The sequence below is a fragment of the Mesorhizobium sp. M1338 genome, from assembly GCF_040318045.1.
Taxonomy (GTDB): domain Bacteria; phylum Pseudomonadota; class Alphaproteobacteria; order Rhizobiales; family Rhizobiaceae; genus Mesorhizobium.
In genome coordinates, this window is the sequence record NZ_JAMYLL010000004.1 from 111,834 (window position 1) to 227,176 (window position 115,343).

The following is a 115,343-nucleotide window of genomic DNA, read 5'->3' on the forward strand; positions in this document are numbered from 1 at the left end:
CGTGCCGCCGGCGCTCTCGACGGCACCGCGCGTATCTTCCAGATCCTTGCTGTAAAGCACGGGTAGCGGCTTGGCGGGCGCTTCCTCGGCGTCGGCCTGGAAGCCACCGTCCAGGCCTTCGGCAAAAGCCGAATAGGTCGGTCCATAGTCGGTGAACGACTAGGCAAAGGCATTGCTGTAGAAGGCCTTGAGCCGGTCCAGCGTTCCGCCGGTCGCCGGCATTTCCAGATAGTCGAGTTTTCCAGACAGTTTCATGACTCACCTGTTTGTTCCCTATATGTTCTACTCTAAAAGCCTAGGAATGGCAAGTCTTTTTGACGCATCCTCGGGCCGGGCTTTTGCTTAATCGATTGTAGGAGCCGGGCGGCTTCGCCGACGCCTTGCCTTTCGCACTGCAGCATCATATCGCTCCAGGGTCGGACCGGCGGAACTATCCGTTTCGCCAACCTTTCCAATCTCCTGCAACCGGAGAGCAATGCATGACCAAATGGGTTTTCACCTTTGGCGATGGTGCGGCGGAAGGCCGTGCCGGCGACAGGAATCTGCTGGGCGGCAAGGGCGCCAACCTGGCCGAGATGTGCAGCCTGGGCCTGCCGGTGCCGCCGGGCTTCACCATCACCACGGAGGTCTGCAACGCCTATTATGCCAATGGCAGGACCTATCCGGCCGGGTTGGAAGCCGATGTCGCGGTTGCGCTCGATCACATCGGACACCTGACCGGCCGCCGCTTCGGCGACCCGTCGAAACTGCTTTTGGTGTCGGTGCGTTCGGGGGCCCGCGCGTCGATGCCCGGCATGATGGACACCGTGCTCAATCTCGGGCTGAACGACGAGACGGTCGAGGCGCTGGCCGCCGATTCCGGCGACGCGCGCTTTGCCTATGACAGCTACCGCCGCTTCATCCAAATGTATTCCGATGTCGTCATGGGCCTCGACCATGAGGTGTTCGAGGAAATCCTGGAGGACCAGAAGGGCGGGCTCGGCCATGACCTCGACACCGAACTGACGGCGCTCGAATGGCAAGGCGTCATCGCGCTCTACAAGGCCAAGGTCGAGGAAGAACTCGGCAAGCCGTTCCCGCAGGATCCGCATGAGCAGCTATGGGGCGCGATCGGCGCCGTCTTCTCGAGCTGGATGAACAATCGCGCCATCACCTATCGGCGCCTGCACGATATTCCCGAAAGCTGGGGCACGGCGGTCAATGTCCAGGCCATGGTGTTCGGCAATATGGGCGAGACGTCGGCCACCGGCGTCGCCTTCACCCGCAACCCGTCGACCGGCGAAAAGATGCTCTATGGCGAGTTCCTGGTGAACGCGCAGGGCGAGGACGTCGTCGCCGGCATCCGCACGCCGCAGAACATCACCGAGGCGGCGCGCATCGCGGCGGGCTCGGACAAGCCATCGCTGCAGAAGCTGATGCCGGACGCGTTTCAGTCCTTCGTCACCATCTCCGACAGCCTGGAAAAGCACTACCGCGATATGCAGGATCTCGAATTCACCATCGAGCGCGGCAAATTGTGGATGCTGCAGACAAGGTCGGGCAAGCGCACCGCCAAGGCGGCGCTGAAAATCGCCGTCGAGATGGCGCGGGACAGGCTGATCACGAAAGAGGAAGCCGTCGCCCGCATCGACCCGGCATCGCTCGACCAGCTGCTGCATCCGACCATCGACCCCAAGGCCGCGCGTGACGTCATCGGCATCGGATTGCCGGCGTCGCCCGGTGCCGCCACCGGCGAGATCGTCTTTTCCTCGAGCGACGCCGAGGAGTTGAAGTCGCAAGGCCGCAAGGCGATCCTGGTGCGCATCGAAACCAGCCCCGAGGACATCCACGGCATGCATGCGGCGGAAGGCATCCTGACCACGCGCGGCGGCATGACCAGCCACGCCGCGGTTGTGGCGCGCGGCATGGGCAAGCCTTGCGTGTCGGGCGCCGGTTCGCTGCGCGTCGACTACAAGGCAGGCACGCTGATGGCGATGGGCTCGACCTTCCGCAAGGGCGATATCGTCACCATCGATGGCGGCAATGGCCAGGTGCTGAAGGGCGCCGTGCCGATGCTGCAGCCCGAACTTTCCGGCGATTTCGCCGCCATCATGGAGTGGGCGGACGCGGTGCGCCGCATGAAGGTGCGCACCAATGCCGAAACGCCGCTCGACGCGCGCATGGCGCGCTCCTTCGGCGCCGAAGGCATCGGCCTTTGCCGCACCGAGCACATGTTCTTCGATGGCGACCGCATCGTCGCCATGCGCGAGATGATCCTGGCCGACACCGAAAAGGACCGGCGCACTGCACTCGCCAAGCTTTTGCCGATGCAGCGTTCGGATTTTCTCGAACTGTTCGAAATCATGGCCGGCCTGCCGGTGACGATCCGCCTGCTCGATCCGCCGCTGCACGAATTCCTGCCCAAGACCGAGGAGGAGGTGGCCGAGGTTGCCGCCGCCATGAAGGTGTCGCCGGACAAGCTGAGGCAGCGCACCGAGGCGCTGCACGAGTTCAACCCGATGCTCGGTCATCGCGGTTGCCGCTTGGCCGTCTCCTATCCCGAAATCGCCGAGATGCAGGCGCGCGCCATTTTCGAAGCGGCCGTCGAGGCCGGCAAGAAGGCCGGTGCGCTTGTGGTTCCCGAAATCATGGTGCCGCTGGTCGGCCTGGTAAAGGAACTCGACTACGTCAAGGCGCGCATCGATGCGGTCGCCAAGAGCGTCATGGAGGAAACCGGTGTCAAGATCGACTATCTCACCGGCACCATGATCGAACTGCCGCGCGCGGCGATCCGCGCCCATGTCATCGCGCAGTCCGCCGAGTTCTTCTCCTTCGGCACCAACGATCTGACCCAGACGACGTTCGGTATTTCGCGCGACGATGCGGCCTCGTTTCTGGAAACCTACCGCCAGAAAGGCATAATCGACCAGGATCCGTTCGTCTCGCTCGACATCGACGGCGTCGGCGAACTGGTGCGCATGGCCGCCGAAAAGGGCAGGGCGACGCGGCCCGACATCAAGCTTGGCATCTGCGGCGAACATGGCGGCGACCCGGCCTCGATCCGCTTTTGCGAAGAGGTCGGCCTCGACTACGTATCCTGCTCGCCCTATCGCGTGCCGATCGCAAGGCTGGCGGCCGCGCAGGCGGCGGTGCTGGTCGCGAGAGCAATTCCAGGAAAAGTGTGAAACGGTTTTCCCGGGAAAGCGCGTAGCGCTTTCCCGTAGGGAATTGCGTCAACCGTTTCGAGAAACGGTGAACTGCTCTAAGTCAGGCCGCGGATAGATCTATCCCGGACGAGCTTGCCGTTTTGTAAGCCAATTCACGCGAACGTGCCGATGGCATTGCATAATTTCGACACTGTTCCCGCCCAATTTGCGGATACCCCGCAATTGTCCCCGGAAGCCGATGTTGCAGACCTCACCCGCGTCGTTCCGCTCTATTCTGGTCATTCAAACGAAGTTCATGGGAGATCTCGTCCTCGCCTCGGTACTTGTGGAAAATTTGCGGCTCGAATTCCCCGGCGCCAGGATCGTATTTCTGTGCGAGGCTAGCTTCGAGAGCTTCGTGATCGCTCATGGCATCGCTTCCGAGGTGGTCACGTTTAAGCGCGCCCGCATGCGCGGCACCAACCTCGAGCGCGGGAAAGAGCTTTACGCCATGGTCCGCGCGTTGCGCCGCTTCCGCTTCGACCTGACGATCGACCTGACCGATTCAAAGACGTCGCGCATTGTCAGCGGGCTCGTCAACGCAAGAACCCGCGTCGGCTACAATCCTTCCGAAAGACCCTTGCGCATGCTGGAGCGCCAGCCCGCCAACGTCTTTGCCAAGCCCTACGGCTTTGATGGCCAGCACTTTCTGTACCGCTATCTCTCGCCGCTCGAAGCGCTCGGAATCGAACTCCGCAAGGTGATTCCGAGCCTTCAGCCGCTGCCATTGGAGACGGCGAAAGCATTGGCGCTGCTGGATAAGCACCATCTGCGGCCAAACGGTTTCATCGCCGTGCATGCGGGTGCAAGCTTCGAGGGGCGACGTTGGCAGCCGGAGCGGTTTGCCGCGGCGATCGGCGAGATTATGGGCGAAACCGGTCTGGACGTCGTCCTGGTGGGCGGCCCGGACGAGCAGGAGATTGCCGAACAGATCGTCGCCAGGACCGAGCCGTCGGTCGTCAATCTCGTCGGGGACCTGTCGCTTGAAAGTCTGCTGGCGGTGCTGAAGCAAGCCCGGCTGTTTCTCGGCAACGAGAGCGGCCCGATGCACATGGCCGCCGCCACCGGAACCCCGGTTGTCGGGCTGTTCGGTTTGACGCGTCCGTCGCGCTGGGGTCCCGTCGGCGTGCCCAGCATTTCGCTCCAGCCGCCGTTGCCTTGCAACTGCCTGGCCAAGGGCCTCTGCCGCGCGCCGGATCCCAGCAAGGCCTGCTGCGTCTGGGGTCTGGAGGTCAAGCCTGTGGTCGACGCGGTGCGCGAGGTTCTTTCGCGCTCCGAAACGAGGCTGGGGCGCGCCATCTGACATCATGGTCGCGCGGACAATCGCTATCGCGGAATGGCCTGTTCACCACGCGAACGGTCAAATTGTCGCGACAGCCACTTTTCCGCTATCCACCATCCCGATTTCCGCCTTCATGCACGTCTTGGGATGCCGGCTTGAAACGACCGGTCAGGAATTCGGTTTGATGCGCCTGCTGCAAAAAAATCTCTGCATGATCGCCATGTCGTTGGCGATGGTATCCGCCGGCCATGCCGCGCCGCTCGTCGAGCCCACGCTGCACATCAGGCCGGAGGCAAGCGGAGCCGGCCGCGTTGCGCTCACGCTCGATGCCTGCGGCGGGCAGACCGACAGCCGGATCCTTTCGGCGTTGGTGGAAAACAACATCCCCGCCACCATTTTCGTGACCGGCATCTGGCTGAAGCGAAACGCCGCCGCCGTCGAGATCATGCGCGCCCATCCCGATCTGTTCGAGCTTGAAAATCACGGCGGCCATCATATCCCGGCGGTCGATACGCCGCGGAAGATCTACGGTATCCGCAGCGCCGGCAGCCCGGATGCGGTGCTGGCCGAGGTCGAGTCGGGTGCCGCTGCTCTTGCCGGGACCGGCGAGCCGGCGCCGAAATGGTTTCGGGGCGCAACCGCCGAATACAGCCCGTCGGCAATCGCCATGATCCGCAAGCTTGGTTTCAAGATCGCGGGCTTCTCGATAAACGGTGACGGCGGCTCATTGCTTGGCGCCAAGGAAACCGCGCGGCGCATCGCGGCGGCCAAGGACGGTGACGTGATTATCTCGCACATCAACCAGCCGACCCACGCCGCCGGCGAAGGCGTGGTGCAGGGGCTCCTGGCGCTCAAGGCCAAGGGCCTGACCTTTGTGCGGCTCGACGATGCCGGGGCCAATGGAATCGGCGATCACGGCACAACCGACTGACCGGTGCTTTTGACCTTCAAGTGATACCGGTCTGACCTGAATCTCAACGCACCTCACGCGGCGGTCGCAGTCGGTCAGTCCGGTTTGGTTTCGATCGCGACCTTGCTGGCGTAGAACGCGCCGTGGTTACGGATTTCAGCCATTTCGTCGAAAGGATGCTCGTAGGCCCACATGGCGTTCTGGCCGGTTTCGCCGGCAGGCAGCACGCTCCAATAGCTTGCGTCGCCCTTGTAGGGGCAATGGGTCGAGTGTTCGGTGCCGGCGAGCTTGCCGAAATCGATGTCGGCGAACGGAATGTAGAAGACCGCGGGATAGGGGGGCTCACTCAGCACCTTGGCCCTCGTGGATGAAGCGATGACCGCGTCTCCGGCGCGCACGGTGATTGTGCCGGCAAAGGGGTCGATGGTGATGACCTTGTCGGGATTGCGTTGAAAACCGGGGGCGGGGTTGGTGATCTGGTCCATGCGGGGTCTCCTTGCGTCGATTTTTCAGATGTGTCGCGCAAGGGCATAGTTCAAGGCCGGCGGTGGCCATGCAGCACGCAAGCCCAATCCGGCCGATAATGACGGATCGTGCCTTCGACGCAAATTGAAATACCTGCCGCCAGCAATCAGGCAGCGGCCTTGAACACGTCCATGAGACCGGCATAGGCAGCAGCGATGCCGGCGACCGGGTTGCTGCTTCTCGACGCGGTTTCGACCTTCAATGGGCCGCCGCCGGTCGGCAGTGTGAGCAGCAGGAACTGGCGATTGCCGCCGTCGCCGACGGATGCGGCCGCGACATGCTGGCCTTCGCCCTGGTTCTGGACGCACATCTTGAACAGCAGCGTGCCGCCGACCGCTTCGAGCGCGCCGCCGACAACTTCAACAAATTCGTCTTCGGAAACAGTCTTCGTGTCCGGCGCCAGATCGGTCAGACTTTCGGCAAGCGTACTCTCAAGGGCTTCGTCGTCGAGCTGCGCGTCCATGCGAACCTCTTTCAGTCGCCAATCGCCCCTTGCCCGTTAACGAAGCTTAACGCCGAGGATGGCCGGATTGTGGCGGTTTTCCACCAATGCAGCGCCAGGCTGCGCTGGCGGCTGGACAATCCGGCGGTTCGCTCCACAATGGCCCGAAAAGCACAACGCAGAAGCGTGAGGGAGGAACCGAATGCTGGGATTGATGCAGGAATGGCCGCTGCTTTGCCATAAGCTCATCGACAATGCCGAGCGGCAGCATGGCGTGCGCGAGATCGTGTCGCGCTCGATCGAGGGGCCGATCGTGCGCACCACCTACGCCGATATCCATCGTCGCGCCCTGAAGGTCGCCCAGCGGCTGGAGCGTGACGGCTATCGCTTGGGCGATCGCATCGCCACGCTGGCCTGGAACACCGCGCGCCACATCGAGGCCTGGTACGGCATCATGGGCATCGGCGCCATCTACCACACGCTCAATCCGCGGCTGTTTCCCGAGCAGATCGTCTGGATCATGAACCATGCCGAGGACAAGGCTGTCTTCGTCGACCTGACCTTCCTGCCGCTGCTCGAGAAAATCGCCGCCGCCGTCAAATCGCTGAAACAGGTGATCGTGCTGACCGACAAGGCGCACATGCCACGGACGACACTACCGAATGTGGTCGCCTACGAGGACTGGCTTGACGAGGCGGATGGCGACTTCGCCTGGAAGACCTTCGACGAAGGCACCGCCGCCGGCATGTGCTACACGTCGGGCACGACAGGTGATCCGAAGGGCGTCGTCTACAGCCACCGTTCGAACGTGCTGCACGCCATGATCGCCGCCATGCCCGACGCCATGGGCCTGTCGTCGCGCGATACGATCTTGCCGGTCGTGCCGATGTTCCACGCCAATGCATGGGGGCTTGGCCAGAGCGGACCGATGATCGGCGCCAAGCTGGTCATGCCTGGCTGCAAGATGGACGGCGCCTCGATCTATGAACTGCTCGACACCGAGAAGGTGACCTTCAGCGCCGCCGTGCCGACCGTCTGGATGATGCTGCTGCAGCATCTGGAGGAGACCGGCAAGAAGCTTCCCTATCTCAACAAGGTCGTCATCGGCGGCTCGTCCTGCCCGCGCGCGATCATGGCGAAGTTTCAGCAGAACTACGATGTCCAGGTCATCCATGCCTGGGGCATGACCGAAATGTCGCCGCTCGGCACGCTGTGCACCTTGAAGCCGGACTATGCCGGTCTTGAGGGCGAAGCCCGGCTCAATGTCCAGCAGAAACAGGGCTATCCGCCCTTCGGCGTCGAAATGAAGGTGACCGACGACGACAACAAAGAGCAGCCCTGGGATGGCAAGACATTTGGCCGCCTGAAAGTGCGCGGACCGGCCGTTGCCCGCGCCTATTATGGCGGCGCCGGCCCGGAGCAGTTCGACGAGGACGGCTGGTTCGACACCGGCGACGTCGCTCATATCGACGCCGGTGGCTACATGCAGATCACCGATCGCGCCAAGGACGTCATCAAATCCGGCGGCGAATGGATTTCCACCATCGACCTCGAGAACCTGGCTGTCGGCCACCCCGATGTCGCCGAGGCGGCCGCCATCGGCGTTTATCATTCGAAATGGGGCGAGCGGCCGTTGCTGGTCGTCGTCCGCAAGGCGGGCAAGGAACCGACCAAGGCTGATATTCTCGACTTCATGGACGGTAAGGTGGCCAAATGGTGGATGCCGGACGATGTCGCCTTCGTCAGCGAAATTCCGCACACCGCCACCGGCAAGATCCAGAAGATCACCTTGCGCCAGCAGTTCAAGGACTATCGCTTGCCGACGGATTGACGGGATGTCGCGTGTTTCGGCTTCAAGCCATCGCGAAAAGGTTCTAAGTCTCCGTTCGGGTTGGGGCAGCGCAGAAAACGATGGTTAGCATTCCTGAACGGCAAACGTCGAAGGCGGCCGCATGGTCGCGGCGCACGGCCGCTTTTTCGTTGGTGCTGCTGCTGACGGTCTTCGTCGGCCATCGCTTCGATCTCGTGGAAACACCGGTCTTCCTGTGGGTGCTGGGCATTGTCGCGCTGCTGGCGGCCCTGGCGCTGTTGTTTGCCGGATTTGCCTTTTCGCGGCTATGGAACTTCGGTGATCGCGGCGGCCGCGACCTGACGGTCGGCGCCCTGCTGGCGCTGCTGGTGCTCGCACCCTACGGCGTCGCCGCCTACTGGGCGACAATCTACCCGCCGCTCAGGGATATCTCGACGGATTTCGACGAGCCGCCGGCGCTCGACGTGGGCGACCGGACGAAGGACATGAACGTGCTTTCCCCGTCGACGCCTGGTGAACAGCGGCTGCAGTCCGATAGCTATCCGCTGGTCAGTGCACGCAGCTACGCCCTGCCGTTCGAGACTGTCGTCAATGCCGTCGAAACCGTCCTTGACCGGCGCGATTGGGATCTGTCCGAACCCTATCCCGACCTCGCCGGACAAAGCGACGTCACCATTACCGCCGTCGCCAAGGGGTTCGTGATCGGTCTTCCGGCCGACGTCGCGATCCGCGTGACCGACGATGGCGATGCGGTCATCGTCGACATGCGGTCAGCTTCGCGATACGGTCGCTTCGACCTCGGCGACAACGCCGCGCGCATCGTCGAATTCCTCGCCGAACTCGACCAGGAAGTCGCCGGTCAGGTTGGCGCGGCGCCGGTCGAGTAATGTTCAGAAAGTGTTGTAGTTAGGCGGATTCGCATGTCGCCGCAGAATGCAGCTTGTGGGCAGACTATTCGGCGGGCTCGAATCCGCCCTGCACCAAGATCGCTGCGACCGGCCCAAGCGGATTGACGATCCGGCTCTCCAGGACTTCGATAAGTTTGCGTCCAACCGCCGCCATATCCACGAAATGAACTCCGATCTTTGCCGGCAGGAAGCGTGCCAGCCGCGTGCTGTCACGAGTGACAATGTGGACGTCGCTCCCCGGCACGAGACCTTTTCTGCCAAGGGCATGTAACGCCCCTAGAAGGCCCAGTTCGTTGGCACATGCCAAGCCTGTCGGCGGATCTGACGACGCCAGTAGGCGATCGAACCAGCCTGCGCTGGATTCCATCGTGAACATGCCATGACCGATCAGCGATTGGTCGATCGGAATACCGGCCTCGGCCATTGCCCTTCCATACCCGGAAAAACGCATGGCACTCGCCTGATCTTCCGGAACGAGAAGTTGCAGCGCAATGCGTCGACAGCCCTTATCCATGAGCCGTCGGGTCGCCTCGTACGCAATCTGTTCATTGTCGACATCGACATAGGGGTATGCGATGTCCAGGTCGGTTCTTCCAAACGCGACGAATGGCATGCGTTGATCCAGCAGCAGCTTGACGCGCGGATCGGCCGACACCAAGCGCGTGATGATCAGTCCGTCTGTGCTGCGCGCCTGAAGCTGCCGCTGCACACTCTCAACGGGGTCGTCGTCGGGAGTGGTGGAATAGATGGACAGACTATAACCGGCTTGCCGGGCAGCCAGCGTCATGCCTTCGATCAAGGGAAGCTTCAACAGATCGGACAGGTGGTTTCGTGTCTCCATCGGGAGCACTGCCGTCAGCGTCAGCGTCCGACCGGTTTTCAGCGCACGGCCATGATGATCTGGCACATAGCCAACCCGCTTAGCCACCTCCTTGACGCGGGCTATGGTCGAGGGCTGTACTTCCGGCCCATCCTTCAGAGCGCGGGACACCGTGGTCACCGACAGGGAAAGTTCCGCCGCGATCTGCTTTAGGTTGGCCATTGTTCGCCCGACTTCGAAAGCGCCGGCTGATTGCTGACCTTCATAGCGTTACCGGATTCGACCTCCCGGTCAATCCGAACTCCCTTGGGAAAGCAGCTTGACTCATTTGCATTAAGATGAAATCGTAACGTTACGATTACAAATAAATGGCTCTTTCGAGCGACATTTGGAAAAAGTGGGGAGGAGAACCTATGTCCTGGTTACGCATTTCCTTAACAGCATTCGCAATCTCGGCTGCGTTGCCCGTCCACGCGCAAACAGTCACCATCACGACCGCAGGTGGCGATTATGGCAACGCCATGAAAACGGCCATGTGGGCCCCCGCTGCAAAAGAGCTTGGCTATGATGTCCGAGAAGAGACGCAAAGCGACGGACTGGCCGCCCTGAAGATGCAGGTCACCGCCGGTGCGGTGACGACCGACATCATCCACCTGGGCTCACCAGAAGGCGCGCAGGCGGCGGCACAGTCGCTCCTGGAGCCGCTTGACTACAAGATTATCGATCCCAAATCCGTGCCGGATGGTGCAAAGTCCGACTACTGCTATCCGTTCGACTCCTACGGCACCGTCATGTCGTGGAACACCAAAACCTATGGCGAGAATCCGCCGAAGACGTGGGCGGAGTTCTGGGATGTTGCCAAATTTTCTGGCCGTCGCGCCCTGCGCGCCAATGCGCAAGACTCGATCGAGATCGCGCTGCTCTCCGATGGCGTGGCGCCGGCAGACGTCTATTCCGTGCTCAGCACGCCGGAGGGGCTAGAACGCGCCATCAAGCGGCTTGAAGCGATCAAACCAAATGTCGCCGTGTGGTGGACCTCGGGAGCGCAGTCCGCGCAGTTGCTGAAAGATGGTGAGGCGGACCTAGTCGTTACCTGGAACGGACGGGCCCAAACCGTGAAAGCGGATGGCGGCGCGGCCGACTACACGTTCAAGGGTTCGGTCATCGGCACGGACTGCCTTGCGGTGCCGAAGGGAGCGCCGAACAAGGAAGCAGCGATGAAGCTCATCGCGGCGATGACACAGCCCGCGCGCGTGGCGAAGCTGACCGATTTCATCGCCTATGGCCCGGTCAACCCCGCTGCCTATGAGGGTGGCCTTATCCCCGAAGACCGTCTCAAGACCCTGGCGACCGCACCTGAAAATGCTGGCACTTCGGTGTTTTCGAGTGCGGACTGGTGGGTCAAGAATGGCGAGGCTGCCCAAAAAGCCTTTGATGAGATGATGGTCCGCTGAGTCTCAGCTCTAAGGCTTGAGCGCATGATGAAGTCGCTCCCGATCACCATCGACAGCGTGCGCAAGAGCTATGGATCTTACGTCGCGCTGGACGATGTCTCGCTCGACATTCGGGCCGGCGAATTTCTCACGCTGCTGGGGCCGTCGGGGTCGGGCAAGACCACGCTGCTCATGGCTTTGGCCGGTTTTGTCCGGCCCGATTCCGGTAAACTACTGTTGGGTGATCGGGACATTACCCGCCTGGCCCCCAACAAGCGGGACATCGGTATCGTGTTCCAGAACTACGCCCTGTTTCCCCATATGAACGTTCTGGCAAATGTCGAGTATCCGTTGGCGCTGCGCAAGACGCCGAAAGCGGAGGCCCGCCAGCGGGCGCTTGACACCTTGGCCCGCGTGAAGCTGGAAGGTCTGTCGGAGCGCAATATTGCCGCATTGTCCGGCGGCCAGCGCCAGCGGGTGGCGTTGGCGCGGGCGATCGTCTTTGAACCACGCGTGATGCTGATGGACGAGCCGCTGTCGGCGCTCGACAAGAATCTGCGCGAAACCATGCAGTACGAGATCCGGCGTCTGCACGATGATCTGGGGATCACCACAATCTATGTGACGCATGACCAGCGCGAAGCATTGATTATGTCAGATCGGGTCGCGGTTATGAATTCCGGCCGCATCCAGCAGATTGATACGCCACAGCAGATTTACGATCGTCCATCGACCCGCTTCGTCGCGGAGTTCATGGGTGAGGCCAACATTGTGGCCCCGGGCTCGGTGCGCAGAATGGACGGCGCCGATGCGTCACGCGAAGCTCTGATGATCCGCGCGGAAAGCTTCCATCTTGATGCGAAGCTCGTCGGGCGAGACGGGGTGACGCTCGACGGAACACTGTGCGCTAAGGCGTTTCGCGGCGAAAACTGGCTTTTGACGCTGGCGCTTGACGGCGGGCAAGAGATTCTTGTCTGCATTCCGGCGGCGTTGGCCAGTGGCTGCGCCGAGCTTACCATCGGTCAGCGAGTGACCGCATATGCACCAGCAGCGAAAGTTCACGCGATACCGGGAGCGAGAGCGTGACCGTCCTCGCGGATCCTGCGCTCGCGGCAGACGCACGACGCGAGCGGCGGTTCTTCCTCTCGCTTTCACTACCCGCGCTTTTCATCGTTGGACTGGCGGCGATACTGCCCATCGTCTGGATCATCCGGCAATCCTTCCTGACTACGGGAGGCGAATACACTTTTGGCAATTACGAGAAGGTGCTTTCGAGCGGGCTGACATGGTCGGCACTCGTCACAACCCTTGAACTGTCCCTGGGCACGCTGGCGATCTGCATTCTTCTCGGTATCCCCCTGGCCCTCGCTCTGGCGAGCGCCAGGCCAAGGGTGGCCAATTTGCTGATGGCCCTCGTCATGCTGCCGTTGTGGACCTCTATTCTGGTGCGCACCTATGGCTGGCTCGTGCTCTTGCGGCGCGATGGCCTGATCAACGCGGCTTTGACAGGTTCGGGCCTGGCAGCGGAGCCATTGCCGCTGGCCTACAACTTCACGGGAACGCTCATCGGCATGGTTCACTACATGCTGCCGCTCTTTCTCCTGCCCGTCTATGCCGCGATGCGCGATATCGACGCAAACCTCATTCGCGCGTCGGCGAGCATGGGCGCCACTATCGGGCAAGCGATCCGCACGGTCATTCTGCCTCTTTCGGCCGGCGGTATCTTCTCGGGTTCGATCATCGTCTTCATCTACACCATAGGTTTCTTCATCACGCCGGCGGTGCTTGGCGGCGGCAAGGTAAATCCTCTCTCCATCCGGATCGAGCGCACGCTGTCGACCTTTCAGGATTGGGGGTCGGCGAGCGTCTTGGGTATTCTGCTCCTCATTTTAATGGCGTTGATGGGTGTGATGTTCCTGGCTGCACGGCGGCTGATTGCTGGGCGCAAAGTCGGCACAGCCCATGCTTGAAGCCTATCCAGACAACAGGCTGGCCCGCATCCTTCTGTGGAGTTTCTGCGCGCTCGTATTGGCGTTCCTGATGCTGCCGACGCTCGTCGTCGTCCCGCTCTCCTTTTCGGCGTCCAATCTTCTCGAGTTCCCACCGCGCGCATACTCGTTGCGCTGGTACGAGACTTTCTTCGGTTCGGCGACATGGATGGCCGCGCTCAGGACGAGCCTGATCCTTGGGACATTGACGGCGATGGTCGCCGTGCCCCTGGGGCTGCTGGCCTGCATTTCGATAAATCGGCTCGGCGGAAAGGCCGCCACTACCATTCAGGGCATTCTGCTCACCCCCTCCATCGTGCCGGGAATCCTGCTCGCGATCGGTCTCTTCTTTGTGCTGGCGGCGCAACGTCTGGTCGGAACACTGTTCGGCGTGCTGGTCGGACATGTGGTGCTGGCCATCCCGGTCGCGTGCATTGTGTTGCTGCCCGCTCTGGCCCGCTTTGACTGGAACCAGGTTCAGGCGGCGCGCAGCCTCGGCGCAAACTGGGCGAGGGCCATTGGCGGAATAATTGTCCCGCAACTTCAGATCAGTCTGTTGTCGGCCACATTGATGGCCTTCCTGACTTCGCTCGACGAGTCTGTCATTTCGATCTTCGTCGCAAGTGGCCAAAACAGCACGCTGCCGAAGCTCATGTTTCTGTCCCTGCGAGATCAGATCGATCCAACCATCGCGGCGATCTCGACAGTGTGGACCGGTATCGTCGTGGTCGCAGTCTTGATCGTGACTCTCCGCCAAAAATCATGATCGAGACCGGAAACATGCCCGACAATCATAGCGCAGCCGACGATCAGGCGGATCATCCAACGGACATACCGCAGGTTGGGTTGGCGATTATCACCGGTTCGGCAAACTGGGGGCTTGCCTTCCCGGAAGATGTCAAAGTCGATGGCGTGCGCACCTTGCGGCGAGACATGAGTTTTGAAACGCCTTTCGGTCGCAGCGACCACTGGAAATTGCTCGAGTTCGATGCCTCGATTACTGCGGAAGGCAAAACGAAACGTGCGTTGTGCATGTATTCGCACGGCAATCCGCGCGACCATATCGACCATTCCTGCCATCGCCGCGCGTTCTGGGTATTGATGACCGCGGGTGTAAAGCAAGTCCTGTCCTGCTCGACCATTGGCGCTGTCAACAGAGCGATCCAACCCGGCGACATGGTTGTGACCGCCGATATCATCGAACTGACGCAGACGCCGTTTTCACTCCTTCCCGGCCGACAGAGCTTCGACTGCTCGGGCAAGCAGATCGTATGTCCAAGATGCGCGGCGGTTCTGGTCGAAACGGCCCGCCGTCATTGGCCAGCGGAATGCCGTATCCATGGCATCGAACAGCAGTTGGTGGCTGCCCATTGTTACGGGCCGCGACTGACCACCCCGGCCGAAGCCTTGGCGTATCGAAGCATGGGAGCGGATGTGCTCAACCATTCGATCGCCCCTGAGGCGACCCTGTCGCGCGAGATCGGCGCGTGTTTCGTGCCCTTTGCGTTCGTGACCGCGGGTTTCAACGACTATATGGACCGCAACCGCCAGGAATTGCTGCAAAAGGACGTGCTGCCGAAGCTCTCTATGACAGCCTCGCGAGTTGCTCTGGAGACTGCGGCACGACTTCCATTTGATCCCGAATGCTCTTGCCAGGGCTTGAAGTCCCCTCAGCCAGCAGAGCGCTCCAGCCGATTCTAGAGCGAATGGCGCCGAAGGCTTTAGCCAGCCGGCGCGAAAATGCCGTCGATGGCCGGCGCGGCGTCTGTCGTGACCAGATCGCGCGCCACCAGGTCTTCTAGATGGGCGAGCACCGACAATCCGGCGGCGCCGTGCAGCCGCGGGTCGGTATCCCTGTAGATCGCCTTGACCATGTCCACGATCGTCCGGTCGCCCGCTCTGACCCGTTCCAGTATGGCGCGCTCGCGCATTTTGCGGTGCGTCTTCAATCCACGCATGAAAGCGCGCGGTGCGGTCACCGGCCCGCCATGTCCTGGCAGCAGCAAACGATCCTCGCGTTCGATCAGCCGGTCCAGCGAGGCCATATAGTCGGCCATCGCCCCATCCGGCGGGGCGACGATGGAAGTTGCCCAAGCCATGACATGGTCGGCGGAAAACAGGATGCCGGTTCCCTCAAGCGCGAATGCTGCGTGATTGGCGGTGTGGCCGGGCGTCAGAACCGTCCGGATCGACCAGCCGTCGCCATCGACCACTTTGTCGTCGGGCAATGCGATATCGGGGACGAAAGCCGTGTCGGCGCTGGCGTCCAGCGCATTGGTCTCGCCGATATGCAGGGGTCTTGCAGGGCGATGCGGTCCCTCTGCCAATACGGGCGCGCCGGTGCGCTCTTTCAGCCTGGCGGCCAGCGGGGAGTGGTCGCGGTGCGTGTGGCTGACGAAAATATGGCTGACCGGCCGGCCCGCGATCACGTCGAGCAGGGTCCGCAGATGCGCCTCGTCATCTGGCCCCGGATCGATCACCGCCAGCGTATCGCGGCCAACGATGTAGCTGTTGGTACCGTGGAAGGTGAAGGGGCTTGGATTGCGGGCCGTGATGCGCTGGATGTCGGGCGCGACGCTTACCCCCTGGCCATAATGGGGGTCGAAACTGGTATCTAATTTGAGTGCCATGGCGGATGCATCGGTGCCTTGTTTCAGGAAACGGCAAAACCGATTGCCGCATAACACGCAAGCCAATATAGGAGAACGTGAGGCCGCGAACATCGGATAGCGGCAACCGGATTGGGGAAATACCATGGCAATTGCAACTACGATGCGTCCGCTTGTTTCTCTGGCTCTGCCGCAAAATGGCGCGGCGCGGCTGGCAACGCAGCTTTTCCTGGCCATCGCCGGAACGCTGCTGCTGACCCTGTCGGCCAAGACCAAGGTGATGCTCGGACCGGTCGACATTTCGATGCAGACGCTGGCCGTGCTGCTCATCGCCGCCGCCTTCGGCATGCGTCTCGGCGTCGCCACCCTGCTGCTCTACATGGCGGAGGGCGCCATGGGCTTCCCCGTCTTCCAGAGCACCCCGGAAAAGGGTCTCGGCATTGCCTACATGCTCGGCTCGACCGGCGGTTATCTCGCAGGCTTCGTGGTCATGGCGGCGATTGTCGGCTGGGCCGCAGATCGCGGCTGGGACCGCCATCCGGTCAAGCTTTTCAATGCCATGCTGGTTGCCGAAATCGTCATGATGGCCATGGGCTTCGCCTGGCTGGGGCTGCTGATCGGCCCGGAAAAGTCGTGGCAGTTCGGCGTTGTGCCCTTTATCGTCGGCGACCTGATCAAGGTGGCGCTCGCGGCAAGCCTGGTGCCAGCCGTGTGGTCGTTGTTGAAGCGCGGCTGAAGCGCGAGCGGGTGCCGGCGGCTTGAGCAGTCAAGCCCGGCTGGAACGGCGGATTTCGGTCTGCTGTCCGCCAAGTAATCTCACTTAGGTTTCCGGAAACAGCTTCGGGAACAGCGCATCCAATGCGTCGGCCGGATAGCGTAGCGACACCGGGCCTTTGGGTGTTTCCGACGCCAACAGACCGAGCGCGATCACGTCATTGAACACGCGACGCGCCGTGCGCTCGGGCGTGCCGGTTCGATGCCTCGAGCTATTTCTTCCATGCTTGGCCGACCTTGGCTTCCGCTAAGTGCATAATTATAAACATATATTTCGAATTTGCCAGGATGTTTGGCCGATCTTCAGGCCGATCATTGGCACCTTGCCGGCTTCCGCCGGCCATAGGCGTCCACGCCGACGCCGAGATCCAGCGGCTTCGGGAACACAATATCCCCCGCTCTCGTCTAAGCTCCCGCGCGACTCGCAATCGCTAAAGGATGCGATCTCCGAAGCAATGCTGAAAACTGCTCAGCGTCATTGGCTCTATCATCCTCGCATCGGCGCTGCGTGCACAGCGGCTTTTCTGAAGCATCAAACAATGCTGGTGATCAAAACTTCTACTAACTATTGATATGCAATAGATACTTGCTGGTGCAACCGCACTGTCGTAGACCCTTGGTCTTCGACTATGTCGAATCGCCGGGGGGTGAAACGTTCGATTCGTTCTACGAACGAACGGGCAGGTCAGATGCAGAATCGCGCTGGCCTGTGGCCGACACGGCAACTTCGGGGGAAGGGGCAAGGCGTTGAATGTCACGGCATCAACTATTGTCGGAAGCCGGCATTTCCTGTTCAGGATTCGATTTCAGCTGCTTGGCGGACTGACATTCGCGATTTTTGCGCCCGCCATTATCCGGATTGTCTTCAATCCTGAGTTTATCTATTCGGCAAACCTTCAGGTGACGGTGACCGCCGCGGCGATTGCGCACCTGGCGGGTTTCCTCTCCTATCGCCGCATCGGCAATTTCCCGGGCGTGGCCGCAGCAAGTTACATCTTGCCGACATTTGCCCTGTCTTACGGCGCTGTTTTCTTGACCATCTTCTTTTTCCGGTTCGAGTATAGCCGGTTTCAGGCCGCCGCCAGTTTCACGCAGTCCACGCTCTGGTATTTCGGCCTGAGCCTGTTGACGCGCCGCCTCGACCCACACCGGCTCGTCGTGATTCCCGGAGGAGATGTCGAGCGTCTCAAGACCTTGCCCGGGGTGCACTGGTTCTGGATCATGTCGACCAGCACGGTCATTGAAAGAGCCAGCGGCGTGGTCGTTGATCTGCGTGCCGATCTCGGCGCGGAATGGGAACGGTACATCGCGGATCGGGCCCTTTCGGGAACGCCCGTATACCATGTCAAGCAGGTGCGGGAGTCGTTGACCGGTCGGGTCGAGATCGAGCACCTATCCGAAAACACGCTTGGCTCCCTTAACCCGAACCAGGCCTATCTTAAAATCAAGCAGACGGCCGACTGGATTTCCGCGTTTGTCTTGATTGTCGTTCTCTCCCCTGTCCTGGCGCTGATAGCGCTGCTGATCCGGCTGGACTCCGAGGGGCCCGTGCTGTTTCGCCAGCAACGCATGGGGTACCGGGGCAAGCTCTGCACGGTCTACAAGTTTCGCTCGATGCGGCAGCACGGCGACGCTGGCAGCGACAAGGAGAAGGCGATCACCAAGCGCGACGACGATCGCATCACCCGCGTCGGACGTTTCCTGCGAAAATTCAGGATCGATGAGTTGCCGCAGGCCATCAACATTCTGCGTGGTGAAATGAGCTGGATCGGGCCGCGGCCGGAAGCCGTCGTCCTGTCGCAGTGGTACGAGGCTGAGTTGCCGTTCTACCGATACAGGCATATTGTCAGGCCAGGTATAAGCGGTTGGGCACAAGTAAATCAAGGGCATGTGGCTGCCGTCGACGATGTGATGGAAAAATTGCACTATGATTTCTATTATATAAAGAACTTTTCGCCTTGGCTGGATGTTCTGATAACGCTCAAGACGATGAGAACAATGCTTACTGGGTTTGGCGCGCGATAGCCAATGCGAAGCATGACTCTGGAATAGCAAGCGCAGGAAGCAGATGGATCTCGCCTCCAGGAAAATAGCCATCATCGGGCTTGGCTATGTCGGCCTGCCGCTGGCGGTCGCCTTCGGTGCCACCAGGGATGTCGTCGGGTTCGACATCAACCAGTCGCGGGTGGACGCGCTGGGTCGCCGAAGCGGCCAAGGTCATCGAGAACACCCAGAGGGACCTCAACATCGCGCTGATGAACGAGTTGTCGCTCATCTTCGGCAAGCTGGGCATCGACACGTCCGAAGTGCTGGAAGCCGCCGGCACCAAATGGAATTTCCTGCGCTTCACGCCGGGTCTCGTCGGCGGCCACTGCATTGGCGTCGATCCCTACTATCTCACCCACAAGGCCCAGGAACTCGGCTATCATCCGGAGGTGATTCTTGCCGGCCGCCGTATCGATGACGGCATGGGTCAGCACGCGGCGGATCAGACGGCCCGCCTGATGATGCGCAAGGGGATACCAGTCGTCGGCAACCGGATTCTGGTGATGGGCGCGGCCTTCAAGGAAAATTGTCCGGACCTGAGAAATTCCAGGGTCGCCGATGTCGTCGCCCGGCTGAAGGAGTACAATGCCGGCATCGATATCTGGGATCCCTGGGTCGATGCGCAGGAATGCGCGCGCGCCTTCGGTATAACGAGCATGAAGGACATTCCCGACGAGCGCTATGACGGCGTCATCGTGGCCGTCGGCCACCGGCAGTTCCGCGTGCTTGGCGTCGACGGCCTGCAGGCGCTTTGCAAGACCCCGGGCGTCATCTACGACATCAAGGGTCTGTTCCCCAGGCATGTTACGGATGGGCGTTTCTGATGAAGATTCTGGTCACCGGCGCCGCCGGCTTCATAGGCTATCATGTGGCCAAGCGCCTGCTGGAGCGCGGCGACGAGGTTGTCGGCATCGACAACGTCAACAGCTATTACGATCCGCGGATCAAGGAGGCGAGGCTGCGGCTGCTGGAGGAGGCGAGCCGCAAGACCAATGCGGGCTATCAGTTCATCCGCGGCAATCTCGCCGACAGAGAAGTGGTCGATGGCTGCTTCGCCGACCACGCATTCGATCGGGTGATCCATCTCGCCGCCCAGGCCGGGGTTCGCTACAGCCTGGAAAATCCGCATGCCTATGTCGAAAGCAACATCATCGCCTACACCAACATGCTGGAAGCCTGTCGCAACAGCGCCGTTGCGCACCTGACCTATGCCAGCACCTCGAGCGTCTATGGCGCCAACACCGACATGCCGTTTTCCGAGCACCGGCCGGCTGACCACCCGCTGCAGTTCTACGCCGCGACCAAACGTGCCAACGAGCTGATGGCGCACAGCTACAGTCATCTGTTCGGGCTGCCGACGACCGGGCTTCGCTTCTTCACCGTGTATGGCCCCTGGGGGCGCCCGGATATGGCGCTGTTCCTGTTCACCAAGAACATCCTTGCCGGCGAGCCGATCAAGCTGTTCAACAACGGCATGCACACGCGCGACTTCACCTATATCGAGGACATCGCCGAGGGCGTCGTGCGGGCCAGCGACAGCCCGGCCACGGGCAATGCCGCCTGGGACTCCAGCCGTCCGGATTCGGCCACCAGCAGCGCCCCCTGGCGCATATTCAACATCGGCAACAACAACCCGGTGAAGCTGACCGCCTATGTCGAGGCGCTGGAAAATGCACTTGGCAGGAAAGCCATCATCGAACTGCTGCCGCTGCAGCCCGGCGACGTGCCCGATACCTTCGCCGACACGTCGGCGCTGGAGCAGGCGGTGGGCTACCGTCCGACGACGACGGTGACCGAGGGCGTCGGGCGGTTCGTCGAATGGTACCAGGCGTATTTTGGACGGGGATAGGCCTGGTCCTGGCGGTTGCCGGCTGATCCGCGCATAGCTGCGCTCCATGACCGCGTAACCAGGGGGAGAGGGGATCGATACGGCTCGCAAACAGGCAGTTCGCAACCCATTGCAGTCCCAGGCGCTTTTGAGCGTTTGCATCCCTACGTTCAATCGGCGGGATCGCGTTGCGACGCTGGTTCAGGAACTGCTGCGCGCGAAGTGCCCACTGCAAGTATGTGTCTATGTCGACGGTTCGACCGACGGGACAAGCGAAGCGCTTGCGGAGATCGCGTCTCGCGATGCCAGATTGGTGGTCACAACTGGCCCAAATGGCGGCAGAGGGGTTGCGATGTTTTCGGCGATCGCTTCCGCCACTGGCGAATATTGCATGATTTTCGATGATGACGACGATCTCTTCATCGATCGCTTGCCGGAGGTTTGTGAGCGTCTCTCCTGGCAAGGTGCCGATCGGAAGATTGCGGGATTTGTGTTCTCTATGGTTCTCGAGGGACCAGATGCGACAGCAAACCAGTTTCCATCAGAGCGTACAAACCTGATCAGGATGCGGGCCGATGAAGGTGTGGTCGGCGACAAGAAGGAGATCATCAGAACTCCCTTGCTGAAGCGGGTTGCCGTGCCCCCTCCGGGGCGGTTCCGCCGTGTTCCAACCTCTCTTCTCTGGTCCAGGTTGGCGATCGAATATGACGTTATCTGTGTCAACGTCGATATCGGGCGAAAAAGGTACCTGCCGGAGGGAATGACCGCAAGAATTCGGCTTCTTCAGCGGCAAAATCCGTACCCGATGTTGTTGCTGAATTTGAACTACGTCAGGGCATTCTGGATTGGACGATATCGCTCGGTTCGATTCCTGGGCAAGGCCTTCCTTGCCTGCTTGAGCTTTGGTGCCTTAAGTTTCCCATTCTTGCTCAAGAGGTCATTCGCACAGGTGATCTCATGAAAAGAGTCAGTCTGTGGAAATTTGCGGAGGCCATCGTCATACGAATTGCGCCTGGTCTTCTGAATATAGTGACTTTACTATACATCGGAAGCCATCTGGAAACTGGACAGTATGGTATTTTCAGCACGACGATTGCGACAGTTTCATTTATTTCAACGCTTGTTTTTGGAGCTGCTACCTATTCGATAATGCCGGTTTCCGCAAAAATGCATGCCACGGGAATGGGTAGAGAGTACGTATCGTCTATTTTGACTGCGCTGGCCATTCTGGCGTTGTTTGTGGTCCTGGCTGGATCGGCACTGGCGTGGTTCGGACTTGGCAATGTCGTTGCCGCAACCATCATCGTTTCGTTCGGCTTGCACACCGCACTTCAAGAGATCTTGCGGTCACAGCTGCGTTTGTGGGCATATGGTTGGTCGGCGATTGGCCAGGCTGTCGCATACCAGGCGGGAGCTGTAGTCCTGCTTGCAGGAGATGCAAAAGTAGGCTCCGCCCTCACGGCCTTTTCGCTCAGCTACGTCGCTGGAGCGCTGATTTCATTTGCTTTCCTGGGGCCGATGAATCTGAGGCGGCCTCGCCTTTCCTATCTTGGCGGATCGCTGGCCACAGGCTGGCGATTTGTGTTGAGCAATCTGGCCGAGAGCGGCGTGTTTGTCGGTATTCGATACATTATTTTGATGTTTGGCTCCGAGACCCATCTCGGCGTCTTTTCGTTTTGTGTCGATCTTTCGCAACGCTCGGTCGGCTTCTTCATGAACGCGGCCAGCTTCGTTTTCGTGCCAACCGCGTTTCTCAGTGCCGCGAATGGAAACATTCGGGAGTTTCGGCGCGGATTGTTCGAGGGAGCGACCATTGCGCTGATTTTTGCGGTTGCGTCTGCCGCGGGGATAATCGGCCTGTTTTTTTCAGGCCATGCGTCCGGATGGCTGGGGAGGTCATTTGATCCAGCGGTCTTTGCGATCGTTTCCTGCGCTGTTTTGACAAACAGGACGAAGAAGGTGGTCATTGATCCCTTTGCGCTCCGCTCGAACAACGCGATGAAGCTGACCTATTCTTACGCGATAGGAGCATTGGCTTGCTGCTGTTTGGCGGCATTGAGTCTGTGGTGGCGGCTGCCGCTTGGCGGCGAAATGGCATTCCTGTCCGGATACGTCATAGCCGCGGCTTGTTCGTTTTTCGCGTTAAGGGGCGTCATTGCGGACAATGGGCGTGATGCAACGCAGCGAGGCCTTTTTATGGCCGGGTCGGATGCCGGAAATGAATGAGAAGAAGGCATTCTATGACGAGAAGAACAGCCGGATCGTCCATGTCGGTACGATAGCCGACGACGCCTATTGGGATTCCCACTGGGCCGAAGGGACTGTCTCGAGGCCGGATCGCTTTGTCGTCGAAACGACCAAACGATATCTGACAGTACCGGCCAAGGTCCTGGACGCCGGATGTGGCCTGGCCAATACGGTCTATGGCCTGCATCAGGCGGGCTTTTCCGCATATGGAATCGACTTTGCGCGACAGACCGTGCGGATGGTGAATCGCGCCGCGCCGCATTTGCAGGTGACGGTTGGAGATGTTCGGGCAACAGGCTTCGCGGACGAATTCTTCGACGGCGTGTGGTCTCTCGGCGTGATCGAGCACTTCTTCGACGGGTATGACGAGATCGTATTGGAGATGAGGCGCATCATCCGATCGGGAGGGATTGCCTTCGTGACGGTGCCGAGCATTTCTCCTCTCAGAAGATTGAAGGCCAGAATGGGTCTTTATCCCAGGTTTTCAGGCGAACGGGCCGGATTTTACCAGTTCATCCTTGAGCCATCTTCGATTGTTTCCGGGTTCGAACAGCACGGCTTCAAGCTTCTGGAGACACGACCAAGGGGTGGCTTCAAGGGGTTGAAGGACGAGACTTTTTTCACAAAGCCGATGCAGGCCTGGTACGACAGCAGGAACGGCATCCTGAGAGGTTTGCGGGCTGCCGCCGATCGGTTGCTCGGCCCATTTTCGCATCATACGCGGCTCTATGTGTTCCACAGGATATAGCGCGGATGTCGGGTCCGAATGGGCACAGATCGGCGAACGAAACTGATGGTGAAGCAGTGTCGAGATTGCGAAAGTTCGTTCGCGCGAACGTGGCCATGTCCGAGTTCCTCGACAGGGCTCTGCCGTTCCGCCTTCGCATCGACGGCAACCGGACCTTTGCGACGGAGATAGCACCTCCGTTCCTTACCCCAAACGCTCGGGTTTACGACCTTGGCGGGGGTGCAAGGCCGTTCGTCAGTCTCCCCGAGAAGCAGCGCCTGAGGCTTTTTGTCGTTGGGCTCGACCTGGACGCGCATGAATTATCGAAAGCGCCGCGCGGAATATACGACGAGGAGATTGAAGCGGACCTTACCTCGTTTCAGGGTAGGGGTGATGCTGACGTTGTGATCTGTCAGGCGACGCTTGAACACGTGCGCGACGGTGAGGGTGCCTTGCGTGGCATTGCCAGTTGCGTGAAGCCGGGAGGCGTGGTTGCCATTTTCTCGCCCTCGCGCAACGCTGTTTTCGCCAGATTAAATCGGGCCCTGCCGGAGGGGCTGAAGCGACGGCTGCTTTTTGCGATCTATCCCGAAAAGGGCAAGGGTCATGACGGGTTTCCGGCTTTCTACGACAAGTGCCTGCCCAGCGAGGTCGAGGTAATCGCAAAACGGAACGGCCTGGAACTCATCGAGCGTCGTCTGTTCTGGAAGAGTTCCTATTTCTATTTTTTCGTGCCGGCCTTTCTCGCCTGGCGCATCTGGCTAGGCGTTTCGGCCCTTCTTCTCGGCAAGGATGCTGCCGAAACCTACGCCTATGTCTTTCGGCGAAGACAGTGAATCCTTGCAGCTCATGAAAAGGAAGCTCGCCCTCATCGCCATTCCGCTCGATATCAGAGGTGGAGCCGAAGCCATCCTGAAACTGGTTGCGCGTGCACTTGCGCGCCGGCCCGACTGGGACGTCGAAATCGGCTTTCTAGGTGGCCAGGCAGCAGGGGACGCCGTTGGACCATTCCAGGATGGAATTCGGCGCAGTTACGGCTTTGGCGGTGGCAAAGCGATGAGCGAGCTTTTGCTTGCCCCGCGGCTGATCCGGCATCGGTACGATTTGGTTTTCTCAAGCCACACGCGGGTGAATTCGTTCCTGGCCGCCGCCCGAAGTGTCGGGATTCTTCGAAGCCGCAGGCTGGTCGCTCGCGAATCCACGGTGCTCCTCGATCGTTTCAAAGTCCCTCGCGCACTGGCTTACAGGGCGCTGTACGCGGCCTATGGCAGCCAGGACATGGTTGTCGCACAGACGAACTATATGAATGAACGATTGCGCGACGTGTTGCCCCATCGCGCCATTGCTAAACTGTGTACTTTGCCCAATCCGGTCGATGAAGATCTCATCGTCAAAATGTCCGCCGAGACATTGCCGGAGAGCGATGCCAGGATATTTTCCCGCCGTCCACAGATAGTCTGGTGCGGCCGGCTGATTGAAGTGAAACGCCCAACGATCGCGGTTGATGTGCTCGCCGAGGTCAGACGAAGAACCGGCGAAGATTATGAGCTGACCATGGTGGGGGCCGGACCCATGGAAGCGGAGCTAAGAGCCTATGCCGGCAAGTTCGATCTGGCCTCCCGAATAAATCTGCTCGGCCAGAGAGACAATCCATTTCCGCTGTTTCGCGCATCGCGCGCCGGCCTGCTTACGTCGGCGACCGAAGGATTTCCAAACGTCCTTCTGGAAATGATGGCTTGCCGGATCCCCGGCATCGTCACCACGCCCTGTGCGGGAGATCTGGACATGCTGTCCGGCCTGGCGATTTCAGCCGGATTTGGCCCGCTGGAAATTGCGGATGCACTGTTGAAGGTCATTCACGCCGGCGATCGGTCGGCCCTGTATGGAGAGACCTTATCGGAACGATCGCCTGGGCGATTTGCGGATATGCTGTTGGGAGCGCCTTCGTCATATCCGGGCGGGCAGAGATGAAGTCCGCTGCTCGCAACAAGATAATCATCTCGATAAACACATCCTGGAACGTCGTCAATTTCCGCAAAGGTCTGATCGAGGCCTTGCGGAGCCATGGCTATGACGTCGTCATCGCGGCGCCGAGAGACGAATACTCTTCGCTGATATCGGCCATGGGCTGCCGCTATGTCGAACTCGAAATGGACAATTCCGGCACGTCGCCTTTGCGGGACATGGCACTTCTGTGGCGCTACTGGCGTCTCTTGCGGCGTGAAAGGCCGTTGGCGTTTGTCGGCTTTACGATCAAGCCCAACGTGTTCGGCTCCATCGCGGCCAATCTGAACGGTGTCCCGGTCATCAACAACATTTCCGGACTGGGGACGGCATTCGTCCGCGGTGGCCTCCTGCTCAGAATTGCCAAGGCCTTGTATCGGGTGGCGCTGGCTCGCTCCAGAATGGTTTTCTTCCAGAATGATGACGACAGGATGCTGTTCGTCGACGGGCACCTGGTTCGCAAGGAGCAGACCGGGCTTCTGCCTGGCTCCGGCATCGACCTCGTGCGTTTTGCTCCGTCGTCCGAAAATCGCACCAGGTCTGGCGCGATTGTGTTTCTTCTCGTGGCCCGGCTTCTCTGGGACAAGGGCGTCGGCGAGTTCATCGAGGCGGCCCGTCTGGTTCGCCGGGGGATGCCCGGAGTCCGTTTCCAACTGCTCGGCTTTGTTGATGTAGAGAACCGAACCGCCGTCAGCCGGCAGAATGTCGAGCAATGGGTCGGTGAGGGATTGGTCGAATACCTAGGCTCCGCCGACGATGTGCGGCCTTTTCTGCGTGCCGCCGATTGTGTTGTCTTGCCTTCCTACAGGGAGGGGACGCCGCGTTCGCTGCTCGAGGCGGCCGCGATGGGCAAGCCGCTGATCACCACCGACGTGCCCGGGTGCAGGGAGGTGGTGGACCACGCCATCAACGGCTTCCTGTGCAAGGTGAGGGACCCTGATGATCTGGCAAGTAAGATGGTCGAGTTTGCGAAGATGGATGATGCCTCCAGAGGCCGGATGGGAGTGGAGAGCAGAAACAAGGTGGAGCGGCAGTTTTCGGAGACGATCGTCATCGCGAAGTACATGCGGCAGATAGAAAAGCTGGATGGCTCGCGGCGAAATGAATGAACGGGCCTGACGGACAGTTGGGCCGGATGGAGGACGGCCTTGTCAGTCAAGAGCATAGCGTTCCTTGCCATTGTAGCTATTCTGTTTGCTGCCGGCTTTATAGGCGTGATTCAGAGAGGCTGCCCGCCGCCCGGTCGCGGTACTCGAGCCGTTTGACGGTGATCTCGCCATTCCCTCGATCGACGATCTTCGCGTCGGCGGTCGCAAGATACTGCTATGCGGCGCGGCGTTTTCCAGGCCCCAGGCGATGCGCGCCCCGGTGACGGAAGCGGCGCGCCGGGACTATCAGGGGCGGTCCTGACTGCAAACCCGTTGGTGCCGGCACGCCTTGCGATGGCAAGATCGCTTCCAGGGTTGGCGATATCCTTGTTGTGCAGTGCTTGACGGCCAAGGGGTAAGATCTGGCTATCATATTTACGCAGGCTCGAATTCTCTGCGGCCAGCCGGTTCAAGCCGGTCCATGATACAAGTCTTGCTGAACGGTAGGGACTGGGTGCTCTTACGGCGAAGTGAATGGATCTGCCCTGTCCCGGCCGACAGGTCTCCTGCATTTGGGTATTTGTGGCTCTTCTATTGGGTAACGTCGGTTCCTGAGCTTTTTGGTCGAAACTGTTCATGCGATTTTGCTAAAGTACTGCGCTCGGACAGTCACGAATCGATCTAAATTGCCTCGCGCGCGAAATGTGTTGGAATTGTGATCGAAAAACTGCTACGTGCTGATCTGCTATCTTTGAATTGGTGCATCAGATGGTGATGCAGAGGGGATCAAAGGCAGATGAGGCTGTGAGCAAAACTGCGCCTGCCGTATTTGTTGCGTCAATCGGGTTCGGCGGCTGCAACCTGGATGTGCAGGCCAATTCGAGTCTCGATGTTTTCCACTTCGACGACAACATTTGTCTCAAGCTTGTTTTTCGAACAGACGGCCGCCATTCAGCCGTCTGGTGATGGGGTTGACCTGCCGGAAGCGATTTTTGCCGGCGCGCTTCTGATCGCTGGCGTGCTCTCGGCTACGCAGGACGACGTCAGCGTCCCAAGAGGGTGAGTTGCAGGGTTGGGTGGGTAAAAATGACGATTCGTCATGGGCTCGGGGCTGTTTTCGTTTTTGTTGTACTCGCCGCAGAGGGCATTCTGTTTGCAACGCCCGACGCTTTCGCTCAGGAGACATGTTCCTGTCTTGCGACCGTGCCGGCGTCCGCCGGTGCGATAGGTCGCCTTACGCAGGTCCATGGTAACGTTCAGATGTCCCAGGCCGGCGGCTATGCTGGCGTGGGTCCCGAAGCGCCAGTGTATTCGGGCGCGCGCATCATGACCGGGGCAGAGGCGTCCGCTTTGCTGGCGGTGGGTGCCAATTGCGCATTCGATATTCCTGGCAACACCACGATCAAGGTCGATCCTGTCGAAGGTGGCATGTGCGTTTCGCTCGATACGCCAGTTGCGACGGTTGAGCCTGCCAGCTCGGAGCCTGTCATGCTGCCAGCTCTCTTGGGCGGGGCCGCGGTTGGTGGCGCCGCCGCTCTTATTATTGGGCTGCAGGACGACGATGACGCTGTCAGCCGGTAGCCGAGATCCGACACCCGCTGTTTTGCGCAATTTTGTCAAACGCGTCATTCGCCTTCATGCGGGTGGCGCATTTGTGTTTTGTCGAGCCGAGGCTTTGCCTCCCCGCAGCCAGAAACGCCAATGATCGACCTGCATTCACATATCCTGCCCGGTCTCGATGATGGTTCTCCTGATCTCGCCGAGTCGCTGGAGATGGCGCGGCTGGCAGTGGCCGACGGCACGACGCACATGGCATGCACACCACATGTGATGCCGGGCGTCCATAGGAATGCCACGCCGAACATTGCCGAGGCAGTTCAGGCGTTGGAGGTGGAATTCCGTAACGCTGCCATACCGCTTACCCTGTACGTCGGCGCCGATGTTCATATCGCGCCTGATCTTCCCGATCGACTGACGCTTGGCACCGTGCCGACGTTGAACGGATCCCGCTATTTCCTGTTCGAAACGCCACAACACATCCTGCCGGCCGCTCGTGCCCATTGGAAAGCGGAACGCGAAAAGGTCGTGTGCCAGCAGCGTAGGCCGTTTCGGCGAATTTGGCCGGCTGTTCAAGAGCGGGTACCTGTGATGGGCATTTTCGATTTTGCAAGGCGTCATGCAAGCACCCTGTCAGCGTTGCTCGCATCGCTGGCGATATCCGCTTGCGCCGGCACCCCGTTGACATCGACGTCATCCACAAATTCTGTCAGCGCCCTTCAGCCGGCGGCGTCCTCCACGGCTCTTTCTGGCGGCGGCACACTGCAGATGGTGAAGGACCTGCCTGCGCCGCAGAACTCCCAAAATGGCAGCGAGCAACCCCTGTCTGCCAATGATGTGCTGGAGGTTAGCGTGTTCCAGGTCGACAATTTGAACAGGACTGTTCAGGTCGACGCAAGCGGGCAGATTTCGCTTCCGCTGATCGGAACGATGACTGCGGCCGGCAGGACCGTGCGTCAGCTCGAGAAGGAAATCGAGACCGCTTATGGCGAAAAATACCTGCAATCGCCTGATGTGGCGATTTTCGTCAAGGAATCGATTGGCCAGCGCATCACGGTCGATGGGGAAGTCAACAAGGCCGGCATCTATCCGGTGTCCAGCAGCGCTTCTTTGCTCGATGCGATCGCCCTTGCCGGAGGCTTCAATCCGATCGGTGATGCCGGCAAGGTCTTCGTCTATCGCAATATTGGCCAAAACAAGCTGGTGGCAAACTACAATGTCGAGGAAATCCGCGCGGGCAAGAATCGCAACCCACGCATCCATGGCGGCGATGTGATCGTCGTTTTTGCTTCGAAGTCGAAAATCGCGATGAACAATTTGGAGGATGCCCTGGGCCTCGCCTCCAGCGCGGCCCGCATTGCGGTCATTCCGTAGGACAGGTCACGATACGAACAACCCCAGGATCACCTCGCGCATGCTCGATCGTAACAGGCAATCCCAATTTGCCGGACCCGGACAGGCCCTGTCCGCGGACCTCTATTACGACGTGCAGCAAAACTACGGTCCTTATGATCGTGACCATGCCGGTCAGGATGAAGGGTTCAACCCGCTCAAGCTGCTTTTCTACATTGTCCAGTATCGTTGGCTGATCGTCATGATGGCAGCTGCCGGGCTTGTTGCCGGCGTCATCGTGACAATGATGCAGACACCAAAATATCAGGCAACGACGCAACTTGAAGTTCTGGTCCCTTCGGCGAAGGTCTTTCAGGACATCGAGGTTGTTTCCGAAAACAGCGACGTCAGGGCCTTCCTGACCGCCCGTGAAAAGCTGAAGAGCCGCGCGCTGGCTCAGCGCGTGGCGTTCCAGCTGGGGCTTGGCGAAAAGCCGGACTTCCTGTTTCCGACGCCGAGCTTTTCGCTGAGCAACATTGTCTACCGGGCATTCGGAATGTCGAAGTCGCCTTCCATCGAGGAGAAAACGCCCGAAGAGCGCGAAGCAATTGCCATCAAGCGGATCCTGGAAGACCTGACGGTCAATCTGGTCACCAATACAAGCCTGCTGTCGATCACCTTTGTCGATCAGAAACCGAAATATGCAAGCGACGTAGCCAATCAGGTCGCGCAGAGTTTTATCGACCAGCGCCTGGACCAGACCAGCGAAACCTCTGATCTGGCAAGGCAATTCATCCAGGAACAGGTTTTGCAGGTGAAGCAAAAGCTGCAGAAATCCGAGGAGGAATTGGTCACCTACGCAAAAGACGCCGGCATCACGGTCACTGGCGACGACAAATCGCTGATCGGATCGAACATCGAGGCCCTGAACACCGCGCTGGCGACGGCAATCCAGGAGCGCCTCGATGCGGGACGGGTGGTGGATCAGATAGAAAAGGGGCGCGGGTCAAGCCTCGGCCCGGTTCTGGAAAGCGAAGGTCTGCAGAAGCTCAGCGAAAAACTGGCGGACCTGACCAGCCAGTATCAGCAGAAACTGGGCATCCTGAAGCCTGGCTATCCGGAAATGCAGCAATTGCAAGCGCAGATCAAGGAACTGCGGCGGCTCTACAACAACGGCGTGCTGGCCATAACCGATTCGTTGCGACTGAAATACCAGGAAGCGCAGAGCAAGGAGGCCGACCTCAAGTCCAAGCTCACTGAGATGGAGAGGCAGCAGGTCGTCTTCAACGACAAGAATATCAAATACACGATCTTGAAGCGTGAGGTCGATTCCAATCGGTCGCAGTATGACAGCCTTATCGCCAAGCTGAATGAAGTCGGGGTTAGCTCGGAACTCAAGACGCAAAGCGCCGCGATCGTCGATTTCGCTTCGCTGCCCGTAGCCCCTTATTCTCCACGCCTGAGCATCAATCTTGCAATCGCGTTGGCGCTTTTCATGGCTTTGGCTGCATCGATCATCTACATCATCGAGCTGCTGAACAACACCTTCACCAATCCGGAGCAGATCGAGAAAGAGCTGGGGCTGGCGATGCTCGGCATCCTGCCGCTTGTCGACGACCGCGAACTCACAGCCAGCATCGCCGATCAAAAATCCGGGCTCTCGGAGGCCTATCGTTCGCTGCGAACATCGCTGCAGTTCTCCGGTGCGGAAGGCGCGCCGCGATCGCTGCTGGTGACCAGTTCGGAACCTTCGGAAGGCAAGTCGACCACCTCGTTCAAGCTCTGCCAGGATTTCGCGGCGCTCGGTGCAAGGGTTCTGCTTGTCGATGGCGATCTTCGCAAACCGAACCTGCATCGGCTGTTTGGCCTCGATAATGCGATCGGGCTGAGCAACCTTCTGACAAATACCCGTTCGCAAGGATGATCTGGCGGGCATTTTCAGGACGACGAAATACCCTAACGTGACCGTGCTGACGTCCGGGACGATTCCGCCGAACCCGGCCGACCTGCTCTCTTCGCAGAAGATGGCGCTGATCTTGACCAATCTCGGCAAACGCTTCGATCTGATCATCATCGATGCCCCACCGGTCGTCGGCCTTTCCGACGGCCCAATCCTCAGCCGGCTTGCGGAAGGCACGTTGATGGTCGTTTCCACCAACAAGGTCACGCGCAAATCAGCCAAGACGGCGCTCAAGCGTCTGCGCGCGGCCGGTGCGAATGTCATCGGAGCGGCAATGTCGAAGTTTGCGGTGAACAAGTTCGACTACAACTATGCCTACAAATACATGAACTACCAGTACTACGACTACGGCGCGAGTACCCCGAAAATTGAGGGCAAAGTCGATGACGGAGCCGGTCAGCCCGCTCACGCGAAATCTCCGGCGTTCAGGCGTTTGGTTCGTCGCATCCGTTCTGCTGTTGGCGGCTTCGTCGATCGGGTTAAGTCGGCTCCTTGAGACCGGAACGCCGGCCGTCTCGCTTGCGGTCGATCCGTTGAACATAAATGCCTTGGTAGGTGCCATTACCGGGGAACTGAACGAAACAGGCGGTGGTCCTGATCTTGACGCTTTGGCTGCCAAGGCGAGGGGCGCGCTTCGCTTCAATGTCGCGGACGCCCGGCTCTACAGCCTGTTAGGCGAGATCAAGTACCGACAAGGCGAGAAAGACGAAGCTTTTGAACTCTTCGATCTGGCTCGAAAGCTGTCCAAGACTGAAATCCATGCGCTTCAGAGATCGATCGACCGTTCGATCGAGGGAGGTGATCTGTCGATGGCCGTCGGCGAGATCGACACCTTGCTGCGCCGGTGGCCGGACCGTTTTCCAGTCATCGCGGCGGGCATGCCGGCCATTCTTTCAAATCCAAACGGATATCAGGCTGTCCTGGCAGCCATGAAGATCGAGGCTCCGTGGAGGTCCAATCTTTTCTCCGCCCTAGGCCAGGATCCGCGGGGACTTCGCGCCGCAAGCCAACTGTTGCTCGACCTTGCCGGATCGAGTTCACCACCGACATCGAAGGAGCTGTCCGCGGTGATCAACGGCTATATCAGGCAAAAGGACTACGAGCCGGCCTATCGGCTGTTCCTTTTCAGCCTGTCCGATCAGGAGCGGGCGCTGGGTGGCTACATTTTCAACGGCGGCTTTGAACCGGTCCACAGCGGCAAGCCATTCGACTGGCAGGTTCACGATCGCTCCGGTCTGGAAATTACCTTTGCCGGGTCGCGCGATGTCGGCGAAAGCGACAGCGGAGCGACCGTTCGATTTTTGAATACGCCGGTGAAGAATGCCGCGCTCCAGCAATATATCGAACTGCCTCCCGGCTCCTACAGGATTTCCCTGACCGCCTCCGGGAGAAACCTGAAGCTGCCAAAGCAGCTGTTCTGGTCCATCCGCTGCGCGGATCCGGCAAGCGAAATAGCCCGGTTCAACATTCCGGAAGGCACATTCAACCGGCAGGATTTGAGCCTGGATTTCGCGATCGGACCGAGCGCGTGTCCGATGCAATTGCTGCGGCTGGAAACAGCCGCCATCGCTGAGAGCTGGCGATTTCGATACGTCGGCACGTTGGTCATGCACAAGCTGAGCATCGAAAGAGTTTCATTGTGAGAGAGCGGTCAAACCCGTCCACGGAATGGGAAAAGTATCTGCTTGGGTCGGTTCTTTTCCTGTCGGTGCTGATCGGCGGCGGCACGGCGAGCGGCCTTTACACCGAGACACTGATCGAGCTTGCGGCGATTGTCTCGGCCGCGGCCGTCTTTTCAAGGCCATCGGGGCAGAGGATCCCTCGTCCGGTCCCATGGCTGCTTGCCCTTGCCCTTGCCGTGTTCTGTTTTCAAATCGTGCCGCTGCCCGCAGCCCTGTTGAGTGGATTGCGGCCCGAGGTGCTGCTCGTAAATCCATGGCTGGCCGGCGAAACCCGACTGCGTTTCGTCAGTGTCGGCGTGGGGCGCACGATCGAGTGTTTTTTGTATTTCTCGGCGGCGGCGGCATTCTTTCTGAGCGTCATCCGTTTGCGCCCGGATCAGGTCTACGGCCTTCTGCCTTTCTTTTTCATGGGTGTCATCTGTAACGGATTGGCCGCCGCGATCCAATATTCACTCTCCGATACGGTTGCCATAGAGGGGTTGTTGCCGTTCACGATCAATGCCGGACTGTTTGCCAACCAGAATCATTTTTCGGCGTTGCTCTTCGTCTCCATCCCTTTCGTTGTCTACTACGGACTGTTCCGCGGGCACCTTCTGTCCGGATCGCTCGGGTTGATATCGCTGCTGCTGCTGCTTCTGGCCGCCGGTTCGCGCGCAGGTATCCTGATAGGATTGGCGATCACCATAATATCGGTGGTCTTTCTGTCCGCTCGCTCCAGGCTAGGTGGTTATGGCGTCCTCGCTGTCTTCATCGGTCTTTCGCTCTACTCGATGGGCGCGTGGACGAAGATCGATGCGGAGGTGGTTGATCCGGAATTTGGGCGAGCCGAATTCGCCCGAACGACGATCGCGGGAATTGAAGAAAACTGGGCGATCGGAGTGGGTTTCGGCAGTTTTCAGAAGGTCTATCAGATTTACGAAAAGGGCGAGATGATCTTCAAGCCCTACGTGAATCACGCTCATAACGACTATCTGGAACTGGCACTCGAGGGTGGCGCGCCTGTTGTCTTTCTGATCGCGGTTTACCTGATATTACTTTTCGCGTCGGCTCTTGGGGTTCGGCGGGAGCCGCTGCAGAAAGCCGCGTTTCTCTCGGTATCGTTTCTTCTCGTTCATTCGCTGGTCGACTATCCCTTGCGAACAGCGGCGCTCGCGATGATTTTTGCCTATATGAATGGTATCATTTTTCACAAGGGCTTTGCTGAGCGGTTGAACCCAAGAGGCGAGTCGCCCGACGCCCATCATGGCAAACTGCTGGTTTCCGTCAGGCCGTCGGCTTTGGCAAGATGACAGCAGTGGGTTCGCCGGGAATTGGCCGCCGGCATCGGTGCCGGACGTGGTCTGGTGGTTTGTCGAGCGCCGAGATTGACAAGCCATTGCTTGGAACCTAAGCACGGGCGGCAGGGCCGGGGGGCTTTGGCATGTCGAGGAGAGCTTCTTGAAAGGAATTATCCTTGCTGGAGGCAGTGGAACGCGTCTCTATCCGCTAACATTAGCGATCTCTAAGCAGATTCTGCCGATATACGACAAGCCGATGATCTATTACCCGCTGAGCGTTTTGATGCTTGCGGGTATCCGCGAGATTCTGGTCATTTCGACGCCGCGTGATCTGCCGGTTTTTCGCGATCTGCTTGGCGATGGATCGGAGTTCGGGCTCGATCTGTCCTATGCCGAGCAACCGCAACCCAACGGTCTTGCGGAAGCCTTCATCATCGGCCGGGATTTCATCGGCAAGGACAGCGTGTCGATGATCCTCGGCGACAACATCTATTTCGGTGATGGGCTGTCGCAGCTTTGCCGCGACGCGGCCTCGCGCGAAAAGGGTGCTTCGGTGTTCGCCTATCATGTCGAGGATCCCCAGCGTTATGGTGTCGTATCCTTCGACAAGGCCACCGGAACGGCGCTGACGATCGAAGAAAAGCCGCAGAACCCGAAATCCAACTGGGCTGTCACCGGTCTCTATTTCTACGACAATGACGTCGTCGACATCGCCCCCTCCATCCGGCCCTCGGCGCGTGGCGAACTCGAGATCACGGCGGTCAATAACGTCTACCTCGAGCGTGGCCAGTTGCATGTGCACCGGCTGGGGCGTGGCTACGCCTGGCTCGACACCGGCACGCATGACAGTTTGCACGAAGCCTCCTCATTCGTGCGCACCATCGAGCATCGCCAGGGCATCAAGGTCGCCTGTCCGGAAGAGATCGCCCTTGAACAGGGTTGGCTGACGGTGGACCAGGTTCTGCGTCGTGCCGACCGCCTGGGCAAGAACGAATATGCCGCCTATCTGCGCCGGCGTGTCGTGGACCTGGCGGAGGGCTAGATGCTGGAAGTCAGGTCCCTTGGCATCGATGGCGTGCTGGAAATCGTGCCGAAGCGGCATGGCGACGCGCGCGGTTTCTTCATCGAGACCTACAATGCCGAGCGCTTTGCGCAGGCCGGCATCAACCTGCTTTTCGTGCAGGACAACCATTCCTATTCCGCTGCCGCAGGCGTCTTGCGCGGGCTTCACTACCAACTGGCGCCGCGGGCGCAGGACAAGCTGCTGCGCGTCATCCGGGGCAGTATTCTCGACGTCGCGGTCGACATTCGCCGTGGCTCGAAGACCTTTGGGAAATGGGTCGCTCTCGAAGTGTCGGCCGAAAAGGGCAACCAGATTCTGGTGCCGAAAGGCTTCGCGCACGGGTTCGTGACGCTCGTGCCCGACACCGAGGTCCTGTATAAGGTCACCGACACCTATTCGCAGGCGCATGACCGGTCGATCCGTTTCGACGATCCCGCCATCGGCATCGAATGGCCGTCATTGACCGGCGGGTTCCAGCTTTCGGACAAGGATCTCAAGGCGCCGCTATTGGCCGCCGCCGAGGTGTTTGCCTGATGGATTGCCAACGATGAGGACAGCGGCATGAATTTTCTGGTGACGGGCGGTGCTGGCTTCATCGGCTCGGCGGTGTGCCGGCATTTGTGCGCCAACCCGTCCTATCGGGTGACCAATCTCGACAAGCTCACCTACGCGGGAAACCTGGCCTCACTGCGGCCGATCGAGAACGCGCACAATTACCGTTTTGCTCATGCCGATATCTGTGACGAGAAAGCTGTGCTCGACATCCTCCGCCGGGACGATATCGACGTCGTGATGAACCTAGCCGCCGAGAGCCATGTCGACCGCTCGATCGACGGCCCGGGCACGTTTATCGAGACCAACATCGTCGGCACCTACAAGATCCTCAATTCCGCGCTGGAATACTGGCGCGGCCTGCCCGAGGACAGGAAGAGCGGCTTCCGCTTCCATCATGTCTCGACCGATGAGGTGTTCGGCGATCTTCCTTTCGATGGCGGCATGTTCGTCGAGGAAACGCCCTACGCGCCGTCTTCGCCCTATTCCGCCTCGAAGGCGGCCTCGGACCATCTGGTGCGCGCCTGGCACGAAACCTATGGCCTGCCGGTCGTGCTTTCCAACTGCTCGAACAATTACGGACCCTACCACTTTCCCGAAAAGCTGATCCCGCTGGTCATCCTCAACGCGCTCGATGAAAAGCCGCTGCCGGTCTATGGCGCCGGCGCCAATGTGCGCGACTGGCTGTTCGTCGAGGATCACGCGCGGGCTCTGGAACTTGTCGCCACGAAAGGGCAGCCGGGCGAAAGCTACAATGTCGGCGGCAATTCCGAGCGGACGAACCTGGGTGTCGTCGAGACGATCTGCGATTTGCTCGACATCAGGCGTCCCCGGGCCGGTGGCAAGAGCTATCGCGACCTGATCTCTTTCGTCACCGACCGTCCCGGCCATGACCGCCGCTATGCCATCGACGCTTCGAAAATAAGCCGGGACCTGGGCTGGACGCCGCAGGAGAATTTCGACAGCGGCCTGGCCAGAACCGTGGACTGGTTTCTCGACAACAAATGGTGGTGGGGGCCGATCCGCGAACAACGCTACGCCGGTGAACGGTTGGGTGAGGCCCGCGAGGGGGTCGCGTGAGGCTCGTTGTCACCGGACGCGAGGGCCAGGTCGCGGCAAGCCTTCTGGAGGCCAGCCAGGGGCGTGCCGGCGTGGAAGTCATCGCCATTGGCCGGCCGGAACTCGATTTGGCAAAACCCGACACTCTGATCGAAGCCATCGCGGCCGCCAAGCCCGACATCGTCGTGTCGGCCGCCGCCTACACGGCCGTGGATCAGGCCGAGGATGAGCCCGATCTGGCATTCGCGGTGAACGCCGTCGGCGCCGGCAAGGTGGCGGAAGCGGCAAGGCGGCTGGGCGTTCCCGTCATCCATCTTTCGACCGACTATGTCTTCGACGGTTCGAAGGACAGTGCCTATGTCGAGACGGACGCGACCGCGCCAGCCAGCGTCTATGGCGCCTCCAAGCTTGCCGGCGAGCAGGCGGTGGCATTAGCCAATCCGAGCCATCTGATCCTGCGCACCGCGTGGGTCTACAGCCCGTTCGGCAAGAATTTCGTCAAGACCATGCTGCGGCTCGCCGCCGACCGCGACGAGATCGCCGTGGTGGCCGATCAGTGGGGAAATCCCACATCCGCACTTGATATCGCCGACGCAATCCTGCATGCGGCAGCGATGCTGCATGACGACAAGAGCTTCGGCACGTTCGGCATTTATCATCTGGCCGGAACCGGCGAGGCCAACTGGAGCGGCTTTGCCCGCCATATCCTGGACACAAGCCGCGTGTCTGGTGGTCCTTGGGCGCGGGTACGGGACATTGCTACGATGGACTATCCGACCAAGGCGCGCCGCCCCGCCAATTCCCGGCTATCGAGCGCGAAATTCGCCTCCGTCTTCGGCTGGAACGCGCCGGACTGGCGGCAATCGACGGAGATGGTGGTGCGGCGTCTTCTTATCGGTGGGACGAAACAGGCATTGACGGCATGAACAAGCACCCTTCACCGGAAAACACGCTTGATGCGACGCCTGTTGACGAGCCGAAAGCACGCAAGGCAAAGCCGAAAGCCGCCAAACGCACATGCATCATGGTGCTCGGCATGCACCGCTCGGGCACCAGCGCGCTGACGAGGGTACTCAACCTTTTGGGAGCAGCGCTCCCGGATCGAGTCATCGGCCCGGACGACAACAATGCCAACGGCTATTGGGAGCCAACGAGCCTCAATACCCTCAATGAGAAAATGCTCGCGGAGGCTGGCAGCAGTTGGGATGACTGGCGGCCTTACGACGTAACAAAACTACCGGAGGAACGCAGAAAGTTCTATCGAACCGAAATCGCTCGGATCATTGGCGAAGAATATGGTGCTGCGCCTCTATTCGTAATCAAAGAGCCGCGCATCGTACGCTTCGCCGAGATGTACGCCGACATCTTGCAGTCGCTACAAATCGATGTCCGTTATGTGCTTGTGTCCCGAAATCCTTTGGCTGTTGCTGCATCACTCGAAAAGCGTGGCGGTTCAAGCCAAGGGTTTGGGACGCTGGTGTGGCTTCGTCACGTGTTGGATGCCGAGCAAGCCAGTCGCCGTGATCCGAGAGCTTTCGTCTCCTATGAAGCAGTTGTGGAGGAGTGGCGGCCTTGCCTGAAAAGGATTGGAAAGACGCTTTCGCTGAGTTGGCCGCTCTCCTTTGATGAGGCTGGAGCAGATGTCGACGCTTTCATCTCATCCGCTAGTCAGCACCACTATGCAAGTCTGGACGAGCTTGACGCCAGCACGGTGGTAGCAGGATGGGTGAAAGACAGCTACGCCGCACTTCGATCTCTTGAAAGTAACCCTGACAGCCCGCAGCCACGTAGAACTCTAGATCGCGTGAGACAAGCGTTCGACGCGGTCTCCACTACATTCGGCAACGCGGTCTATCCAGACCTCTATGCTCTCAACGCCGCAGTAACGTCTGCCGAGAATCGTATACAAGACCTCAAAACAGAGAGCGCTGCCGAGATCAGTGCCTCTAGGCAGGAACTAGAACGGCAAAAGATCGAGTCTCATTCACGCGAAAATAAGCTGCAAGAGCAACTGCTAAAATCGCGTGCTGTGGTGAATGAGCATCGCAAGAGGGAGAGACACTTGCTTGAGGTGCTGGAGCAAGAGCGAGCAGCAAGAGCTCAGGCTCAAGCAGCAAGCGTTCAGGCTCAAGTCGGGCAGCTAGCCGAAATGCGCGACGATCTAGCCAGTATGCGGCGGACCTTGGAGGCGGCGGCGACTGTCAACGGCACGCTTTCCGTTGTTCAACGTGAACGTCAGCAGCTGGAAGTTGCACTCGCCCGTAGCCAAGCAGAAGTTGCGAACTATGCAAACGCGATTGAAGAACTGCGCAGCAGTACAAGTTGGCGCGTTACTAGCCCTATTCGTACTGTGAAGTACTTGCTGACAGACCCACGTGGCTCCGCTGGTGCCTTACTTGGGGTTGGAAGGCGAATGATGCGTCGCCTGCCGGTGCCGGCGAACGTCAAGCACACTTTAAAAATGCGCCTCGTTCGATATGATTTGGTGCGGAAGGCAGGGAGTTTGTCTCGTCAAGACACCAACGATAGCTCAAAAAGCGGCGCTACAGCCATAGAAACGCCGTTGGCTCTTGGGCATGGCGCCAGTGTTGAGGCGGAATACGTAGCTCAGGTTCTCGCAATCGCCAAGCGTCCCGCTGGCACGGATCTAGCATATGTCCCGCGCTCTGAAGAGGCCATAGACTTCGCGCGCTCACCACTGAAGGCAATGGCGTTTTACTTGCCACAGTTCCACCCCATACCTGAGAACGACGAATGGTGGGGGAAGGGGTTCACAGAATGGACCAACGTCGCCAAGGCAGTCCCTCAGTACATTGGCCATTACCAACCGCATATGCCGGGGGAGTTGGGATTCTACGATCTTAGAGTCGTTGACATCATGCGGCAGCAGGCAGTCTTGGCGAAATCGTATGGCGTGGCGGGCTTTTGTTTCCATCACTATTGGTTCGGCGGTAGGCGGTTGCTTGAGAAGCCAGTTCGGCAATTCCTAGAGAACAGCGATATCGACATCGAGTTTTGCTTGTGCTGGGCCAATGAGAATTGGACTCGTAGATGGGACGGCCAAGAGCAAGATGTGCTGATGTCGCAGCAGCACTCGCCCAGTGATGACGTTGCATTTCTCGACGACATCCTCCCAGCGTTACGGGACCGGCGCTACTTGCGGCACGAAGGTCGTGCAGTTCTCATCGTGTATCGCGCCAGCCTGCTTCCGGATCCCGCTGCAACTGCGGCCCGTTGGCGCGAGCGGACTAAAGCCAGTGGTGTCGGCGATCTTTATCTCGTCGCCGCGCAAACTTTTGGAATATTGGACCCACGTCCGCTCGGCTTTGATGCGGCCATCGAATTTCCGCCCCATATGGGAATGGCCTCGGGCCTTAATGGGCAACTAAAAATTGTGAACCCTGACTTTCGCGGTCAGATCTACGATTATGAGGAACTTGCGGCGTCCTATGGCAGGAAGCAGCGCACCCCTTATCAGCTTATCAAAACCGTAAGTCCGAGTTGGGACAACGAAGCACGTAAGCCAGGAGGCGGGCACAGCTTCTATGGCGCCAGTCCTGCTTCATATGCCAGATGGCTTAGGAACGCATGCGACATAACCCTAGACAACATGGCAAACGATGCTACCCAACCGCCATTGGTATTCGTCAATGCGTGGAATGAGTGGGCGGAAGGCGCGCATTTAGAACCCGATCGAAAATTCGGATATGGCTATCTGCATGCCACAGCCAACCTTATGCGCGATTTTATCACGCCCGACCGGCGCCTCGTTGAACTGACTGAACAATCGCAGAAGGCATTCCGCAAACGATCTAGGTCGGCGATTGTCTTGCATCTGCACTACGACGATCTGTTCGAAGAGATGCGCGATAGTCTCTCAAATGCCAGGGATGCCGACCTCTTGATCTCGGTGCGGCGAGACGCGCCAGGTACTGTTGCAGAGCGTATTCTTGATGCCTTTCCCAATACCCGCCTGTCATATTTCCGCAATCGCGGGCGCGACATTCAGCCGTTCCTCCAGTTGTTACCTTTTCTTCTCGGCGAAGGATATGAGTTGGCTTGCAAAGTGCACGGCAAGAAGTCGCCTCATCGGCGTGACGGCAATGCTCTCAGGAGCAGCGCACTAGAAGGCCTTTTGGGGTCGCGCGAACGTGTGAGGCAGATAATTCGGCGTTTCGACGAGGACAGTAGATTGGGATTGTTGGCACCCGCGGGATCGCTTCTTGATTTGAGCGAATTGGACAGGAACATTCTCAATCGCAATTGGTTGGACCAACTCTTGCCTAAACTGGGAATGGCGGCTCAAGTCGGTCGATATGACACTGTTTTCCCTGCGGGTTCGATGTTCTGGTTCAGGCCAAAAGCCCTCAGATCGCTTGCAGATCTGGCGCTTGGTCCTGACGAGTTCGAGGATGAAGTAGGTCAGATCGACGGAACACTTGCGCACGCAGTTGAGCGACTGACTGCCGCAGCAGCCTTGGGCTCTGGCTACTCGACCGCCGAAACTCATTGAAGGACACATAATGACCACTATCGAGAATTTTCGACATTATTCGGATAATCAATGGCTCGACATGCTCGTCGCGAGTGTTCGGGACCCCGTGGTTTCTGGCCTGATGTTTCCGTCGTTCCCGCCCGATGACCTACAGTCGCAATTCGTCGGTTCGGCCAATGAGAACGCGCTTCGAGAGGCGCACAAATTCTACGCTCTGATGAAGCAAGTCGCTCAGCAGTACGGCAAGCCGATAGGCAGAGACACTGCGTTTCTGGACTTTGGCACCGGGTGGGGACGCTTCCTCCGATTTGCCTGGAAAGATGTCGCAGAAAGTCGACTTTTTGGAGTCGATATCGACCCCGATGTTATCGCGCTAACTAGGTCGAATGGCGTACCAGGGGAACTATCGACGATCGAGCCTCTTGGCGCCTTGAACATGGCGGACGCAAGCGTCGATGCAATCCTTGCCTATTCCGTATTCACCCATTTGCCGGAGCGGGTGCATCTGCATTGGATGGCGGAATTCAAACGCGTGACGCGCCCTGGGGCAATTGTGGCGCTTACCGTCGAACCTCGTCGTTTCCTTGAATTTGTGGCGTCGCTCGAAGGTAAGGTTCCTGAAAGTGGCTGGCACGCGGGTCTGCAACGGTTCTCTTCTGAGGCGAGAAAGCGGTTAGCAGAATTCGATGCGGGTCGGCTGGTGTATCTTCCCACCGGCGGCGGCGATCATCGTGGCGCCGAGATCTACGGCGATGCTATTTGTCCCATCCAGTACTTGCAGGAAAAATGGGCGCCGGAGTTCGCAGTGCGCGTTCATATCGACGATCCTTCACGCTTCTGGCAGGCAGCTGTCGTTCTGCAGCACCTTTGAGTTTGCAGTTGATGGTCGAGATTGGTCCTTTACGCGAAGCGGATGACGTGAGTATCGCGCCGCCCGTGGATAGCAGCCATGCGCTGCTTTCCACGGGCGCTCGCGCGCCCGGCTCTTACGTCATGTCTTCCGGTGCTATGCTGCCATTCGCCAGCACAGCCAAGGTGTCACTTCAAGCTGGTGGAGAAAAAGTGCCAGTATGGTGTGCGCCGGAGGAAAAAGTTTACGTCGGTGAGATTCGTGCGATACGTCTGACCAATTGTTACTATCTGCCAAAGTTTGGCGCGTTGATCGACGCGTCCGGCCGCGTCAGCAAGACGAGTTTCGAAGAAGCTCGATTTGTTGTCGGGGACTTAACCAACCTTCCAAATGTTCGCGTGAGCGGTTCTGGAGCTTTCCTCGAAATACCTGCTGACGCGAAAACCATTGACGATGCTGTCGTATTCATGCCGTGGGGAGCCATGTCCAACTACGGACATTTCATCCTCGACGCGCTGCCTTCTCTGGTTTTGTTGAGCAGACTCTCACCGTCCCGACAATGGAACGTTGTTTCCCCCCCAATGTCGGCTTGGCAGCGCAATCTGTACGATTTGGTTTCGAAAGAGCTCGGAAGCCTGACCCTTACGATTGTGGATTCGGATGTCGTTTCCCTGCGCTCTGTGCTTTTTTTTAGCACGATGAACCACTTCCTCCATCATGGAGGCAAGGTATGGGACGACCTGAGGACTGCGTTGCTCGCTGGTGCTTCATCGCGGTGTCTCACACCGAAGCGAATCTTCATCGTACGTGACGACGTAAAGCGCACGTTTGTGAATCAGTCGGAAATTGCGGAAAAGCTGTCGGAACTGGATTTCGCCCCCGTCGCTCCTGAGCGGCTTTCGGTTGAACAGCAGCGAGAACTATTCTCTCAGGCTGAGATCGTTGTAGGGGTCTCTGGAGCAGGGCTGGCCAACATAATTTTCTGTCGCCCAGAGACCCGTGTCGTTGAGATACAGCCGAGTCTCGGTCAAGGAATCTGGGTCCGAAATGCCTGTGTACACCTTGATTTGGGATGGGCGCCTTTCTTCGTCGAGAGCGTTCCCCCAGCCGTGATTCCGATTGTTGGGGGCAGCGCCCGGCCAGAAATCGGAATTTCTTTTCGCGTCCCGGTAGAGCCGCTTTTAGCGCACATCCACCAAGTCATCGAGACAATGGGTTTAAGTTCGGAAAAATGAACGCTTCCCTCACCCTTTCCCTCATTCGTCGCGAGGTCGCTGGCCGCTATCGCGGATCGGCACTCGGCTTGTTGTGGTCGCTCCTCAATCCGTTGTTCATGCTGGGTGTATACACCTTCTTTTTTGGCATGGTGATGAAGTCGCGTTGGACGTTTCCTGATCAGCAGAGTACGACACATTCGACCGGCGAATTTGCAGTCATCCTATTTTGCGGGCTTATCGTTTTTCAATTTTTCGCGGAAGTGATTTCGCAGGCCCCGGGACTGATCGTCGCTAATGCCAATTACGTCAAGAAAGTCGTATTTCCAATTCAACTCCTGCCTGTGGTTTCGGCCGGCGCTGCATTGTTTCATGCTGCCGTCAGCCTGCTCGTGCTGCTCGTATTCGCCTACATAGTCTTCGGCAGCATTCCGCTGACGGTTGTTCTGGCGCCCGTAGTCTTCGCGCCGCTGGTTGTACTTGTGCTCGGTATAACCTGGATATTGGCATCGATCGGCGTTTATTTTCGCGACATGGGCCAGATCGTAGCGCCGCTAGTGACTGCGACGATGTTCCTCTCGCCGGTGTTCTTCCAGAGAACGTCGCTGCCAGCCTGGTTGCAGCCCTGGCTTTCGCTTAACCCGCTCGCAATCCCGGTCGAGAGTTTCCGCGACGTGGTTCTTTTCGGCATGCAGCCGAACTGGACCGCGCTCGGCTCTTATTCGATTGTGGCGATGGCGATCGCTTTTCTCGGCTATCATTTTTTCCAAAAAACTCGTAGGGGCTTTGCCGATGTCCTCTGACAAGCTTGGCGTCGGCAACTCGGGCGTCGCGATACGTCTGCAGGATGTGACGAAGGTTTATCGCATCTACGCGCGCCCAGAGGATCGACTGATCCAGATGATAACTCTCGGTCGTGTTCGGCGGTTTCGAGAGTATCCGGCTGTAGATGGAGTGTCGTTCGAGGTTCTCCGGGGGGAAACGATCGGCATTATCGGGCGCAATGGGAGTGGCAAGTCGACGCTTCTTCAGATGATCGCGGGCGGATTGCACCCGACGTCTGGAACCATTGATCAAACGGGCAAGCTATACTCATTGCAACTGGGAACTGGCTTTAATCCGGAATTCACCGGACGCGAGAACGCCTATCTTGGGGCCGCGATCATCGGAATGTCGAGATCCGAAGCGGAAGTCAGAATGGATTCTATTCTGGAATTTGCCAGTATTGGCGATTTCATCGATCAGCCAGTAAAAACCTATTCAAGTGGCATGTATGCGCGCCTTGCCTTCGCCGTCGCTGCGCATCTGCCGACGGATATTCTGCTCGTGGACGAGGTCCTGGCTGTTGGCGATCTTGCCTTTTCGCAGAAATGCATGCGTTTCATTCGGGAGTTCAAATCGCGCGGTACTCTACTCTTATGTGCGCACGATCTGGGTTCGGTGATGGCCCTATGTTCTCGTGTTGTGTGGATGGACGGTGGAAAGGTTCGCATGATCGGACCGACAAAAGAAGTTTGCGACGAGTACCGCCGGGCGATTGAGCTCGAAGGAGACAGTACGGCTGAGTTGAAATTCGGTGGCCGCCGTGGCGAGCGCCCGCCCGAAAGCGCACCGCCGCCCGACCATCGTTTGGAAATGTTGCGTTCGTCGTCGCTTGCCAATGAAATCCAGATTTTCGATTTTGATGATGACGCCGCTTGGATCGGTGCCCGGTCGGGGTCGATCGTTTCTGCTGGGCTAAAAAACGCGACGGGGTCGCCAGTCGTCAATCTATCAGGTGGAGAGAATGTGGTCTTTGAGATCAAGGCAAAGGCGCATGTGGATCTTGAGCATCCAATCCTGGGGTTTACGGTTCGCGACCGACATGGCCAGGTTGTCTTTGCAGACAATACGTTCCTGACCTATCTTCACGACGGCATCGTTACGCGGGCTGGTGAGACGATCATCGCCAAGTTCGCGTTTCAGATGCCCTACCTGCCGACCGGAGACTATGGGATCACGGTCGCGTTAGCCACCGGAAGCCAAGCCGAACATACCAAGCAGCACCGCGTTGAAGATGCCATTTTCTTCCACGTTGTTTCATCGCACGTGGCGAAGGGCTTGGTTGGCATTCCGATGCAGTCAATCACGATGGATGCCTTCGATGAGAGTGGGCAGGAGTTTTCTGCGTGACGGACCCTGGCGACCTTTATCTCGATCTCCTAAAGCGTTCGCTGCTTAACTGCGTGTATCTCGACAACGAGCTTCGCATCATCTATCTGCGAAATTGTATTGCGGGGTCCGAAGTGTTCGATCCCCGCGTGCTGCACGATATTCGCCATGAACGGGCCGATGCCTATGCCGAGATGACCGCAGGGCGTGCCGATGGCAGATTCTTTAGCCGCAGCATTCACAATGCGGGATATTCCCATACGATGATCGGGCAGGCGCGTCTGGACATGCTCCACGAGTGCCTCGATACAGTGGTTGGCGACGGCATTCCGGGTGATTTTGTCGAGTGTGGCGTCTGGCGCGGCGGCAGCTGTATTTTCATGGCGGGATATCTTAGGATTAACCCGGCCGAAAACCGCCGGATATTTGTCGCCGACAGCTTCGAAGGACTACCTCCTCCGAGCCTTGCACAGGATGCCGGACTTGACCTGAGCAAGACAGTCTATCCCGAGCTTGCGGTCGGTGAGGAAACTGTTCGCGAGAACTTTGGAGTTTACGGGCTGGAGTCCGATTCGGTCGTCTTTGCCAAAGGGTGGTTCAAGGACACACTCCCTCGGCTCCAGACGCGCGAAATTGCCTTGCTTCGCCTGGATGGCGATCTTTATGAGTCGACGATGGACTCCCTGGATGCGCTCTACGAGAAAGTTTCGCCAGGCGGGATTGTGATCATCGATGACTACGCCATAGAGCAATGTCGTTTCGCGGTCGCAGATTATTTTGCGCGAACGTCGCGTGATCTTCCTCAAATGCACCACGTCGATTGGACGGGCGTTTGGTTCCGCAAGGCTGCGTAAAATGGACTACCTTGAAGCCCTCTCGTTGATACACAAGATATTACAACCCAGGAACTATCTTGAAATTGGTTCTCGCTTTGGCCACAGCCTTGCTTTGTCGGAGGCGCCATCAATCGGGGTCGATCCGGACTATGAAATCAGGGCGCCGCTGAAGGCGCCAACGCGTTTGTTTGCTGAGACGAGCGACGACTTCTTCAGGCGTGACGTCGCTGCGCTGGTGGGTGGCTCGGTCGATCTCGCCTTTATCGATGGCATGCACAACGCGGAGTTTGCGCTCCGTGATTTCATCAATTGTGAACGCCTGAGTCACGCCCAGGGAGTCATTGTGATCGACGATGTCTTGCCACGCGACATTGCTCACACGAGCCGTGAGCGCAATACTCAGGTTTGGACGGGCGATATCTATAAGCTGGTTACGATCTTGCGGAAATTCCGACCTGACCTGATCGTGGAAACATACGATGTCGAGATGAAGGGTCTGTGTATCGTCTCCGGATTGAGGCCGGGCGACCCCACCCTCTCGGAAGCCTATCGCGACATCGAGGCCGGGATTCTGGATGGCCACTACCAATTGGAAACGATCGAGGAAATCACCCGGATTGTCGCGCCGCGTCCGACGGCCTCGTTGCGAGCTGATCTTGGGCGATTGAACGAGCGCCGCTCGAAACGAAGCTACGTGACGGGCTTGGCTGGCGCCGATCTGCCTGGTTATCACGCCGGGACGATGGAATATCGTTACCGTGGCATTCCGTGTCTAAAAAGCCCTGTTGACATCGCAATCTATCTGCGGTTGCTGGACCAACTGCGGCCTGCATCGATCATCGAGATCGGATCGAAACATGGCGGAAGCGCCATGCTGTTCCGAGACATGTGTAGGGCAATGGATATCCAGGCCCGGATTGTTTCGATCGATCTGCATCAGCCAGGCCTGCCCGCTTCGGAAGGAATTCGGTTCGTTCAAGGCGATGCCGCCAATCTTGGGGTTCCGTTCCGCCAGCATGGACTTTTTAACTTGCCGCGGCCCTGGCTGGTGATCGAGGATTCGGCTCATAGCTATGCCGTGTGCACCTCGGTTCTGGAGTTTTTCGACGAGCATCTTCGCGCCGGCGAGTATCTCGTCATGGAGGACGGCGTGCTTGACGATCTCGGATGGTCGGCCCGTTATCAAGGCGGACCCAACAGAGCGATCGCGGAATTTCTTGCCAGAGGCTCCGGGTCTTTTGAAATAGACGTCGCCTGCTGTGATATGTTCGGTCGGAACATGACTTACAATCCCAATGGATATCTACGAAGGACATGAGGCTTTTCTCACGAAAGCGTCGACCGTTCCTGTCGGTGATCATCTGCATCAATGATATGGCAAGAGAGGCACCGCGTACGATCCTGTCCGCTTGCCGCCCTTATCAAAAAAATGTCTCGTCGGAGGACTATGAGGTCATTGTCGTCGACAATGGCTCGGCAGTTCCTTTTACGCTGCGCGATAGCGCCGGTTTGTCGCCAGCGCCCCGGATTGTCAGCATGCCTGACCCGCAACCGTCACCTGTCTTTGCGCTCAATTGGGCGGCAACGCATGTGGCCAGGGGTACTCACATTCTGTTTGCGATCGACGGGGCTCGTATCTTCTCGGATCAATTGATCGCGAACACGCTGAGGGCGCACTCGATATGTTCGGATGCATTTGTCTACACGCTCGGCTGTCACCTCGGGCCAAGCGTGCAGATGATTTCGACGGCCCAGGGATACAACGAAGAAGTCGAGGATAGGCTTATCGCGGAAAGTGGCTGGCCCTCGAAGCCATCCGCTCTCTATGATATTTCCGTATTTGCGGGGTCTTCCGGTGGGGGCTTCTGGAATCCGATCGCAGAAAGCAATGCGTTTTCGGTGTCGCGTCATCTTCTGGACCACATTGGTGGTTTTCACGAGGGATTTGTTTCTCCAGGCGCAGGCCTAGCTAATCTTGAGATTTTCGCGCGGTATGTTCAACGCCCCGACGCTAAAAATATCTGCTTGCTGTCTGACATGACATTCCACCAAGTCCATGGCGGCATCGCAACGTCGGGGAAGGTTCAGTTTCCCACGTTCGATGCGGAGTATCGTTCAATTTTTCAGCGCGGGTACATTCAGCCGTCCTTTGACGCAATTTATCTCGGACCACTTCGCCCCGAGGCTGCAAAGTTTGCCAAGATTGGCCTTCCCGGATGAACCGACACGGCGAATTTTGATCTGATGACGACATCTTCATCTTCATATTATTCGCCAGAAAGCAGGCATCGTGCTGCTCGTGCGAAGTCGTGGTCCCGCTCTGCAATAGGTCGCGCGGAATGACGCTATCATTCATTATGATCAACACGGACGTCAGAACATCTTGCGTCAGGTCGGCAAATCGCCGATAGAACGGTATGCTGTTCGAATACACTAAGCCAATTGTTGAAGCTGCCGAGCGTTATGCATTAGGCGGAGCTAACTTAATTGAAGTCTTGCCGCAACTCAGGAAACTGAGCATGGAGGACTTCGGACTGTTGCTTATCTCGATGCCAAACGGTCAGTATCCGGCCCTGTCCAAATTGCTGCCACGGATGGCTTCCGAGGAAACGCAGATAGGCGCGACAGGAAAGGCCGGTGTAGAGCTTCTGAAGCAAACCGCAGCCTTTGCGCGCCAACTGGAATCGATCGTTCTGCGGCAGACAGGACTGTTGCTGCAAAACTGCAAGATTCTAGATTTTGGCGTTGGCTACGGCCGCAACATCCGGTCAATGCTGTATTTCACGGATCCAGAGAATCTGTGGGGCGTTGATGCCTGGCAATCGTCATTGGACCTTTCGATAGAGGCTGGTATTCCGGCTCAACTCTCTCGATCACATACGATGCCGGCAGAATTGCCAGTCGGCGATACAAAGTTCGATCTCGCCTTCGCCTTTTCGGTTTTCACTCACTTGTCTAAGGAGGCCACTTTGGCTTGCTTGGCGGCGATCCGAAAGTGCATCTCACTAGACGGCGTGTGCGTCATAACCGTCCGGCCGATCGAGCTGTGGAATCTCGATAATAAGCATTACGATTTAAAGCAGAGAATGCGAATGATTGAAGATCATCGCAATTCAGGCTTCGCCTTTGTGCCGCTGCCTTTTTCAGTCGATGGGAGTTATGGAGACAGTTCAATGGACTTCGCGGCTCTCAACGTGCCCGGATGGCAGTTTGTCGGCTATGACAGCTCCTTGCTTGACCCCTATCAGCTGAGTGCCATCTTGAGACCAGCATAAGTTTGTTGCTGTTTCTAAGGTGCGCTTCGGTGAGGCTTTCCATTACCAGAGCCCAAGAGGCATAAGCCACGACTTTGCACGGGATTGCCCGCCCCCAAAAAAACATCTGGCTATGCCTTCAACCTCGCAGTATGCGATACAGGACGGCGGGGGCCGGGGATGGGCACTTGAGAAAGGTGATCGGCCACGAAGCATCTTCGTGTTCGTGCTTTTCTGGTGTCCATATCCGTGAGCCTGGAGTCTAGTGCCGTCCAATGAATTCTTACCTCGAAGCAGTATTCGGACTTCGGCCCCAGATGCGGCGCGCCTTCATCATGGTCCAGGACGTGGTCATGGTCCTGGTCGCCGTGGCGCTCAGCCTCGTGCTTTCGCGATCGAATCTTTCGTTCGAACCGCTCTCCAACGAGGGGCTGGCAACCTGGGCGGGCATTATTCTCATCAGCCATTTTCTATTCAGATATTGCGGCCTCTACACGACCGTCTGGCGCTTTGCCTCGACGCCGGACTTTTTCAATATCCTGAAGAGCTGCGCGATTTTGACGTTCGCTCTGTATGCCACTTCGCTGCTGGTTCGTTCTTTCCAACCGGTGCAGGGACTCAACGAGCGCCAGTTCATCGTCTTCTTCCTCGTCTCCTTCACGATCATATCGGCGCCCCGGCTGTTCTATCGCTTCCTGCGTGACGGCGCGAGCTGGGGCATTCTGAGCCGCAAGACCGACGGGACGCAGGCCAAGCGAGCGTTGTTCGTCGGTCGTCTTGGCGAAGCCGACCTGATCATTCGCTTCACGCGCACGGCGCAGCCGGCCGACTATTCCATAGCCGGCATCATGGCGACCGAGCATGGCGCGCCGTTGGGCACGCGGATCCAGGGTGTTCCCGTGGTGGCGACCCGGCCGCGGCTGATCGACGTCCTGGAAGACTATGCGAGCGGCACCAAAAGCCTGGATCTGCTGATTTTCGGCAGCGGCGCCGAGCACGAGATCGAGGAGTATTCGGAACTCGTCCGCGTCGCCCGGCACGGAGATATAAGTGTGGTGCAGTTTTCCGGCCTGTCGGAGCTGGAACGGCACGGCAAGCTGGTTCTCGACACCGTCGAAATGGAAACGATCCTGCGCCGTCCGACGGTCGCGTCCGATATCGAGCGCATCGGTGCCTTTGTCGGCGGCAAACGTGTTCTGGTGACGGGCGGTGCCGGCTCGATCGGCCGAACGCTGGTCAAACGGTCGCTGGAACTGGGAGCGGAGGCGGTGCTGGTCGCCGACAATTCCGAGTTCGGCATCTTCCAGCTGAGCCAGTATATCGACGAGAAGGACCACGACCGTCTCAAGGTCCGTATCGTCGCTGTCGCGGACCGACGCCAGATAACGCGTGTCGTCACGGAATTCCGGCCGGATATCATTTTTCATGCCGCGGCGCTCAAACACGTTCCGTTGCTCGAGGAAAACTGGGATTCGGCCATCCAGACCAATATTTTCGGAACGCTCGTCTGTGCCGAGGTCGCCGCCAAATGCGGGGTTGCGCAATTTGTCCTGATCTCGAGCGACAAGGCGGTGGATCCCTCATCGGTGCTTGGCATGACGAAGCGGGCCGCCGAACAGATCGTCAGCGCCTTGCATGGGATGCCAGCGGCCGAGCCGGGCGGGCGTCGCTCCGCCACCAAGTTCATAGCTGTGCGGTTCGGCAATGTCTTTGGCAGCAATGGTTCGGTGGCGACCATATTCCAGGCGCAGATCGAGGCTGGAGGGCCTGTCACCATCACCGACCGACGCATGACACGCTATTTCATGACCGTGGCCGAAGCCGTCGATCTCGTCATCATGTCGGCGGCCGATGCCGCGTCGCGGCGGAGCGGGGATGACTATGCCGTCTATATGCTCGACATGGGCAAGCCGGTGCCGATTCTCGAAGTGGCCGAAACGATGATCCGCATGTCAGGAAAGAGCCCCTACAAGGACATCGCAATCCGGTTCACCGGCATAAGGCCGGGCGAAAAACTCCACGAAACGCTGCATGGCGAAGATGAGGAACTCGTCGAACTCGGCATTTCGAAGATTTTTGGCCTCAGCACGGACGTCGTGGAATGGTCGGATGTCCAGATCGCGCTCACGGCGCTGCAGCAGACGGCGAAAAACCAGGACAAGGCTGCCGCGCTCGCCGTGCTGGCAGGCCTTGACCGCGCCAAGAAGGCCAGGGGGAGCATTCGTCAGGACGTGATCCCGAAAACGGTCGGGCAGGCGGGCTAGGCCGCTCCTCTTCCGACGCGACCATGATTCGGGGATCTGAAAATCCCGAGCATATACAAGGTGTTTGACGTTCGTGGATAAAGCAGATCTGCGCATCGCGGTCCTGATGGGCACGAAAGATGGCGCCGCCTTCATCAATGAGCAGCTGCGGTCCCTGCTCGCGCAGTCGCACCCTCTGGTCGACCTGTGGATATCCGACGATGGCTCCATCGATGGCACGATCGCCATCATCGAGGCATGGCAATCCCGCTGGACCAAGGGTCGAATGACCCTTGTGGAGGGGCCACGGCAAGGGTTCGCGGCCAATTTCCGGTCGATGATCCTCGATCGACGCATCGATGCGGACGGCTATGCTTTCTGCGACCAGGACGATATCTGGGAGCCCGACAGGTTGGAAAGCGCCATCAGTTGGATGCAGGCCCACGACGCAAAAACCCCGCTGATGTTTTGTTCGCGAACCGCGACCATGACGGAAACGGGAAGCCTTGTCGGCCATTCGCCGCTGTTTGCCCGGCCGCCATCCTTTCGCAACGCGCTTGTGCAAAGCATCGCCGGCGGCAACACCATGCTGCTCAACGCCGCGGCACGCGACCTGCTGGCCAGGGCTTCCGCGCGGACCGGGTTCGTCAGCCACGACTGGTGGGCCTATCTCATCGTGACCGCCGCCGGCGGCATCGTCCGCTACGATCCGCGGCCATTGGTGCGCTACCGGCAGCATGCGGCAAACCTGGTTGGCGCCAACGCGTCGTGGAGGGCAAGGGTTTCCCGGCTTGGCCGCCTGTTCAAGGGCGAGTTTGCCGACTGGACGGACCTCAACCTTGACGGACTTGCCGTCAATCGCGACCTCCTGACCGAAGACGCGGCGGCGTGCCTCGACCTGTTTACCAACGGTCGGCAGGGCGGTCTTTTTCGCCGCCTGGCAGCCTTGCGCAAAAGCGGTGTCTATCGGCAGACTTTTTCCGGGACCCTGGGGCTCTATCTCGCTTTCATCCTCGGGCGCATCTGAGCATCGAACGGCTGCGTGGCACGCTTGGTCAAGATATGAGCTCATGCTACGTCGACCGGATTGACGGGCTTGGCCCGCGGCGTTGCCTCGGGACTTTGACAGGGAGCGCCATCGGCCGTTCATGAAGGCAACCAAGCACATTTTCGATCTTGCCGGCGCGGCTCTGCTGCTGGTGGTCACATCTCCCGTTTTGGCGCTCGCCGTCCTTGCCGTTCGGGTATCGTCGCCTGGTCCGGCTATTTTTTCGCAGGCGCGGGTCGGCCGCGACGGCAGGCTTTTTCGCTGTCACAAGTTGCGCACGATGTATGTCGGGACGCCGTCATTGCCCTCGCATGAGGCGCCCGCGAATTCCGTCACAACGGTTGGCAAGGTGCTGCGGAAATTCAAGCTCGACGAACTGCCGCAGTTCTGGAACGTGTTGAAGGGCGAGATGAGCCTGGTCGGGCCGCGCCCCTGCCTGCCGACCCAAACGGAATTGATCGAGTGTCGCAGGCGGCTGGGGGTTCTGGCGGCACTTCCAGGCATAACCGGCCTGGCTCAGATCAGGGGCATCGACATGTCGAATCCGCGGCTTCTGGCTGAAACCGACGCCGCGTATCTCCGCACGGCGTCGTTCCGGCTTGACCTTCGGATCCTGCTCGGAACGCTCTACCGAGGCTGAACCACGATCCCAAAAGTGGGATAGGAAGCTACGACTGACCGAGCCGCGCCAGTTCGGCCAGCCGCCCCAGCGGGCCGGTTTCGGGTGCCCATCCCTGCGATATCAGCAGGGCAGGATCGCATATCTGTGTCGCGGTCAGGCCGTCCCAAAATGCCTGCTTGCCCAGCACGCTTGCTGCCGGCCGCATCAGGCCGGCCGGCACGGTCATCAGGCGCATCGGCCGCCCGAAACCCTTGCGAAAGGCGGCGATGATGGCTTCGAGGGTGACCGGTGGTACATCGGCGCCGACATAGATCGGGCGAAGTGGCGCCGAATGGGTCAACAGATGCGACACCGCTCGCACCGCGGCCTCGCGGGACATCAGCGAGCGGATTCCCGTCAAGGCGCCGGTCGGCAGCGGCAGCGCCGTATCGGCCAGGCGCATCAGCGTCGCCAGGTTCCCCTTCATGCCGCTCCCATAGACTGGTGGCAGGCGCAACACGGCGGCGTCGGAGCGGCCATGCGATGCATAGGCTTCCAGGATCCTGATCTCGCCTTCGCGCTTCGAGCGCCCGTAGACGCATTGCGGGGCGGGAGGCGTGTTCTCGTCGATCGTCGCGCTGACGCGAGCGCCGATCACGGCCCGGATCGAGGAGAGATGGATGAAGCGTCCGCTTGCCTGCGCGGCCGCGGCATGCGCCAGCCGTGCGCTCAATTCCACATTGGCCGCCCGGTAGTCCGCTTCGGTGGCATTGCCTTGATTGTTGTTGAGGCCGGCACAATGGACGACATGGGTCACACCCCTGGTGAGCGCCAGGAAGGCCGCGGCCGGCGCATCGAAATTGGGCATCGGCACCGCGCCATCCCCCGAGCCAAGCCTCTCCGGATGGCGAGAGGCGAGGCGAAGTTCGGCGCCGGCCTGGCGAAGATGATGCACAGCCAGGCGCCCGATGAAACCCGTTGCGCCGGTGACCAGGACCTTCATTGCCTTGCTCGCAACAGCTCTTGGGTGGCCGGCGGAGGCGCCTGCTCTTCCATCAACGGAGCCTGGCGGCCGGAGGCAAGATACGTTCCGCACACAAGGAAGACCATCAGCACCGAGTCCAGAATGTCATGGCCGACGAGGATGCCCGTCATCCCCGCCGTGAGATAGGTGACAATGACGATGACAATCATGGTGGCGCCGAACCGCTCGACCGGATCGCTGCTGTTCCGCAAGACCCGGGCGGCATTTCCAGCGGCAATGACAAAGATCGCCGCCAGCGTTGCGGCGCCCAGAATTCCTGCTTGCACCAAGGCGGTCAGGAAGCCGTTGTGAAAATGGTTGAAGCCTGTCTCCATTGCGAACTGATCATGAAAGCCCTGCTTGATTAAAAGCTGGGTCGCGCCCACCCCATGTCCGAACAGTGGCATGTCACGGAATGCTTTGAGGCCGATCTCCCAAAGCGCGACACGTATTCCCAACGAGCTGTCGTAATTGCCCTGCGCCCCCAGCGCATTCCAATCGGAGTGCAGAAAGCCGACGCGCCCGGATATCGCCTGGAAGCCGAAAGCGGCGACTACGATGCCGACTGCCGCCAGCAGCAGAAGCACACGAACGGCATTCCTGCCTCTGAGCCTCCGATGGTTGATAAGCAAAACAGCGATGCCGGCAATCAGTAGAGCCAGCCAGGCAATACGCGAACCGGAATAGATGATGGCGATCGTCCCGGCCAATGCGGCGTGGAAAAGGGGGTTACGGGCTCGCTCTATGCCTGACAAGGCGCCGGCCACGCAGACCACCACGGCAAGGCAGACGACCGTTGCGAAGACGATCGGATTGCCGGCCCCGCCCTCGGCCCTGACCCCAATCCAATATTGCTGGATGACGGCCATGAGCAGTGCGACAAAACAGGCGGCCATGCTGCTGAGAACGATGGTGCGGGCAAGCATGGTTTTCTGCGTGATGCTCCAGGTCGAATAGGAGACGGGGAAAAACAGGAAGGTGACGAGCGGGATAAGGTGTGGCGCATCACGGACGAACGAATTGTTGACGATGGTGGCCAGGAGATTGGCCGCGCAGTAGGCATAGATCGCTACCGTCAGCCAGATCATTGGCCGGTCTGCGTTGAAGTGCCTTTTCCCAGATGCAATCAGCACGACGGAAGCCAGGGCTCCGCCGTTGAAAACAAAACTGACCACCGATCCCAGAACCGGTGGAAAAAAGAAGCAAAGGGTGGAGAAGTAGATATTGACCCGCGAAGGCGTGAATTGCTGTCTCAGGGATGAAAGCCGGCTCAAATTTTCGGGCTCGCTATTTTCGGGAAGTTTCATGCGGCGGATCTTGTTTAGCGAAGTAGAATGCGCTCGCCTCGAAACTGCCTATGCCTCATGATGCACTTGCCCGCTTCCTGGGGCTGGTATAGCGGCTGGGCTTCTTTTTCGATAGTATGTCGGGTCGATTGTCACCGAAAAACAGCGGCCGGCGCGGGGGTCGATCGGAGGGAGGTTCCCGGAAGGGCCGTAGCCGGTCTATTCAAGCAATATTTTTCCGGCATTTTCTCAGCTGTCAGCCTAGCGAGCAGGAATTTCCGGCTTTTCCGGCATTCGTGGAAAATTTATTCCCGAACCATGCGCCCCAGGGCCAGTCTTGCATTGTTCTAGACAACGGCGATCTGCTAGAACGCCGGCACGAAAGAGATTGTCCAGAAGCAAGGCTTGAACCGGGCGCAAAGCTCGATGATTTGAAGCAAGATCTTCTGTCGGAAGGCACGAAAGAACGCTCACGGTCCATGACAACAGCGCTTACGCATCTACAGCGGCTTGAAGCCGAGTCCATCCACATATTCCGCGAGGTTGCGGCCGCCTTTTCCAAGCCGGTCATGCTTTATTCCGTCGGCAAGGATTCATCCGTGCTGATGCATCTGGCGATGAAGGCGTTTTATCCCGCTAAGCCGCCGTTTCCCTTTCTTCACGTCGACACGACGTGGAAATTCCGCGAGATGATCGCCTTTCGCGATCAGATGGCGCAGAAACTCGGCTTCGATCTCCTGGTTCACGTCAACGAAGATGGCGTGCGCGACAACATCAATCCGTTCGACCATGGTTCGAACACGCACACCCATGTGATGAAGACCGTGGCGCTGCGTCAGGCGCTCGACAAATACGGTTTCGACGCGGCCTTTGGTGGCGCTCGTCGTGATGAAGAGAAATCGCGCGCCAAGGAGCGCATCTTTTCCTTCCGCAACGCCCAGCATGTGTGGGATCCGAAGAACCAACGGCCCGAGATGTGGAAGATATTCAACACCCGCATCGCAACAGGCGAATCGATCCGCGTCTTTCCGCTGTCGAATTGGACTGAACTCGATATCTGGCAGTACATCCTGCAGGAGAGTATCCCGATCGTGCCGCTCTATTTCGCCAAGGAGCGGCCGGTGGTGGAACGCGACGGCATGTTGATCCTCAGGGATGACGAGCGCATGAAACTGCGCCCCAGCGAGACGGTGGAGAACCGGCTGGTGCGGTTCCGCACGCTTGGCTGCTATCCGCTGACCGGGGCCATCGAATCGGATGCCGATACGCTGGAAGCCATCGTGGGCGAAATGCTGACCGCGCGCACCTCCGAACGGCAGGGGCGCCTGATCGACCGCGACGAAGCCGGCTCGATGGAAAAGAAGAAGCGCGAGGGGTACTTTTGACCATGCGCCACATCATGGCAAAGAGCCTCGCACCCACCGACGGCGTTCGCGACTATCTGGCGGCGCAAGAGAAGAAGTCGCTGCTGCGCTTCCTGACCTGCGGTTCCGTTGATGACGGCAAGTCGACGCTGATCGGGCGCCTGCTCTCCGACACCAAGCAGATTTTCGAGGACCAGCTCGCCGCGCTCGAGCGCGATTCGCGCAAGCATGGCACCACCGGTGACGACATCGATTTCGCTTTGCTGGTCGACGGTCTCGAGGCCGAGCGTGAGCAAGGCATCACCATCGACGTCGCCTACCGCTTCTTCGCTACGCCGAAGCGCAAATTTATCGTTGCCGACACGCCTGGCCACGAACAGTACACGCGCAACATGGCGACCGGCGCCTCGACCGCCGACCTGGCGATCGTGCTGATCGATGCCCGGCAAGGAGTGCTGCGCCAGACCAGGCGCCATTCGATCATCGCCTCGCTGCTCGGCATCCGCCACATCGTGCTGGCCGTCAACAAGATCGATCTCGTCGGGTTCGACCAAGCGGTCTTCGAGCGGATCGTTGAAGACTACCGGCAATTCTCGCGCGATCTCGGCTTCGAGACTATCGTGCCGATCCCGATGTCGGCCCGTTACGGCGACAACGTCACCAGCCACTCGGACAACATGAAGTGGTATTCCGGCCCGACGCTGATCGAGCATCTCGAAACCGTGTCGGTCGATGAAGCGGTGGTCGAACTGCCGTTCCGGTTTCCGGTCCAGTATGTCAATCGCCCCAATCTCGACTTTCGCGGCTTTGCCGGCACGATCGCATCCGGCTCGGTTGCGCCCGGCGACGAGGTCGTTGTCGCCAAGTCCGGCAAATCCTCGCGCGTCAAGCGGATCGTCTCGTATGGCGGCGATCTTGCCCAGGCGGCTGCCGGCCAGGCCGTCACGCTGGTCCTTGACGACGAGGTCGAGATATCACGCGGCAACATGCTGGTTTCGCCTGCCGCACGGCCGCAGGTCGCAGACCAGTTCGCCGCCAACATCGTCTGGTTCGACGAACACGCGCTGCTGCCCGGTCGCTCCTACATCCTGCGCACCGAGACCGATCAGACCAGCGCCACCGTGACTGACCTGAAATACCGGATCAACGTCAACGACTTTGCCCATGAAGCGGCCAAGTCGCTCGAAATGAACGAAGTCGGCATCTGCAACATCTCGACGCGGACGCCGATCGCCTTCGATCCCTTCGCCGAGAACCGCACCACCGGCGCCTTCATCCTGATCGACCGCATCTCGAACGCCACGGTCGGCGCCGGCATGATCCTGCACTCATTGCGCCGCGCCGAAAACATCCATTGGCAGTCGCTCGATGTCGGCAAACGCGTCCGCGCCGACATGAAGAACCAGCGGCCCGCGGTGTTCTGGTTCACCGGGCTGTCGGGCTCCGGCAAGTCGACCATCGCCAACCTGTTCGAAAAGAAGCTGTTCGCCACCGGCCGCCATACTTATATCCTGGACGGCGACAACGTCCGTCACGGTCTCAACCGCGATCTTGGTTTCACCGACGCCGATCGTGTCGAGAACATCCGCCGCGTCGCCGAAGTGGCGCGTTTGATGGCCGATGCCGGGTTGATCGTCATTGTGTCGTTCATTTCGCCGTTCAGCGCCGAGCGGCGCATGGCGCGCGAATTGATGGCAGACGGCGAGTTCATCGAGGTGTTTGTCGATACGCCGTTCGAGGAATGCGCCAGGCGTGATCCGAAGGGCCTCTATGCGCGCGCACTGAATGGCGAGATCAAGAATTTCACCGGCGTCGATTCCCCTTACGAAGCGCCGGAAAACCCGGAAATCCATCTCAAGACACTCGGCAAATCGGCCGAGGAGATGGTAGACGCCCTGGAACACTGGCTTAACGAGCGCGACATTGCCGAAGACCAATACGACAACGGCGGCGGCATCTGACGACAGGCTGATGCTCGAAATCTTCGAACGGCTGGCCCTGGCGGCCGGGCGCGAGGTGATGCGTGTGTTCCATGCCGGCTGCGCGGTCGACCGGAAATCAGATTCCTCGCCGGTGACCGAGGCGGACCGCGAGAGCGAGAAGATCATTCTCGCCGGACTGCGTGCCGCATTTCCCGACATTCCCTGCGTGGCCGAGGAGGAGGCATCCGCCGGCATCGTGCCGCCCGACCTGGACGGGGCTTTCTTTCTGATAGATCCGCTCGACGGCACCAAGGAATTCGTCAACCGCCGCACCGACTTCACCGTCAACATAGCGCTTGTCCGTCACGGCGTGCCGGAAGTCGGCGTCGTCTTTGCGCCCTGCACGGGCCGCTTCTTTTCCGGCCTGCCGGGCAGGGCGGAATCTCTTGAAATCAATGGCGACTACCAGATCGTCGGCCGCCGGCCGATTTCGGTGAGAACGGCCGTGGCGCCGCTGGCCGTCGTCGCCAGCCGTTCCCACAACACGCCGGAAACCGAGGCCTATATTCGCGACCTCGGTGCCGCCGAAATCGTCTCGGTCGGCTCGTCCTTGAAATTCTGCCTTCTCGCCAGCGCCGAGGCGGATGTCTATCCGCGCTTCGGCCGCACCATGGAATGGGACACGGCGGCGGGCGATGCCGTGCTGCGCGCGGCCGGCGGCATGACGCGCACGCTGGACGGCCAGCCTTTGGTCTATGGCAAGCGCGGGCAAAGCGACGACGAGGATTTTGCCAATCCGCATTTTATCGCCAGCGGGGCAGGGGCCAATCCCGTCTGAGACCGGTCGACAGATTACTCGGCTGCGGCCTGCGCTGAATTAGATCCGATGTAGTTGCGGATCGTCTCGATGATGCGGTTCTGGTCGGCTTCGCTGAGATAAGGGTGCATCGGCAGACAGAGGATCCGCTTCGGCAGGTCTTCCGACACGGCAAGGCCGGTCGGCGTGCGCGGATAGTCGCGATAGGCGACCTGGGCATGCAGCGGCTTCACATAGTAGATAACAGACGGAATGCCCTTTTCACCGAGATGCGCCTTCAACCCGTCGCGCTTCGGCGTCTCGATCGCGTACTGCGCCCAGGCCGAACGGCTGCCGTCCAGATTGCGGGCGGCGGTAACGATGTCGCCAAGTCCGTCCGCATAGCGCTTTGCCACCACCTGGCGGGCAACCATCTCGTCTTCGAGAATGGCCAGCTTCTCGATCAGGATCGCCGCCTGCAGCGTGTCGAGCCGCGAATTGATGCCAACGCGGACATTGTCATATTGTGTTTCGCCCTTGCCGTGGAAGGCGAAAGACCTGAGCTGCTCGGCCAGCGCATCGTCATTGGTAAACATCGCGCCGCCGTCGCCGTAGCAGCCAAGCGGCTTTGCCGGATAGAAGCTGGTCGAGCCGACGGCGCCGAAGGAACCGCACATCTTGCCGTCGAGCGAACCGCCCATCGACTGGGCGGCATCCTCGATCACCATCAGCCTTTCGCGGTTGGCGATCGCCATGATCGCCTCGTAGTCGGCGGCAAGGCCGAACAGGTCGACGGGGATGATTGCCTTCGGCTTCAGCCGGCCTTCCTTCTTGATCATGGCGATGGCCGCTTCGAGGCTGGCAATGTCAATGTTGTAGCTATGCGGGTCGACATCGACGAAAACCGGCTCGGCCTTGGCCAGTGCCACCACTTCGGCGGTGGCGGCGAAAGTGAAGCTCGGCACGAAGACCGCGTCGCCCGGGCCAACGCCGGCCGCAAACAGCGGCAACAGCAGTGCATCGGTGCCGTTGGCGCAGGCCACGACATGCTTGGTGCCGATATAGGCGGCCAGCTTGTTCTCGAATTCGGTAACTTGCGGGCCGAGGATATAGCGGCCCTCGTCGACGACACGGTCGATCGCGGCCTTCAGCCGGTCGCGGATTCGTTCGCGCTGCGCGCCAAGATCGATGAACTGCATGTCGGCCTCAAAACGGGTTAGCCAGATAACCGGCCGCTGGTACCAGAGTTGCGCCCGCCGAGAAAGCCGGACAGGCAGAACCGCGAATTGCCTAGGTGTCGCAGCCTGTTACCTGTATTCCCCGGCGGACCTTCGCGAGATGCCGGAAATCCGGGCTTCGTCGGGCGCGATCCCACATTTATACCTCCAGGGATCGACCCTGCGAAACATAAAGTGATCGGCTGGCTCAATCTAGGTTGAGCGTTACTCAGACGATCTCATGCCGCCACGGCGGATTGGCGCCGGCCCGTGATACCGTCACCGCCGCCGCCTTGGCACCGAGCGCCAACGCCTTGTGAATGGCATCTTTCGACAGGTCGGAAATAGCCGCCTTCGTCAGCAGGCCCTGCTCATGCAAGGAGGCGAGGATGCCGGCGTTGAATGTGTCGCCGGCTCCGACCGTGTCGACCACCTCGACCTTTTCCGGCATGACCGTGACAGCGTGTTCCCTGGTATAGCCGACTGCGCCTTCGCTGCCATGCGTGACGACGATCAGCTTGGGGCCGCGATCGAGCCAGTTACGGATGACATCCTCGTGCGAGCCGGCTTCGCCGAACCAGTTCAAATCTTCGTCCGACAGTTTCACGATGTCGGCCATCGCCATCATGGCGCGGATGCGCCTAAGGTGCTTGGCCTTATCCGGGATGAAGTTCGGGCGGATGTTGGGATCGAGCACCATGACGCGGCTTGCATGCTCGCGCTTCATGAACTCCTCATAGGCACTGCCGGCGGGCTCCGAGATCAAGCTGATGGCGCCGAACAGCATGGCTTCGATCTCGTTGCCGAGCTGCGGCAAGTCGTCGATGGTCAGCATGCGGCCAGCGGTGTTCTCGTCATAGAATGTGTAGGTCGCCTGGCCGTTGGTGAGCTTGACGAAGGCCAGCGTCGTTGGCCGAGGCGAGGTGTGCGCATAGGTGGAGCTGACCTTGCTCGCCCTCAGCGCATCCCTGAACTGACCGCCGAACAGATCCGACGACAGTCCGGAAAAAAAGCCGGCCGGCGCGCCGAGCCGGCCAAGTGCGATCGCCGTGTTGAACACCGCGCCGCCGACGTAAGGCGCGAAAGCCGGCTCGCCCGCTGTCGTCGTACGCGGCAGCATGTCGATCAGGGCTTCGCCGCAGCAGAGGATCATGGCTTGCTGGTCTCCGGCGGATAGATCACGCCTTTGCGGATGATGATGTTGGCGTAGAGCCGCGGCTCGCTTGTCGCGACGATGGCATGCGCCGATCTGACCCGTGCATAGAAGTCGGCGCCGGCCAGCGCAACCACCTTGCGGCCCGGCGCGCGTTTGGCGCAGGTAGCCTCGATCTCATGATGGACGGGATCGGCAAGCGAGGGATCGCCTTTGACAGAGGCACGAAACAGCGCCTCCGGCACAACGTCATCGACAGGCAGGACGCTCAATATCGCGTCGAGCACCGGGATGAGGTGGTGACCATCGGCCCGCACCAGCCGGGTCGCCTGTTGTTCTGCCGGATAATTTCCGTCGACGAGGGCGATTTCGTCGCCATGGCCCATGCCGCGCAAGATCGCCAGAAGCTCCGGACCGAGCAGCGCCGGGATTCCGATCAGCATCAGGCGCTCCTGGAAATCGTCGTCGAGCTGATCAGGAAGCGTTCGGAAAGTGGCAGGCTGGCGCCGCCGAGCGCCCTGGCATGAATGCCGACGGTTCCCTCGCGTACGGCGGGCAGCTTCAAACCTTCACCGTCGATCGTGGCGATGGCCGCGATGATGGCGTCGACCAGCCGGCGGCGCACCGCCTTCGGCATCCATCCGTCGATCACCGCCGCTTCGAAATCGATGACCGAGGATGCGGCGACGATGGCGTAGGCGAGCGCTCGCGAAGCGCTGGCGATCCAGTCGTCGAGCTCGGGTCCGATCTCGCCCCAGTCTTCCGGCGATGTCCACAGATGCGAAGCCTCGACGCCGCGCGCATTGAGCGCCTTTTCGAGCATGGCGATGGACGCCACGTCGATCAATTGGGTCGGCTTGCCGTCCGGCCCCGGCACGGGCATGGAGCCGAGTGCTCCGGCATTGCCGGTCGGCCCGCCAAAAAGCCGGCCATTCAGCACGATGCCGCCACCGGCAAAGGCGCCGATATAGAAATAGACGAAGTCACGCGCGGCACTCGCCTGGCCGAAGACGAGTTCGGCGCCGCAGGCTGAAGTGGCGTCGTTCTGCAGGTAGACCGGAAAATCGCATTGCGCCTGGATGTCGGCCCTGATGTCGCGGTGACGCCATTCGTCCATGACGTCGCGCGGGGCGCCGGCCGTATCGGCCCAGTTCCACAATTCGAACGGCATGGCGATGCCGAGCCCGGCGATGCGCTTGTCCTGTGCGGGCGTCAGTTCGCCGCGCATCTGCCGCATGCCGTTGCTGACGAAATCCACCGTCTCGCGTGGCGCCGGGTAACGATAGGAATGCTGCAGCATCGAGCGCACATTGCCGAGAAAGTCGATCAGCACGAGTTCGGCGCTGCGCCGGCCGATCTTCAGCCCAATGAAGAAAGCGCCCTCGGGATTGAGCGCCATCGGGATGGAGGGTTGGCCGATCTTGCCGCGCAACGGCGCTTGGCGCAGCAGGAGGCTTTCTTCCTCCAACTCGCGCATGATGACCGAAACCGTCTGCGCCGAAAGTCCGGTCATGCGGGCGATGTCGGATTTCGCCAGGCTGCCATGCTGGCGCACCAGCGAGAGCACCAACCGCTCGTTGTGGTCGCGCATGCCGCTCTGGTTGGTGCCGCGGTGAATGAGGCTGTCATTCGCCTCGGGCGAACCGTGCCTCGCTATGGCGGTTTCCACCCTGTTCCTCCCGTCGTTTCCCCGCAATGCTTTTGGGCCAGAATGGGTGAATGAAGCAAGCCTGTCAATAATAAATAAGAGTGATTTAATTATTGACAGCGGCTTCGGCCTGGTGTCTGTTGAGGCAGCGTCCACGCTGGGAGAATTTCGTTGGATGCGCTGCAGGTGCCGGTTGGCCGGCATCCGGAATGGTTCCACTGGGAGGAAAATCGTGACCAATACAAAACTGTTGAAATCGACCGTGTTTGCCGCCGCGGCTCTGGGCCTGATGGCGTTTGCGTCGTCCGCATCCGCGGCCGGTGTCGGTGCCTGCCTGATCACCAAGACCGACACCAACCCCTTCTTCGTCAAGATGAAGGAAGGCGCCGCGGCGAAGGCCAAGGAACTCGGCGTCGACCTCAAGACTTACGCCGGCAAGATCGACGGCGACAGCGAGAGCCAGGTCGCGGCGATCGAAAGCTGCATCGCCGACGGCGCCAAGGGAATCCTGATCACGGCATCCGACACCAAGGGCATCGTGCCGACCGTGAAGAAGGCGCGTGATGCCGGCCTGCTGGTGATCGCGCTCGATACGCCGCTCGATCCGATCGACGCCGCCGACGCGACCTTTGCGACGGACAATCTCGAAGCCGGCAAGCTGATCGGCGCCTGGGCCGCCGCCACGCTTGGCGACAAGGCCAAGGACGCCAAGATCGGCTTCCTCGACCTGACGCCTTCGCAGCCGACCGTGGACGTGCTGCGCGATCAAGGCTTCATGATGGGCTACGGCATCGACGTGAAGGACCCCAACAAGATCGGCGATGAGGACGATGCGCGCATCGTCGGCCACGACGTCACCAACGGCAACGAGGAGGGCGGCCGCAAGGCGATGGAGAACCTTCTGCAGAAGGACAACACCATCAACGTCATCCACACCATCAACGAGCCCGCAGCTGTCGGCGCCTACCAGGCGCTCAAGGCAGTCGGCCTCGAAAGCCAGGTGCTGATCGTTTCCGTCGACGGCGGCTGTCCCGGCGTGAAATCGGTGACCGAAGGTGTCATCGGCGCCACGTCGCAGCAATATCCGCTGCAGATGGCGGCGCTCGGCATCGAGGCGATCGCCGCTTTCGCCAAGGACGGAACCAAGCCGAAGCCGACCGAAGGCAAGAATTTCTTCGACACCGGCGTCAATCTGGTGACCGACAAGCCGGCCACCGGCGTGAAGTCCATCGACACCAAGGAAGGCCTCGCCAAGTGCTGGGGCTGATGCCGGTCTGACAGGCATCTACGCAACCTGAGCGGTCGGGGCTTGATCCCCGACCGCTTCCGGTGGACGATGGTCGCGTGACCGCGAACAATCCCGGCAGCAGACCGGAAAAGCGTGGACGGGCGTCGGCGTTTGGCTGCAGTCCTACGGGGAGAAAACATGGCTCAAGCTCAAGAATTCGAGAAAGTTCTCTCGAGCAGCGACACAAGCGTTGCCGCTTTTGACGAGCACAAATCGGCCGTCAAGCGCATCCAGCATTTCCTGCATTCGACTCCGGCGGCGGTGCCGTTGATCGTGCTGGTTCTGGCGGTCATCGTCTTCGGCATCACCATCGGAGGGCGGTTCTTTTCGTCCTACACGCTGACGCTGATCCTGCAGCAGATCGCCATCATCGGCATTCTGGGTGCTGCACAGACACTGGTCATCCTCACTGCCGGCATCGACCTGTCGATTGGCGTGATCATGGTGATTTCAGCGGTGATCATGGGTAATTGCGCGGTCAGCTATGGTATGCCCAGTGTGCTCGCCGTGGCGATCGGGCTTGCCGCCGGCGCGGCCTGCGGGCTGCTCAACGGAGTGCTGGTCGCCTACATGAAGCTGCCGCCCTTCATCGTGACGCTTGGCACCTGGAACATCGTCATGGCCACGAACTTCATCTATTCGGCCAATGAGACGATCCGCGACACCGACGTCGACACCCAGGCGCCGCTGCTGCATCTGTTTGCGTTGAGCTTCAAGGTTGGCACGGCGGTGCTGACGCTCGGCGTCATTGCAACGGTCGTGCTCGTTTTAGTCCTATGGTACGTGCTCAATCACACGGCATGGGGTCGCCATGTCTACGCCGTCGGCGACGATCAGGAGGCGGCGAAGCTGTCGGGCATCCAGACCAAGAAGGTGCTGATGACGGTCTACACCCTTGCCGGGCTGATCGCCGCTTTCGCTGCCTGGGTCTCCATCGGCCGCAACGGTTCGATCTCGCCGTCCGCCGCCGTCACCGACTACAATCTGCAGGCGATCACCGCGACGGTGATCGGCGGTATTTCCCTGTTCGGCGGGCGCGGCTCGATCCTGGGCACGCTGTTCGGCGCGATGATCGTCGGCGTCGTCTCCATGGGCCTCAATATGCTGGGCGCCGATCCGCAATGGAAAGTGCTGCTCACCGGTGTGCTGATCATCGGCGCCGTGGCTGTCGACCAATGGATCAGAAAGGTTTCGGCATGACCATGACCCAGGAACCCATTCTCACCGCTCGTGGCCTGATCAAGCGTTATGGCCGCGTCACCGCCCTCGACAATGCGGACTTCGACCTCTACCCGGGCGAAATCCTCGCCGTCATAGGCGACAATGGCGCCGGCAAGTCGTCGCTCATCAAGGCGATTTCCGGCGCGGCCGTGCCCGATGAAGGCGAGATCCGGCTTGAAGGCAAGCCCGTCGCCTTCAAATCACCGATGGAGGCCCGCGAAGCCGGCATCGAGACCGTCTATCAGAATCTGGCGCTGTCGCCGGCGCTGTCGATCGCCGACAACATGTTCCTTGGCCGCGAGATCCGCAAACCGGGTTTTCTGGGCGACTGGCTTCGTATGCTCGACCGTCCGGCGATGGAAAAGCGCGCCCGCGACAAGCTAACCGAACTTGGCCTGATGACCATCCAGAACATCTCCCAGGCGGTGGAAACGCTGTCTGGCGGCCAGCGCCAGGGCGTGGCGGTGGCGCGCGCCGCCGCCTTCGGCAGCCGTGTGGTGATCATGGACGAACCGACGGCCGCCCTTGGCGTCAAGGAAAGCCGCCGCGTGCTCGAACTGATCCTCGACGTCAAGAAGCGCGGCCTGCCGATCGTGCTCATCTCGCACAACATGCCGCATGTCTTCGAAGTGGCCGACCGCATTCACATTCACCGGCTAGGTCGTCGCCTCTGCGTCATCGATCCCAAGCAATATACGATGTCCGATGCCGTCGCCTTCATGACCGGAGCAAAGATTCCGCCCGAGGCGGCGCTTGCGGCTTGATACATGTCGCCCAAAAGTGCGTAGCGGTTTGGCGACAACGACATGCACGGAACAAAATTTGAAGCGCGTCGCGGGGATCGTCTGAGCGCGCCGCGCTTCAAATTGCCAAATTGCCGCAGGGTAACTCGGACTGGGGCTCGCCTAAATCGATTGAATATGTAGCAGTATCGGCTAGCATGGGCTGGGAGGAACGATGAAAGCCGGTATGATCATGGCAACCGCACGAGAGGCAGCATGACGCGCGCGATGACATCCGAAGCTCCCCAGCCCGAACTTGAAAATCCAGATCCCAAGACACTCGCCGATGAAGTCTTGAAGGCCCTCAAATACCGGGTCGGCAAGGATACCACCGTCGCGACCCAGTACGACTGGCTGACCGCCTCGATCAAGGTCGTGCGCGACCGCATCGTCGACCACTGGATGCAGGCGACGAAGGAGGCCTACGACCAGAAGGAAAAGCGTGTCTATTATCTGTCGCTGGAGTTCCTCATCGGCCGGCTGATGCGCGATGCCTTCTCCAATCTCGGCTTGATGGACAATATGCGCGAGGCGTTGTCGTCGCTGGGTGTCGATCTCGATCTCATCGCCGCACTCGAACCGGACGCGGCACTCGGCAATGGCGGCCTCGGCCGGCTTGCCGCCTGCTTCATGGAAAGCATGGCGACCGTCGACATTCCCGCGCATGGCTACGGTATCCGCTACGCCAACGGCATGTTCCGCCAGGAGATTCACGACGGCTGGCAGGTCGAACTGCCCGAGACCTGGCTCGATCACGGCAACCCGTGGGAGTTCGAACGCCGTGAACGTTCGTTTGAGGTCGGGTTCGGTGGTTCGGTAGAATCGATCACCTCCAAGGACGGCCGGCTCGAGCGCCATGTCTGGAAGCCGACCGAGCATGTACTGGCTGTCGCCTATGACACGCCCGTGGTCGGATGGCGGGCCAATCGCGTCAACACGCTGCGGCTCTGGTCGGGCATGCCGGTCGATCCGATCCTGCTCGACAAGTTCAATGCCGGCGACCACATCGGCGCGCTTGCCGAAAGCAACAAGGCCGATGCCTTGTCGCGCGTTCTCTATCCCGCCGATTCCCACAAGGCCGGGCAGGAGCTGCGGCTCAGGCAAGAGTACTTCTTCTCCACCGCCTCGCTGCAGGACATCGTTCAGCGCCATCTCAGCCAGTATGGCGACCTGAAGTCGCTGCCCGATAAGGCCGCGATCCACCTCAACGACACCCACCCGGCAATCGCTGTGCCTGAGCTGATGCGCCTGTTGATGGACGTCCACGGCATGGATTTCGATCAGGCCTGGGATATCACCAAGCGCACCTTCGGCTACACCAACCACACGCTGCTGCCCGAGGCACTGGAAAGCTGGCCGGTGCCGCTGTTCGAGCGGCTTTTGCCTCGCCACATGCAGATCGTCTATGCCATCAATGCCGAAGTGCTGCTTGAGGCACGCGCGTCCAACCAGTTCTCGGACGAGCAGATCGGCCGCATCTCGCTGATCCAGGAAAATGGCGACCGCCGGGTGCGCATGGGCAATCTGGCCTTTGTCGGCTCGCACTCGATCAACGGCGTTTCGGCTCTTCACACCGACCTGATGAAGGAGACGGTGTTCGCCGACCTGCACAAGCTCTACCCCGAGCGCATCAACAACAAGACCAACGGCATCACGCCGCGGCGCTGGTTGATCCAGTGCAACCCCGGGCTGACGTCGCTCGCCTGCGAGGCGATCGGCGACCGATTCCTCGATGACATCGACGCTATCAAGAATCTCGATGGCTTCGCCGGCGACGCCGCCTTTCGCGACAAGTTCGCCGCCGTCAAGCGCGCCAACAAGGCGCGGCTGGCCAACCTCGTCGCCGACCGGCTCGGCATCAAGGTCGACCCCTCGGCGCTGTTCGATATCCAGATCAAGCGCATCCACGAATACAAGCGCCAGCTCCTGAACATCCTCGAGGCGATCGCTCTCTATGACCAGATCCGCTCGCATCCCGAGCGCGACTGGATGCCGCGCGTGAAATTCTTCGGCGGCAAGGCGGCGCCCAGCTATCATAATGCCAAGCTGATCATCAAACTCGCCAATGACGTCGCCAAGGTCATCAACCGCGACCCGGCCGTGCGCGGTTTGCTGAAGGTCGTGTTCGTGCCCAACTACAATGTCAGCCTGGCCGAGATCATGATGCCGGCTGCCGACCTTTCCGAGCAGATCTCGACCGCCGGCATGGAAGCGTCGGGCACCGGCAACATGAAGTTCGCGCTGAACGGCGCGTTGACCATCGGCACGCTCGACGGCGCCAATGTCGAGATCAAGGAATGCGTCGGAGACGACAACATCTTCATCTTCGGCCTGACCACCGCCGAGGTCGCCGAGCGGCGCAACAATGGCTACAACCCGCGCGCCATCATCGAAGGATCGTCTGAACTGGCGCAGGCCGTTGCCGCTGTTTCGTCAGGCGTCTTCTCGCCGGACGATCCGGAGCGCTACCGCGACCTCATGAACGGTCTCTACAACAGCGACTGGTTCATGGTTGCCGCCGATTTCGATGCCTATGCCACCGCCCAGCGCGAGGTCGATGCGGTCTGGCGCAACAGTCCCGATTGGTACGCCAGGGCAATCCGCAATGTTGCGCGTGTCGGCTGGTTCTCCTCCGATCGCACGATCCGGCAATATGCGAAAGAAATCTGGAACGTGCCTGTCTGATGTGATTGCATGAGGCCACGAACAATGTGGTCCCGGTGATGTGGATTTGAAGTCGGATCACACCACTAGAAACAAACACTCGGTGCCCGGGGAGGGACGCTGCCTGATGAAGAAGCCGCGCGCGACCGCTGCGACAAGCGGGCCGGACGGACTGGCGCCAGCCAGCGATGTCGCGGCGATTGTTGCCGGCACGCATGGCGACCCGTTTGCCGTTCTCGGTGTTCAGGAGGCTGGCAAGGGTTTTGTGGCCCGCTGCTTTGTTCCGAATGCCGAATTCGTCACCGCTTACACGCTGACCGGCATCATCGCCGGTGAACTGTCCAGGCGCGACGATGGCGGCTTTTTCGAAGGCAAGCTCTCGATCAAGAAGCGCCAGCCCCTGCGCTATCACGCGCGCAATGCCGGCGGCGACTGGTGGCTGACCGATCCCTATTCGTTCGGTCCGGTGCTTGGCCCGATGGACGACTATTACATCGCCCAAGGCTCGCACCTGAGGCTATTCGACAAGCTCGGTGCTCATGTCATTGACCACGAAGGCGCTTCCGGCGTGCATTTCGCCGTCTGGGCTCCCAATGCACGGCGCGTCTCGGTGGTCGGCGACTTCAACGAATGGGACGGCCGCCGGCACACGATGCGCGATCGCCGCGACACCGGCATCTGGGAACTGTTCGTACCCGACATCGGTGCCGGACGACCCTACAAATACGAGATCATCGGCCCCGATGGCGTGAGACTCCCACTGAAGGCCGACCCGTTCGCCTTCAAATCCGAACTGCGTCCGGCCACCGCTTCGGTCGTTGCCATGCCACCGGCGCATGAGTGGGGCGACGAGGCGCACCGCAATTTCTGGCGCAATGCCGATCACCGGCGCGAAGCCATCTCGATCTATGAGGTCCATGCCGGTTCCTGGCAGCTTCGCGACGACGGTGCGTTCTTGTCATGGGACGAACTGGCCGACCGGCTGATCCCCTATGTGGTCGAGACCGGTTTCACCCATATCGAATTCATGCCGATCTCCGAACACCCCTATGATCCGTCCTGGGGCTACCAGACGACCGGCCTCTACGCACCGTCGGCCCGCTTCGGCGACCCGGACGGCTTTGCCCGTTTCGTTGACGGCGCCCACCGCGCCGGCGTCGGTGTCATCCTCGATTGGGTACCAGCGCATTTCCCGGTCGACGCGCATGGCCTGGCCAATTTCGATGGCACCGCGCTTTATGAGCATGCCGATCCGCGCAAGGGTTTTCATCCCGACTGGAACACCGCGATCTATAATTTCGGCCGCCGCGAGGTGGTGTCCTTCCTCGTCAACAACGCGTTGTTCTGGGCCGAAAAATACCATGTCGACGGTTTGCGCGTCGATGCGGTCGCCTCGATGCTCTACCTCGACTATTCGCGCAAGGCCGGCGAATGGATCCCCAACGAGAAGGGCGGCCGCGAGAACCTCGAGGCGGTCAGCTTCCTGCAGAAGATGAACAAAGAGGTCTACGGTCACCATCCCGGCGTCATGACCATCGCCGAGGAATCGACCTCATGGCCGAAGGTCTCCGCACCCGTGCATGAAGGTGGGCTGGGCTTCGGCTTCAAGTGGAACATGGGCTTCATGCACGACACGCTGGAGTATTTCTCCAAGGAGCCGATCTTCCGCAAGCACCACCACAATGATCTCACCTTCGGCCTGACCTATGCTTTTTCGGAGAATTTCGTGCTGCCGCTCTCGCATGACGAGGTCGTGCACGGCAAAGGGACGCTGCTTGGCAAGATGGCCGGCGACGACTGGCAGAAATTCGCGACGCTACGTGCCTACTACGCCTTCATGTGGGGTTATCCCGGCAAGAAGCTGCTGTTCATGGGGCAGGAGTTCGCGCAGCGCCGCGAATGGAGCGAGGCGCGCGCGCTGGACTGGAACCTGCTCGAGTTCCGCCCGCATCGCGGCGTCTGGCAGACGGTGCGCGATCTCAATTATCTCTACCGTTCGCGCCCGGCGCTGCACGGCCGTGATTGCGAGCCTGAAGGGTTTTCCTGGTTGATCGTCGACGACAGCCAGAATTCGGTTTTCGCCTGGCTGCGCAGCGCACCGGGGGGCAGCCCGGTGGCCGTCATTTCCAATTTCACGCCGGTCCCGCGCGACAACTATCGCGTGCCGTTACCGACGGCCGGCAAATGGCGCGAAATCATCAACACCGACGCTTCGGAATATGGCGGTTCCGGCAAGGGCAATGCCGGCACGGTCGAGGCCCGGGCGGAGAGCGGCAGCATCTCCGCGACGATGCTTTTGCCGCCGCTGTCGACGATCATGCTTGAACTGGTGGCCGACTGAGCCATGTCGAGGTCGAGTAAGTCGAGACTGAGTAACTTGGGAGGGTAGAAATGGCAGACTTGAAACGGACCCAGCCGTTGGCGCGCGATGCCATGGCCTATGTGTTGGCCGGCGGCCGTGGCAGCCGCCTCAAGGAACTGACCGACCGGCGCGCCAAGCCGGCCGTCTATTTCGGCGGTAAGACGCGCATCATCGACTTCGCGCTTTCCAACGCGCTCAACTCCGGCATTCGCCGCCTTGGCGTCGCCACCCAGTACAAGGCGCATTCGCTGATCCGCCACCTGCAACGTGGCTGGAACTTCCTGCGGCCCGAGCGAAACGAGAGTTTCGACATCCTGCCGGCCAGCCAGCGCGTCTCGGAAACGCAGTGGTATGAGGGCACGGCCGACGCCGTCTATCAGAACATCGACATCATCGAGGCCTACGGCCCCGAATACATGGTGATCCTGGCTGGCGACCACATCTACAAGATGGACTACGAACTGATGCTTCGCCAGCATGTCGACGCCAGTGCCGACGTCACCGTCGGTTGTCTCGAAGTGCCGCGCATGGAAGCCACCGGCTTCGGCGTCATGCATGTCGACGGCAAGGATAACATCATTGCTTTCGTCGAAAAGCCCGCCGACCCGCCCGGCATTCCAGACAAGCCGGAGTTCGCTTTGGCCTCGATGGGCATCTATGTCTTCAAGACCAATTTCCTGATGGAGCAGTTGCGCCGCGATGCCGCCGAGCCGGGCTCGAGCCGCGACTTCGGCAAGGATATCATCCCCTATATCGTCCAGCACGGTAAGGCGATCGCCCACCGCTTCGCCAAGTCCTGCGTCCGTTCGACCGCCGAGAACGAAGCCTACTGGCGCGACGTCGGAACGGTCGACGCCTATTGGGAAGCCAATATCGACCTGACCGATATCACGCCGGAACTCGACCTCTACGACCGCGACTGGCCGATCTGGACTTATGCCGAATTGAAGCCGCCGGCAAAGTTCGTGCATGACGAGGATGGCCGCCGCGGTTCGGCCGTGTCCTCGCTGGTTTCGGGCGATTGCATCGTTTCGGGGGCCTCGCTGAAACGAAGCCTGATCTTCACCGGTGCGCGCATCAATTCCTATTCGACGCTGGAAGAAGTCGTCATGCTGCCCGACGTTCATGTCGGCCGGAACGCAAAGTTGAAGCGCGTGGTCATCGACCATGGTGTTAGGATACCGGAAGGGCTGGTGATCGGCGAAGATCCCGTTCTCGACGCCAAGCGTTTTCGGGTTTCGGAAAAGGGCATTTGCCTGGTCACCCAGGACATGATCGACAAACTAGGGCTCTAGTGCATGCAGGTTCTGTCGGTCACGCCCGAGATTTTCCCTCTGATAAAGACCGGTGGGCTTGCCGACGTGACCGGCGCGCTGCCCATTGCGCTGGCGGCCAAGGGCGTGACCATGCGTACGCTCATCCCCGGTTTCCCGATCGTCATGGCCGCCTTCAAGAAAAGGAAGGCGGTTCTGCAATATCCCTTGCTGCAGGGCGGCAAGGCCTCCGTCCACTCCGTTCAGCTCGCCGGGCTCGAACTGTTCGTGCTCGACGCGCCGCATCTATTCGACCGTCCCGGCGGCCCCTATGGCAATGCGACCGGTGTCGATTGGCCCGACAACTGGCGGCGCTTCGCGGCGCTGAGCCAGGTCGGCGGCGACATCGCCGGTGGCGCCATCTCGGGCTACCAGCCCGACATCGTCCATGCCCATGACTGGCAGTCGGCGATGACGCTGGCCTATATGCGCTACGGCAAGGCGGTCGGCGTGCCATCGATGATGACTGTCCATAACCTCGCCTTCCAGGGCCAGTTCGGCGCCGGCATCTTTGGCGAGCTCGGCTTGCCGGCCGCGGCGATGGCGCTTGACGGCGTTGAATATTATGGCGGCGTCGGCTTCCTCAAGGCCGGGCTGCAGGCCGCTTGGGCAATCACCACGGTCAGTCCGACCTATGCGCAGGAGATCCGCTCGGCGGAATTCGGCATGGGTCTCGACGGTCTCATCAACATGCGCTCCAGCGATCTCCATGGCATCGTCAACGGCATCGACACCGGCATCTGGGATCCGGAAACCGACAAGCATCTGGTCTCCACCTATGCGGCCAGCACGCTGAAGGCGCGCGCCCCCAACAGGGCTGCCGTGGAAGACCGCTTCAGCCTTGAGCGCGACGACAGTCCGATCGTCTGCGTCGTCAGCCGCCTGACCTGGCAAAAGGGCATGGATATCTTGGCGACAGCGATCGATGGCATCGTTGCGACCGGCGCGCGCCTGGCCATCCTGGGCTCGGGCGATGCTGGCCTCGAAGGCGCGCTGCTTGCGGCCGCCGCCAGGCATCGCGGCCGTATCGGGGTCGTGGTCGGCTATGACGAGGGACTGTCGCACATCATGCAAGGCGGTTGCGACGCCATCGTCATACCCTCGCGCTTCGAACCCTGCGGGCTGACACAGCTTTACGGACTGCGCTATGGCTGCGTGCCGGTGGTCGCCCGCACAGGCGGCCTGGCCGATACGGTCATCGACGCCAACGAGGCCGCCATTTCAGCCGGTGTCGCCACCGGCTTCCAGTTCGCGCCCAACAATGGCGGCGCCTTGCTGCACGCCATCCGCCGCCTGGTCGACGCCCATGCCAGTCCGGTGGTCTGGGAATCGTTGCAGCGCCAAGGCATGAAAGCCGATGTGTCGTGGGACAAGAGCGCGGAAAAATATTTTGAACTCTATCGCTCGCTGCTTACGAAGAGGGTTTCCTGAAGCATGATACGCACCGTCCCCACCAAACCCTATTCCGATCAGAAGCCCGGCACGTCGGGCTTGCGCAAGAAGGTGCCGGTGTTCCAGCAGGAGCACTATGCCGAGAACTTCATCCAGTCGATCTTCGACGCGCTCGATGGTTTCAAGGGCAAGACCCTGGTGATCGGCGGCGATGGCCGCTTCTACAACCGCGAGGTCATCCAGAAGGCCATCGCCATGGCGGCCGCAAACGGCTTCGGCAAGGTGATGGTCGGGCAAGGCGGCATCCTGTCGACGCCGGCCGCTTCCCATGTCATCCGCAAATACAAGACCTTTGGCGGCATCATCCTTTCAGCCAGCCACAATCCGGGCGGCCCGCACGAGGATTTCGGCATCAAGTACAATGCCGGCAATGGCGGCCCGGCGCCGGAAAAGCTGACCGACGCGATGTTCGCCAAGACCAAGGCGATCTCAAGCTTCAGAACCGCCGATATCGATCCGATCGACATCGACACGATCGGCACGGTCGAGGCCGCCGGCATGGCGGTCGAGATCATCGATCCGGTCGCCGATTATGCCGAGCTGATGGAAAGCCTGTTCGATTTCGACGCATTGCGCAAACTGTTCAAGTCCGGCTTCCGCATGCGCTTCGACGCCATGCACGCCGTGACCGGCCCCTATGCCAAGGAGATCCTGGAAAACCGGCTGGGTGCGCCCAACGGCACCTGCCGCAACTTCAAGCCGTTGCCGGATTTCGGCGGCCACCACCCGGACCCGAACCTCGTCCACGCCAAACACCTCTATGACGAAATGATGGGGCCGGACGCGCCGGATTTCGGCGCCGCCTCGGACGGCGACGGCGACCGCAATCTGATCATCGGCAAGGGCATTTTCGTCACCCCTTCGGATTCGGTCGCCATGCTCGCCGCCAACGCCCGCCTGGCGCCCGGCTACAGGGCTGGTTTGAAAGGCATTGCCCGCTCGATGCCGACCAGCGGCGCGGCCGATCGTGTCGCTGAAAAACTCGGCATCGGCATCTATGAGACGCCGACCGGCTGGAAGTTCTTCGGCAATCTGCTCGACGCCGACATGGCGACGATTTGCGGTGAGGAAAGCGCCGGCACCGGCTCCAACCATGTCCGCGAAAAGGACGGCCTGTGGGCGGTGCTCTTGTGGCTCAACATCCTTGCCGCGCGCGGCGAAAGCTGCAAGCAGATCGTCACCGAGCACTGGGCGACCTACGGCCGCAACTACTATTCGCGGCACGATTATGAGGAGGTCGAGAGCGACCGCGCCAACGCGCTGATCGATGAACTCCGCGCTAGGCTCGGCGCGCTGCCAGGCACCAATGTGCGCGGCATGACAATCGCCAGCGCCGACGATTTTGCCTATCACGACCCGGTCGACGGTTCGACCAGCGAGCACCAGGGCATCAGGGTGCTGTTCGAAGGCGGTTCGCGCGTCGTCTTCCGGCTTTCCGGCACCGGCACGTCGGGCGCGACGTTGCGCGTCTATATCGAGCGCTACGAGCCGGACAAGTCGAGGCACGATCTCGACACCCAAGCCGCACTTGCCGATCTGATTGCCGCGGCCGATGATATTGCCGGGATTCGCAGCCATACCGGCCGCGCCAAGCCGAGTGTGATTACGTGAAGGCGGCACTGCGTGCCTGAGATTGGCCAGAACGCCCATCGCTTCGTCATCCTGGGGTGGAGCAAGGAGCGCAGCGACGCGGCGCAGACCCCAGGATCCACGCCGTGACTTCGACGTGTTGCAACGGTGCAGAATTCTGATGGGTTGCGCGCCCCGGCTAAGGTCGCGGAATGGATCCTGGGGTCTCCGCGACGGAGCTTCGCTCAGGGATGACGAAGTTGAGAAGGCCTCGGCCAATCACAAACGTTTGCGATAGTTCACCACAAGGCTGGCGCGCGTGAACCAGCTCGGCGCCACCGTCACCCGTGAAGGCATCCGCTTTGCCGCGTGGTCGCAAGCCGCCAGACGGCTCTGGGTCTCGATCTTCGATGAGCGGGGCAACCGGGAAATCGAACGGCTTGAGCTGCGGCCGGAAGGCGAGGGCGTGCATGCGCTGTTTGTCGCGGGCCTTGGCCCCGGCACCCGCTACGGTTTCCGCGCCGATGGTGACTACGCGCCGGAGCGCGGGCTGTGGTTCGACCCCGCTAAGCTGCTGACCGATCCTTACGCCGTCGAGATCGACAGGTCCTACGCGTATGACTGGCGGCTGGCCCAGCGCCGGGGTGAGGGGGCCGATACCGCGCCGCTGATGCCGAAGGCGATTGCCGCCGCCTTGCCGAAGCCCGTGCTGGCTGCGCCGCCGCTCTTTCAGCCCGGTGGCCTGATCTACGAAGTGCCGGTGCGCGCCTTCACCGCGCTGCATCCGGACATTCCGGAAAAATTGCGCGGTACGGTCGCGGCGCTAGCTCACCCCGCGGTTGTCGAGCACCTGAAAAAACTCGGCGTTGGCGCGGTCGAACTGATGCCGGTGACGGCGTCGATCGATGAGCGGCATTTGCCGCTGCTCGGGCTGCGCAACGCCTGGGGTTACAATCCCGTGACGTTCATGGCACTCGATCCGCGCCTGGCGCCGGGCGGCCTTGCGGAATTGCGCAACACGGTCGCCGTGCTGCGCCAGGCCGGCATCGGCGTCATTCTCGACCTCGTCTTCAACCATACGGGCGAGAGCGACAGGCTTGGCCCTACGCTGTCGCTGCGCGGCTTCGACAACCAGGCCTATTACCGGCACACGCCTGACGGCAGGCTGGCCAACGACACCGGCACCGGTAACACGGTCGCTTGCGATCACCCGGCCGTCCGGGAAATGGTCCTCGACACGCTTCGCCATTTTGTCCGGGATGCCGGCGTCGATGGCTTCCGCTTCGACCTGGCGCCTGTTCTTGGCCGTGTCGAAGGAACATTCGATGCCGAGGCGCCACTGCTGAGGGCGATGCGAGAGGACGCCGTGCTGGCCGATCGCGTGTTGATCGCCGAGCCCTGGGATATCGGTCCGGAAGGCTATCAGCTCGGCAATTTTCCGCCGCCTTTCCTCGAATGGAACGACAAGTACCGCGACGATGTCAGGCGCTTCTGGCGCGGTGACGCCGGCATGGTCGGCGCGCTGGCGACCCGGCTTGCCGGCTCGTCCGATGTGTTTGCCGCGAAGGGGCAAAACGTCAGCCGCACGGTCAATTTCATCGCCGCCCATGACGGCATGACGCTGGCCGACATCGTGCGCTACGAGCGAAAGCACAACGAGGCTAATGGCGAGCAGAATCGCGACGGCCACAATGAGAACCTATCCTGGAACAACGGCGTGGAAGGGGATGCGGACGACCCGGCGGTGGCCGAGGCTCGTCGGAACGACCAGCACGCGCTGCTCGCCACGCTGTTTGCCGCGCGCGGCACCATCATGCTGACGGCTGGCGACGAATTCGGCCGCACCCAGCAGGGCAACAACAACGCCTATGCGCAGGACAACGAGATCACCTGGCTCGACTGGGCCGGCCGCGACCAGGCGCTGGAGCGTTACACGGCGCTGCTCTCGACGTTGCGCCGCGCGATACCGGCGCTATCCGACACAGGCTTCCTTATCGGCCAGCCACCGGCAGGTTCAGAGATGCCCGACGTCGCATGGCTGACCGAGACAGGCGCGCCGATCGATGAACAGAGTTGGCGGGATCCGCGGCGGCACCGCCTTGTCATGATCCTGGGTGGCGACGGCGATGGCGAGTGCCGTGTTGCCGTCATCATCAACGGCGATCGCCGCGCCTGCATAGTCACGCTGCCTGAACGTGAAGGGTTTTTCTGGACCGCCGCCGTCGATGCGGCGGACATCTCGCGGCCGGTATCGGGGCGGACGGTGATCTTCATGATCGAACGCGTGCAGGCCGGCACAAGGGAGAAGCGCAATGGCGGCAGGTGACAAGGCCGGATGGTGGCGCGGCTGCGTCATCTACCAGATCTATCCACGCTCGTTCCAGGACACGACCGGCGACGGCAGCGGCGACCTCAGCGGCATTACCTCGAGGCTCGCTCATGTCGCCTCGCTTGGTGTCGACGCTGTCTGGCTGTCGCCCTTCTTCAAGTCGCCGATGGCCGACATGGGCTACGACGTGTCGGATTATCGCGATGTCGATCCGATGTTCGGCACGCTTGAGGATTTCGATGCGCTGGTCGCCGAGGCGCATCGTCTCGGCCTGAGGATCATCATCGATCAGGTGCTGTCGCATTCATCCGACAAGCACGACTGGTTCGTCGAAAGCCGAGCCAGCCGCGATAATCCCAAGTCCGACTGGTATGTCTGGGCCGATGCCAAGCCCGACGGCGGCGCGCCCAACAACTGGCTCTCCGTCTTCGGTGGCCCGGCCTGGGAATGGGATTCGACCCGCCGGCAATATTACATGCACAATTTCCTCGCCTCGCAGCCGGATCTGAATTTCCACAATCCGGAGGTTCAGGACGCGCTTCTGGAAACGGTGCGGTTCTGGCTCGATCGTGGCGTCGACGGCTTCCGGCTCGATACGGTCAATTACTATGTCCACGACCGCTGGCTGCGCAGCAATCCACCCTTGGCATCAAGTGTCGCGGGCACGAATACGGAGACCAACACCTACCTCTACCAGGAGCATCTGTTCGACAAGACGCAGCCGGAAAACCTGGCGTTCCTGCGCCGCTTCAGGGCGCTGCTCGACGCGTATGAGGACCGCGCCGCTGTCGGCGAGATCGGCGATGAGGGCCGCTCATTGCAGACGCTCGCCGCCTACACATCCGGCGGCGACACGCTCCATATGTGCTACACCTTCGATCTGCTTGGCCCACGGTTCTCCGCGGCGCATGTGCGCGGCTGCGTCGAAGCCTTCGAGACGGCCGTTTCCGATGGCTGGGTCTGCTGGGCGTTCTCCAACCACGATGTGGCCCGCCATATCAGCCGCTGGACAAGGCCGGGCAGCGATCCCGACGCGATCGCAAGATTCTCGATCATGCTGCTGTCCGGCCTGCGCGGCTCGATCTGCCTCTATGAGGGCGAGGAACTCGGCCTGGAGGAGGCGGAGCTTGCCTATGAGGATCTGCGCGACCCCGTCGGCATCCGCTTCTGGCCGGGCGTCAAGGGTAGGGATGGGTGCCGCACGCCGATGGTTTGGGAGGCCGGCGCCGACAATGCGGGCTTCTCGACGGCCAAGCCGTGGCTGCCGATACCGGCCAGCCATCGCGCCCGCTCGGTCGACGTCCAGAATGCCGACACAGCCTCCGTGCTGACATCCTATCGGGTCGCCCTGGCGTTGCGCGGGGAGCACCAGGCGCTGGTGACGGGCTCGATCCGCTTTCTGGACGCTGAGGGTGAGGTGCTTGCGTTCATCCGCGAAGGCGGCGGCGAAAGACTGCTCTGTGTCTTCAATTTCGCAGGGGAATTAGCGAATTGGCCGTTGCCGCCCGATATCGGAGCGGTTGCAAGGCTTGACGGCGATACAGCTGTCGTAGAGGAGGCCGAGCTTTCGTTGCCCGCGCTCGGATGTTTCCTTGGCCGCCTCGACTGATTTGGCGCTTCGGCCGTCTTATTGGACGAGAACCGAGCGTCCGCAGGTCGCGCCGGTGACACGGACATCGGCCTCGCCGACGCCGACACCCAGCGCTGAAAGCACATTGTAGAGCAGGTCGTCGACGGGTGCTGTTACACCGTTCAGCACCGCCACCACCGCCGGCTTGACCGCTCCGAGCAGAGCAGTCAGGTCGATCCCGAGGCCAAGCGCATTGACCGAAAGCGACAGGTTGCTGACCAGAGATGTGGTGAGCGATTGTGTAATGTTGCGCGTCGAAACTGTCTTGATCGTCTTGTTGGCGATGTCGGTCGCATCGAAGGTCAGCGTCGTCGGGTTGTTGTTGGTGATCGCGGTGGCGGCGGAGCCCATCACCTGGATCAGGGGAATGTTGGTCAGCAGCAGCTTAAGGCTCACATCCGCGATTTCGGCGTCGGTGAATGTCTGCGGTTGGCTGAAGTCGCCAAAGCCTGAGCTGTTGCTGTTGGCCAGGTGCAGCGCGGCAATGCCTGGGTGGGCCGCGATGGAAACCTTGATGCTGGAAGGCCCTGTCGGACAAGTGATGTCGGTCAGTTTGGCTTCGGCATAGGCGACTTCCACATTGAGGGGCAGGTTCACGGCCAGCAGACTGATGCCGCCGCCGAGACCAGGTGTGCCGACTCCGACGCTGGCCACCAGCTTGATACGCGTCTGGGCCGTGCGCACCGTGGTACCGATTCCACCGACCGCGAGCCATGGCGAAAATTGTGCCGGCTCGCCAATGGCAATGGTAAGCTTGGTGGAAAGAAGCCCCGGTACGGTGGCTCCGAGATTGACCTGAGCCTGGTTGGTGCCGTTAGCCAGCACTGCGGCGGCAGTCAGCATTCCCATGGCGCTTGCATCGACCCCAAGGCCTGCCGGCGTTTGTCCCAAGCCCACGCTGCCCACGGAGCCGAGGTCGACAAGGCTGCTGAGCGGGATCTTGACCGTGCTGGTCGACTTGGACGCGATCGTCTGCAGGGCTACCTTGGCCGTGTTGCCAAGTCCGGGCACATTGGCCATGGCGGTAGCGATCTGGCCGACGGTCGCCTTGGAGGCCAGCACATCCGTATAGGTACCGCCGGTCACGTTCACTTGCGTGGCAAGGGCACTTATGAAGGAGAGGACGCTGACATCGGCCGAGATCAACCCGTTGTAGTCCATGACGCTGAGCGAAATGTTGCCGCCGAGAAGTCCGCTCAGAAGCGCGTTGAGTATGCCGCCATTGACGCTGGCAAGTCTCGACCCGACCGAGAACGTCGCCTGCGGCGTCATGCTGGCGGTGGCCTCCGTGCCGATGACGGGAGTGGGGATCAGCGAACTCGCGAAATAGCGGGCGGGGATCTTCTTCAGGGTTACGCGGACGGCATTGTAGGGTGTCAAGTTGGCCTGGAAGCGCTGGCTCACATTGGCGCCCGATGCCGCGTATCGCCCCGGTGTGACCGACACGACGGTTTTGCCGACGGCCGGTGCGATCGTCTGTCCCGAGCCTTGAACGACAACCCCTGGCATGCCGTTGTCGGTCAGCGTGGTCACGACCGCGGTGTCGATCTTTGTGATGTTCGAGGCGGCGGTGATCGCGGCCAAGTCCACCATTGCCTGTGCTTCGCGACGCTCCGTGTAGATCGAGGCTTCGTCGATGGCGACGGCAGCCAGCGCAAGCCCGACCGGCGCCATGAGCGCCGTCATCACGGCAAAATTCGCCTTTCTGTCACCCAGCATCAATCGTGCCAGCCGGCCGATCTCCTTGCAAGCGTGCGGCAACAGATGCCCCCGACCCTTATCGTTGACTGGCGCGTGATTGTAGTCCCTGGCATCGCGATGCCTGGGAAGAGATTCCAGATCGGCAGATTGCGCGCATCGTACTGGATGGACACCACGAACTGGCTTCCATCGGCCGTGCTGTCGTTGGCCTGGTAGGTCAACTTGCTGACATCCACGAAGGGATATCCGCCGGCATTGTTGGTGACGAAGCTGGCTACCAGCGTCTGGCGCTCGGTCTGGTTCAACCCGGCAATCGCCGTGCGGGCTGCATCCGCCGCGATCTGCTGGATCGAGTTGGCGGCGCCGAAATATATACCATATGCAACCATTCCGAGCAGAAGAAGAATGAAGATCGGAGAGAGCAAGGCGAATTCAACCGCCGAAGTTCCGGAATTTTCTTGAAATTTGTACCTTATTTGACGGATTCTGGGCAATTTACTTGCTCTGTTACTCATGGCCATCGACGTTGGAGATCGAACCATATAGGAAGTAGTCGTAATGTAACCGGTGGTTGCTTAAGAACGCATTAACACATTCCGTCAAACGGACGCGGCGATAGATTCCTTGTGATAAATGGCGTCGACGTGAGGAAACCAAGTCAAGCTTCTGATTTCGGCTGCCACGGCATAGCTTTCATCCCGCCTTACTTTGGGTGACCCAGAGAGTCTGTTGAAATAAAAATTCTCCGCGTTAGTGTCTGGACACCAGCCGCAGGAAGGGAACCGGCGGCGCGCTCAAAGGGGTCAGATATCGGCTCCGGGGCGTCAACACGTAAAGGCGCGCCGACGGCAGCGCCGACAGGGAGAACTTCATGCTGAAAAACATGCTGAAGGCGACTGTGTTCGCCACGACCATGGCGCTGGCCGGCACGTTCTACACGCCGACTTTCGCCGAGAGCGTCTATAACAGGGGATCCGCCGCCGAAGCGGAGACGCTCGATCCGCACAAGACCTCGACGGTCTACGAAGCCGATATCATACGCGACCTGTTCCAGGGCCTCGTCATGCATGACCAGAAGACGAACCTCATTCCGGGCGCCGCTGAAAGCTGGACGGTGTCCGACGACGGCACTGTCTACACCTTCAAGCTGCGCAAGGACGGCCTGTGGTCGGATGGCAGCCCGGTGACGGCGGACGACTTCGTCTATTCGTTCCGTCGGCTGGAAGATCCGGCCACCGCTGCCGAATACGCTTCCATGCTCTATCCCGTGAAGAACGCCGAGGAAGTCAACACCAAGAAGGCCAAGCCGGAGGAGATGGGCGTCAAGGCGCTTGACGCAAATACCCTCGAAGTCACGCTGAAGGCGCCGACGCCTTACTTCCTGGAGATGCTGACCCACCAGGCGACCTACCCGGTTAGCAAGGCGTCTATCGAAAAGCTTGGCGCCGACTGGATCAAGGCAGGTAAGCTGGTCTCCAACGGGGCCTTTACAGCGGCGGAGTGGATCCCCAACGATCATCTGAAGCTGGTCAAGAATCCGAAATTCTGGGACGCCGCGACCGTCAAGTTCGACGTGGTCAACTACATCCCGACCGAGGATCGCTCGTCGGCGATGAAGCGCTTCGAGGCCGGTGAACTCGACAGTTACGGTGACCTGCCGACCGAACAGCTCGCCGATCTCAAGACCAAATTCGGCGATCAGGTCCGTGTCGGGCCATATCTCGGCACCTACTATTATGCGATCAAGACCGACAAGGCCCCGTGGGACAATGTCGAGCTACGCAACGCCATTTCGATGGCGATCGATCGCGACTTCCTGGCGGAGAAAGTCTGGCAGAATTCGATGCTGCCCGGCTATTCGATGGTACCTCCGGGCATCGAAGGCTACACGCCGGCACTGGCCAAATACGCCGACATGCCGCAGATCGACCGCGAGGACGCTGCCAAGAAGATCCTCGAGAAACTCGGCTATACACCCGAGCATCCGTTGAAGATGCAGATCCGCTACAACACCTCGGAAAACCACAAGAACACGGCTGTCGCCATCCAGGAACAGTTGAAGCCGCTTGGCGTCGAGATCACGCTGCTCAACACCGACACCAAGACCCACTACTCATTCCTCGAGCAGAAGGGCGACTACGACGTGGCGCGTGCCGCCTGGATCGCCGACTACAAGGACCCGGAAACCTTCCTCGGCATCTCGCGCAAGGCCAGCGGCAACAATTATTCGAACTACAACAGCCCGAAATACGAAGCGGCGATGGACAAGGCCGCCGCCGCCGGCGGCAAACCCGAACAGCGCATGAAGGAACTCGCCGAGGCCGAGCGCATCCTCGTCAATGATGTCGGCGAGATCCCGCTTCTCTACTACAGCTACCACGACATCGTTTCTTCGAAGCTGCATGGTTTCGACGACAATGTGATGGACATCCATCCGTCCCGCTTCATCAGCAAGGACTGATCCCTTGGCTGGGTCGCCGCGCAACTCTATGCGCGGCGGCTCTGGTTTGCCATCGCATCGGCCCGGGAACCGGATTCGATTTTCGACAATGTCGGTGCGAAGATTTGAAGACTAGAGCGCAATCGTCCAGCCGGACGCGCGCTGCTCTGGATCAAGCGGGGCACCGATGCTGCGATATGTATTAAGGCGGCTTTTGACCGCCATTCCGACGCTGTTCGTCATCGTGACCATGGCGTTTTTCCTGATGCGCGTCGCGCCAGGCGGCCCGTTCAACCAGGAGCGGGGGCTGAGTCCTGAGATCAGAGCCAATCTCGAAGCTCAGTTCGGTCTCAACGACCCGCTCTGGCTGCAATTTGTCCACTATCTCGGCAATCTTTTGCGCGGCAATTTCGGCCCGAGCTACAACATGCCGGATTTCACCGTCACCGAACTGTTCGCCAAGGGTCTGCCTATTTCGGTCCAGCTCGGGGCGTCGGCGCTTGTCCTGGCACTTCTGTTCGGTTCCGTGCTCGGCACCATTGCCGCGCTCAACCAGAACAAGCTTGGCGATTATGCCGTGATCGCGCTGGCGACCGCCGGCAGCACCATCCCCACCTTCGTCATCGCGCCGGTGATCCAGCTCCTGTTCGGGCTGACTTGGAAGCTGCTGCCGATCGGTGGATGGGGCGATGGCGCTTTGATCAACAAGGTCGGCCCGGTGCTGACGCTCGCTCTGCCGCAGATCGCCATCGTCGCCCGCCTGATGCGTGGCTCGATGATCGAATCGCTACGATCCCATCACATCCGCACGGCGCGCGCGCTCGGCCTCTCCGATTGGTCGGTGGTGGTCAAGCACGCGCTGCGCGGCGCCATCCTGCCGATCGTCTCCTTCACCGGCCCGGCGGCCGCGGCTCTGCTCACCGGTTCGGTCATCGTCGAGACAATCTTCTCCATTCCCGGTGTCGGCCGCTATTTCGTCGATGCCGCGCTCAACCGCGACTACACACTGGTGATGGGGACGGTGGTGGTGATCGCCATCTTCACCATCGTTTTCAACCTGATCGTCGACGTCATGTACGCGGTCGTCGACCCGAGGGTGCGCTATGACTGACATCGCAGCCACGGCTCCCGCCGTCATCGGCCGCTCGCTCTGGGGCGATGCCTGGGCGCGCCTCAAGGCCAATCGCGCCGCCATGTTCAGCCTCTATTATCTCGCTTTGATCGCGATCATCAGCGTGGTCGGCCCCTCACTCGTGCCGCATCAATACACGACCATCTATGGTGATTATGTGCGCACGCCGCCAAGCCTGTCGGCCTATCCGAAGGCCGACACGATCGAGACGGCGCTCACCGAAGCGATCAAGCGCATGCGGGTCGATATCAAGGAGTGGCGGCAGGAAGGCAACCAGGTCTTCGTTGCCGTCAAGTCGACCAAGCCGATCGACGACCGCAACATCCGCTATCTCGATCGTTCCGATGCCTTTGACGGCACCAAGATCGAGAGCAAGTCGCCTGACGGCCTCGAAGTGACGATGAGTGCCTCGATCAAGCAGCAATATTTCCTGTTCGGCACCGACAACACCGGCCGCGATCTGTTGTCTCGCACGCTGATGGCCGGGCGCATATCGCTGGCCATCGGCCTGCTCGCCGGCGTCGTGGCGGTGGTCATCGGCGTGATCTACGGTGCCGCGGCCGGCTTTGCCGGCGGCAAGGTCGACGAGGTGATGATGCGCATCGTCGACGTGCTCTATTCCTTGCCCTTCATCTTCTTCGTCATCATGCTGGTGGTGTTCTTCGGCCGCAACTTTGTGCTGATGTTCCTGGCGGTCGGCGCCGTGCTGTGGCTCGACATGGCGCGCATCGTGCGTGGCCAGGCGCTGTCGATCCGCCGGCAGGAATATGTCCAGGCGGCGGAAGCCATGGGTGTCGGTCAGCGCGGTATCCTGCTGCGCCACGTCATTCCCAACCTGCTCGGCCCGGTGGTGATCTACATGACGCTGCTGGTGCCGCAGGTCATCATCCTGGAGAGCTTCCTGTCGTTCCTGGGGCTCGGCGTGCAGGAGCCTATGACCAGCTGGGGCGTGCTGATCTCGGTCGGCGCCAAGAACATCGGCACCGCCAACTGGCTCCTGTTGTTTCCCGCCTTCTTCCTCGTCTCGACGCTGTTCGCGCTGAACTTCGTCGGCGACGGCCTGCGTGACGCGCTCGACCCGAGAGATCGATAAAGATGGGGATCGATGAGATGGCTGCTTCCGAAACGATCCTCAGCGTCAAGGACCTGCGTGTCCGCTTCCGCACGCTCGACGGCGCGGTCGAGGCGGTCAAGGGCATCAACATCCACGTCAACGCGGGCGAAACCGTTGCCGTGGTCGGTGAATCCGGATCCGGCAAGAGCCAGACGATGATGGCGGCGATGAGCCTGCTGGCATCGAATGGCGAAGCGACAGGCAGTGTCGACTATCGCGGCCGCAATCTTCTGACTCTGAGCAAATCCGAACTCAACAAGGTCCGTGGCCGCAAGATCAGCATGATCTTCCAGGAGCCGATGACCTCACTCGATCCGCTCTATTCGATCGGTAACCAGCTGATCGAACCGATCCGCCGGCATCGGGGCTTGAAAGCCGCCGAGGCGCGCGAAGAGGCGCTCAAGCTGCTGCGCCTGGTGCATATTCCCGATCCCGAACGGCGGATGAAATCCTATCCGCACGAAATGTCGGGCGGCCAGCGCCAGCGCGTGATGATCGCCATGGCGCTCGCCAACGACCCCGACATTCTGATCGCCGACGAGCCGACGACGGCGCTCGACGTGACCATCCAGGCGCAGATCCTGATGCTCTTGGCCGAATTGCAGCGCAAGCTCGGCATGGCGATCGTCTTCATCACCCATGATCTTGGCATCGTCCGTCGCTTTGCCGACCGGGTCTACGTCATGCGCCAGGGCGAGGTTGTGGAGGAGGGCGAGGCCGAAGCCATCTTCGTCAATCCGCGGCATGCCTATACGAAAATGCTGCTGGCGGCCGAGCCGACCGGCAGCAAGGCGCCGCCGCCCGCCAATGCCCCGGTGCTGCTCGAAGGCAGGAATGTCGAAGTGACGTTCAGGATCGGTGGCGGGTTTCTTGCTGGCGAGCCGCTGATGCTGCGCGCCGTCGATCACATCTCGATCCGGCTGCAGCGCAACCAGACCATCGGCATCGTCGGTGAATCCGGCTCGGGCAAATCGACGCTCGGTCGCGCCTTGCTGCGGCTGTTGCCGAGCGACGGTGTCATCCGATTCGGCGACCGCGACATTTCCCAGGCCGACCGGCGGGCGATGCGGCCGCTACGGCGCCAGATGCAGCTCGTCTTCCAGGACCCGTTCGGCTCGCTGTCGCCGCGCATGACCGTCGGCCAGGTCATCACCGAAGGGCTTCTGGTGCATGAGCCGAACCTTTCGGGCAAGCAACGCGACCAGCGCGCGGTCGAGGCCTTACGAGAAGTCGGCCTCGATCCCAACGCCCGCAACCGCTACCCGCACGAATTCTCCGGCGGCCAGCGGCAGCGCATCGCCATTGCCCGCGCCATGATCCTGAAGCCCAAGCTGGTGGTGCTGGACGAACCGACCTCGGCACTCGACCGCTCGGTACAGAAACAGATCGTCGAACTGCTGCGCAAGCTGCAGGCGGACCACGAGCTGTCCTACCTCTTCATCAGCCACGATCTGTCGGTCGTGCGCGCCATGGCCGACTACATCATCGTGATGAAGCAGGGCAAGATCGTCGAGGAAGGACCGACCGAGGCGATCTTCAGCAATCCGCAGCACGTCTACACACAGACGCTGATGGCCGCGGCAATCGACGTCACGCGGTTCCGGTTGAGCGCCTGAGACGGTAGCCGCCAGGTGGGCGCGCAAGGCACCAAGGCAGCGCCTGTTCGCTCAGTCCGTTGATCTTGGGCACTTGTTTGCCCGTACCGCGACCATGGCTTGTTGCTGTTGCTTCAGCCTGTCGATCCTGGCCGTTTCACGGTTGGCGATCGCGGTTTTCACGCGCGCGCCGCCCAGCAGCCAGCGGGGAACGTTGGTGTTCGCGACCTTGCCGCGGGTGATTGCGGTTCGCGAGATGTCACGGGCGACGTCTCCCAGCGCGCTGTTGAGTTCGGTGCATGTCATCGAATCGTATTTCGCCGGATCGATGGTTTTGCCGATCGATGAACAGCCGGCGACAAGAAACAGCGCAATCATCAGGGCCAGAGGCGAGGCTGTCGTCGAATTCAAATTCATTTCGCATCCGGCTTGCCGTTTCATCGACCCCATCGTACCGCATCGAAGTATCTAGGGCCGACGGCCATTTCGTCAAAGTTTGCGATCGCGAAGGAACCTGTCGCCGAGCTGAGCCTTTCCGGCCGATGCAGGAACATTCTTCCCACCGCGCCCGCCCTCAAAATTATCGGGCTGTTCATTCAATTTCCCTGGAAATTCTCACGCTGCTTCAGCGACGAATGTCGTTGGGGGGCAACCGCCGAACACTGCCTGAGCGATGTCGGTCTCATTTTCACCAACATGCGCCGTCACCAGAACGATCCCCTCGGTACCGCGATCATCCGTCTTTGCGGCAGTCGTGGTGAATGTTGCGAACAGGCCGCCGGCAACGCCGCCACAGACGGCACCGGCCGCCGCTGTTGCCCATACGCTTGCAGCAAGAGGATTGATGCCGTGGGCTGCAACAGCGCTCGGGCAGGCCAGCCCGCTGGCGGCAGCGCCAAGGACGGACCCCAACGCGGAAACCAATAGAGTTCCCGCTTCGTCACGATAAGGTCCGATGATGGCAATCTGTACCCGGGGAATTCCGGCCGCCACCAAGTCGCCGGCGACCCTTGCCGCTTCGGCATGGGAATCAAAAAGTCTGCTAATTGTCGGCATGGTCACTCAAGGCTTTTGACTGTTCGTCAGCGTGTCGATGACGAAGGATGCGGCAATCAGGTCATCACCCCGAATTCGGCCCTGGCGGTCCTCCATGATGGCCGCGACCTTCTGGAAGGTCTTTATTTCGCCCGCGGTGATCTGAGCCTCCTGCATCCTGGCCTTGAGGTCAGCCACGCGCACCCCCAGCGCTTGGGATATTTCAGTCTCACGGTTCAACATGGCGATCTGCATCCGTTATTGGGAAGCCCGTCGCCTCGAGGGCGGCGGGCTTCAGCCGCAAGCGGCTGGTTCAGTCGATGATCTTGATGATCTTGTGGGTGTCCGGATCCACAACAACTGTTCGGTTGTCGATCACCGTGTAGCGGTATTTGACGTTGGGGACTTCGTGAAGCTCGACCGTGTCGGGCAGCGCTGTTCCGATATTGAGTTCCACACCGGGAACCTTCAACGAAGCGAGGGGCTGCTTTTTCACATATTCACGGATGACTGTTTCCTGCTCGGGCTGGATGATGATGTCCTCGGCTGCGGCAGCGCCGACACCTGCAAGCAGCAGAAGCGACGCCGCGGCAGCGGCAAGATGCATTTTCATGAATTCCTCCTTTGCAAACCGGCGCGGCACAACATCGTCCGCGCCAAACCACCGAACTTGGGGAAAGTGCAAACGTTCCCAGGGCTGGGCTTCGGTCGGGCGAGGCATGAGACCTAGGTCTGATCGCAAAGCGCAATGGTCTTATCCCAGGCGTTGCTCGGAACGGCCACTGTTTGCGGTCGTTGTCGGCTGCAAGTTGCGGGAGGAAACCGATGGAGAAGAGTGTTGGCCAGGCGCGCTGGTTGCTCGCACCAGTCTTCGCGGTGGCCATCACCTTGATGGTGATTGGAATAGCTCTTGGCTGATCGTTCAGGAGAATTACCCACGAAGGTTTGCATATCGGCGCAGCTACGTCCCTTCCTGTGCCGATAGGGTTCGCTCGCCGGGTGCCAATCCTGGCGAGCGAACTCTCGTTTCCATACGCCCGCAACCATGCCAACAGGCGCATTTGGCTCCAACAACGCGCAACCGATTTCAGATTGGATAGAGAAGTCTGGGCGCGTGTGCGGCTAACAAGCCAATGGCCCGGCTCCAAGCCGGGCCATTGGGCAGTCGGCGATCAGTAGCCGTCATTTTCGATCACCACGGGATGGTGGCGATGATGGCGGTGAGTGGAGACGGAGCCTGTCACGACGACGGTGTCTCGACGATGATGCCGGCGCCCATGGTCATAGAATGCAACGGTACCGTGGCGACGGTGGTGCAAGCGCTGGCCGTCTTCGTTGATGATTTTGACGCTGTTGTGGTGTCGATGATGGGTTCTGATAACCACATCGGCCTCGGCTGCCGAAGCCACCACGGGCAATCCCATGGAAAGCGCCAAAGCGCAGATGACCATTGTTTTCATTGCAATTTCTCCATTGCCTTAATTAGCCCTTCGTCGGATAACCGCCGCTTCTCCCTTTGGTTCCGGGTTTTGGTTGCGGGCAGCCGGACGGCAGCGCGGTAAGTCGAAGGACGGGCGATCATCGCCTGGGGCTGATAAGGGAGCTGCCTCTCGCTCGTGGTACTTGCGGAGACGATGTATCCGGCCGGGTCAGTCGCTCACATCCGGCAACACAACGATCTGCCCCAAAAGTCGCAATATCTGGCTACTGCCTCCTGCAGTTCCTTGGTGCTCATGCCGAAAATAGTGACGACATCACCTTCGCTACAGTTGGTCTTTCCAGAGAGCGGAGCCGCCGCCGCTCCTATTTTGCATGAGCGCTCGTCGTCCGCATGGGAGGGCGCACAGTGGCACGCGAGCGCAACTGCTGTTGTGAGAACCAATTGCGCATGATGGCTCCGGGCCTGACCGGCATTATGTTGCTAAAGGCAATTCACCAAGCCATCGCTTGATCTTGCCAAAACCGGGAACATTAGATGCGCCTAATAGTTCTACTCTCGCAGCCGGCATCGCGGCTTGGTGTCTGTTGCGGATCAGCTGGCAAAAGCTGGTCGGGCCCGCGCTCTCCGCCAGAGGCGCGGGCTTTCCCGAGGCAACAGGAGAGAGATTATGAACAACATCATTTGGCTCGTTGGAGCGGTGGTCATCGTGATAGCGATCTTGAGCTTCCTCGGCCTTCGCTAAGCGCGACGTCAACGATGTCCAGCGGCCCTTATCTGAATGGGATCAGTCGAAGCCGACACCGCGGAAGCGCCGCAAACGGGTCGGCCGAAGATCGACAGGCATCATACTGACGACGAGGGGCAAGACTCTTGGCCCGTCTCGCCAACGGGAGAGCTATCTCGCTCCATTTTCAGGCGGGATGTATGTTTGAGCGCCAAAGTCGGGATGCGCTAACACTTTGTTTTTTCTGGTCGGAGTGGCAGGATTTGAACCTGCGACCCCCTCGTCCCGAACGAGGTGCGCTACCAGGCTGCGCTACACTCCGTGACCAGACCGCGGGCTTATAGCCGCCACACTTCGTTCCTGCAAGCGGCAATGGCAGCGCTTCTGTCGCATTTCGTTCGCTTTCGTCGGGCATTTCCGCCAAGGCCCGGATTTCGGTCCGGGATAAACGTGGCTTAAAGCCTTGTGTGCTAAGCCGCAGCTCTCGATAGATCGTATTTTCTGCCGCCTGGAGTTCTGCTGTCTTGCCCCCAAAAATCGTTGGCGACGCCCGGCCCAATAGTTTCGAATTCGAAACCGAAGCGCTGATCAAGGCGTCCGGCTTTCGCGAATACGATGCGCGCTGGTGGTTCGGCCATCCCGGCTCCGCGCAGTCGCCGGAGCTCAATCTGATCGGCGTCCAGGCGCTCGGCATGGGGCTTGGCACGCTGATTCGCCGTCTCGGCGCCGCCCCCGATATCGTCACCGGGCATGATTTCCGTTCCTATTCGCTGTCGATCAAGCTGGCGCTGGTGTCGGGCCTGATGGCCGCCGGAGCGCGGGTGAAGGATATCGGCCTGGCCTTGTCGCCCATGGCCTATTTCGCCCAGTTCGCGTTGGATACCCAATCCGTCGCCATGGTCACGGCCTCGCACAACGAAAATGGCTGGACCGGCGTCAAGATGGGCGCGGCGCGGCCGCTGACCTTTGGCCCCGAGGAGATGAGCGCGCTGAAGGCGATCGTGCTGGCCGGCGATTTCGACCTCGCCGGCGGCGGCTCCTATGATTTCGTCCGCGATTTTCGCGCGACATATCTCGACGATCTGACCCGCGACAAGCGCATTGCGCGAAAGCTGAAAGTGGTCGCCGCGTGCGGCAACGGCACCGCCGGCGCCTTTGCCCCGCAAGCGTTGGAACGCATCGGCTGCGAGGTGATCCCACTCGATGTCGAGCTTGACCACACCTTCCCACGCTACAACCCCAATCCCGAGGATATGCGGATGCTGCATGCCATCAGGGACAAGGTGCTCGAGACCGGGGCCGATGTCGGCCTTGGCTTCGACGGCGACGGCGACCGTTGCGGCGTCGTCGACAATGAAGGCAACGAGATCTTCGCCGACAAGGTTGGCGTGATGCTGGCGCGGGATATTTCGAGCCAGTATCCGGGCTCGACCTTCGTCGTCGACGTCAAGTCGACAGGCCTGTTCAACACCGACGCAGTTCTGCGCGCGAATGGCGCCGTCACCGATTACTGGAAGACCGGCCACTCCTACATCAAGCGCCGCGTCGCCGAGCTTGGCGCGGTCGCCGGTTTCGAAAAGTCGGGCCATTTCTTCTTCAACCCGCCGATCGGCCGCGGTTACGACGACGGCCTGGTCACCGCCATCGCCATCTGCCAGATGCTGGATCGCAGCCCCGGCAGTTCGATGGCCGATCTCTACCGCGCGCTGCCGCTGACCTTTGGCACACCGACCATGTCCCCGCACTGCGCGGACGATGTGAAGTATGGCGTAGTCGATCGGGTGGTTGCCGACTTTCAGGCCATGAAGCAGGGTGGCGCCACCTTCGCCTGCCAGAAGATCGCGGACCTCATCACCGTCAACGGCGTGCGCGTTGTCGCCGAGGACGGCACCTGGGGGCTGGTGCGCGCCTCGTCGAACAAGCCGGAACTGGTCGTGGTCGTCGAAAGCCCGGTATCATCGCAGCGCCGCCGGCAGATGTTCGACGCCGTCGACGCCGTGCTGCGCCGCAGCCCCGAGGTGGGCGCCTACAACCAGACTTTTTGAAATGGTAGTTCAATGACCGAGCGGATTGTGAGTTTTGTCATGAGCGGCGGCGTCGGCTCGCGGTTGTGGCCGCTGTCGCGCGAGGACAATCCCAAGCAGTTCCACGATCTGTCGGGCGACGGCTCGATGCTGGCCAAGACCTTACGCCGGCTGATGGCCCGGCAGGAAGGCGAAACGCCGATCTTCCTGATCGCCGCGGAGCGTCATGCCAACCGTGTCCACGCTGACCTCGCCGGCCTCGATCTCGCTGGTGGCGGTCCGCTGTTCGAGCCGACCGGGCGCAACACAGCCGCAGCTGTCGCACTGGCGACATTGCGCACTTTATCCGAATTCGGCGACAGCCTGGTGCTGGTGGTGCCGTCGGACCATGAGATATCGACCCCGCGCCAATTCTGGCAGAGCGTCGAAGCTGGCGCCGAGGCGGCGCGCAGTGGCCGGTTGGTTGTGTTCGGCATCAAGCCGACGCAGCCTGAGACCGGCTACGGCTATATCGAGGTCGCTGCCGAAGGCGGCGGCACCTTCGACGTGTCGCGCTTCGTCGAGAAGCCGGATCTGGCGACTGCGCAGAGCTATCTCCAGGCCGGAAATTTCTACTGGAACACCGGTATCTTCCTGTTTCGCGCCGGCGCCATGCGCGATGCCTTTATGGCGTTCCAGCCTGATATCTGGCAGGCCACAGAAGCAGCCTACAAGGCCGCGACATCGGATCTCTCCGGCCTCTACATGCCGCTTGAACTCTATGCCGCCATCCCGTCGAATTCGATCGACTACGCCATCATGGAGCGGGCAAAAGACATCGCCATGGTGCCGGCCGGCTTCCGCTGGAACGATCTCGGCTCGTGGCAGTCGCTGCTCGATGTCGGCCCCGCCGACGACCAGGGCAATGTCATCATCGGCGATGTCGTCGCCATTGACTGCGAAAACTCCTACATCCGCAGTGACGGCCGCCTGCTGTCGGCGATCGGCATGAAGGACGTCGCCATCGTCTCGACATCGGACGCCACCTTCGTCGCCCCGGTCAGCCACAGCCAGCACGTCAAGAAGATCGTCGAGCAGCTCGAAAAGTCGGGACGGCTGGAAACCAGGTTCACGCCGGCGCAAGACCGCGTCATCGAAAGCGGCGCCTGGCGGCGGCGCGTGCACCATTGGCTGTTTCAGGAGACCTTGCCGTTGTGGTCGACATCGGGCGTCGACGAACGCCATGGCGGTTTTCATGAAGCGCTGGGCCTGGACGCCTCGCCGCTGATGAAGCCCAAGCGCATGCGCACCACGGCTAGGCAGGTCTATGCCTTCGCCGTTGCCCGGGCGCGCGGCTGGGACGGCCCGGCCGACCGGTTGATCAGCCACGGCATCGCGTTCATGGCCGGGAAGGGCCGCACCGACAGGGGTGGCTGGGTTCGCACGCTGAATGTCGATGGTTCGGTCGCCGATGCCACCGAGGATGCCTACGATCATTCCTGTGTGCTGCTGGCGCTGGCGCATGCGCATATGTCGGGCAATGCCGACGCCTTAAGCCTCGGTGAGGAAACCTTCGCCTTTCTCGATGCGCATCTCGAGGACAGCCGTATGACCGGCTTCCTCGAAACGTCGGACGGCGAAGGCGAGCGCCGCTCCAACCCGCATATGCACCTGCTCGAGGCCTTCCTGGCTTGGTACCAGGCCACCGGCGAGCGCGCCCATCTGCGCCGCGCAGCGCGCATCATCGACCTGTTCCGTAGCCATTTCTTCGATTCGGAAAGCTGGACGCTTGGCGAGTATTTCGATGCCGAATGGAAGCCGTCCGCCGGCGAGAAAGGCTCGTGGACCGAGCCCGGCCATCACTTCGAATGGGCCTCGCTGCTGATCGATTTCGCCGGGCGCAGCGGCCAGGCCGAGCTGAGCGGCTTTGCCCGAAAACTCTATGCCTCGGCCATCGCCAATGGCCTCAACCGCGCTACCGGACTTGCCTATGGCGCCGTCTCGCGGCAGGGCCTGCCGCTTGACCAGATATCACGCAGCTGGCCTCAGGCCGAGGCGATCAAGGCGGCGATCGCGCTGGATGGCTCAGGCGGTCCTGATCTCAAGCCGGAGGTCGAAGCCCGCGTCGGCCGGCTGTTTCGCTGGCACATCGACCCAGCGCCGCTCGGCCTGTGGATCGACCGCATCGACGAGCGCGGCCGCTCGCTGGCGACCGACGTGCCCGCCAGTATCTTCTATCATCTGGTCTGTGCGCTGACGCAGTATCTGGACAGCACGGTGGAGAAGGGGTGAGACGCTGAAGCTGCCAATCTCCCCCCTTGCGGGGGAGATGCCTGGCAAGGCAGAGGGGGGTGCTGTCCCGCCGGCCTCTCAGCTATTCACGATCACCATGCATGTTCAGGGTGAATGGATCAGACCAAAGGTTGGCGATCCGTCACACCCCCCTCTGTCCTGCCGGACATCTGCCCCGCAAGGGGGAGATCGGCTATCCCTCGGCTTTCGCCTATCGCCAATCAGTACGGGCTCGCCACATCCCCGATCTCGACATAAACCGACTTCAGCTGCGAATACAGCGCCAGTGCCGCCAGAGAATTCTCGCGCCCGATGCCGGACTGCTTGAAGCCGCCGAACGGGATTTCCACCGGCGTCAGATTATAAGCGTTGATCCAGCAGGTGCCGGCTTGCAGCTCGGCAATGACGCGATGGGCGCGCGGCAGGTCGCGCGTGAACACGCCTGCGGCAAGGCCGAATTCGGTGTCGTTGGCGCGGTCGATCACCTCTTCCTCGCCGTCGAATTTCAGCACGCTCATGACCGGCCCGAAAATCTCTTCACGGGCGATACGCATGCCATCGGTGACGTCGGTGAACACCGTCGGTTCGACGAAGAAGCCGCCCTGGAAACCCTGAAGTGAAGGCACGTTGCCGCCGCAGGCAAGTGTCGCGCCGTCCTGCTTACCGATTTCGATATAGCCGACCACCTTCTCGTGCTGCGCCTTGGAGACCAGCGGACCCATCTGGGTTTCTGGGTCGAGCGGGTCGCCGATGCGGATTTTCTTGGTCCGCTCGACCAGCCGTTCGACGAAACGGTCGTGGATGCCGCTCTGCACGAAGACCCGTGTGCCATTGGAGCAGATCTGCCCGCTCGAATAGAAATTGCCGAGCATGGCGCCGCCGATGGCGTTCTCGATGTCGGCATCGTCGAAGACGATCAGCGGCGACTTGCCGCCGAGTTCCATCGTCGCGTGCTTCATCTTCGAACCGGCGAGCGACAGCACCTTGCGGCCGGTCGGCACCGAGCCGGTCACCGAGACCTTGGCGACGACATCGTGTCCGACGAGGCTGGCGCCGACATCGCCATAGCCCTGCACGACATTGAACAGTCCGTCGGGCAGCCCCGCCTCGCTGTAGATCTCGGCCAGCGCCAGCGCTGACAGCGGCGTGTTTTCCGACGGCTTGAACACCATCGCGTTGCCCATGGCGAGCGCCGGTGCGGATTTCCAGCCGGCGATCTGGATCGGGTAGTTCCAGGCGCCGATGCCGACACAGACGCCGAGCGCTTCTCGCCTTGTGTAGGCGAAGGGCCCGCCGAGATCGACCGACTCGCCATTGTACGCGGCGACCGCACCGCCGAAATATTCGAGGCAGTCCGCTGCCGAAAGGGCGTCCGCCACCAACGTTTCCTGGATCGCCTTGCCGGTATCCAGCGTCTCGATGCGGGCGAGGTCGGCATTGCGAGCGCGCAGGATGTCGGCGGCGCGGCGCAGGATACGCCCGCGCTCGACCGGCTTCAGCCGCGCCCAGGCGGGCTGTGCGGCACGCGCCGCTTCGACGGCCAGTTCCAGCACGTTCGGCGTCGCCGAACGCAGCATGGCGATGGTCTCACCGGTTGCCGGATAGATGACCGGCAGCGGCGCGCCACCTTCGTCCTCGATGTAACGTCCGTTGACATAGTGCGATGCCGTGGGCTGGGCGCGCATGGGTGGTCTCCAAATGGTCTGCTCCCCCAAATGGGCGGCTCAATCTATCGGGCAGCTCAATCTGTCGGGTGGATCATGCTCTATCTGTCCGACGCCTGCCAGCGCGGATTGATCCATGGTTCCTGATTGGACGGCGCCAGCGGCGTGCGGCCAAGGATGTGGTCGGATGCCTTCTCACCGGTCATGATCGAGGGCGCGTTGAGGTTGCCGTTGGTGACGCGCGGGAAGATCGAGGAATCTGCGACCCGCAAGCCTTCGACACCGATGACCCGGCACTCCGGATCGACGACGCTCATCATGTCGTCGGCGCGGCCCATCTTGCAGGTGCCGCAAGGATGGTAGGCGCTCTCGGCGTGGTCGCGAATGAAGACGTCGAGATCATCGTCCGACTGTACGTGCGAGCCCGGCGAGATTTCCTTGCCCCGATAGGGATCGAACGCCGACTGGCCGAAGATTTCGCGCGTCAGCCTTATGCAATGGCGGAACTCCGCCCAGTCGTCTGGGTGCGACATGTAGTTGAAGCGGATCATCGGCTGCGATTTCGGGTCCGGCGAGCGCAGCGTCACCGAGCCGCGCGACTTCGAACGCATCGGCCCGACATGCGCCTGGAAGCCGTGCGCCTTCGCCGCCGCCTTGCCGTCATAGCGGACAGCTGCCGGGATGAAGTGGTACTGGATATCGGGGTAGTCGACGCCGGCACGTGAGCGCACGAAGGCCGCCGCTTCGAAATGGTTGGTGGCGCCAAGGCCGGTCTTGAAGAACAGCCACTGCGCGCCGATGAGCGCTTTCGAAAACGGGTTGAGCACGGAATTGAGCGTGATCGGCAGCAATGATTCCTGCTGGATGTAGAGCTCCATATGGTCCTGCAAATTGCGGCCGACGCCGGGCCGGTCGGCCACCACGGCAATGCCGTTTTCGCGCAGATGCTCGGCTGGGCCGATACCGGAAAGCATCAGGATCTTGGGCGAATTGATCGACGATGCGGCGACGATCACCTCACGTCGTGCCTTAACGACCTGAATCTGTTTGCGAGCTTCGATCTCAACGCCGATGGCGCGTTGATTCTCGATGATCACCCGCCGAGCAAAGCCCTTGACCAGGCTCACATTTTTGCGCCCAAGCGCCGGCTTCAGATAGGCCGATGCCGCCGACCAGCGACGGCCGCCGCTGATGGTTTGCTCCATCGGCCCAAAACCTTCTTGCTTGGAACCGTTGTAGTCGTCGGTCAGTTCGAACCCGGCCTGGCGGCCGGCCTCGACAAAGGCGCCGTAGAGCGGATTGCGGCGCGAGCCGCGCTGCACATGCAGCGGCCCACCGTGACCGCGCCAGCCGTCCTCGCCGCCGTCGGAGTCCTCCATGCGCTTGAAATAGGGGAGCACGTCGGCAAAGCTCCAGCCAGCCGCACCCTCTTCGGCCCAATGGTCGAAGTCGCGCGCATGGCCGCGCACATAGACCATGCCGTTGATCGAGGACGAGCCGCCGATCACCTTGCCGCGCGGTGTCGCCAGCACGCGGCCGCCGAGATGCGGTTCCGGCTCGCTGGCAAAGCCCCAATCATACAGGCTCATGTTGAGCGGGATCGACAGCGCCGACGGCATCTGGATCAGCGGCCCGATATCATTGCCGCCGAATTCGATGACGATGACCGAATGCTTGCCGTCCTCGGACAGGCGATAGGCCATGGCCGAGCCGGCCGAGCCGGAGCCGATGATGACGAAATCCGCTTCAAGCATGGTTCATATGCGCCATAAAATCGGCGAGCGAGACATTGCCGCCGGTAGCCACGACAAGGACGGTCTTGTCCTTCACATCCACCTTGCCGCCGAGCAGTGCCGCGAGCGACGCCGCTCCCGATGGTTCGAGCACTAGCTTCATGCGCTCGAAGGCGATCCGCATGGCGCGCCGCACCGAGGAATCGTCGACGGTGATGCCGCGAACACCAGCGGTCTTGACCGCGGCAAAGGGCGCGTCGCCCGGCCGACGCGACATCAGCCCATCGCAGATCGACTTCGGCCCGATCGGCATCGTCTCGATGCTGCCACGCGCCAGCGACGCGCCCATACCGTTGAAACCTTCCGGCTCGACGCCGATGATTTCAGTGGCCGGCGAGAGATAGTGGAAGGCAAGCGAAACGCCGCCGATCAACCCACCGCCACCGACCGAGCAGAACAAAAGGTCGGCGCTGGCACCCTTGGCCTCAAGCTGGTCGAGCGCTTCGAGACCGGCGCCCGCCTGGCCGGCGACGATCTCCGGGTCGTCGAACGGATGCAGCAAGGCCAGACCTTCGGTCTCGGCGATCTCGCGTGCCTTGGCGGCGGCGACCTCTTCTCGCGCACGCTCGCCATGGTCGGTGAGCACGACACGAGCGCCATAGCCTGCCGTGGCGTCGCGCTTGGCGGCCGGTGCGTCGATCGGCATGACGATGGTGACGGGAATGCCAAGCGCCTGGCCGGCAGCCGCCAGCCCTTGCGCGAAATTGCCGGAGGAATAGGCGACGACGCCTTTCCTGGCTTCGTCAGCCGAAAGCTGCTTTAGACGCCAGTAGGCGCCGCGCACCTTGAACGAGCCTGCCCATTGCAGCGATTCCGGCTTGATGAAGACGCGTGCCGCACCCGTCTCACGGGCCAGTGCCGTCGATTCGAGTAGCGGCGTGATCTGCGTCGCCCGTGAGGTGACGGCATAGGCCTGTCTGAGATGGTCGAGCGAGGGGACGAGAAGGTCTGCCATCATTCGCCTCGCGGATACCTTTTGCTCTCTTCGAGATTGTCGAGGTTCATGTGGTTGCGCATGAAACGCTCGGACGCCTTTTGCAGCGGCTGGAAATCCCAGGGGTAGTAGGCGCCGTTGCGCAGCGCCGGATAGACGACCCAGCGGCGCGCCTGGCTTTCGCGGACGGCGGCATCGAAGCCTACCATGTCCCAGCGCGCCCGAACCTTGTCCATGAAATCAGCCACCAGGCCCGCATAGGCCGGGCTCTCCGCCAGATTGTTTCGCTCGAGCGGATCGGTTTCGAGATCGAACAACTGCGGTGGATCGAGCTCGCAATGGACGAATTTGTATCTGCCGTCGCGGATTGCCACCAAGGGCGCGCAGGAGCCTTCCGCCGCATACTCCATCAGCACAGGCGCGGTGCGCTCAATGCCCTGGGTGAGCGGCAGCAGCGACTGGCCGTCGGTCCACGGCGCGATCGCCTCAATGTCGATGCCGGCGAGGTCGCAAAGCGTCGGTGTCACATCAAGATTGGAGACCGGCGCCTCGATCAGCCCGGCTGGCACCCCCTTGCCGGCAATCATCAGCGGCACCCGCGCCGAGCCTTCGAAGAAGCTCATCTTGAACCACAGGCCGCGCTCGCCGAGCATGTCGCCGTGGTCCGAGCAGAACAGGACGATGGTGTCGTCGGCCATGCGGGTGCGCTCAAGCACGTCCAGAAGCTCGCCGAGCTTGTCGTCGACATAGGAGATGTTGGCGAAATAGCCGCGCCGCGAGCGACGGACCTGCTCTGGCGTGATCTCGAAAGAGGAATAGTCGCTGGCGTGGTACAGCCGCCGGGAATGCGTATCCTGTTCGTCATGCGCGATGAACCCGGTTTCCGGATCCAGCGCCTGGCAATGCTCATAGAGATCCCAATACTGCTTACGCGCGACATAGGGATCGTGCGGGTGCGACAGCGAGACAGTGAGGCACCAGGGCCGATGGTTTGCATCGTCCTGTTCGCGCGAAAGCTGATAGAGCTTCTGCGTGGCGAGGAACACGACCTCGTCGTCATACTCCATCTGGTTGGTGGTCTCGGCGACGCCGGCGCCGGTGACCGAGCCTAGATTGTGGTACCACCACTCGATGCGCTCGCCGGGCTTGCGATAATCCGGCGTCCAGCCGAAATCGGCCGGGTAGATGTCGGTGGTCAGCCGCTCCTCGAAACCGTGCAGTTGATCAGGCCCGACGAAATGCATCTTGCCCGACAGGCAGGTGTAGTAGCCGGCGGCGCGCAGATGATGGGCGAAGGTCGGGACCGATGAGACGAATTCGGCCGCATTGTCATAGACACCGGTGCGCGACGGCAACTGCCCGCTCATGAACGAGGCACGGCCCGGCGCGCAGAGCGGCGACGCCGTGTAGTTGTTGGCAAAGCGCGCCGAACGTGCGGCCAACGCTTTTAGATGTGGTGTGTGCAGAAACTCCGCCGGGCCGTCCGGAAACAGGGTCCCGTTGAGCTGATCGACCATGACGATCAGGAAATTGGGTTGCTTCGTTGTCACTGTTTGCGCCGCTCGCCAAGTTTGGTTTCGAGATAGTCCTCGACCAGCGCGATCGCGGTCGCGGCATCAGGCACGCCGTCCTTCAACGCCCGCCTGATATAGAGCCCGTCAATCATCGCCGCTGTCGCTTCGGCGGCGCGGTCGGCTTCGGCTTTGGGCAGGATGCCGGTCAGGCCGCTCATCAAATTGGAGTGCAGGCGCCGCGCGTAGACCCTGAGCAACCGGCGCAAGGCTGAGGATTTCTGTGCCTCGACATAGAAGGCAAGCCAGGCGGCGATGGTTTGCGGCTGGAACTGAATGTCGGAGAAGTTGACGGCCACCACGGCCGAGACGCGCTCGCGCGCGGTGTTGGCGGATTGCAGGGCGCGTCGCATGTCGATGGTCAGTTCGGCCAGGATGTGCCGCATCGTCGCCAGCAACAATTCGTCCTTGGCGCCGAAATAATGATGGGCAAGGGCGGACGACACGCCGGCGCGCCCGGCGATCTCGGACATGGTCACGTCGAGTGAACCGCGCTCGCCGATCGCCGAGATCGTCGCATTGATGAGCGCCTTGCGGCGCAGCGGTTCCATTCCGACTTTCGGCATCTCGCTATGATCCTTTGAAGCAGGATTATTTTTTATTGACGGGTCAATCAACAAAAAAATCAGCACTGGCTTTGTTTGTACCAAGCGATTGTCCGATTCCAGCCCTTCACGAAGCGGGTCGGATTGTTTATCTTTGAACAATAAATATGACGTGCGCCTTGAGCCCACATGCTAGGCTGGCGCCAAGGATGGAGACCGCCATGACCGCATGCATCGTTGGCTGGGCGCATTCGCGCTTCGGAAAGCTCGAGGGCGAAACGCTCGAAAACCTGATCGTCAAGGTGGCAACGGACGCGCTCGACCATGCCGGCATCGGCCCGGACGAGGTCGACGAGATCGTGCTCGGCCACTTCAACGCCGGCTTTTCGGCGCAGGATTTCACCGCCAGCCTGGTGCTTCAGGCCGACGACCGGCTGCGCTTCAAGCCGGCGACGCGCGTCGAAAACGCTTGCGCCACCGGGTCGGCGGCGGTCCGGCAAGGCATCCGCGCCATCGACGCGAATGCCGCCCGCATCGTGCTGGTGGTAGGCGCCGAGCAGATGACGACGACGCCCGGGCCGGAGATCGGCAAGAACCTGCTCAAGGCGTCCTATCTGCCCGAGGATGGCGACACGCCCGCGGGTTTCGCCGGCGTCTTCGGCAAGATCGCGCAGGCCTATTTCCAGCGCTATGGCGACCAGTCGGACGCGCTGGCGATGATTGCCGCCAAGAACCACAAGAACGGCGTCGACAACCCTTATGCGCAGATGCGCAAGGATTTCGGCTATGAGTTCTGCCGCCAGGAGAGCGAGAAGAACCCGTTCGTTGCCGGCCCGCTGAAGCGCACCGACTGCTCGCTGGTCTCCGACGGCGCCGCTGCCCTTATCCTTGCCGACACCGCGACGGCACTGAAGATGCGGCGTGCCGTTGCCTTCCGCGCCAACGAGCATGTGCAGGATTTCCTGCCGATGTCGAAGCGCGACATCCTGACCTTCGAAGGCTGCGAACAGGCCTGGACTCGGGCGCTTAAGAACGCCGGCGTGACACTCGAGGATCTTTCCTTCGTCGAAACGCATGACTGCTTCACCATTGCCGAACTGATCGAATATGAGGCGATGGGCCTGGCCAAGCCGGGCGAGGGCGCCAGACTGGCACTGGACGGCACAACGGCCAAGGACGGCCGCCTGCCGGTCAATCCGTCAGGCGGGCTGAAGGCCAAGGGCCACCCGATCGGCGCCACGGGCGTGTCCATGCATGTCTTGACCGCCATGCAGCTCGTCGGCGAGGCCGGCGGCATCCAGGTCCCCGGTGCAAAACTCGGCGGCATCTTCAACATGGGCGGTGCGGCGGTCGCCAACTACGTTTCAATATTGGACCGGATCAGGTAGAAGCAGCCCGTATTTTTGCGGGGTAGCCATGACAAATCCGGTTCTGATCGAGGTCTTGCGCGGCGCGATCGTCGAGAGCGCGCATCGTGGCGCGGTCGCGGTCTTCGATGCCGATGGCAAACCGGTTTGGGAGATCGGCGATACGGCCAAGCCGGTGTTCCCGCGCTCGGCGGTCAAGGCGATCCAGGCATTGCCGCTGGTCGAAAGCGGCGCGGCCGACGCCTATGGCTTCGGCAACCGCGAGCTGGCGCTTGCCTGCGCGTCCCATTCGGGCGAGCCGGCACATGTCGAACTGGCGCGGTCCATGCTGGCAAGGGCCGGGCTGGACGGGTCGGCGCTCGAATGCGGCACGCATTGGCCGTCCAGTCATGAAGCCGAGATTGCGCTCGCCCGCTCCGGCGGCTCGCCGAACGCATTGCACAACAATTGTTCCGGCAAGCATTCCGGCTTCCTCTGTACATGCGTCCACGCCGGCATTGCGCATCGCGACTATGTCAAGCCAGGACACGGCCTGCAGGAGATGGTGCGCGACGCCATGCAATCGGTCACGGGCGCTGTCCATGGCGCGGACGAGCGAGCGACCGATGGCTGCTCGATCCCGACCTATGCGGTGCCGCTCCGGAGCTTCGCGCTCGGCTTTGCACGTATGGCAACGACAAATGGTTTTGGTCCCGAGCGAGCCAAGGCCGCGAAGCGCCTGCTGGCCGCCTGCATGGCCGAGCCCTTCTTCGTTGCCGGAACCGGCCGCGAAGACGTCGCCCTGATGGTGGCCGCACCAGGGCGCATTTTCACGAAAGGCGGCGCCGAAGGCGTCCATTGTGCCGCAATTCCGGAACTTGGTCTTGGTATCGCACTCAAATGCGATGATGGCGCCGGCCGCTCCGGCGAAGCCATGGTTGCCGCCGTTCTTGCCAAATTGTTGCGCGCTGACGAGGCCTTGGCAGCTAAGCTAACCGACCTGGCGAAAGCGCCAATCCAAAGCCGGAACGGCGCCAAGGTTGGGGCGCTGAGGCCCACCGCGGCCTTGAATTAAACCGCCCTCAACTGACGTGATTGCGCTCGACGGTCAGATGCGCGTAGCCGCTATTGTCCGATGACGCCAGGTCACCCGTCGCCGGCTCGGCCCAGCGCTGGCCGACAACGGCTCCGTTCAACGCGCCGTCGATGACATTGTCTGATATGACGGCCGTACCGGCGCCCTCGACCACGGACACGACGATGCCGGTTCCAGCCTTGCGGATGATGTTACCGGTGGCGACGACATTGCGCAGGTACGGACCCCAGCCGATCTGCATGCCGTAGAGCGGCGCGTTCTCGATGACATTGTTGGAAACGGTCGTGTCGGCCTCGACGCCAATGCCGACGCCGAATCCAGGCGAGTCGGCGGGGTAGGGGCCGCTGGTCGACAGATTGCGCACGATGTTGCCCGAGCACACACCCATACGGCCGCCTTCGTTGAAGTTGACGATCGAGATGCCGTTGGCGGCTCCATCGACGATGTTGTTGCTGATGACGGCGCCTTCGAACGAGAACTCGGAGTAAACTGCTGTTTCGCCCGAGCGCGAGCAGGTGTTGCCCGATATCTGCAGATTGCTGGCGCTGTTGGCGCGGATTGCCGAGAAGGCGCAGTCCGAGACGATGTTGCCTGAAATAATCACATTGCCGGCCCGGAAGGCATTGATGCCATTGCCGTTTTGGCCGGTCCCGCCGTTGCGCGCCTGGATCCGTTCGACGCGGTTGCCGGTGACCATGGTGCCGTCTTCCGCCGCCTGCCAGCGGTGCACGAGAATGCCGCCATTGGCGCAGTCGGAGACGGTGTTGCCCGTGATTGCCAGCCCGCCGGCCTCGACCGAATAGATGCCGGCATCGGCAGCTCCCGATATCTGCGAGCGCTCGACACGGCCCGCCGCGTGTTCCAGCGCCAGTCCGTTCTTGCCGCTGCCGGTGATCTGGCAATTGTCGACGACCAAATGCGCGACCCGGCGCAGATCGAGCAGCCCTTGCGCGTAGTCGCCCATCGTGCGGTTTGCGCCGTCGAAGACCAGTCCGCTGAGTTCGATATGGTCGGCCTGTTCTGCCATGAAGAAATGACCGTCGCCGCCGTAAACGATGCGCGTTGCCCCAGGCACACCGGAAAGACGCACGCGGCCGGGTAACGAGAGGTTCGACACCACATAGGCGCCCGGCGGCAGGAACACCGGCATGTCGCGGTCGTTTGCGTCGCGCAGCAGCTTGGCGAAGGCCTTGCTCTGATCGTCGAAGGTACCGGGCTGTACGCCGAGTTCGGTGGCATTGATCGAGCCGCGCATCGAGGCTTTCTCGATGTCGGTCAGGCTGGCGGCCGCCGCCTTGCCAAGCGAGAGGCCCATGACGGCAAAGCCGGCGGTTCCGGTCAGCAGCGTTCGTCTGTTCAACATCGGCACAGGTCCTGGCTTTCAACCCTGGCACCGCAGGAATCGTGCCAGCCGGTCTGCCTCTTCCGTCGAGGGCAACGACAATGGCTTGTCGAGCAGCCTTTCCGCGCCTAAGTTCAGAGGATGAGCAGAGCTTTCACGCGCGAGGAAGACAGCGAAAACGCCATTGCCGGTGTCGGCGAGCGGCCAATCAGCCATCACCGCAATCTTGTGACGGAGCGCGGCATGGCGATGATCGAGGAGAATCTCGCCGATCTGCGCGACATACTGGCGAAAGCCGAGAGGAAGGCCGACCGCGAGCGCATCGCGGTGGTGTCGCGCGACCTCCGCTATTGGACCGCCCGGCGCGAAAGCGCCGAGTTGTCGGTGCCGGAACCGGGCAGCGACCTTGTACGCTTCGGCATGGGCGTCACGCTCGAGGGCGATGACGGCAGGAAGGTGCACTGGAAAATCGTCGGCGAGGACGAAGCCGACCCGGCCAAGGGCACCATTTCCCACGTCTCGCCGATGGCCGTCGCCCTGTTCGGCAAGAAGGTCGGCGACGTGGCAAGCGTCAACGGCAAGGAATGGGAAATCGTCAAGCTCTCCGAAGGCTAATCCTCTAGCTTGACGACATGATCGCGGAAGAAGGCTGCGGCTCCGGCTTCGTCAATTTCTCCTGAAGCAACTGCCATCACGAATTCGTAAAGCGTGCCGTTATCGGCTGTCAGGATATGGCCGTTCACGATCAAAAATGCACCGGCTGCAACGATGGCGGTGCGCTTGTTGCCGTCGACAAAGGCATGATTTCTTGCAATGCCGAAGAGGTAGGCGGCTGCGAGATCTTCGACCGAAGGGTCTTCGTAGTTCGCCTTGTTCTCGGCACGGGCGAGCGCCGATTCAAGAGCATTTTCATCTCTCAAACCTGGCGCTCCACCATGCCTGCGCAACTGCTCGGCATGCATCGCTTCGACCGCGCGACGTGACAGAAACTCCCAGCTCATTCAGCGAGCTTCTGAAGTGCGACCTTGTATTTGTCCATGACCTGGCGAGCAGCTTCCATCTGCCGTTCGAAACTGTCATCCATCGGCTCAAGAGCAATACCCTTGTCCGTTTCGACGATCTGAAGCTGATCGCCGGTCTTCATGTTCAAACGGTCGAGCAGCTCCTTGGGCAGGATAACACCTTCGGAATTGCCTATCTTGCGAATGGTCGTGTTCATGATGGATCATCCTGTTGCAACACCAATTATAACTGGATTGGCGCGCTGTTGCAACAGGTATTATAACAGGTGTCGGTAGCACACGATATGTCCGGTTTAGGTAGCACACGATCTGTCCGGTAAGTCTCGACCTTTTAAACGGGGTCTGGATGCGCCGGTCGGAAGCCAATCAAGGTGTGCGAATGATCAAGTTCCGAGACGTATTGAGCCGCTATGAGGCTTTGGAGTTCAACCAGATGGAGGCTGCGCAGTTGCTGGGTCTGAGCGAGCGAACCTTCCGGCGCTGGTGCTGCCGGTATGAAGAGGCTGGGGAGGCCGGCTTATTGGACCGCCGTCTTGGCAAGGCGTCTGGCAAACGGGTTCCGCTGGACCGGGAGTTTGAGGTCGAGACCCTCTACCGGACGCGCTACAGCGGGTTCACGGCCAAGCATTTCCACGAACTTCTGGTGCGCGATCATCGGTTCAGCTGGAGTTACACCTGGACGAAGGCGTTCCTGCATTCGAAAGGCCTTTTGGCCAAGGCATCCAGGCGCGGAGCACACCGGCGCAAGCGGCCGCGCCGACCCTTGCCGGGGATGATGCTGCATCAGGATGGCTCGCGCCACATCTGGCTCGGCGGCCAACCGGCGCTCGACCTCATCGTCACGATGGACGATGCGACGAACACCATCTATTCGGGCTTTCTGACCAAGGAAGAAGGGACGGCTTCGACGTTTCGGGCTTTGGAGGAGGTGTTTGGCGGCCATGGTCTGGCGTTGAGCCTCTATACTGATCGAGGCAGCCACTATTTCCATACGCCGCAGGCTGGTGGAAAAATCGACAGGACAAACCTGACCCAGGTCGGCCGCGCGTTGGCCCACCTTGGCGTCGAGCATATCGCGGCCTATTCGCCGCAGGCACGCGGTCGTTCGGAGCGGGTTTTCCAAACCTTGCAAGACCGGCTGACAAAAGAACTGGCGTTGGCCGGGATCGCCACCATAGAGGAGGCCAACAGCTTTCTGCGCGACGTTTATATTCCGGCCCACAACAAGCGCTTCGCCGTCAAGCCCGAACAGGAAGGCTCAGCCTTCGTCGCCATTCCCGGCGTCGATCTGGGCGAGATCCTGTGCATTCAGGAGGAGCGCCAGGTCGGCAACGACAATTGCGTCTCGTTCAATCGACTGAAGCTGCAAATTCCCGAAAGCCCGCTGCGGCCCCATTTCGTCAAGGCGACAGTCAAGGTGCGCCGCTATCATGACGGCGCCTATGCAATCTTCCACGGGCCTCGTTGTCTGGGCCGCTACGACCACAATGGAATAGCCCTACATACACAAAAAGCCGCTTGAACCCGCTCGGCGGCCAGCAGAACAAAACCAGAAGCAGCGGACAACTCGTGTGCTACCTAAACCGGACAACTTAATTCGCTATCGACACAGGTATTATAACAGGTTAGGCCAGCAGCCGGTCCAGCAGGCGATCCGCCGCTTCCGGAATGACGGTGCCCGGCGGGAAGATTTCCGCCGCGCCTGCTTGCAGCACCGCGTCATAGTCCTGCGGCGGGATGACGCCGCCGGCGACGATCAGCATGTCGCCGCGACCGAGCTTTTTCAGCGCGTCGCGCAGCTCGGGGATCAACGTCAGATGCCCCGCCGCCAGCGACGAGGCGCCGACGATATGAACATCCTGCGCAACCGCCAACCTGGCGATCTCATCGGGTGTCTGGAACATCGCTCCGACGGTGACGTCGAAGCCGAGATCGGCGAAGGCCGTGGCGATAACCTTCTGCCCACGATCGTGGCCGTCCTGTCCCATCTTGGCGACGAGAATGCGCGGCTTGCCGCCAGTTTTCTTTTCAAAGGCGTCGAGCTTGTCCTGCAGCCCGTCGACCACGGGATGGTCGCCAAGGGCCTTGCGATAGACGCCGGAAATGGTCTGCACCGTGGCGACGTGGCGACCAAAGACCCTTTCCAACGCAAATGAAATCTCGCCGACCGTGGCATTGGCGCGCGCGGCGCGGATGGCGAACTCCAGCAAGTTTTCATTGCCTTGCGCGGCATGGGTCAGCGCATCGAGCGCGCTTTCGACGGCGGCGACATCGCGCGTGCCCTTCAGCCGTTGCAGCTTCGACAATTGCCGGGCCCTGACTTCGGCATTGTCGATCTTCAGCACGTCGACCTCGATGTCGGTCTCGGGCCGATGCGCGTTGACGCCGACCAGCATTTGTTCGCCGGAATCGATGCGCGCCTGCGTGCGTGCGGCGGCTTCCTCTATGCGCAGCTTGGGAATGCCCTGTTCGGTCGCGGCGGCCATACCGCCAAGTGCCTCGACCTCCTCGATGTGGGCAAGCGCGCGCGCCGCGAGATCATGCGTCAGCCGTTCGAGATAGGCCGAGCCGCCCCACGGATCGATGACGCGCGTGGTGCCGGATTCCTTTTGCAGGATGAGCTGTGTGTTGCGGGCGATGCGCGCCGAGTGGTCGGTCGGCAGCGCCATCGCCTCGTCGAAGGAATTGGTGTGCAGCGACTGCGTGTGCCCCTGCGTCGCGGCCATCGCCTCGATCATGGTGCGGATAATGTTGTTGTAGGGATCCTGCGCCGTCAGCGACCAGCCCGAGGTCTGGCAATGGGTGCGCAGCGACAGCGAGCGCTCGTCCTTCGGCGAAAAATTCTTCTCCATCAGGGTCGCCCACAACAGGCGCGCGGCCCGCAGTTTGGCGACTTCCATGAAGAAGTTCATGCCGATCGCCCAGAAGAAGGACAGGCGCGGCGCGAAGCGGTCGATATCGAGGCCCGCCGCAACGCCGGCGCGGGCATATTCGATGCCGTCGGCGATCGTGTAGGCGAGCTCAAGGTCGGCCGTCGCGCCGGCCTCCTGCATGTGGTAGCCGGAGATCGATATCGAATTGAACTTCGGCATGTTCTTAGACGTGTAGGAGAAGATGTCCGACACGATCCGCATCGAGGGTTTCGGCGGATAGATATAAGTGTTGCGGACCATGAACTCCTTCAGGATGTCGTTCTGAATGGTGCCGGCAAGATCCTTCTGCTCAACGCCCTGTTCTTCCGCCGCGACGATGTAGAGCGCCATGATCGGCAGCACCGCGCCGTTCATCGTCATCGACACCGTCATCTCGCCGAGCGGAATGCCGTCGAACAGTTGCCGCATGTCGAGAATGGAATCGATGGCGACGCCCGCCATGCCGACATCGCCGGCAACGCGCGGATGGTCGCTGTCATAGCCGCGATGCGTGGCAAGATCGAAGGCGACCGACAGCCCCTTCTGGCCGGCGGCCAGATTGCGCCGGTAAAAGGCGTTGGATTCTTCGGCCGTCGAGAAGCCGGCATATTGCCGGATGGTCCAGGGCTGCTGGACATACATGGTCGGGTAGGGGCCGCGCACGAAGGGCGGCAGGCCCGGGTAGGTGTCGAGATACGGCAAGCCCTTGAGGTCGCTCTGATTGTACAGATGCTTCGCGACAAGTCCTTCCGGCGTCGTTCGCTGGCCTTTGACCTCGACGGGTGCGCGGCGTGGCGGGACCCAGCCGATCTGGCTGAAATCGGGGATCAAGAGGCGGCTCCGATGGATTGGTCGATGCGGACCGGAAACAGCGGCTCACAGACGGCAACGCCTTCGGTGAAGGCGGGCCGCCGTTCCGCCGCGAGCGTCTCGACCGGAGGTTCGCTTTTCAGCGGGTAAAGCGTGGTGCCGATGATGGTCCGTTCGCCTGCCCGGTAGGCTGCGTTGCGCTGCGCTGCCGCAGCGTGAACGCGCTTCTGGATATGTCCGTCCTGAAGGCTGGACAAGACGCCGCCCTCGGCCTCGATTGTCTGCAATTCCGTCCAAGCCATCTCGCAGAGTTTGGCGGTCAGCGCTTCGACCGCGCCGGAACCATAGGCAGGATCGGCGACATGATCGATATGGCTTTCATTAGCCATGATCAGCTGCGTGTTGCGGGCGACACGACGCGCAAACCCCGCTGGCAAGCCATGCGCGATCGTGTGCGGCAAGATCGAGATCGAATCGGCGCCTCCGGACGCCGCGGCAAAGCAGGCAATCGTGGTGCGCAGGATGTTGGTCTCCGGATCCATGGCCGTCATCATCCGAAACGACGTCTCGGCATGGATGTTGGCCGTGGAATTGGGGATCGAGCAGGCTTCCTGCACCCGCGTCCAGAGCCTGCGCAGCGCCCGCACCTTGGCCATCGACAGCAACTGGTCCTGGTCGACGCTGAGCGCAAAGCCGATATGGGGCGCGGCATAGACGAGCGGCTGCCGCGCCGTCTCGAACATTCTGAGATAGGAGACCGCCGAAGCCAGCATGATGCCAAGTTCCTGCGCTTCCGTCGCGCCGGCGTTGTGGAACACACGCCCGTCCGCCTCCAGAAGCACGCCCGGAACGCCCATCGAGAAGAAGTGCGCCAGCGATTGCGGCATCGAGGCCTGCAATGCCTCGATCGACATGCGCAGCCGGCCGGTTCCGGCGAAGATCGCCGCCGGATCGATGCCGAAGGAGAGGTTGAGCTTTGCCGGGTCGGACCGGCGCTTGCTCAGGAACGCCACCAGCCAGTCGGCCACGGCGCGGCTCCAGGGATGGGCGTCGATGCGAACCTGGACGCGGTTCAGCGGTATGCCGTCCAGTACCGTCTCCAGCGCTTCCGCCGTTCTCGGCAAGCCGTAGCCGAACGCGTTCGGCGCTCCTTCGAAGACAAGCGATAATCCCGTGGCGCCTTGCGCTATGTCGTCTTGAGCCTGGGTTCTGGCGCGGTCGATATCCGGATCGTCGATGCGCTGGCTGACGATCCAGGGCGATTTCGGGTTGGCGCGCACGGTCGGTTCCGCAGCGGTGCTGCGGTCGTAGAGCGGTTCGATGCGGATGTTGTCGTCGGTATGCGAGACCAGCTTCTCTTCGAAGGATGCGCCGGCCAGTGCCTTTTCCGCCAGGGCCAGCCATCGCTGGCGCTCGGCGTTCTCTGGTTCGACATCCCTGGTCAAGGCTTCGGCGCCCATCCGTCTTCCTCGCTTTATGCGGCCGCACCAGCCTCGAGCGGTTCAGTCTACGGTCCTCGGTCCGATATCGCAATGTAATGCGCTTTCAGCGGCCGAATTCGATCCAACAGATATAGGTCGGCCTGCGTGCACGAACCATGAACGATTGCCAAACACCGGCAAAATCCGCAAGCTTCAAAAAATCGATTTGGAGGGTTGCCCCCGATTGAACGATTGGCCTGATTTGAACGATTGCCACCATTGGATGAATGGTCCCGACTTGAATGAATGGCATTGTCGCTGTGCAACGGCCTCACTATACCTGCGGCAAGGCCACTGGCTTTAAACACATCAGTTTGCGGAGACCGGACATATGGCTGACGACACCAGTATTTTCATCGGCGCCAGCCGCAAGCCCGACGACAGCTATCAGCGTGCCGAGCAGCTGTTGCTGCAATATGGCAATCGTCACGGCCTGGTGACCGGCGCCACCGGTACCGGCAAGACCGTCACCTTGCAGATACTGGCCGAAGGTTTTTCCAACGCCGGCGTGCCGGTCTTCTGCGCCGACATCAAGGGTGACCTGTCCGGCATCGCCATGATGGGCACGGCGCAGGATTTCCTCGTCAAGCGGGCCGAGCAGGTCAAGCTCGACCCCTATGACTTCCAGGAATTTCCGGTCATCTTCTGGGACCTGTTCGGCGAACAGGGCCATCCGATCCGCGCCACGGTTTCGGAAATGGGGCCGTTGTTGCTGTCGCGCCTGATGAACCTGAGCGAGGCGCAGGAAGGCATCATGAACATCGCCTTCCGCCTGGCGGACGAAGAAGGCCTGCTGCTGCTCGACATGAAGGACCTGCAGGCGCTGCTGGCCAACATCGCCGAGCGCGCCGATGAGATCGGCTCGCGCTACGGCAATGTCACGAAGCCCTCGGTCGGGGCGATCCAGCGCACGCTGCTGGTCCTGGAGCAGCAGGGCGCGGCAAATTTCTTCGGTGAGCCGGCACTGCGCATCGCCGACATCATGCGCACCACCCGCGACGGACGCGGCGCCATCAGCGTGCTTGCCGCCGACAAGCTGATGATGAACCCACGGCTCTACGCGACGTTCCTATTGTGGCTGATGTCGGAACTGTTCGAGGTGCTGCCGGAAGTCGGCGACCCGGATAAGCCGAAGCTGGTGTTCTTCTTCGACGAGGCGCATCTTCTGTTCGACGAAGCGCCCAAAGTGCTGATCGATCGCGTCGAACAAGTGGTCCGCCTGATCCGCTCGAAAGGCGTCGGCGTCTATTTCGTCACGCAAAACCCTTTGGATATCCCTGAAAAGGTTCTGGCCCAGCTCGGCAATCGCGTCCAGCATGCGCTGCGCGCCTATACGCCGCGTGAGCAGCAGGCGGTGAGGACGGCGGCCGAGACGTTCCGGCCGAATCCCGATTTCGACTGCATGACCGCCATTACCCAGCTCGCCACCGGCGAGGCGCTGGTCTCGACGCTTGAGGCCAAGGGTGTTCCGTCGATTGTGCAGCGGACACTGATCCGGCCGCCATCCTCGCGGCTTGGGCCCATAACGGCTGCCGAGCGACAAAAGCTGATCCAAGAAAGCCCGGTCGCTGGCCAGTACGATCAGCTCATCGATCGCGAATCGGCCTTCGAGATGCTGCAGAAAAAGGCCAAGGACGCGCAGGATGCCGAAGAGCAGGCGCAGCAGGCCGGCAGCGGCGGCTCACGTTGGACCATTCCGGGCTTCGGCAACGACGATCCCGCGCCGCAATCCGGTGGCAGGCGCGCGCCTGCACCGCGCCCGTCCAATCGCCAGACCGTGGCCGAGGCGGCGATCAAGTCGGTGGTGCGATCCGTCGGCTCGTCCGTCGGCCGGGCAATCGTGCGCGGCATCCTGGGCAGCCTGTCGCGGGGACGTTAGGACTTGAGGCAGCGGCGTTGCCGCTGCCTCGTCGGCTCAGAAAATCGAGTTGGTGATCTCTGTCAACGGGCCGAGCAGCACCGATCCGTCCGGCACGCCGGCGTCGATCGGGATAGCCCGGCGATTGGCCGTCGCCACCACTGGCTGGCTGGCATCGCTGGTGACGACAACTGGTGTCTTCATGGGCACGCGATCATAGAGATCGATGATGTCCTGGTTCATCAGGCGCACGCAGCCCGACGAGACCGACTTGCCGATCGACTTCCATTCCGGCGAGCCGTGCAGGCGGTAGAGCGTGTCCACGTTGCCCTGGAAGAGATAGAGCGCGCGCGCGCCGAGTGGGTTCTTCAAGCCGCCGGGCATGCCGCCATTGTCGGCGCTGTATGGCTTCAATTCCGGCTGCCGGGCAATCATTTCATCGGGCGGCGTCCATTTCGGCCATTTCTGCTTCCACTGGACGACGGCATCGCCGGACCATTCGAAACCGGCGCGGCCTAGGCCGACACCATAACGGATTGCCTGACCGCCCGGGCGAACCAGATAGAGGAAATGGCCGGTGGTATCGACGACGATCGTTCCCGGCTTCTGCCCGGTCGGATCGGGAACGATCTGGCGCAGGAACTGCGGATCGATCCTGTCGACCGGGATCGC

At 60.8% G+C, this 115,343-nt stretch carries 96 protein-coding genes, 1 tRNA gene and 2 pseudogenes (2 of these 99 cut by a window edge); 68 read left to right on the forward strand and 31 right to left on the reverse strand.

Features of this window, described 5'->3' with window-relative positions; translation table 11 throughout:
* Nucleotides 1-255 (reverse strand): annotated as a pseudogene (locus NKH19_RS06060) (VOC family protein); it reaches 90 nt to the left of the window's first position.
* Between the two features lie 224 nt (nt 256-479).
* Between NKH19_RS06060 and ppdK the strand changes: the two are divergent.
* From ppdK to NKH19_RS06075, 3 genes are all read left to right on the forward strand, one after another.
* Nucleotides 480-3,164 (forward strand): pyruvate, phosphate dikinase, encoded by a 2,685-nt coding sequence (gene ppdK, locus NKH19_RS06065; RefSeq protein ID WP_352981977.1) that lies wholly within the window; start codon nt 480-482, stop codon nt 3,162-3,164.
* A gap of 277 nt (nt 3,165-3,441) precedes the next feature.
* Nucleotides 3,442-4,488: a glycosyltransferase family 9 protein gene (locus NKH19_RS06070; RefSeq protein WP_352981978.1), complete on the forward strand. Its 1,047-nt coding sequence runs from the start codon at nt 3,442-3,444 to the stop codon at nt 4,486-4,488.
* Nucleotides 4,489-4,651: 163 nt separating this feature from the next.
* On the forward strand, nt 4,652-5,398 hold the full coding sequence (locus NKH19_RS06075) for a polysaccharide deacetylase family protein (protein ID WP_352981979.1): 747 nt from the start codon (nt 4,652-4,654) through the stop codon (nt 5,396-5,398).
* Nucleotides 5,399-5,472: 74 nt separating this feature from the next.
* On the opposite strand, the gene NKH19_RS06080 is transcribed toward NKH19_RS06075, so the two are convergent.
* On the reverse strand, nt 5,473-5,862 hold the full coding sequence (locus tag NKH19_RS06080) for a DUF427 domain-containing protein (RefSeq protein ID WP_352981980.1): 390 nt from the start codon (nt 5,860-5,862) through the stop codon (nt 5,473-5,475).
* Nucleotides 5,863-6,008: 146 nt separating this feature from the next.
* The gene (locus tag NKH19_RS06085; RefSeq protein WP_352981981.1) at nt 6,009-6,365 is read right to left on the reverse strand and encodes a hypothetical protein; all 357 of its coding nucleotides are present in this window, start codon (nt 6,363-6,365) and stop codon (nt 6,009-6,011) included.
* A 181-nt stretch (nt 6,366-6,546) separates the two neighbouring features.
* Here NKH19_RS06085 and NKH19_RS06090 point away from each other — a divergent pair, with 181 nt between their 5' ends.
* Both NKH19_RS06090 and NKH19_RS06095 read left to right on the forward strand, forming a co-directional pair.
* Nucleotides 6,547-8,175 (forward strand): fatty-acid--CoA ligase, encoded by a 1,629-nt coding sequence (locus NKH19_RS06090; RefSeq protein ID WP_352981982.1) that lies wholly within the window; start codon nt 6,547-6,549, stop codon nt 8,173-8,175.
* Between the two features lie 80 nt (nt 8,176-8,255).
* Entirely contained in the window at nt 8,256-9,041 is a 786-nt protein-coding gene (locus NKH19_RS06095; RefSeq protein ID WP_352981983.1) for a DUF1499 domain-containing protein, read from the forward strand.
* A gap of 64 nt (nt 9,042-9,105) precedes the next feature.
* Here NKH19_RS06095 and NKH19_RS06100 read toward each other — a convergent pair whose 3' ends face one another.
* Complete coding sequence (locus NKH19_RS06100) at nt 9,106-10,104, reverse strand: LacI family DNA-binding transcriptional regulator (RefSeq protein ID WP_352981984.1); 999 nt, start codon at nt 10,102-10,104, stop codon at nt 9,106-9,108.
* Nucleotides 10,105-10,295: 191 nt separating this feature from the next.
* On the opposite strand from NKH19_RS06100, the gene NKH19_RS06105 reads away from it, so the two are divergent.
* From NKH19_RS06105 to NKH19_RS06125, 5 genes are read left to right on the forward strand one after another with little or no spacing between them, the layout of a single operon-like run.
* On the forward strand, nt 10,296-11,336 hold the full coding sequence (locus NKH19_RS06105; protein ID WP_352981985.1) for an ABC transporter substrate-binding protein: 1,041 nt from the start codon (nt 10,296-10,298) through the stop codon (nt 11,334-11,336).
* A gap of 27 nt (nt 11,337-11,363) precedes the next feature.
* Nucleotides 11,364-12,401: an ABC transporter ATP-binding protein gene (locus NKH19_RS06110; RefSeq protein ID WP_352982064.1), complete on the forward strand. Its 1,038-nt coding sequence runs from the start codon at nt 11,364-11,366 to the stop codon at nt 12,399-12,401.
* Nucleotides 12,398-13,285, forward strand: a complete 888-nt coding sequence (locus NKH19_RS06115) for an ABC transporter permease (RefSeq protein WP_352981986.1) — start codon at nt 12,398-12,400, stop codon at nt 13,283-13,285. The genes NKH19_RS06110 and NKH19_RS06115 overlap by 4 nt, the downstream gene beginning before the upstream one ends.
* Complete coding sequence (locus NKH19_RS06120; protein WP_352968633.1) at nt 13,278-14,069, forward strand: ABC transporter permease; 792 nt, start codon at nt 13,278-13,280, stop codon at nt 14,067-14,069. The genes NKH19_RS06115 and NKH19_RS06120 overlap by 8 nt, the downstream gene beginning before the upstream one ends.
* Nucleotides 14,066-15,004 carry a phosphorylase family protein gene (locus NKH19_RS06125; RefSeq protein WP_352981987.1) on the forward strand — a complete coding sequence of 313 codons (939 nt, stop codon included), beginning with the start codon at nt 14,066-14,068 and terminating at the stop codon, nt 15,002-15,004. Before NKH19_RS06120 ends, NKH19_RS06125 begins: the two co-directional genes overlap by 4 nt.
* 20 nt (nt 15,005-15,024) lie before the next feature.
* Here the strand turns inward: NKH19_RS06125 and NKH19_RS06130 are convergent, their stop codons facing one another.
* Nucleotides 15,025-15,933 (reverse strand): MBL fold metallo-hydrolase, encoded by a 909-nt coding sequence (locus NKH19_RS06130; RefSeq protein WP_352981988.1) that lies wholly within the window; start codon nt 15,931-15,933, stop codon nt 15,025-15,027.
* 124 nt (nt 15,934-16,057) lie between these two features.
* Here NKH19_RS06130 and NKH19_RS06135 point away from each other — a divergent pair, with 124 nt between their 5' ends.
* Complete coding sequence (locus NKH19_RS06135; RefSeq protein ID WP_352981989.1) at nt 16,058-16,648, forward strand: biotin transporter BioY; 591 nt, start codon at nt 16,058-16,060, stop codon at nt 16,646-16,648.
* Between the two features lie 84 nt (nt 16,649-16,732).
* On the opposite strand, the gene NKH19_RS06140 is transcribed toward NKH19_RS06135, so the two are convergent.
* Nucleotides 16,733-16,855 (reverse strand): hypothetical protein, encoded by a 123-nt coding sequence (locus NKH19_RS06140; RefSeq protein ID WP_352981990.1) that lies wholly within the window; start codon nt 16,853-16,855, stop codon nt 16,733-16,735.
* A 578-nt stretch (nt 16,856-17,433) separates the two neighbouring features.
* Between NKH19_RS06140 and NKH19_RS06145 the strand changes: the two genes are divergently transcribed.
* The 33 genes and pseudogenes from NKH19_RS06145 to NKH19_RS06305 all read left to right on the forward strand — a co-directional run bounded on the left by NKH19_RS06145 (nt 17,434) and on the right by NKH19_RS06305 (nt 53,839).
* Nucleotides 17,434-18,711, forward strand: a complete 1,278-nt coding sequence (locus NKH19_RS06145) for a sugar transferase (RefSeq protein ID WP_352981991.1) — start codon at nt 17,434-17,436, stop codon at nt 18,709-18,711.
* Nucleotides 18,712-18,754: 43 nt separating this feature from the next.
* Nucleotides 18,755-18,835, forward strand: a pseudogene (locus NKH19_RS06150) (hypothetical protein); the annotation flags it as partial.
* A 4-nt stretch (nt 18,836-18,839) separates the two neighbouring features.
* The gene (locus NKH19_RS06155; RefSeq protein ID WP_352981992.1) at nt 18,840-19,556 is read left to right on the forward strand and encodes a nucleotide sugar dehydrogenase; all 717 of its coding nucleotides are present in this window, start codon (nt 18,840-18,842) and stop codon (nt 19,554-19,556) included.
* A complete protein-coding gene (locus NKH19_RS06160) occupies nt 19,556-20,581 on the forward strand; it encodes an NAD-dependent epimerase (RefSeq protein WP_352981993.1) in 1,026 nt (341 codons plus the stop codon). The genes NKH19_RS06155 and NKH19_RS06160 overlap by 1 nt, the downstream gene beginning before the upstream one ends.
* 109 nt (nt 20,582-20,690) lie before the next feature.
* A complete protein-coding gene (locus tag NKH19_RS06165) occupies nt 20,691-21,521 on the forward strand; it encodes a glycosyltransferase family 2 protein (RefSeq protein ID WP_352981994.1) in 831 nt (276 codons plus the stop codon).
* Nucleotides 21,518-22,786, forward strand: a complete 1,269-nt coding sequence (locus NKH19_RS06170) for an MATE family efflux transporter (RefSeq protein WP_352981995.1) — start codon at nt 21,518-21,520, stop codon at nt 22,784-22,786. Before NKH19_RS06165 ends, NKH19_RS06170 begins: the two co-directional genes overlap by 4 nt.
* Entirely contained in the window at nt 22,779-23,555 is a 777-nt protein-coding gene (locus tag NKH19_RS06175; protein WP_352981996.1) for a class I SAM-dependent methyltransferase, read from the forward strand. The genes NKH19_RS06170 and NKH19_RS06175 overlap by 8 nt, the downstream gene beginning before the upstream one ends.
* A 5-nt stretch (nt 23,556-23,560) precedes the next feature.
* Nucleotides 23,561-24,370, forward strand: coding sequence for a class I SAM-dependent methyltransferase (locus NKH19_RS06180; RefSeq protein WP_352981997.1), 810 nt, complete (start codon nt 23,561-23,563; stop codon nt 24,368-24,370).
* Entirely contained in the window at nt 24,348-25,505 is a 1,158-nt protein-coding gene (locus tag NKH19_RS06185) for a glycosyltransferase (protein WP_352981998.1), read from the forward strand. The genes NKH19_RS06180 and NKH19_RS06185 overlap by 23 nt, the downstream gene beginning before the upstream one ends.
* Entirely contained in the window at nt 25,502-26,647 is a 1,146-nt protein-coding gene (locus NKH19_RS06190; protein WP_352982065.1) for a glycosyltransferase family 4 protein, read from the forward strand. Before NKH19_RS06185 ends, NKH19_RS06190 begins: the two co-directional genes overlap by 4 nt.
* Before the next feature lie 868 nt (nt 26,648-27,515).
* Complete coding sequence (locus tag NKH19_RS06195) at nt 27,516-27,689, forward strand: hypothetical protein (protein ID WP_352877411.1); 174 nt, start codon at nt 27,516-27,518, stop codon at nt 27,687-27,689.
* A 23-nt stretch (nt 27,690-27,712) separates the two neighbouring features.
* Nucleotides 27,713-28,207: a hypothetical protein gene (locus NKH19_RS06200; RefSeq protein WP_352981999.1), complete on the forward strand. Its 495-nt coding sequence runs from the start codon at nt 27,713-27,715 to the stop codon at nt 28,205-28,207.
* A 120-nt stretch (nt 28,208-28,327) separates the two neighbouring features.
* Nucleotides 28,328-29,557, forward strand: coding sequence for a CpsB/CapC family capsule biosynthesis tyrosine phosphatase (locus NKH19_RS06205; RefSeq protein WP_352982000.1), 1,230 nt, complete (start codon nt 28,328-28,330; stop codon nt 29,555-29,557).
* Between the two features lie 40 nt (nt 29,558-29,597).
* Nucleotides 29,598-31,439 carry a GumC family protein gene (locus NKH19_RS06210; protein WP_352982001.1) on the forward strand — a complete coding sequence of 614 codons (1,842 nt, stop codon included), beginning with the start codon at nt 29,598-29,600 and terminating at the stop codon, nt 31,437-31,439.
* 37 nt (nt 31,440-31,476) lie between these two features.
* Nucleotides 31,477-31,971: a P-loop NTPase family protein gene (locus NKH19_RS06215; RefSeq protein ID WP_352982002.1), complete on the forward strand. Its 495-nt coding sequence runs from the start codon at nt 31,477-31,479 to the stop codon at nt 31,969-31,971.
* Nucleotides 31,859-33,118: a tetratricopeptide repeat protein gene (locus NKH19_RS06220; RefSeq protein WP_352982003.1), complete on the forward strand. Its 1,260-nt coding sequence runs from the start codon at nt 31,859-31,861 to the stop codon at nt 33,116-33,118. The genes NKH19_RS06215 and NKH19_RS06220 overlap by 113 nt, the downstream gene beginning before the upstream one ends.
* Nucleotides 33,115-34,446 carry an O-antigen ligase family protein gene (locus NKH19_RS06225; protein WP_352982004.1) on the forward strand — a complete coding sequence of 444 codons (1,332 nt, stop codon included), beginning with the start codon at nt 33,115-33,117 and terminating at the stop codon, nt 34,444-34,446. The genes NKH19_RS06220 and NKH19_RS06225 overlap by 4 nt, the downstream gene beginning before the upstream one ends.
* A gap of 148 nt (nt 34,447-34,594) precedes the next feature.
* Nucleotides 34,595-35,476, forward strand: a complete 882-nt coding sequence (rfbA, locus tag NKH19_RS06230) for a glucose-1-phosphate thymidylyltransferase RfbA (RefSeq protein WP_352982005.1) — start codon at nt 34,595-34,597, stop codon at nt 35,474-35,476.
* The gene (gene rfbC / locus NKH19_RS06235) at nt 35,477-36,031 is read left to right on the forward strand and encodes a dTDP-4-dehydrorhamnose 3,5-epimerase (RefSeq protein ID WP_352982006.1); all 555 of its coding nucleotides are present in this window, start codon (nt 35,477-35,479) and stop codon (nt 36,029-36,031) included.
* 27 nt (nt 36,032-36,058) lie between these two features.
* Nucleotides 36,059-37,129, forward strand: coding sequence for a dTDP-glucose 4,6-dehydratase (gene rfbB, locus NKH19_RS06240; protein ID WP_352982007.1), 1,071 nt, complete (start codon nt 36,059-36,061; stop codon nt 37,127-37,129).
* Nucleotides 37,126-38,034, forward strand: coding sequence for a dTDP-4-dehydrorhamnose reductase (rfbD, locus tag NKH19_RS06245; RefSeq protein ID WP_352982008.1), 909 nt, complete (start codon nt 37,126-37,128; stop codon nt 38,032-38,034). The genes rfbB and rfbD overlap by 4 nt, the downstream gene beginning before the upstream one ends.
* Nucleotides 38,031-41,621 (forward strand): glycoside hydrolase family 99-like domain-containing protein, encoded by a 3,591-nt coding sequence (locus tag NKH19_RS06250; protein WP_352982009.1) that lies wholly within the window; start codon nt 38,031-38,033, stop codon nt 41,619-41,621. The genes rfbD and NKH19_RS06250 overlap by 4 nt, the downstream gene beginning before the upstream one ends.
* Before the next feature lie 10 nt (nt 41,622-41,631).
* The gene (locus tag NKH19_RS06255; RefSeq protein ID WP_352982010.1) at nt 41,632-42,474 is read left to right on the forward strand and encodes a class I SAM-dependent methyltransferase; all 843 of its coding nucleotides are present in this window, start codon (nt 41,632-41,634) and stop codon (nt 42,472-42,474) included.
* A gap of 11 nt (nt 42,475-42,485) precedes the next feature.
* Nucleotides 42,486-43,688, forward strand: coding sequence for a glycosyltransferase family 61 protein (locus tag NKH19_RS06260; protein WP_352982066.1), 1,203 nt, complete (start codon nt 42,486-42,488; stop codon nt 43,686-43,688).
* A complete protein-coding gene (locus NKH19_RS06265) occupies nt 43,685-44,470 on the forward strand; it encodes an ABC transporter permease (protein WP_352982011.1) in 786 nt (261 codons plus the stop codon). The genes NKH19_RS06260 and NKH19_RS06265 overlap by 4 nt, the downstream gene beginning before the upstream one ends.
* The gene (locus NKH19_RS06270; protein ID WP_352982012.1) at nt 44,460-45,839 is read left to right on the forward strand and encodes an ABC transporter ATP-binding protein; all 1,380 of its coding nucleotides are present in this window, start codon (nt 44,460-44,462) and stop codon (nt 45,837-45,839) included. Before NKH19_RS06265 ends, NKH19_RS06270 begins: the two co-directional genes overlap by 11 nt.
* Complete coding sequence (locus NKH19_RS06275; protein ID WP_352982013.1) at nt 45,836-46,672, forward strand: TylF/MycF/NovP-related O-methyltransferase; 837 nt, start codon at nt 45,836-45,838, stop codon at nt 46,670-46,672. The genes NKH19_RS06270 and NKH19_RS06275 overlap by 4 nt, the downstream gene beginning before the upstream one ends.
* Before the next feature lies 1 nt (nt 46,673).
* Nucleotides 46,674-47,972, forward strand: a complete 1,299-nt coding sequence (locus NKH19_RS06280; protein WP_352982014.1) for a class I SAM-dependent methyltransferase — start codon at nt 46,674-46,676, stop codon at nt 47,970-47,972.
* Nucleotides 47,969-48,874, forward strand: a complete 906-nt coding sequence (locus NKH19_RS06285) for a glycosyltransferase family A protein (RefSeq protein ID WP_352982015.1) — start codon at nt 47,969-47,971, stop codon at nt 48,872-48,874. The genes NKH19_RS06280 and NKH19_RS06285 overlap by 4 nt, the downstream gene beginning before the upstream one ends.
* Nucleotides 48,875-49,071: 197 nt before the next feature.
* A complete protein-coding gene (locus tag NKH19_RS06290; RefSeq protein WP_352982016.1) occupies nt 49,072-49,929 on the forward strand; it encodes a methyltransferase domain-containing protein in 858 nt (285 codons plus the stop codon).
* A 254-nt stretch (nt 49,930-50,183) separates the two neighbouring features.
* Entirely contained in the window at nt 50,184-52,172 is a 1,989-nt protein-coding gene (locus tag NKH19_RS06295) for an SDR family NAD(P)-dependent oxidoreductase (protein WP_352982017.1), read from the forward strand.
* Nucleotides 52,173-52,245: 73 nt separating this feature from the next.
* Entirely contained in the window at nt 52,246-53,178 is a 933-nt protein-coding gene (locus NKH19_RS06300; protein ID WP_352982018.1) for a glycosyltransferase family 2 protein, read from the forward strand.
* A gap of 121 nt (nt 53,179-53,299) precedes the next feature.
* A complete protein-coding gene (locus NKH19_RS06305; protein WP_352982019.1) occupies nt 53,300-53,839 on the forward strand; it encodes a sugar transferase in 540 nt (179 codons plus the stop codon).
* Between the two features lie 28 nt (nt 53,840-53,867).
* On the opposite strand, the gene NKH19_RS06310 is transcribed toward NKH19_RS06305, so the two are convergent.
* Nucleotides 53,868-54,803: an NAD-dependent epimerase/dehydratase family protein gene (locus NKH19_RS06310; RefSeq protein ID WP_352982020.1), complete on the reverse strand. Its 936-nt coding sequence runs from the start codon at nt 54,801-54,803 to the stop codon at nt 53,868-53,870.
* The gene (locus NKH19_RS06315; protein ID WP_352982067.1) at nt 54,800-56,098 is read right to left on the reverse strand and encodes an O-antigen ligase family protein; all 1,299 of its coding nucleotides are present in this window, start codon (nt 56,096-56,098) and stop codon (nt 54,800-54,802) included. Before NKH19_RS06315 ends, NKH19_RS06310 begins: the two co-directional genes overlap by 4 nt.
* Before the next feature lie 491 nt (nt 56,099-56,589).
* On the opposite strand from NKH19_RS06315, the gene cysD reads away from it, so the two are divergent.
* Genes cysD through cysQ form a run of 3 tightly spaced genes read left to right on the forward strand, consistent with a single transcriptional unit; the run spans nt 56,590 to nt 60,234 of the window.
* Complete coding sequence (gene cysD / locus NKH19_RS06320) at nt 56,590-57,495, forward strand: sulfate adenylyltransferase subunit CysD (protein ID WP_352877373.1); 906 nt, start codon at nt 56,590-56,592, stop codon at nt 57,493-57,495.
* 2 nt (nt 57,496-57,497) lie between these two features.
* Nucleotides 57,498-59,435, forward strand: a complete 1,938-nt coding sequence (cysN, locus tag NKH19_RS06325) for a sulfate adenylyltransferase subunit CysN (RefSeq protein ID WP_352982021.1) — start codon at nt 57,498-57,500, stop codon at nt 59,433-59,435.
* 10 nt (nt 59,436-59,445) lie between these two features.
* Nucleotides 59,446-60,234 carry a 3'(2'),5'-bisphosphate nucleotidase CysQ gene (cysQ, locus tag NKH19_RS06330; RefSeq protein WP_352982068.1) on the forward strand — a complete coding sequence of 263 codons (789 nt, stop codon included), beginning with the start codon at nt 59,446-59,448 and terminating at the stop codon, nt 60,232-60,234.
* 14 nt (nt 60,235-60,248) lie between these two features.
* Here the strand turns inward: cysQ and NKH19_RS06335 are convergent, their stop codons facing one another.
* From NKH19_RS06335 to NKH19_RS06350, 4 genes are all read right to left on the reverse strand, one after another.
* Entirely contained in the window at nt 60,249-61,391 is a 1,143-nt protein-coding gene (locus NKH19_RS06335) for a DegT/DnrJ/EryC1/StrS family aminotransferase (protein ID WP_352982022.1), read from the reverse strand.
* A 247-nt stretch (nt 61,392-61,638) separates the two neighbouring features.
* Complete coding sequence (locus NKH19_RS06340) at nt 61,639-62,562, reverse strand: carbohydrate kinase family protein (RefSeq protein ID WP_352982023.1); 924 nt, start codon at nt 62,560-62,562, stop codon at nt 61,639-61,641.
* Nucleotides 62,559-63,005 (reverse strand): RbsD/FucU family protein, encoded by a 447-nt coding sequence (locus tag NKH19_RS06345; RefSeq protein ID WP_352982024.1) that lies wholly within the window; start codon nt 63,003-63,005, stop codon nt 62,559-62,561. Before NKH19_RS06345 ends, NKH19_RS06340 begins: the two co-directional genes overlap by 4 nt.
* A complete protein-coding gene (locus NKH19_RS06350) occupies nt 63,005-64,231 on the reverse strand; it encodes an ROK family transcriptional regulator (RefSeq protein WP_352982025.1) in 1,227 nt (408 codons plus the stop codon). The genes NKH19_RS06345 and NKH19_RS06350 overlap by 1 nt, the downstream gene beginning before the upstream one ends.
* 268 nt (nt 64,232-64,499) lie before the next feature.
* On the opposite strand from NKH19_RS06350, the gene NKH19_RS06355 reads away from it, so the two are divergent.
* The 10 genes from NKH19_RS06355 to bglA all read left to right on the forward strand — a co-directional run bounded on the left by NKH19_RS06355 (nt 64,500) and on the right by bglA (nt 80,799).
* The gene (locus tag NKH19_RS06355) at nt 64,500-65,477 is read left to right on the forward strand and encodes a sugar ABC transporter substrate-binding protein (protein WP_502910887.1); all 978 of its coding nucleotides are present in this window, start codon (nt 64,500-64,502) and stop codon (nt 65,475-65,477) included.
* A gap of 159 nt (nt 65,478-65,636) precedes the next feature.
* Complete coding sequence (locus NKH19_RS06360; RefSeq protein ID WP_352982026.1) at nt 65,637-66,698, forward strand: ABC transporter permease; 1,062 nt, start codon at nt 65,637-65,639, stop codon at nt 66,696-66,698.
* Between the two features lie 2 nt (nt 66,699-66,700).
* Nucleotides 66,701-67,483 (forward strand): ATP-binding cassette domain-containing protein, encoded by a 783-nt coding sequence (locus tag NKH19_RS06365; protein WP_352982070.1) that lies wholly within the window; start codon nt 66,701-66,703, stop codon nt 67,481-67,483.
* 234 nt (nt 67,484-67,717) lie between these two features.
* Entirely contained in the window at nt 67,718-70,186 is a 2,469-nt protein-coding gene (locus NKH19_RS06370) for a glycogen/starch/alpha-glucan phosphorylase (protein WP_352982027.1), read from the forward strand.
* 106 nt (nt 70,187-70,292) lie between these two features.
* The gene (gene glgB / locus NKH19_RS06375) at nt 70,293-72,506 is read left to right on the forward strand and encodes a 1,4-alpha-glucan branching protein GlgB (protein WP_352982028.1); all 2,214 of its coding nucleotides are present in this window, start codon (nt 70,293-70,295) and stop codon (nt 72,504-72,506) included.
* Between the two features lie 50 nt (nt 72,507-72,556).
* Nucleotides 72,557-73,822, forward strand: coding sequence for a glucose-1-phosphate adenylyltransferase (glgC, locus tag NKH19_RS06380; protein ID WP_352982029.1), 1,266 nt, complete (start codon nt 72,557-72,559; stop codon nt 73,820-73,822).
* A gap of 3 nt (nt 73,823-73,825) precedes the next feature.
* Entirely contained in the window at nt 73,826-75,271 is a 1,446-nt protein-coding gene (gene glgA / locus NKH19_RS06385; protein ID WP_352982030.1) for a glycogen synthase GlgA, read from the forward strand.
* Nucleotides 75,272-75,274: 3 nt separating this feature from the next.
* Nucleotides 75,275-76,903 carry an alpha-D-glucose phosphate-specific phosphoglucomutase gene (locus tag NKH19_RS06390; protein WP_352982031.1) on the forward strand — a complete coding sequence of 543 codons (1,629 nt, stop codon included), beginning with the start codon at nt 75,275-75,277 and terminating at the stop codon, nt 76,901-76,903.
* 277 nt (nt 76,904-77,180) lie between these two features.
* A complete protein-coding gene (gene glgX, locus NKH19_RS06395) occupies nt 77,181-79,187 on the forward strand; it encodes a glycogen debranching protein GlgX (RefSeq protein ID WP_352982032.1) in 2,007 nt (668 codons plus the stop codon).
* On the forward strand, nt 79,174-80,799 hold the full coding sequence (gene bglA / locus NKH19_RS06400) for a beta-galactosidase BglA (RefSeq protein WP_352982033.1): 1,626 nt from the start codon (nt 79,174-79,176) through the stop codon (nt 80,797-80,799). The genes glgX and bglA overlap by 14 nt, the downstream gene beginning before the upstream one ends.
* 18 nt (nt 80,800-80,817) lie before the next feature.
* On the opposite strand, the gene NKH19_RS06405 is transcribed toward bglA, so the two are convergent.
* Both NKH19_RS06405 and NKH19_RS06410 read right to left on the reverse strand, forming a co-directional pair.
* On the reverse strand, nt 80,818-82,584 hold the full coding sequence (locus NKH19_RS06405) for a Tad domain-containing protein (protein ID WP_352982071.1): 1,767 nt from the start codon (nt 82,582-82,584) through the stop codon (nt 80,818-80,820).
* The gene (locus NKH19_RS06410; RefSeq protein ID WP_352982034.1) at nt 82,539-83,036 is read right to left on the reverse strand and encodes a TadE family protein; all 498 of its coding nucleotides are present in this window, start codon (nt 83,034-83,036) and stop codon (nt 82,539-82,541) included. The genes NKH19_RS06405 and NKH19_RS06410 overlap by 46 nt, the downstream gene beginning before the upstream one ends.
* Nucleotides 83,037-83,392: 356 nt before the next feature.
* On the opposite strand from NKH19_RS06410, the gene NKH19_RS06415 reads away from it, so the two are divergent.
* From NKH19_RS06415 to NKH19_RS06430, 4 genes are all read left to right on the forward strand, one after another.
* A complete protein-coding gene (locus NKH19_RS06415; protein ID WP_352982035.1) occupies nt 83,393-84,982 on the forward strand; it encodes a peptide ABC transporter substrate-binding protein in 1,590 nt (529 codons plus the stop codon).
* Between the two features lie 166 nt (nt 84,983-85,148).
* Nucleotides 85,149-86,072 carry an ABC transporter permease subunit gene (locus tag NKH19_RS06420; protein WP_352871072.1) on the forward strand — a complete coding sequence of 308 codons (924 nt, stop codon included), beginning with the start codon at nt 85,149-85,151 and terminating at the stop codon, nt 86,070-86,072.
* Nucleotides 86,065-87,186 (forward strand): ABC transporter permease subunit, encoded by a 1,122-nt coding sequence (locus tag NKH19_RS06425; RefSeq protein ID WP_352982036.1) that lies wholly within the window; start codon nt 86,065-86,067, stop codon nt 87,184-87,186. Before NKH19_RS06420 ends, NKH19_RS06425 begins: the two co-directional genes overlap by 8 nt.
* 17 nt (nt 87,187-87,203) lie before the next feature.
* Nucleotides 87,204-88,823: an ABC transporter ATP-binding protein gene (locus NKH19_RS06430; protein ID WP_352982037.1), complete on the forward strand. Its 1,620-nt coding sequence runs from the start codon at nt 87,204-87,206 to the stop codon at nt 88,821-88,823.
* Nucleotides 88,824-88,874: 51 nt separating this feature from the next.
* Here NKH19_RS06430 and NKH19_RS06435 read toward each other — a convergent pair whose 3' ends face one another.
* The 6 genes from NKH19_RS06435 to NKH19_RS06460 form a co-directional block, all read right to left on the reverse strand.
* Nucleotides 88,875-89,219 (reverse strand): hypothetical protein, encoded by a 345-nt coding sequence (locus NKH19_RS06435; RefSeq protein ID WP_352982038.1) that lies wholly within the window; start codon nt 89,217-89,219, stop codon nt 88,875-88,877.
* A 198-nt stretch (nt 89,220-89,417) separates the two neighbouring features.
* Nucleotides 89,418-89,858: a hypothetical protein gene (locus NKH19_RS06440; RefSeq protein ID WP_352982039.1), complete on the reverse strand. Its 441-nt coding sequence runs from the start codon at nt 89,856-89,858 to the stop codon at nt 89,418-89,420.
* 6 nt (nt 89,859-89,864) lie between these two features.
* The gene (locus NKH19_RS06445; RefSeq protein WP_352982072.1) at nt 89,865-90,080 is read right to left on the reverse strand and encodes a hypothetical protein; all 216 of its coding nucleotides are present in this window, start codon (nt 90,078-90,080) and stop codon (nt 89,865-89,867) included.
* A gap of 70 nt (nt 90,081-90,150) precedes the next feature.
* Complete coding sequence (locus NKH19_RS06450) at nt 90,151-90,450, reverse strand: DUF1236 domain-containing protein (protein ID WP_352982073.1); 300 nt, start codon at nt 90,448-90,450, stop codon at nt 90,151-90,153.
* A 559-nt stretch (nt 90,451-91,009) separates the two neighbouring features.
* Nucleotides 91,010-91,297, reverse strand: a complete 288-nt coding sequence (locus tag NKH19_RS06455) for a hypothetical protein (protein WP_352982040.1) — start codon at nt 91,295-91,297, stop codon at nt 91,010-91,012.
* Nucleotides 91,298-92,247: 950 nt separating this feature from the next.
* Nucleotides 92,248-92,324: transfer RNA gene (locus NKH19_RS06460), tRNA-Pro, on the reverse strand.
* 202 nt (nt 92,325-92,526) lie between these two features.
* Between NKH19_RS06460 and NKH19_RS06465 the strand changes: the two genes are divergently transcribed.
* Together NKH19_RS06465 and NKH19_RS06470 are read left to right on the forward strand one after the other, a co-directional pair.
* Nucleotides 92,527-94,047 (forward strand): phosphomannomutase/phosphoglucomutase, encoded by a 1,521-nt coding sequence (locus NKH19_RS06465; protein ID WP_352982041.1) that lies wholly within the window; start codon nt 92,527-92,529, stop codon nt 94,045-94,047.
* A gap of 12 nt (nt 94,048-94,059) precedes the next feature.
* Nucleotides 94,060-96,297 (forward strand): mannose-1-phosphate guanylyltransferase/mannose-6-phosphate isomerase, encoded by a 2,238-nt coding sequence (locus tag NKH19_RS06470; protein ID WP_352982042.1) that lies wholly within the window; start codon nt 94,060-94,062, stop codon nt 96,295-96,297.
* A 221-nt stretch (nt 96,298-96,518) separates the two neighbouring features.
* Here the strand turns inward: NKH19_RS06470 and betB are convergent, their stop codons facing one another.
* The 5 genes from betB to betI form a co-directional block, all read right to left on the reverse strand.
* Entirely contained in the window at nt 96,519-97,982 is a 1,464-nt protein-coding gene (betB, locus tag NKH19_RS06475; protein WP_352982043.1) for a betaine-aldehyde dehydrogenase, read from the reverse strand.
* Between the two features lie 80 nt (nt 97,983-98,062).
* Complete coding sequence (gene betA, locus NKH19_RS06480) at nt 98,063-99,715, reverse strand: choline dehydrogenase (RefSeq protein WP_352982044.1); 1,653 nt, start codon at nt 99,713-99,715, stop codon at nt 98,063-98,065.
* Nucleotides 99,708-100,712, reverse strand: a complete 1,005-nt coding sequence (locus NKH19_RS06485) for a threonine/serine dehydratase family protein (RefSeq protein WP_352982045.1) — start codon at nt 100,710-100,712, stop codon at nt 99,708-99,710. The genes betA and NKH19_RS06485 overlap by 8 nt, the downstream gene beginning before the upstream one ends.
* A complete protein-coding gene (betC, locus tag NKH19_RS06490; RefSeq protein ID WP_352871057.1) occupies nt 100,709-102,238 on the reverse strand; it encodes a choline-sulfatase in 1,530 nt (509 codons plus the stop codon). Before betC ends, NKH19_RS06485 begins: the two co-directional genes overlap by 4 nt.
* Nucleotides 102,235-102,825: a choline-binding transcriptional repressor BetI gene (gene betI, locus NKH19_RS06495; protein WP_352871055.1), complete on the reverse strand. Its 591-nt coding sequence runs from the start codon at nt 102,823-102,825 to the stop codon at nt 102,235-102,237. Before betI ends, betC begins: the two co-directional genes overlap by 4 nt.
* Before the next feature lie 200 nt (nt 102,826-103,025).
* Here betI and NKH19_RS06500 point away from each other — a divergent pair, with 200 nt between their 5' ends.
* Nucleotides 103,026-104,192, forward strand: coding sequence for an acetyl-CoA acetyltransferase (locus NKH19_RS06500; protein ID WP_352970151.1), 1,167 nt, complete (start codon nt 103,026-103,028; stop codon nt 104,190-104,192).
* Between the two features lie 28 nt (nt 104,193-104,220).
* The gene (locus NKH19_RS06505; RefSeq protein WP_352982046.1) at nt 104,221-105,225 is read left to right on the forward strand and encodes an asparaginase; all 1,005 of its coding nucleotides are present in this window, start codon (nt 104,221-104,223) and stop codon (nt 105,223-105,225) included.
* Between the two features lie 7 nt (nt 105,226-105,232).
* Here the strand turns inward: NKH19_RS06505 and NKH19_RS06510 are convergent, their stop codons facing one another.
* The gene (locus NKH19_RS06510; RefSeq protein ID WP_352982047.1) at nt 105,233-106,609 is read right to left on the reverse strand and encodes a TIGR03808 family TAT-translocated repetitive protein; all 1,377 of its coding nucleotides are present in this window, start codon (nt 106,607-106,609) and stop codon (nt 105,233-105,235) included.
* A gap of 120 nt (nt 106,610-106,729) precedes the next feature.
* Between NKH19_RS06510 and greA the strand changes: the two genes are divergently transcribed.
* Nucleotides 106,730-107,203, forward strand: a complete 474-nt coding sequence (gene greA, locus NKH19_RS06515; protein WP_352982048.1) for a transcription elongation factor GreA — start codon at nt 106,730-106,732, stop codon at nt 107,201-107,203.
* Here greA and NKH19_RS06520 read toward each other — a convergent pair.
* Both NKH19_RS06520 and NKH19_RS06525 read right to left on the reverse strand, forming a co-directional pair.
* Entirely contained in the window at nt 107,200-107,589 is a 390-nt protein-coding gene (locus tag NKH19_RS06520) for a type II toxin-antitoxin system death-on-curing family toxin (protein ID WP_352982049.1), read from the reverse strand. The two genes, greA and NKH19_RS06520, sit on opposite strands and share 4 nt — an antisense overlap.
* Nucleotides 107,586-107,807 carry an AbrB/MazE/SpoVT family DNA-binding domain-containing protein gene (locus tag NKH19_RS06525; RefSeq protein WP_352871044.1) on the reverse strand — a complete coding sequence of 74 codons (222 nt, stop codon included), beginning with the start codon at nt 107,805-107,807 and terminating at the stop codon, nt 107,586-107,588. Before NKH19_RS06525 ends, NKH19_RS06520 begins: the two co-directional genes overlap by 4 nt.
* A 149-nt stretch (nt 107,808-107,956) precedes the next feature.
* Between NKH19_RS06525 and NKH19_RS06530 the strand changes: the two genes are divergently transcribed.
* A complete protein-coding gene (locus NKH19_RS06530) occupies nt 107,957-109,132 on the forward strand; it encodes an ISNCY family transposase (RefSeq protein WP_352982050.1) in 1,176 nt (391 codons plus the stop codon).
* Nucleotides 109,133-109,235: 103 nt separating this feature from the next.
* Here the strand turns inward: NKH19_RS06530 and scpA are convergent, their stop codons facing one another.
* Together scpA and NKH19_RS06540 are read right to left on the reverse strand one after the other, a co-directional pair.
* On the reverse strand, nt 109,236-111,353 hold the full coding sequence (gene scpA, locus NKH19_RS06535) for a methylmalonyl-CoA mutase (protein WP_352982051.1): 2,118 nt from the start codon (nt 111,351-111,353) through the stop codon (nt 109,236-109,238).
* The gene (locus NKH19_RS06540) at nt 111,350-112,792 is read right to left on the reverse strand and encodes a methylmalonyl-CoA mutase subunit beta (protein ID WP_352982052.1); all 1,443 of its coding nucleotides are present in this window, start codon (nt 112,790-112,792) and stop codon (nt 111,350-111,352) included. The genes scpA and NKH19_RS06540 overlap by 4 nt, the downstream gene beginning before the upstream one ends.
* 352 nt (nt 112,793-113,144) lie before the next feature.
* On the opposite strand from NKH19_RS06540, the gene NKH19_RS06545 reads away from it, so the two are divergent.
* Complete coding sequence (locus tag NKH19_RS06545; protein WP_352982053.1) at nt 113,145-114,692, forward strand: helicase HerA-like C-terminal domain-containing protein; 1,548 nt, start codon at nt 113,145-113,147, stop codon at nt 114,690-114,692.
* 36 nt (nt 114,693-114,728) lie between these two features.
* On the opposite strand, the gene NKH19_RS06550 is transcribed toward NKH19_RS06545, so the two are convergent.
* On the reverse strand, nt 114,729-115,343 hold the 3' portion of the coding sequence (locus NKH19_RS06550) for a L,D-transpeptidase (RefSeq protein ID WP_352876687.1). It continues 210 nt past the right edge of the window; the window shows 615 of its 825 coding nt (coding positions 211-825); its start codon lies off the right edge, out of view; the stop codon is at nt 114,729-114,731.

Excerpts from the sequence above, each read along its gene's own strand:
- bglA (WP_352982033.1), top strand. The coding sequence starts at position 79,174 with ATGGCGGCAGGTGACAAGGCCGGATGGTGGCGCGGCTGCGTCATCTAC.
- cysN (WP_352982021.1), top strand. The coding sequence starts at position 57,498 with ATGCGCCACATCATGGCAAAGAGCCTCGCACCCACCGACGGCGTTCGC.
- NKH19_RS06305 (WP_352982019.1), top strand. The coding sequence starts at position 53,300 with ATGAAGGCAACCAAGCACATTTTCGATCTTGCCGGCGCGGCTCTGCTG.
- NKH19_RS06080 (WP_352981980.1), bottom strand. The coding sequence starts at position 5,862 with ATGGACCAGATCACCAACCCCGCCCCCGGTTTTCAACGCAATCCCGAC.
- NKH19_RS06290 (WP_352982016.1), top strand. The coding sequence starts at position 49,072 with ATGCTGTTCGAATACACTAAGCCAATTGTTGAAGCTGCCGAGCGTTAT.
- NKH19_RS06200 (WP_352981999.1), top strand. The coding sequence starts at position 27,713 with ATGACGATTCGTCATGGGCTCGGGGCTGTTTTCGTTTTTGTTGTACTC.
- NKH19_RS06440 (WP_352982039.1), bottom strand. The coding sequence starts at position 89,858 with ATGCCGACAATTAGCAGACTTTTTGATTCCCATGCCGAAGCGGCAAGG.
- NKH19_RS06415 (WP_352982035.1), top strand. The coding sequence starts at position 83,393 with ATGCTGAAAAACATGCTGAAGGCGACTGTGTTCGCCACGACCATGGCG.
- NKH19_RS06310 (WP_352982020.1), bottom strand. The coding sequence starts at position 54,803 with ATGAAGGTCCTGGTCACCGGCGCAACGGGTTTCATCGGGCGCCTGGCT.
- NKH19_RS06285 (WP_352982015.1), top strand. The coding sequence starts at position 47,969 with ATGAGGCTTTTCTCACGAAAGCGTCGACCGTTCCTGTCGGTGATCATC.
- NKH19_RS06205 (WP_352982000.1), top strand. The coding sequence starts at position 28,328 with ATGATCGACCTGCATTCACATATCCTGCCCGGTCTCGATGATGGTTCT.
- NKH19_RS06135 (WP_352981989.1), top strand. The coding sequence starts at position 16,058 with ATGGCAATTGCAACTACGATGCGTCCGCTTGTTTCTCTGGCTCTGCCG.
- NKH19_RS06070 (WP_352981978.1), top strand. The coding sequence starts at position 3,442 with ATGGGAGATCTCGTCCTCGCCTCGGTACTTGTGGAAAATTTGCGGCTC.
- betI (WP_352871055.1), bottom strand. The coding sequence starts at position 102,825 with ATGCCGAAAGTCGGAATGGAACCGCTGCGCCGCAAGGCGCTCATCAAT.
- NKH19_RS06390 (WP_352982031.1), top strand. The coding sequence starts at position 75,275 with ATGATACGCACCGTCCCCACCAAACCCTATTCCGATCAGAAGCCCGGC.
- NKH19_RS06470 (WP_352982042.1), top strand. The coding sequence starts at position 94,060 with ATGACCGAGCGGATTGTGAGTTTTGTCATGAGCGGCGGCGTCGGCTCG.
- glgB (WP_352982028.1), top strand. The coding sequence starts at position 70,293 with ATGAAGAAGCCGCGCGCGACCGCTGCGACAAGCGGGCCGGACGGACTG.
- NKH19_RS06455 (WP_352982040.1), bottom strand. The coding sequence starts at position 91,297 with ATGAAAACAATGGTCATCTGCGCTTTGGCGCTTTCCATGGGATTGCCC.
- NKH19_RS06160 (WP_352981993.1), top strand. The coding sequence starts at position 19,556 with ATGAAGATTCTGGTCACCGGCGCCGCCGGCTTCATAGGCTATCATGTG.
- NKH19_RS06355 (WP_502910887.1), top strand. The coding sequence starts at position 64,500 with ATGGCGTTTGCGTCGTCCGCATCCGCGGCCGGTGTCGGTGCCTGCCTG.
- NKH19_RS06180 (WP_352981997.1), top strand. The coding sequence starts at position 23,561 with ATGTCGGGTCCGAATGGGCACAGATCGGCGAACGAAACTGATGGTGAA.
- betA (WP_352982044.1), bottom strand. The coding sequence starts at position 99,715 with ATGCTTGAAGCGGATTTCGTCATCATCGGCTCCGGCTCGGCCGGCTCG.
- betB (WP_352982043.1), bottom strand. The coding sequence starts at position 97,982 with ATGCGCGCCCAGCCCACGGCATCGCACTATGTCAACGGACGTTACATC.
- NKH19_RS06365 (WP_352982070.1), top strand. The coding sequence starts at position 66,701 with ATGACCCAGGAACCCATTCTCACCGCTCGTGGCCTGATCAAGCGTTAT.
- NKH19_RS06255 (WP_352982010.1), top strand. The coding sequence starts at position 41,632 with ATGACCACTATCGAGAATTTTCGACATTATTCGGATAATCAATGGCTC.
- NKH19_RS06370 (WP_352982027.1), top strand. The coding sequence starts at position 67,718 with ATGACGCGCGCGATGACATCCGAAGCTCCCCAGCCCGAACTTGAAAAT.
- NKH19_RS06425 (WP_352982036.1), top strand. The coding sequence starts at position 86,065 with ATGACTGACATCGCAGCCACGGCTCCCGCCGTCATCGGCCGCTCGCTC.
- NKH19_RS06295 (WP_352982017.1), top strand. The coding sequence starts at position 50,184 with ATGAATTCTTACCTCGAAGCAGTATTCGGACTTCGGCCCCAGATGCGG.
- NKH19_RS06505 (WP_352982046.1), top strand. The coding sequence starts at position 104,221 with ATGACAAATCCGGTTCTGATCGAGGTCTTGCGCGGCGCGATCGTCGAG.
- greA (WP_352982048.1), top strand. The coding sequence starts at position 106,730 with ATGAGCAGAGCTTTCACGCGCGAGGAAGACAGCGAAAACGCCATTGCC.
- NKH19_RS06500 (WP_352970151.1), top strand. The coding sequence starts at position 103,026 with ATGACCGCATGCATCGTTGGCTGGGCGCATTCGCGCTTCGGAAAGCTC.
- NKH19_RS06260 (WP_352982066.1), top strand. The coding sequence starts at position 42,486 with ATGGTCGAGATTGGTCCTTTACGCGAAGCGGATGACGTGAGTATCGCG.
- NKH19_RS06210 (WP_352982001.1), top strand. The coding sequence starts at position 29,598 with ATGCTCGATCGTAACAGGCAATCCCAATTTGCCGGACCCGGACAGGCC.
- NKH19_RS06090 (WP_352981982.1), top strand. The coding sequence starts at position 6,547 with ATGCTGGGATTGATGCAGGAATGGCCGCTGCTTTGCCATAAGCTCATC.
- NKH19_RS06075 (WP_352981979.1), top strand. The coding sequence starts at position 4,652 with ATGCGCCTGCTGCAAAAAAATCTCTGCATGATCGCCATGTCGTTGGCG.
- NKH19_RS06360 (WP_352982026.1), top strand. The coding sequence starts at position 65,637 with ATGGCTCAAGCTCAAGAATTCGAGAAAGTTCTCTCGAGCAGCGACACA.
- NKH19_RS06170 (WP_352981995.1), top strand. The coding sequence starts at position 21,518 with ATGAAAAGAGTCAGTCTGTGGAAATTTGCGGAGGCCATCGTCATACGA.
- NKH19_RS06530 (WP_352982050.1), top strand. The coding sequence starts at position 107,957 with ATGCGCCGGTCGGAAGCCAATCAAGGTGTGCGAATGATCAAGTTCCGA.
- NKH19_RS06105 (WP_352981985.1), top strand. The coding sequence starts at position 10,296 with ATGTCCTGGTTACGCATTTCCTTAACAGCATTCGCAATCTCGGCTGCG.
- NKH19_RS06525 (WP_352871044.1), bottom strand. The coding sequence starts at position 107,807 with ATGAACACGACCATTCGCAAGATAGGCAATTCCGAAGGTGTTATCCTG.
- NKH19_RS06485 (WP_352982045.1), bottom strand. The coding sequence starts at position 100,712 with ATGATGGCAGACCTTCTCGTCCCCTCGCTCGACCATCTCAGACAGGCC.
- NKH19_RS06100 (WP_352981984.1), bottom strand. The coding sequence starts at position 10,104 with ATGGCCAACCTAAAGCAGATCGCGGCGGAACTTTCCCTGTCGGTGACC.
- NKH19_RS06520 (WP_352982049.1), bottom strand. The coding sequence starts at position 107,589 with ATGAGCTGGGAGTTTCTGTCACGTCGCGCGGTCGAAGCGATGCATGCC.
- NKH19_RS06430 (WP_352982037.1), top strand. The coding sequence starts at position 87,204 with ATGGCTGCTTCCGAAACGATCCTCAGCGTCAAGGACCTGCGTGTCCGC.
- ppdK (WP_352981977.1), top strand. The coding sequence starts at position 480 with ATGACCAAATGGGTTTTCACCTTTGGCGATGGTGCGGCGGAAGGCCGT.
- cysQ (WP_352982068.1), top strand. The coding sequence starts at position 59,446 with ATGCTCGAAATCTTCGAACGGCTGGCCCTGGCGGCCGGGCGCGAGGTG.
- NKH19_RS06085 (WP_352981981.1), bottom strand. The coding sequence starts at position 6,365 with ATGGACGCGCAGCTCGACGACGAAGCCCTTGAGAGTACGCTTGCCGAA.
- rfbB (WP_352982007.1), top strand. The coding sequence starts at position 36,059 with ATGAATTTTCTGGTGACGGGCGGTGCTGGCTTCATCGGCTCGGCGGTG.
- cysD (WP_352877373.1), top strand. The coding sequence starts at position 56,590 with ATGACAACAGCGCTTACGCATCTACAGCGGCTTGAAGCCGAGTCCATC.
- NKH19_RS06155 (WP_352981992.1), top strand. The coding sequence starts at position 18,840 with ATGTCGTCGGGTTCGACATCAACCAGTCGCGGGTGGACGCGCTGGGTC.
- NKH19_RS06445 (WP_352982072.1), bottom strand. The coding sequence starts at position 90,080 with ATGTTGAACCGTGAGACTGAAATATCCCAAGCGCTGGGGGTGCGCGTG.
- NKH19_RS06335 (WP_352982022.1), bottom strand. The coding sequence starts at position 61,391 with ATGCAGTTCATCGATCTTGGCGCGCAGCGCGAACGAATCCGCGACCGG.
- NKH19_RS06220 (WP_352982003.1), top strand. The coding sequence starts at position 31,859 with ATGACGGAGCCGGTCAGCCCGCTCACGCGAAATCTCCGGCGTTCAGGC.
- NKH19_RS06185 (WP_352981998.1), top strand. The coding sequence starts at position 24,348 with ATGTCTTTCGGCGAAGACAGTGAATCCTTGCAGCTCATGAAAAGGAAG.
- NKH19_RS06280 (WP_352982014.1), top strand. The coding sequence starts at position 46,674 with ATGGACTACCTTGAAGCCCTCTCGTTGATACACAAGATATTACAACCC.
- NKH19_RS06175 (WP_352981996.1), top strand. The coding sequence starts at position 22,779 with ATGAATGAGAAGAAGGCATTCTATGACGAGAAGAACAGCCGGATCGTC.
- glgC (WP_352982029.1), top strand. The coding sequence starts at position 72,557 with ATGGCAGACTTGAAACGGACCCAGCCGTTGGCGCGCGATGCCATGGCC.
- rfbC (WP_352982006.1), top strand. The coding sequence starts at position 35,477 with ATGCTGGAAGTCAGGTCCCTTGGCATCGATGGCGTGCTGGAAATCGTG.
- NKH19_RS06340 (WP_352982023.1), bottom strand. The coding sequence starts at position 62,562 with ATGATCCTCTGCTGCGGCGAAGCCCTGATCGACATGCTGCCGCGTACG.
- NKH19_RS06250 (WP_352982009.1), top strand. The coding sequence starts at position 38,031 with ATGAACAAGCACCCTTCACCGGAAAACACGCTTGATGCGACGCCTGTT.
- NKH19_RS06130 (WP_352981988.1), bottom strand. The coding sequence starts at position 15,933 with ATGGCACTCAAATTAGATACCAGTTTCGACCCCCATTATGGCCAGGGG.
- NKH19_RS06420 (WP_352871072.1), top strand. The coding sequence starts at position 85,149 with ATGCTGCGATATGTATTAAGGCGGCTTTTGACCGCCATTCCGACGCTG.
- glgA (WP_352982030.1), top strand. The coding sequence starts at position 73,826 with ATGCAGGTTCTGTCGGTCACGCCCGAGATTTTCCCTCTGATAAAGACC.
- NKH19_RS06435 (WP_352982038.1), bottom strand. The coding sequence starts at position 89,219 with ATGAATTTGAATTCGACGACAGCCTCGCCTCTGGCCCTGATGATTGCG.
- NKH19_RS06195 (WP_352877411.1), top strand. The coding sequence starts at position 27,516 with ATGTTTTCCACTTCGACGACAACATTTGTCTCAAGCTTGTTTTTCGAA.
- NKH19_RS06270 (WP_352982012.1), top strand. The coding sequence starts at position 44,460 with ATGTCCTCTGACAAGCTTGGCGTCGGCAACTCGGGCGTCGCGATACGT.
- NKH19_RS06345 (WP_352982024.1), bottom strand. The coding sequence starts at position 63,005 with ATGCTGATCGGAATCCCGGCGCTGCTCGGTCCGGAGCTTCTGGCGATC.
- NKH19_RS06190 (WP_352982065.1), top strand. The coding sequence starts at position 25,502 with ATGAAGTCCGCTGCTCGCAACAAGATAATCATCTCGATAAACACATCC.
- NKH19_RS06510 (WP_352982047.1), bottom strand. The coding sequence starts at position 106,609 with ATGTTGAACAGACGAACGCTGCTGACCGGAACCGCCGGCTTTGCCGTC.
- NKH19_RS06120 (WP_352968633.1), top strand. The coding sequence starts at position 13,278 with ATGCTTGAAGCCTATCCAGACAACAGGCTGGCCCGCATCCTTCTGTGG.
- NKH19_RS06265 (WP_352982011.1), top strand. The coding sequence starts at position 43,685 with ATGAACGCTTCCCTCACCCTTTCCCTCATTCGTCGCGAGGTCGCTGGC.
- NKH19_RS06540 (WP_352982052.1), bottom strand. The coding sequence starts at position 112,792 with ATGGGCGCCGAAGCCTTGACCAGGGATGTCGAACCAGAGAACGCCGAG.
- NKH19_RS06110 (WP_352982064.1), top strand. The coding sequence starts at position 11,364 with ATGAAGTCGCTCCCGATCACCATCGACAGCGTGCGCAAGAGCTATGGA.
- NKH19_RS06450 (WP_352982073.1), bottom strand. The coding sequence starts at position 90,450 with ATGAAAATGCATCTTGCCGCTGCCGCGGCGTCGCTTCTGCTGCTTGCA.
- NKH19_RS06125 (WP_352981987.1), top strand. The coding sequence starts at position 14,066 with ATGATCGAGACCGGAAACATGCCCGACAATCATAGCGCAGCCGACGAT.
- NKH19_RS06545 (WP_352982053.1), top strand. The coding sequence starts at position 113,145 with ATGGCTGACGACACCAGTATTTTCATCGGCGCCAGCCGCAAGCCCGAC.
- NKH19_RS06410 (WP_352982034.1), bottom strand. The coding sequence starts at position 83,036 with ATGAGTAACAGAGCAAGTAAATTGCCCAGAATCCGTCAAATAAGGTAC.
- NKH19_RS06095 (WP_352981983.1), top strand. The coding sequence starts at position 8,256 with ATGGTTAGCATTCCTGAACGGCAAACGTCGAAGGCGGCCGCATGGTCG.